This is a genomic window from Geodermatophilus sp. URMC 61, from assembly GCF_052931555.1.
The window spans coordinates 914237-1029579 of sequence record NZ_JBRFHZ010000002.1 but is presented as its reverse complement, the minus strand read 5'-3'; the positions used below and the strand labels follow the sequence as shown (position 1 = coordinate 1029579).

At 74.5% G+C, this 115343-nt stretch carries 109 protein-coding genes, 5 tRNA genes and 1 pseudogene (2 of these 115 running past the window's edge); 30 read left to right on the top strand and 85 right to left on the bottom strand.

All coding sequences use genetic code 11. The features are described from left to right. The 5 genes from carB to pyrR all read right to left on the bottom strand — a co-directional run. Positions 1-1382 carry the 5' end (the start) of a carbamoyl-phosphate synthase large subunit gene (carB, locus tag ACU610_RS04845; RefSeq protein WP_446766584.1) on the bottom strand. It extends 1945 nt beyond the left edge of the window, so 1382 of the gene's 3327 nt are visible here — the first part of the coding sequence; the start codon lies at positions 1380-1382; its stop codon lies beyond the left edge, outside the window. Position 1383: 1 nt separating this feature from the next. After that, positions 1384-2553, bottom strand: coding sequence for a glutamine-hydrolyzing carbamoyl-phosphate synthase small subunit (carA, locus tag ACU610_RS04840; protein WP_446766583.1), 1170 nt, complete (start codon positions 2551-2553; stop codon positions 1384-1386). A 97-nt stretch (positions 2554-2650) separates the two neighbouring features. Beyond that, positions 2651-3937, bottom strand: a complete 1287-nt coding sequence (locus tag ACU610_RS04835; RefSeq protein WP_446766582.1) for a dihydroorotase — start codon at positions 3935-3937, stop codon at positions 2651-2653. After that, positions 3934-4854 (bottom strand): aspartate carbamoyltransferase catalytic subunit, encoded by a 921-nt coding sequence (locus tag ACU610_RS04830; RefSeq protein ID WP_446766581.1) that lies wholly within the window; start codon positions 4852-4854, stop codon positions 3934-3936. Before ACU610_RS04830 ends, ACU610_RS04835 begins: the two co-directional genes overlap by 4 nt. A 79-nt stretch (positions 4855-4933) precedes the next feature. Beyond that, positions 4934-5518, bottom strand: coding sequence for a bifunctional pyr operon transcriptional regulator/uracil phosphoribosyltransferase PyrR (pyrR, locus tag ACU610_RS04825; protein ID WP_446766580.1), 585 nt, complete (start codon positions 5516-5518; stop codon positions 4934-4936). A gap of 218 nt (positions 5519-5736) precedes the next feature. Here pyrR and bldD point away from each other — a divergent pair, with 218 nt between their 5' ends. From bldD to ACU610_RS04810, 3 genes are all read left to right on the top strand, one after another. Further along, positions 5737-6288, top strand: a complete 552-nt coding sequence (bldD, locus tag ACU610_RS04820; RefSeq protein WP_091217936.1) for a transcriptional regulator BldD — start codon at positions 5737-5739, stop codon at positions 6286-6288. 308 nt (positions 6289-6596) lie between these two features. Further along, entirely contained in the window at positions 6597-7526 is a 930-nt protein-coding gene (locus ACU610_RS04815) for an ATP-binding cassette domain-containing protein (RefSeq protein WP_446766579.1), read from the top strand. Next, entirely contained in the window at positions 7523-8422 is a 900-nt protein-coding gene (locus ACU610_RS04810; protein ID WP_446766578.1) for a hypothetical protein, read from the top strand. Before ACU610_RS04815 ends, ACU610_RS04810 begins: the two co-directional genes overlap by 4 nt. Positions 8423-8528: 106 nt before the next feature. Here ACU610_RS04810 and nusB read toward each other — a convergent pair whose 3' ends face one another. From nusB to ACU610_RS04735, 15 genes are all read right to left on the bottom strand, one after another. Next, a complete protein-coding gene (gene nusB / locus ACU610_RS04805; protein ID WP_446766577.1) occupies positions 8529-8936 on the bottom strand; it encodes a transcription antitermination factor NusB in 408 nt (135 codons plus the stop codon). 25 nt (positions 8937-8961) lie between these two features. Continuing rightward, positions 8962-9522 carry an elongation factor P gene (gene efp / locus ACU610_RS04800; RefSeq protein WP_446766576.1) on the bottom strand — a complete coding sequence of 187 codons (561 nt, stop codon included), beginning with the start codon at positions 9520-9522 and terminating at the stop codon, positions 8962-8964. After that, positions 9523-10662: a M24 family metallopeptidase gene (locus tag ACU610_RS04795; protein WP_446766575.1), complete on the bottom strand. Its 1140-nt coding sequence runs from the start codon at positions 10660-10662 to the stop codon at positions 9523-9525. 76 nt (positions 10663-10738) lie between these two features. After that, positions 10739-11173: a type II 3-dehydroquinate dehydratase gene (gene aroQ / locus ACU610_RS04790; protein WP_446766574.1), complete on the bottom strand. Its 435-nt coding sequence runs from the start codon at positions 11171-11173 to the stop codon at positions 10739-10741. A gap of 81 nt (positions 11174-11254) precedes the next feature. After that, the gene (gene aroB, locus ACU610_RS04785) at positions 11255-12322 is read right to left on the bottom strand and encodes a 3-dehydroquinate synthase (RefSeq protein ID WP_446766573.1); all 1068 of its coding nucleotides are present in this window, start codon (positions 12320-12322) and stop codon (positions 11255-11257) included. Positions 12323-12366: 44 nt separating this feature from the next. After that, complete coding sequence (locus ACU610_RS04780) at positions 12367-12945, bottom strand: shikimate kinase (RefSeq protein WP_446766572.1); 579 nt, start codon at positions 12943-12945, stop codon at positions 12367-12369. Continuing rightward, on the bottom strand, positions 12942-14135 hold the full coding sequence (aroC, locus tag ACU610_RS04775) for a chorismate synthase (protein ID WP_446766571.1): 1194 nt from the start codon (positions 14133-14135) through the stop codon (positions 12942-12944). Before aroC ends, ACU610_RS04780 begins: the two co-directional genes overlap by 4 nt. An 84-nt stretch (positions 14136-14219) precedes the next feature. Further along, positions 14220-14894, bottom strand: coding sequence for a prepilin peptidase (locus ACU610_RS04770; protein WP_446766570.1), 675 nt, complete (start codon positions 14892-14894; stop codon positions 14220-14222). A 5-nt stretch (positions 14895-14899) separates the two neighbouring features. Next, on the bottom strand, positions 14900-15730 hold the full coding sequence (locus ACU610_RS04765) for a shikimate dehydrogenase (protein WP_446766569.1): 831 nt from the start codon (positions 15728-15730) through the stop codon (positions 14900-14902). Continuing rightward, positions 15723-17342: an endolytic transglycosylase MltG gene (gene mltG, locus ACU610_RS04760; protein ID WP_446766568.1), complete on the bottom strand. Its 1620-nt coding sequence runs from the start codon at positions 17340-17342 to the stop codon at positions 15723-15725. The genes ACU610_RS04765 and mltG overlap by 8 nt, the downstream gene beginning before the upstream one ends. Before the next feature lie 73 nt (positions 17343-17415). Beyond that, positions 17416-18084, bottom strand: a complete 669-nt coding sequence (ruvX, locus tag ACU610_RS04755) for a Holliday junction resolvase RuvX (RefSeq protein ID WP_446766567.1) — start codon at positions 18082-18084, stop codon at positions 17416-17418. A gap of 4 nt (positions 18085-18088) precedes the next feature. Next, entirely contained in the window at positions 18089-20776 is a 2688-nt protein-coding gene (alaS, locus tag ACU610_RS04750) for an alanine--tRNA ligase (RefSeq protein WP_446766566.1), read from the bottom strand. A gap of 60 nt (positions 20777-20836) precedes the next feature. Then, positions 20837-21115: a hypothetical protein gene (locus tag ACU610_RS04745; RefSeq protein WP_446766565.1), complete on the bottom strand. Its 279-nt coding sequence runs from the start codon at positions 21113-21115 to the stop codon at positions 20837-20839. Next, positions 21115-21540, bottom strand: coding sequence for a DUF948 domain-containing protein (locus tag ACU610_RS04740; protein WP_446766564.1), 426 nt, complete (start codon positions 21538-21540; stop codon positions 21115-21117). The genes ACU610_RS04745 and ACU610_RS04740 overlap by 1 nt, the downstream gene beginning before the upstream one ends. A 156-nt stretch (positions 21541-21696) precedes the next feature. Then, entirely contained in the window at positions 21697-23034 is a 1338-nt protein-coding gene (locus tag ACU610_RS04735) for a replication-associated recombination protein A (RefSeq protein ID WP_446766563.1), read from the bottom strand. Between the two features lie 196 nt (positions 23035-23230). Between ACU610_RS04735 and ACU610_RS04730 the strand changes: the two genes are divergently transcribed. Both ACU610_RS04730 and ACU610_RS04725 read left to right on the top strand, forming a co-directional pair. Beyond that, positions 23231-24091 carry an aldo/keto reductase gene (locus ACU610_RS04730; RefSeq protein WP_446766562.1) on the top strand — a complete coding sequence of 287 codons (861 nt, stop codon included), beginning with the start codon at positions 23231-23233 and terminating at the stop codon, positions 24089-24091. Between the two features lie 50 nt (positions 24092-24141). Beyond that, positions 24142-24645, top strand: a complete 504-nt coding sequence (locus ACU610_RS04725; RefSeq protein WP_446766561.1) for an ASCH domain-containing protein — start codon at positions 24142-24144, stop codon at positions 24643-24645. Between the two features lie 25 nt (positions 24646-24670). On the opposite strand, the gene aspS is transcribed toward ACU610_RS04725, so the two are convergent. The 4 genes from aspS to ACU610_RS04705 all read right to left on the bottom strand — a co-directional run bounded on the left by aspS (position 24671) and on the right by ACU610_RS04705 (position 29597). Beyond that, entirely contained in the window at positions 24671-26446 is a 1776-nt protein-coding gene (gene aspS, locus ACU610_RS04720; RefSeq protein WP_446766560.1) for an aspartate--tRNA ligase, read from the bottom strand. Positions 26447-26499: 53 nt separating this feature from the next. Further along, the gene (locus ACU610_RS04715) at positions 26500-27486 is read right to left on the bottom strand and encodes an aldo/keto reductase (RefSeq protein WP_446766559.1); all 987 of its coding nucleotides are present in this window, start codon (positions 27484-27486) and stop codon (positions 26500-26502) included. Between the two features lie 79 nt (positions 27487-27565). Beyond that, positions 27566-28828 (bottom strand): histidine--tRNA ligase, encoded by a 1263-nt coding sequence (gene hisS / locus ACU610_RS04710; RefSeq protein WP_446766558.1) that lies wholly within the window; start codon positions 28826-28828, stop codon positions 27566-27568. A gap of 73 nt (positions 28829-28901) precedes the next feature. Next, positions 28902-29597 carry an MBL fold metallo-hydrolase gene (locus ACU610_RS04705; protein WP_446766557.1) on the bottom strand — a complete coding sequence of 232 codons (696 nt, stop codon included), beginning with the start codon at positions 29595-29597 and terminating at the stop codon, positions 28902-28904. Positions 29598-29749: 152 nt separating this feature from the next. Here ACU610_RS04705 and ACU610_RS04700 point away from each other — a divergent pair, with 152 nt between their 5' ends. Together ACU610_RS04700 and ACU610_RS04695 are read left to right on the top strand one after the other, a co-directional pair. Beyond that, complete coding sequence (locus ACU610_RS04700) at positions 29750-30577, top strand: peptidylprolyl isomerase (RefSeq protein ID WP_446766556.1); 828 nt, start codon at positions 29750-29752, stop codon at positions 30575-30577. Continuing rightward, positions 30574-31287 carry a peptidylprolyl isomerase gene (locus tag ACU610_RS04695; protein WP_446766555.1) on the top strand — a complete coding sequence of 238 codons (714 nt, stop codon included), beginning with the start codon at positions 30574-30576 and terminating at the stop codon, positions 31285-31287. Before ACU610_RS04700 ends, ACU610_RS04695 begins: the two co-directional genes overlap by 4 nt. A 108-nt stretch (positions 31288-31395) precedes the next feature. On the opposite strand, the gene ACU610_RS04690 is transcribed toward ACU610_RS04695, so the two are convergent. The 21 genes from ACU610_RS04690 to ACU610_RS04590 form a co-directional block, all read right to left on the bottom strand. After that, the gene (locus ACU610_RS04690) at positions 31396-32415 is read right to left on the bottom strand and encodes an acyl-CoA dehydrogenase family protein (RefSeq protein ID WP_446766554.1); all 1020 of its coding nucleotides are present in this window, start codon (positions 32413-32415) and stop codon (positions 31396-31398) included. A 202-nt stretch (positions 32416-32617) separates the two neighbouring features. Continuing rightward, positions 32618-35149 (bottom strand): RelA/SpoT family protein, encoded by a 2532-nt coding sequence (locus ACU610_RS04685; protein WP_446766553.1) that lies wholly within the window; start codon positions 35147-35149, stop codon positions 32618-32620. Positions 35150-35234: 85 nt separating this feature from the next. After that, on the bottom strand, positions 35235-35828 hold the full coding sequence (locus ACU610_RS04680; protein ID WP_446766552.1) for an adenine phosphoribosyltransferase: 594 nt from the start codon (positions 35826-35828) through the stop codon (positions 35235-35237). After that, the gene (gene secF / locus ACU610_RS04675; RefSeq protein WP_446766551.1) at positions 35825-37240 is read right to left on the bottom strand and encodes a protein translocase subunit SecF; all 1416 of its coding nucleotides are present in this window, start codon (positions 37238-37240) and stop codon (positions 35825-35827) included. The genes ACU610_RS04680 and secF overlap by 4 nt, the downstream gene beginning before the upstream one ends. Next, the gene (gene secD, locus ACU610_RS04670; protein ID WP_446766550.1) at positions 37237-38946 is read right to left on the bottom strand and encodes a protein translocase subunit SecD; all 1710 of its coding nucleotides are present in this window, start codon (positions 38944-38946) and stop codon (positions 37237-37239) included. Before secD ends, secF begins: the two co-directional genes overlap by 4 nt. 14 nt (positions 38947-38960) lie before the next feature. After that, positions 38961-39296, bottom strand: coding sequence for a preprotein translocase subunit YajC (gene yajC / locus ACU610_RS04665; protein WP_446766549.1), 336 nt, complete (start codon positions 39294-39296; stop codon positions 38961-38963). A 155-nt stretch (positions 39297-39451) separates the two neighbouring features. After that, positions 39452-40576, bottom strand: a complete 1125-nt coding sequence (gene ruvB / locus ACU610_RS04660) for a Holliday junction branch migration DNA helicase RuvB (RefSeq protein ID WP_446766548.1) — start codon at positions 40574-40576, stop codon at positions 39452-39454. Beyond that, the gene (gene ruvA, locus ACU610_RS04655) at positions 40573-41211 is read right to left on the bottom strand and encodes a Holliday junction branch migration protein RuvA (protein ID WP_446766547.1); all 639 of its coding nucleotides are present in this window, start codon (positions 41209-41211) and stop codon (positions 40573-40575) included. Before ruvA ends, ruvB begins: the two co-directional genes overlap by 4 nt. A 61-nt stretch (positions 41212-41272) precedes the next feature. Further along, complete coding sequence (gene ruvC, locus ACU610_RS04650; RefSeq protein ID WP_446766546.1) at positions 41273-41839, bottom strand: crossover junction endodeoxyribonuclease RuvC; 567 nt, start codon at positions 41837-41839, stop codon at positions 41273-41275. A gap of 179 nt (positions 41840-42018) precedes the next feature. Next, positions 42019-42771: a YebC/PmpR family DNA-binding transcriptional regulator gene (locus tag ACU610_RS04645; protein ID WP_446766545.1), complete on the bottom strand. Its 753-nt coding sequence runs from the start codon at positions 42769-42771 to the stop codon at positions 42019-42021. Between the two features lie 100 nt (positions 42772-42871). Further along, the gene (pdxT, locus tag ACU610_RS04640; RefSeq protein ID WP_446766544.1) at positions 42872-43525 is read right to left on the bottom strand and encodes a pyridoxal 5'-phosphate synthase glutaminase subunit PdxT; all 654 of its coding nucleotides are present in this window, start codon (positions 43523-43525) and stop codon (positions 42872-42874) included. An 11-nt stretch (positions 43526-43536) separates the two neighbouring features. After that, positions 43537-44577, bottom strand: coding sequence for a heparan-alpha-glucosaminide N-acetyltransferase domain-containing protein (locus tag ACU610_RS04635; RefSeq protein WP_446766543.1), 1041 nt, complete (start codon positions 44575-44577; stop codon positions 43537-43539). Between the two features lie 109 nt (positions 44578-44686). After that, positions 44687-45604 (bottom strand): pyridoxal 5'-phosphate synthase lyase subunit PdxS, encoded by a 918-nt coding sequence (pdxS, locus tag ACU610_RS04630; RefSeq protein WP_446766542.1) that lies wholly within the window; start codon positions 45602-45604, stop codon positions 44687-44689. A gap of 41 nt (positions 45605-45645) precedes the next feature. Next, the gene (locus tag ACU610_RS04625) at positions 45646-46194 is read right to left on the bottom strand and encodes a hypothetical protein (RefSeq protein WP_446766541.1); all 549 of its coding nucleotides are present in this window, start codon (positions 46192-46194) and stop codon (positions 45646-45648) included. Positions 46195-46205: 11 nt separating this feature from the next. Then, positions 46206-47426, bottom strand: a complete 1221-nt coding sequence (locus ACU610_RS04620; protein ID WP_446766540.1) for a glycosyltransferase family 4 protein — start codon at positions 47424-47426, stop codon at positions 46206-46208. Next, positions 47426-48490 carry a phosphatidylinositol mannoside acyltransferase gene (locus ACU610_RS04615; RefSeq protein WP_446766539.1) on the bottom strand — a complete coding sequence of 355 codons (1065 nt, stop codon included), beginning with the start codon at positions 48488-48490 and terminating at the stop codon, positions 47426-47428. Before ACU610_RS04615 ends, ACU610_RS04620 begins: the two co-directional genes overlap by 1 nt. Further along, on the bottom strand, positions 48487-49149 hold the full coding sequence (gene pgsA, locus ACU610_RS04610) for a phosphatidylinositol phosphate synthase (protein ID WP_446766538.1): 663 nt from the start codon (positions 49147-49149) through the stop codon (positions 48487-48489). Before pgsA ends, ACU610_RS04615 begins: the two co-directional genes overlap by 4 nt. A gap of 1 nt (position 49150) precedes the next feature. Continuing rightward, a complete protein-coding gene (locus ACU610_RS04605) occupies positions 49151-49729 on the bottom strand; it encodes an HIT family protein (protein WP_446766537.1) in 579 nt (192 codons plus the stop codon). Continuing rightward, entirely contained in the window at positions 49726-51753 is a 2028-nt protein-coding gene (thrS, locus tag ACU610_RS04600; protein ID WP_446766536.1) for a threonine--tRNA ligase, read from the bottom strand. Before thrS ends, ACU610_RS04605 begins: the two co-directional genes overlap by 4 nt. A gap of 78 nt (positions 51754-51831) precedes the next feature. Continuing rightward, positions 51832-52386, bottom strand: coding sequence for an MOSC N-terminal beta barrel domain-containing protein (locus ACU610_RS04595; RefSeq protein WP_446766535.1), 555 nt, complete (start codon positions 52384-52386; stop codon positions 51832-51834). Beyond that, positions 52383-52829 carry an HNH endonuclease gene (locus ACU610_RS04590; RefSeq protein ID WP_446766534.1) on the bottom strand — a complete coding sequence of 149 codons (447 nt, stop codon included), beginning with the start codon at positions 52827-52829 and terminating at the stop codon, positions 52383-52385. The genes ACU610_RS04595 and ACU610_RS04590 overlap by 4 nt, the downstream gene beginning before the upstream one ends. Before the next feature lie 167 nt (positions 52830-52996). On the opposite strand from ACU610_RS04590, the gene ACU610_RS04585 reads away from it, so the two are divergent. Beyond that, a complete protein-coding gene (locus ACU610_RS04585) occupies positions 52997-53542 on the top strand; it encodes a dihydrofolate reductase family protein (RefSeq protein WP_446766533.1) in 546 nt (181 codons plus the stop codon). Positions 53543-53594: 52 nt separating this feature from the next. On the opposite strand, the gene ACU610_RS04580 is transcribed toward ACU610_RS04585, so the two are convergent. The 4 genes from ACU610_RS04580 to ACU610_RS04565 all read right to left on the bottom strand — a co-directional run bounded on the left by ACU610_RS04580 (position 53595) and on the right by ACU610_RS04565 (position 55708). Then, a tRNA-Val gene (locus ACU610_RS04580) sits at positions 53595-53666 on the bottom strand. Positions 53667-53691: 25 nt separating this feature from the next. After that, the gene (locus ACU610_RS04575) at positions 53692-54168 is read right to left on the bottom strand and encodes a PGPGW domain-containing protein (protein WP_446766532.1); all 477 of its coding nucleotides are present in this window, start codon (positions 54166-54168) and stop codon (positions 53692-53694) included. A 14-nt stretch (positions 54169-54182) separates the two neighbouring features. After that, complete coding sequence (locus tag ACU610_RS04570; protein ID WP_446766531.1) at positions 54183-55067, bottom strand: anti-sigma factor domain-containing protein; 885 nt, start codon at positions 55065-55067, stop codon at positions 54183-54185. After that, positions 55064-55708, bottom strand: coding sequence for a sigma-70 family RNA polymerase sigma factor (locus tag ACU610_RS04565; protein WP_446766530.1), 645 nt, complete (start codon positions 55706-55708; stop codon positions 55064-55066). The genes ACU610_RS04570 and ACU610_RS04565 overlap by 4 nt, the downstream gene beginning before the upstream one ends. A gap of 180 nt (positions 55709-55888) precedes the next feature. Between ACU610_RS04565 and ACU610_RS04560 the strand changes: the two genes are divergently transcribed. The 4 genes from ACU610_RS04560 to ACU610_RS04545 all read left to right on the top strand — a co-directional run bounded on the left by ACU610_RS04560 (position 55889) and on the right by ACU610_RS04545 (position 56658). Continuing rightward, positions 55889-56281 carry an SsgA family sporulation/cell division regulator gene (locus tag ACU610_RS04560; RefSeq protein ID WP_446766529.1) on the top strand — a complete coding sequence of 131 codons (393 nt, stop codon included), beginning with the start codon at positions 55889-55891 and terminating at the stop codon, positions 56279-56281. Between the two features lie 75 nt (positions 56282-56356). Further along, positions 56357-56429: transfer RNA gene (locus ACU610_RS04555), tRNA-Gly, on the top strand. 41 nt (positions 56430-56470) lie between these two features. Continuing rightward, a tRNA-Cys gene (locus tag ACU610_RS04550) sits at positions 56471-56541 on the top strand. Positions 56542-56586: 45 nt separating this feature from the next. Continuing rightward, positions 56587-56658 (top strand) — tRNA-Val (locus ACU610_RS04545). A gap of 203 nt (positions 56659-56861) precedes the next feature. Here ACU610_RS04545 and coaE read toward each other — a convergent pair. Further along, positions 56862-57458, bottom strand: coding sequence for a dephospho-CoA kinase (gene coaE / locus ACU610_RS04540; RefSeq protein WP_446766528.1), 597 nt, complete (start codon positions 57456-57458; stop codon positions 56862-56864). A 256-nt stretch (positions 57459-57714) separates the two neighbouring features. Here coaE and ACU610_RS04535 point away from each other — a divergent pair, with 256 nt between their 5' ends. Continuing rightward, a complete protein-coding gene (locus ACU610_RS04535) occupies positions 57715-57876 on the top strand; it encodes a hypothetical protein (protein WP_446766527.1) in 162 nt (53 codons plus the stop codon). A gap of 203 nt (positions 57877-58079) precedes the next feature. Here ACU610_RS04535 and rpsA read toward each other — a convergent pair whose 3' ends face one another. Further along, a complete protein-coding gene (gene rpsA / locus ACU610_RS04530; protein ID WP_446766526.1) occupies positions 58080-59540 on the bottom strand; it encodes a 30S ribosomal protein S1 in 1461 nt (486 codons plus the stop codon). Between the two features lie 215 nt (positions 59541-59755). Between rpsA and ACU610_RS04525 the strand changes: the two genes are divergently transcribed. Further along, positions 59756-60610: a class I SAM-dependent methyltransferase gene (locus ACU610_RS04525; RefSeq protein ID WP_446766525.1), complete on the top strand. Its 855-nt coding sequence runs from the start codon at positions 59756-59758 to the stop codon at positions 60608-60610. 194 nt (positions 60611-60804) lie between these two features. Here ACU610_RS04525 and polA read toward each other — a convergent pair whose 3' ends face one another. Beyond that, entirely contained in the window at positions 60805-63549 is a 2745-nt protein-coding gene (gene polA, locus ACU610_RS04520) for a DNA polymerase I (RefSeq protein WP_446766524.1), read from the bottom strand. A gap of 88 nt (positions 63550-63637) precedes the next feature. Here polA and ACU610_RS04515 point away from each other — a divergent pair, with 88 nt between their 5' ends. Next, on the top strand, positions 63638-64042 hold the full coding sequence (locus ACU610_RS04515; protein WP_446766523.1) for a PaaI family thioesterase: 405 nt from the start codon (positions 63638-63640) through the stop codon (positions 64040-64042). A 62-nt stretch (positions 64043-64104) separates the two neighbouring features. Here the strand turns inward: ACU610_RS04515 and ACU610_RS04510 are convergent, their stop codons facing one another. Next, positions 64105-64749 carry a GNAT family N-acetyltransferase gene (locus ACU610_RS04510; protein WP_446766522.1) on the bottom strand — a complete coding sequence of 215 codons (645 nt, stop codon included), beginning with the start codon at positions 64747-64749 and terminating at the stop codon, positions 64105-64107. A gap of 291 nt (positions 64750-65040) precedes the next feature. Between ACU610_RS04510 and ACU610_RS04505 the strand changes: the two genes are divergently transcribed. The 5 genes from ACU610_RS04505 to ACU610_RS04485 all read left to right on the top strand — a co-directional run bounded on the left by ACU610_RS04505 (position 65041) and on the right by ACU610_RS04485 (position 69775). After that, complete coding sequence (locus tag ACU610_RS04505) at positions 65041-66312, top strand: ABC transporter permease subunit (RefSeq protein WP_446766521.1); 1272 nt, start codon at positions 65041-65043, stop codon at positions 66310-66312. A 3-nt stretch (positions 66313-66315) separates the two neighbouring features. Further along, complete coding sequence (locus ACU610_RS04500; RefSeq protein WP_446766520.1) at positions 66316-67314, top strand: branched-chain amino acid ABC transporter permease; 999 nt, start codon at positions 66316-66318, stop codon at positions 67312-67314. After that, positions 67304-68332, top strand: coding sequence for an ABC transporter ATP-binding protein (locus tag ACU610_RS04495; RefSeq protein ID WP_446766519.1), 1029 nt, complete (start codon positions 67304-67306; stop codon positions 68330-68332). The genes ACU610_RS04500 and ACU610_RS04495 overlap by 11 nt, the downstream gene beginning before the upstream one ends. After that, positions 68329-69201: an ABC transporter ATP-binding protein gene (locus ACU610_RS04490; protein WP_446766518.1), complete on the top strand. Its 873-nt coding sequence runs from the start codon at positions 68329-68331 to the stop codon at positions 69199-69201. The genes ACU610_RS04495 and ACU610_RS04490 overlap by 4 nt, the downstream gene beginning before the upstream one ends. A 154-nt stretch (positions 69202-69355) precedes the next feature. After that, the gene (locus ACU610_RS04485) at positions 69356-69775 is read left to right on the top strand and encodes a DUF7712 family protein (RefSeq protein WP_446766517.1); all 420 of its coding nucleotides are present in this window, start codon (positions 69356-69358) and stop codon (positions 69773-69775) included. A gap of 89 nt (positions 69776-69864) precedes the next feature. Here ACU610_RS04485 and ACU610_RS04480 read toward each other — a convergent pair whose 3' ends face one another. Both ACU610_RS04480 and ACU610_RS04475 read right to left on the bottom strand, forming a co-directional pair. Continuing rightward, entirely contained in the window at positions 69865-71208 is a 1344-nt protein-coding gene (locus ACU610_RS04480) for an ABC transporter substrate-binding protein (RefSeq protein WP_446766516.1), read from the bottom strand. Between the two features lie 191 nt (positions 71209-71399). Then, complete coding sequence (locus tag ACU610_RS04475; protein ID WP_446766515.1) at positions 71400-72002, bottom strand: ANTAR domain-containing response regulator; 603 nt, start codon at positions 72000-72002, stop codon at positions 71400-71402. Between the two features lie 71 nt (positions 72003-72073). On the opposite strand from ACU610_RS04475, the gene ACU610_RS04470 reads away from it, so the two are divergent. Both ACU610_RS04470 and ACU610_RS04465 read left to right on the top strand, forming a co-directional pair. Continuing rightward, positions 72074-72147: transfer RNA gene (locus ACU610_RS04470), tRNA-Leu, on the top strand. A gap of 40 nt (positions 72148-72187) precedes the next feature. Beyond that, complete coding sequence (locus ACU610_RS04465; protein WP_446766514.1) at positions 72188-73885, top strand: pyridoxal-dependent decarboxylase; 1698 nt, start codon at positions 72188-72190, stop codon at positions 73883-73885. A gap of 69 nt (positions 73886-73954) precedes the next feature. Here ACU610_RS04465 and ACU610_RS04460 read toward each other — a convergent pair whose 3' ends face one another. From ACU610_RS04460 to ACU610_RS04380, 17 genes are all read right to left on the bottom strand, one after another. Continuing rightward, positions 73955-74836, bottom strand: a complete 882-nt coding sequence (locus ACU610_RS04460) for an acyl-CoA thioesterase (RefSeq protein WP_446766513.1) — start codon at positions 74834-74836, stop codon at positions 73955-73957. Next, positions 74833-76248: a pyruvate kinase gene (gene pyk, locus ACU610_RS04455; protein ID WP_446766512.1), complete on the bottom strand. Its 1416-nt coding sequence runs from the start codon at positions 76246-76248 to the stop codon at positions 74833-74835. The genes ACU610_RS04460 and pyk overlap by 4 nt, the downstream gene beginning before the upstream one ends. Positions 76249-76417: 169 nt before the next feature. Further along, positions 76418-77905 carry a glutamate synthase subunit beta gene (locus tag ACU610_RS04450; protein ID WP_446766511.1) on the bottom strand — a complete coding sequence of 496 codons (1488 nt, stop codon included), beginning with the start codon at positions 77903-77905 and terminating at the stop codon, positions 76418-76420. Beyond that, complete coding sequence (gene gltB, locus ACU610_RS04445; protein ID WP_446766510.1) at positions 77898-82589, bottom strand: glutamate synthase large subunit; 4692 nt, start codon at positions 82587-82589, stop codon at positions 77898-77900. Before gltB ends, ACU610_RS04450 begins: the two co-directional genes overlap by 8 nt. 322 nt (positions 82590-82911) lie before the next feature. After that, entirely contained in the window at positions 82912-83883 is a 972-nt protein-coding gene (gene lgt / locus ACU610_RS04440; protein ID WP_446766509.1) for a prolipoprotein diacylglyceryl transferase, read from the bottom strand. A 73-nt stretch (positions 83884-83956) separates the two neighbouring features. Beyond that, positions 83957-84754, bottom strand: a complete 798-nt coding sequence (trpA, locus tag ACU610_RS04435; protein WP_446766508.1) for a tryptophan synthase subunit alpha — start codon at positions 84752-84754, stop codon at positions 83957-83959. Further along, positions 84751-86127 (bottom strand): tryptophan synthase subunit beta, encoded by a 1377-nt coding sequence (gene trpB, locus ACU610_RS04430; protein WP_446766507.1) that lies wholly within the window; start codon positions 86125-86127, stop codon positions 84751-84753. The genes trpA and trpB overlap by 4 nt, the downstream gene beginning before the upstream one ends. Before the next feature lie 226 nt (positions 86128-86353). Further along, positions 86354-87163 (bottom strand): indole-3-glycerol phosphate synthase TrpC, encoded by an 810-nt coding sequence (gene trpC / locus ACU610_RS04425; RefSeq protein ID WP_446766506.1) that lies wholly within the window; start codon positions 87161-87163, stop codon positions 86354-86356. 179 nt (positions 87164-87342) lie between these two features. Continuing rightward, entirely contained in the window at positions 87343-87945 is a 603-nt protein-coding gene (locus ACU610_RS04420) for a TIGR02234 family membrane protein (protein WP_446766505.1), read from the bottom strand. Positions 87946-87988: 43 nt separating this feature from the next. Further along, positions 87989-89485, bottom strand: a complete 1497-nt coding sequence (locus tag ACU610_RS04415; RefSeq protein WP_446766504.1) for an anthranilate synthase component I — start codon at positions 89483-89485, stop codon at positions 87989-87991. After that, positions 89472-89846, bottom strand: a complete 375-nt coding sequence (hisI, locus tag ACU610_RS04410) for a phosphoribosyl-AMP cyclohydrolase (RefSeq protein WP_446766503.1) — start codon at positions 89844-89846, stop codon at positions 89472-89474. Before hisI ends, ACU610_RS04415 begins: the two co-directional genes overlap by 14 nt. Before the next feature lie 36 nt (positions 89847-89882). Beyond that, positions 89883-90545, bottom strand: a complete 663-nt coding sequence (locus ACU610_RS04405; RefSeq protein WP_446766502.1) for a hypothetical protein — start codon at positions 90543-90545, stop codon at positions 89883-89885. Positions 90546-90561: 16 nt separating this feature from the next. Continuing rightward, positions 90562-92214, bottom strand: a complete 1653-nt coding sequence (locus ACU610_RS04400) for an FAD-binding dehydrogenase (protein WP_446766501.1) — start codon at positions 92212-92214, stop codon at positions 90562-90564. A 10-nt stretch (positions 92215-92224) separates the two neighbouring features. After that, positions 92225-92728, bottom strand: coding sequence for a hypothetical protein (locus tag ACU610_RS04395; protein ID WP_446766500.1), 504 nt, complete (start codon positions 92726-92728; stop codon positions 92225-92227). A gap of 45 nt (positions 92729-92773) precedes the next feature. Next, positions 92774-93223, bottom strand: coding sequence for a hypothetical protein (locus ACU610_RS04390; RefSeq protein WP_446766499.1), 450 nt, complete (start codon positions 93221-93223; stop codon positions 92774-92776). Between the two features lie 183 nt (positions 93224-93406). After that, positions 93407-95236 carry an ABC transporter ATP-binding protein gene (locus ACU610_RS04385; protein WP_446766498.1) on the bottom strand — a complete coding sequence of 610 codons (1830 nt, stop codon included), beginning with the start codon at positions 95234-95236 and terminating at the stop codon, positions 93407-93409. Then, positions 95233-97008, bottom strand: a complete 1776-nt coding sequence (locus ACU610_RS04380) for an ABC transporter ATP-binding protein (protein WP_446766497.1) — start codon at positions 97006-97008, stop codon at positions 95233-95235. The genes ACU610_RS04385 and ACU610_RS04380 overlap by 4 nt, the downstream gene beginning before the upstream one ends. Positions 97009-97112: 104 nt before the next feature. Here ACU610_RS04380 and ACU610_RS04375 point away from each other — a divergent pair, with 104 nt between their 5' ends. Beyond that, the gene (locus ACU610_RS04375) at positions 97113-97730 is read left to right on the top strand and encodes a TIGR03085 family metal-binding protein (protein WP_446766496.1); all 618 of its coding nucleotides are present in this window, start codon (positions 97113-97115) and stop codon (positions 97728-97730) included. A gap of 52 nt (positions 97731-97782) precedes the next feature. Here the strand turns inward: ACU610_RS04375 and ACU610_RS04370 are convergent, their stop codons facing one another. The 7 genes from ACU610_RS04370 to ACU610_RS04340 all read right to left on the bottom strand — a co-directional run bounded on the left by ACU610_RS04370 (position 97783) and on the right by ACU610_RS04340 (position 104940). After that, positions 97783-98637 (bottom strand): class II glutamine amidotransferase, encoded by an 855-nt coding sequence (locus ACU610_RS04370; RefSeq protein ID WP_446766495.1) that lies wholly within the window; start codon positions 98635-98637, stop codon positions 97783-97785. A 69-nt stretch (positions 98638-98706) separates the two neighbouring features. After that, the gene (hisF, locus tag ACU610_RS04365) at positions 98707-99501 is read right to left on the bottom strand and encodes an imidazole glycerol phosphate synthase subunit HisF (RefSeq protein WP_446766494.1); all 795 of its coding nucleotides are present in this window, start codon (positions 99499-99501) and stop codon (positions 98707-98709) included. Beyond that, entirely contained in the window at positions 99498-99890 is a 393-nt protein-coding gene (locus tag ACU610_RS04360; RefSeq protein ID WP_446766493.1) for a RidA family protein, read from the bottom strand. Before ACU610_RS04360 ends, hisF begins: the two co-directional genes overlap by 4 nt. A gap of 73 nt (positions 99891-99963) precedes the next feature. Beyond that, positions 99964-100698: a bifunctional 1-(5-phosphoribosyl)-5-((5-phosphoribosylamino)methylideneamino)imidazole-4-carboxamide isomerase/phosphoribosylanthranilate isomerase PriA gene (priA, locus tag ACU610_RS04355; protein ID WP_446766492.1), complete on the bottom strand. Its 735-nt coding sequence runs from the start codon at positions 100696-100698 to the stop codon at positions 99964-99966. A 200-nt stretch (positions 100699-100898) separates the two neighbouring features. Continuing rightward, the gene (locus ACU610_RS04350; protein WP_446766491.1) at positions 100899-101978 is read right to left on the bottom strand and encodes a right-handed parallel beta-helix repeat-containing protein; all 1080 of its coding nucleotides are present in this window, start codon (positions 101976-101978) and stop codon (positions 100899-100901) included. After that, entirely contained in the window at positions 101975-103681 is a 1707-nt protein-coding gene (locus ACU610_RS04345; protein WP_446766490.1) for a right-handed parallel beta-helix repeat-containing protein, read from the bottom strand. Before ACU610_RS04345 ends, ACU610_RS04350 begins: the two co-directional genes overlap by 4 nt. After that, positions 103678-104940, bottom strand: a complete 1263-nt coding sequence (locus ACU610_RS04340) for a glycosyltransferase (RefSeq protein ID WP_446766489.1) — start codon at positions 104938-104940, stop codon at positions 103678-103680. Before ACU610_RS04340 ends, ACU610_RS04345 begins: the two co-directional genes overlap by 4 nt. Before the next feature lie 456 nt (positions 104941-105396). Here ACU610_RS04340 and ACU610_RS04335 point away from each other — a divergent pair, with 456 nt between their 5' ends. From ACU610_RS04335 to ACU610_RS04325, 3 genes are read left to right on the top strand one after another with little or no spacing between them, the layout of a single operon-like run. Next, on the top strand, positions 105397-105996 hold the full coding sequence (locus ACU610_RS04335; protein WP_446766488.1) for a nitroreductase family protein: 600 nt from the start codon (positions 105397-105399) through the stop codon (positions 105994-105996). Between the two features lie 22 nt (positions 105997-106018). Beyond that, positions 106019-106774 (top strand): SDR family NAD(P)-dependent oxidoreductase, encoded by a 756-nt coding sequence (locus ACU610_RS04330; RefSeq protein ID WP_446766487.1) that lies wholly within the window; start codon positions 106019-106021, stop codon positions 106772-106774. Positions 106775-106788: 14 nt separating this feature from the next. Then, positions 106789-107838: a molybdopterin-dependent oxidoreductase gene (locus ACU610_RS04325; RefSeq protein WP_446766486.1), complete on the top strand. Its 1050-nt coding sequence runs from the start codon at positions 106789-106791 to the stop codon at positions 107836-107838. 4 nt (positions 107839-107842) lie between these two features. Here the strand turns inward: ACU610_RS04325 and hisH are convergent, their stop codons facing one another. Then, positions 107843-108481, bottom strand: a complete 639-nt coding sequence (hisH, locus tag ACU610_RS04320; protein ID WP_446766485.1) for an imidazole glycerol phosphate synthase subunit HisH — start codon at positions 108479-108481, stop codon at positions 107843-107845. Between the two features lie 240 nt (positions 108482-108721). Between hisH and ACU610_RS04315 the strand changes: the two are divergent. Together ACU610_RS04315 and ACU610_RS04310 are read left to right on the top strand one after the other, a co-directional pair. After that, positions 108722-109429 (top strand): annotated as a pseudogene (locus ACU610_RS04315) (DUF222 domain-containing protein); the annotation flags it as partial. 115 nt (positions 109430-109544) lie between these two features. Beyond that, a complete protein-coding gene (locus ACU610_RS04310) occupies positions 109545-109955 on the top strand; it encodes an HNH endonuclease signature motif containing protein (protein WP_446766484.1) in 411 nt (136 codons plus the stop codon). Between the two features lie 259 nt (positions 109956-110214). On the opposite strand, the gene ACU610_RS04305 is transcribed toward ACU610_RS04310, so the two are convergent. The 4 genes from ACU610_RS04305 to hisD form a co-directional block, all read right to left on the bottom strand. Further along, complete coding sequence (locus ACU610_RS04305; RefSeq protein ID WP_446766483.1) at positions 110215-110391, bottom strand: hypothetical protein; 177 nt, start codon at positions 110389-110391, stop codon at positions 110215-110217. A 28-nt stretch (positions 110392-110419) separates the two neighbouring features. After that, on the bottom strand, positions 110420-111016 hold the full coding sequence (gene hisB / locus ACU610_RS04300) for an imidazoleglycerol-phosphate dehydratase HisB (RefSeq protein WP_446766482.1): 597 nt from the start codon (positions 111014-111016) through the stop codon (positions 110420-110422). 76 nt (positions 111017-111092) lie between these two features. Beyond that, a complete protein-coding gene (locus tag ACU610_RS04295) occupies positions 111093-112214 on the bottom strand; it encodes a histidinol-phosphate transaminase (protein WP_446766481.1) in 1122 nt (373 codons plus the stop codon). Beyond that, positions 112211-113515, bottom strand: a complete 1305-nt coding sequence (hisD, locus tag ACU610_RS04290) for a histidinol dehydrogenase (RefSeq protein WP_446766480.1) — start codon at positions 113513-113515, stop codon at positions 112211-112213. Before hisD ends, ACU610_RS04295 begins: the two co-directional genes overlap by 4 nt. 109 nt (positions 113516-113624) lie before the next feature. Here hisD and ACU610_RS04285 point away from each other — a divergent pair, with 109 nt between their 5' ends. After that, the gene (locus ACU610_RS04285; RefSeq protein WP_446766479.1) at positions 113625-114422 is read left to right on the top strand and encodes an LON peptidase substrate-binding domain-containing protein; all 798 of its coding nucleotides are present in this window, start codon (positions 113625-113627) and stop codon (positions 114420-114422) included. Between the two features lie 73 nt (positions 114423-114495). On the opposite strand, the gene ACU610_RS04280 is transcribed toward ACU610_RS04285, so the two are convergent. After that, positions 114496-115149 (bottom strand): hypothetical protein, encoded by a 654-nt coding sequence (locus tag ACU610_RS04280; RefSeq protein ID WP_446766478.1) that lies wholly within the window; start codon positions 115147-115149, stop codon positions 114496-114498. 130 nt (positions 115150-115279) lie between these two features. Between ACU610_RS04280 and ACU610_RS04275 the strand changes: the two genes are divergently transcribed. Then, positions 115280-115343, top strand: partial view of a tellurite resistance/C4-dicarboxylate transporter family protein gene (locus ACU610_RS04275; RefSeq protein WP_446766477.1) — the start only. Its footprint extends 923 nt past the window's final position; 64 of the gene's 987 nt are visible here — the first part of the coding sequence; its start codon is at positions 115280-115282; its stop codon lies beyond the right edge, outside the window.

Genomic DNA, 115343 nt, shown 5'->3' with positions numbered 1-115343 from the left:
TCGACGAACCACGGGTCGAAGCCGCTGGCCTCGGCGACCTGCTCGACGGTGGCACCGGCGCGCAGCGCGGCCTCGGCGACGTAGAGCCGCCCGTCCACCGGCGTGCGCAGCGCCTCGAGCAGCTCGGCGGCCGACCGGGTGTCCTCCGGCCCGGTCCAGAACCCCGCGGTCTTCGTCTCCGTGGACCGCATCGCCTTGCCCAGCGCCTCGGGGAAGTTGCGGCCCAGCGCCATGACCTCGCCGACGCTCTTCATCGTCGTGGTCAGCCGCGGATCGGCGCCGGGGAACTTCTCGAAGGCGAACCGCGGGATCTTCACGACGACGTAGTCCAGCGTCGGCTCGAAGGCGGCCGGGGTGACGCCGGTGATGTCGTTGGTGATCTCGTCGAGGGTGTAGCCGATGGCCAGCTTCGCGGCGATCTTGGCGATCGGGAAGCCGGTGGCCTTGGACGCCAGCGCGCTGGACCGGGACACCCGCGGGTTCATCTCGATGACGACCAGCCGGCCGTCGGCCGGGTTCACGGCGAACTGGATGTTGCAGCCGCCGGTGTCGACGCCGACCTCGCGCAGCACCGCGATGCCGACGTCGCGCATCCGCTGGTACTCGCGGTCGGTGAGGGTCATCGCCGGGGCGACGGTCACCGAGTCGCCGGTGTGGACGCCCATCGCGTCGACGTTCTCGATCGAGCAGATGACGACCACGTTGTCGCTGCGGTCGCGCATCAGCTCCAGCTCGTACTCCTTCCAGCCCAGCACCGACTCCTCGATGAGGACGGTGTGCACCGGGGAGTCGGCCAGCCCGTGGGAGGCCATGCGGCGCAGGCTCGCCTCGTCGGTGGCGAAGCCCGAACCCAGGCCGCCCATGGTGAAGCTCGGCCGGATGACGACCGGGTAGCCGACCTCGGCGGCGGTCGCCAGCGCCTCCTCGACGCTGCCGCAGACCCGCGAGCGCGGGGCGTCGGCACCGATGGACCGCACGATGTCCTTGAACTGCTGCCGGTCCTCGCCGCGGTTGATGGCGTCGACGTCGGCGCCGATCAGCCGCACGCCGTACTCCTCGAGCACGCCGTTCTCGTACAGGCCGATGGCGATGTTGAGCGCGGTCTGCCCGCCGAGGGTGGCCAGCAGCGCGTCGGGACGCTCCTTGGCGATCACCTTCTCGACGAACTCCAGGGTCAGCGGCTCGACGTAGGTGGCGTCCGCGATCTCCGGGTCGGTCATGATCGTCGCCGGGTTGCTGTTGACCAGGCTGACCCGCAGCCCCTCCGCCTTGAGCACCCGGCAGGCCTGGGTGCCGGAGTAGTCGAACTCGGCGGCCTGGCCGATGAGGATCGGCCCGGAGCCGATCACCATCACGTGGTGGATGTCCGTCCGTCTGGGCATGTCAGGCCTTCTCCCCCGTCGTCTGCTGGACCTCCGGCGGTGGCCCACCGGCCTGCGCGTCCCCGGTGCGGGCGGACTCCATGAGGTCGACGAACCGCTGGAACAGCGGCGCGGCGTCGTGCGGGCCGGCGGCGGACTCGGGGTGGAACTGCACGCTGAACGCCGGGGCCTCCAGCAGGCGCAGCCCCTCGACCACGTCGTCGTTCAGGCCGACGTGGCTGACCTCGACCCGCCCGTAGGGGGTGTCGGTCGGCCGGTCCAGCGGGGCGTCCACGGCGAAGCCGTGGTTGTGGCTGGTCACCCGCACCGTGCCGCTGACCCGGTCGAGCACCGGCTGGTTGAGGCCGCGGTGGCCGAAGCGCAGCTTGTAGGTGCCCAGGCCCAGCGCCCGGCCGAGGATCTGGTTGCCGAAGCAGATGCCGAACAGCGGCCGGCGGGCGTCCAGCACGCCGCGCACCGCCTCGACCGCGTAGTCGGCGGCCGCGGGGTCGCCCGGGCCGTTGGAGAGGAAGACGCCGTCGGGGCCGTGCTCGAGCAGGTCCTCCGCGGTGGCGGTCGCGGGCAGCACGTGGGTCTCCACGCCCAGCGCGGCCAGGTGCCGCGGGGTGGCGGTCTTGATGCCGAGGTCGAGCGCGGCGATGGTGAACCGCTTGTCCCCCACCGCCGGGACGACGTAGGGGTCGTTCGCGGTGACCGACGGCGCGAGGTCCGCGCCGCTCATGCTCTCCGAGCCGCGCACCCGGGTCAGCAGCTCCTCGGCCGAGAGGCCCTCGCTGCTGATGCCGGCGCGCATCGCGCCGCGCTCGCGCAGGTGGCGGGTGAGCGCGCGGGTGTCGATGCCGCTGATACCGACGACGCCCTGCGCGGCCAGCTCGTCGTCCAGGCTGCCGGTGGCCCGCCAGTTGGCCGGGCGGCGGGCGGGGTCGCGGACGACGAAGCCGGCCACCCACATGCGGCGGCTCTCGTCGTCCTCCTCGTTGACCCCGGTGTTGCCGATGTGCGGGGCCGTCATGACGACGATCTGGCGGGCGTAGCTGGGGTCGGTCAGCGTCTCCTGGTAGCCGGTCATCCCGGTGGCGAACACCGCCTCGCCCAGCGTCGTCCCGACCGCGCCGTAGGCCTCGCCCCGGAACGTGCGCCCGTCCTCCAGGACGAGGATCGCGTCGGTCACTGGACCGCTCCCCTCGGGTGCGAGATCTGCACACTCGTCGCCTTCGGGGTCCTGGAGGCGACGAGTGTGCAGATCTCGCCGCCGAAACGCTGCCGCGTCAACGCTGTGCCTTTCCGTCGAGCACGGTCGCCGTCCCCCGCAGGAACGTGGCGACCACCCGGCCGGGGAGCTCCCGGCCGGCATAGGGGCTGTTGCGGCTGCGGCTGGCCAGCGCGGCGGGGTCGACGACCGCGCGCGTGCCGGGGTCCAGCAGCAGCAGGTTGGCCGGCTCGCCCGGGGCCAGCGGGCGGCCGTGACCGTCGAGCCGGCCGATGGCCGCCGGCCGGGCCGACATCCGGTCGGCGACGCCGCGCCAGTCGAGCAGGCCGGTCTCCACCATCGTCGCGACGACGACCGAGAGCGCCTGCTCCAGGCCGAGCATCCCGGGCCGGGCGCTGGCCCACTCCGTCTCCTTGTCCTCGACGGCGTGCGGCGCGTGGTCGGTGGCCACCGCGTCGATGACGCCCTCGGCCAGGCCCGCGCGCAGCGCCTCGACGTCGGCGTCGGTGCGCAGCGGCGGGTTGACCTTGAAGACCGGGTCGTAGCCCTCGGCGCACTCGTCGGTGAGCAGCAGGTGGTGCGGGGTGACCTCGGCGGTGACCTGCACCCCACGGGACTTCGCCCAGCGGAGGATCTCCACCGAGCCCGCGGTCGAGACGTGACAGACGTGCAGCCGGGCGCCGACGTGGTCGGCGAGCAGCACGTCGCGGGCGATGATCGCCTCCTCGGCGGCGGCCGGCCAGCCGGTCAGCCCGAGGCGGGCCGAGCGGTCGCCCTCGTGCATCTGCGCGCCGACGGTCAGCCGCGGCTCCTCGGCGTGCTGGGCGACCACGCCGTCCAGCGCCTTGACGTACTCCAGCGCCCGGCGCATCAGGGCGGGGTCGGCGACGCAGTGCCCGTCGTCGGAGAACACGCGCACCCGGGCGGCGGAGTCGGCCATCGCACCGAGCTCGGCCAGCCGCTCGCCCCGCAGCCCCACGGTCACCGCGCCGACCGGGACGACGTCCACCAGGCCGGCCTCCTGGCCCAGGCGCCACACCTGCTCGACGACGCCGGCGGTGTCGGCGACCGGGTCGGTGTTGGCCATGGCGTGCACCGCGGTGTAGCCGCCGAGCGCGGCGGCGCGGCTGCCGGTCTCGACGGTCTCGGCGTCCTCCCGGCCGGGCTCGCGCAGGTGGGTGTGCAGGTCGACCAGGCCGGGCAGCGCGACCAGCCCGGCGGCGTCGACGACGTCGGCGCCGGGGGCCGACAGAGACTCGCCGACCGCGGCGATCCGGCCGTCCTCGACCAGGATGTCGGTGGCGTCCTCGCCGTAGGGGCGGGCGCCCGTGATGAGGTACGTCATGAGGGGGCGCCTCCCAGCAGCAGGTAGAGCACGGCCATGCGCACGGAGACCCCGTTGCCGACCTGCTCGACGATCGTGGAGCGGACCGAGTCGGCCACCTCGGCGGCGATCTCCATCCCGCGGTTCATCGGGCCCGGGTGCATTACGATCGCGTCGTCGCCCAGGGCGCCCATCCGGTGCGCGTCCAGGCCGTAGCGGCGGCTGTACTCGCGGGCGCTGGGGAAGTACGAGGCGTTCATCCGCTCGGCCTGGACCCGCAGCATCATCACCACGTCGGCCTTGGGCAGGACGGCGTCCAGGTCGTAGGAGACCTCCGCCGGCCAGCTGCCCACCCCGACCGGGAGCAGCGTCGGCGGCGCGACCAGGGTGACCTCGGCGCCGAGGGTGTGCAGCAGCCACACGTTGGAGCGGGCCACCCGGCTGTGCAGCACGTCGCCGACCACCGCCACGCGCACGCCCTCGAGCCGGCCCAGCCGGTGGCGGATCGTGTAGGCGTCCAGCAGCGCCTGGGTGGGGTGCTCGTGGGTGCCGTCGCCGGCGTTGACCACGCTGCCGCGCACCCAGTTCGCCAGCCGGTGCGGCGCGCCCGACGCCGAGTGCCGGACGACGATGGCGTCCGAGCCCATCGCCTCCAGGGTCAGGGCGGTGTCCTTGAGGCTCTCGCCCTTGGAGACGCTGCTGCCCTTGGCCGAGAAGTTGATGACGTCGGCCGACAGGCGCTTGGCGGCCAGCTCGAAGGAGATCCGGGTGCGGGTGGAGTCCTCGTAGAAGAGGTTGACCACCGTCCGCCCGCGCAGCGTGGGCAGCTTCTTGACCTCGCGGCCCGCCAGCGCGGCGTCGATCTGCGCGGCGGTGTCGAGCACCAGTGTCGCGTCGGCGCGGTCGAGGTCTGCGGCCTCCAGCAGGTGCCGCTTCACGCTGTGCTCCCCTGTTCGGCTCCGCGGTCGCTCCGCTCCCCGCTCGCAGAGCTCGCTGCGATGCCCACTCCCCGTCGCTTCACGCCGGCCCCTCCGTGACCAGGACGGCGTCCTCGCCGTCGACCTCGGCCAGCCGGACCTTCACCGACTGGTCGCGAGAGGTGGGCAGGTTCTTGCCCACGTAGTCGGCGCGGATGGGCAGCTCGCGGTGGCCGCGGTCGACCAGCACCGCGAGCTGCACGGCGCGCGGGCGGCCGAGGTCGCGCAGCGCGTCCAGCGCCGCGCGCACGGACCGGCCGGAGTACAGGACGTCGTCCACCAGGACGACGAGCCGGCCGTCGATGCCGCTCTCGGGCAGCACGGTCTCCTCCAGCGCGCGGACGCCACGCATGCGCAGGTCGTCGCGGTAGAGCGTGATGTCGACGGTGCCGACGTCGACCGGGGACCCGGAGAAGGCGTGCACGCGGGCGGCCAGCCGGCGGGCGAGCGGGGCGCCGCGGGTGGGGATGCCGACGAGGACGACGCCGGCGAGGCCGTCGCCCCCCGAACACTTCTCGATGAGCTGGTGGGCCATCCGGTCGACCACGCGGGTCACGTCGGCGGCGGAGAGGACCGGGGACGGCGACGGTGCGTCGCCGTGGGCACGCTCGGTCGTGCTGGCCATCAGGCCTCCTTCCCCGCCTCACGGGACGGGTCGTTAAAGGAGTGGTCGGACCGGCATCGACCGTACTGCACGCTGCGGTGTGACCCGCGACGCGCCCGGGACGGGCCCGATCGCGGCCCTTGTGACCCGGAGGAGTGCCCCGGTGTCATCGGACCCGCTCGACCAGTACGCTCCGTGACGACAACCCGCCCCCGACGACGGACAGTGAGCAGGAAGCGATGAGCACCGACTACTCACGGGCCCTCGGTGCCCGGCTCCGCGCCATCCGCAACCAGCAAGGCCTCTCGCTCCAGGGAGTCGAGGACAAGTCACACGGCCGCTGGAAGGCCGTGGTCGTCGGCTCGTACGAGCGCGGCGACCGTGCGGTGACCGTGCAGCGGCTCTCCGAGCTCGCGGTCTTCTACGGGGTCCCGGTCTCCGAGCTGTTGCCCGACCCGCGGCCCAGCTCGGCGGTCACCTCGACGACGAAGATCGTGCTGAACCTCGAGTCGCTCGGCTCGCTGCCCGCGGACGAGGCCGGCCCGCTGGCCCGGTACGCCTCGACCATCCAGGCCCAGCGCCACGACTACAACGGCAAGGTCCTCTCCATCCGCGCCGAGGACCTCAAGTCGCTGGCGATCATCTACGACATGAGCCCCGACGAGCTGACCAGCCGGCTCATCGAGTGGGGTGTCCTCTCCCCCGGCATGGAGAGCGTCGTCGGCTTCGGTGGCGACGAGGACGAGGACGAGGTCAACCCGAACTGGGAGCGCCGCCGCACCCCGCGCTGAGCGAGAGGACCCCGTCCTCCGCACGGTCGGAGGACCCCGTCCTCCCCACCCTCCGCGGGCTCGGGGCAGTGCCCTGGACGGGCCGCCGTGGGCCTCGGACGGGGCCGGGACGCCGAGGGCCCACTCCGACGATCGGAGTGGGCCCTCGGCGTATCAGCACGGCCGGTGGCGCCGTCGTATGGCAGTCGACGCCGCCGGGCACCGGTCGCTGACCGCCCGGCGATCGACACGCACGGGAGTACGTGAGGCGTGGGGACGCCGGTGTGCCGCCGTGCGGCCCTCGTTCCACCGTCCACGGAAGAGGTGCCATGCCTGCAGTGGTCATGGAGGCGGTGACCAAGACGTACCGCGGTCGTCGTGGGCGCCCGCCGCAGAAGGCGCTCGACGACCTCGACCTGGTGGTCGAGTCCGGCGGTGTCCACGGGTTCCTCGGCCCCAACGGCTCGGGCAAGACGACCTCGATCCGCGTGCTGCTCGGCCTGGTCTCCCCCGACTCCGGGACGGTGCGACTCCTCGACCGCCCGGTGCCCCAGGCCCTGGCGGAGGTGGTCGGCCACGTCGGCGCCCTGGTCGAGACCCCGCTGTTCTTCCCCGCCTTCTCCGGTCGCCGCAACCTGCACCTGCTGGCCGAGGTCGCCGGCGTCCCGCGGACCCGGGTCGAGGAGTGCCTGGAGACCGTCGGTCTGCGCGAGCGGGCCGACGACCGGTTCAGGGGCTACTCGCTCGGCATGAAGCAGCGGCTGGGCATCGCCGCGGCCCTCCTCAAGCGCCCTCGGCTGCTCATCCTGGACGAGCCGAGCAACGGGCTGGACCCGGCCGGCATCCGCGACGTCCGCGAGCTGATCCGCCGCCTCGGGCGGGACGGGCGCACCACCGTGCTGCTCTCCTCCCACCTGCTCGCCGAGATCCAGCAGGTGGCCGACTCGGTGACCATCCTGACCCGTGGCCGCCGCGTGGCCTCCGGGCCGGTCGCCGAGGTGCTGGCCGGCCGCGCCACGCGCGACGTCGTCGTCCGCGTGCCCGACCGGGGAGCGGCCGCCGCGGTGCTCCAGTCGGCCGGCGTGGCCGTGTCCCCCTTCGACGACGCCCGCGGGCCGGCCCTGGCCCTGCACGAGGTCGACTCCCCCGGTGAGATCACCCGCCTGCTCGCCTGCCACGGGCACTACCTGGAGGAGCTCACCCCGGTGCACGCCGACCTCGAGACGGCCTTCCTCGCCATCACCGGGGAGCCGGCATGAGCGCCGTCGTCGGGCGGCCGCCCGCACCGGCCGAGGGGCCGCCGGTCCCGCAGGGCCCGGGTGGCCTCCTGCGCGCGGAGCTGCACCGGTTCCGCGCCCGCCGGTTCGTGCAGGTCCTCTTCGGGCTGGCGGTGCTGGGCTGGCTGGCCACGACCGTCATCAGTCTCACCCAGGTCGGTCCCCCGACCGCGCCAGGGCAGGCCGCGGACCCGCCGTTCTCCTTCGCGCAGAGCACCGTCCCCGGGGCCATCGGGTTCGCCGTGGCCGGGAGTGCGCTGGCGCTCGTGCTGGGGGCGACCTGGATCGGCGCCGAGTGGTCGACCCGCTCGGTGGTGTCGCTGCTGGTCTGGGAGCCCCGACGGGTCCGCGTGATGGCGGTCAAGCTGGCGGCGCTCACGCTCGGCGCGGCCCTGCTCGGGATCACGTTGCAGGCGGCCTGGCTCGCGACGGCGGGCATCCTCGACGCGACGGCCGGCGACGGCCGCGCTCTGCCCGACGGCTTCTGGGGCGACCTGCTCGGCACCCAGGCGCGGGGTGTGCTGCTCACCGTCCTGGCCGCGGTCGGCGGCTTCGGCCTGGCCTCCCTGGTGCGCAACACCGGGGCGGCGCTGGGCATCGGGTTCGTCTACCTCGCCGTCGTGGAGACCGCCGTCGCCGTCCTGCGCCCGGCCTGGCAGCCGTGGCTGCTGACCAGCAGCGTCGCGGGCCTGGTGCTGCCCGGCGGGCACACCGTGGTGCTCGGCGGGGAGGCGGTGGATCCGGCGACCGGCAGCCTCGTCGGGGAGACCCGGGAGATCCTGGTCGGCAACCTGCAGGGCGGGCTGGTGCTGGGCCTGGTCGCCGGAGCCGCCGTCGCCCTCGGCGTCGTCCTCTTCGTCCGCCGCGACGTCCAGTGAACGCCGGGGCCCGGCCGTGGCGTCCCGGCCCCGTCCCGAGGGTCCCGGGGGCCCTGTCCTGGGCACCGCCCTGAGCTCGTGGGAGGAGGTGGGAGTACGGGGGTCTTCAGCTGGTGGGGACCTCGGCGTCGAGGATCGCGCCGAGGACGCCGTTGACGTAGGGCGGCGAGTCGTCGGTCGACAGCGACCGGGCCAGCTCGACGGCCTCGTCGATGACGACCGGGTCGGGCACGTCGTCGACCCACAGCAGCTCGAAGACCGCCATGCGCAGGATCGCGCGGTCGACGTCGGGCAACCGGTCGATCGACCAGCCGCGGGCGTGCCGGTCGATCAGCTCGTCGATGCGGGCGGCGTGCTCGGCCACCCCCTCGACCAGCCGGACGGCGTGGTCGGGGACGGGCGGCGAGGCCAGCGCCACCCGCTCACGCAGCAGCTCCAGCGGGTCGCTGCCTCGGACGTCGGCCTCGTAGAGGACGTCGACGGCGCGCTTGCGCGCCTTGCTGCGGGCAGCCATGCCAGCCCTACCCGGCCGCCCGCGATCAGTTGGCGCGGCCGAGGTACCGGCCGTCGCGGGTGTCGACCTTGAGCTTGTCGCCGGTGTTGACGAACAGCGGGACCTGGATCTGCGCGCCGGTCTCCAGGGTGGCCGGCTTCGTGCCGCCGGTGGACCGGTCGCCCTGCAGGCCCGGGTCGGTGTGCTGGACGACCAGCTCCATGGTCACCGGGAGCTCCACGTACAGCGGCGTCCCCTCGTGCACGGCGACGACGACCTCGGTGTTCTCCAGCATGTAGTCCGCGCCGCCGCCGACGGTCTCGGCCGGGACGTGGATCTGGTCGTAGGTCTCGCCGTCCATGAAGACGAAGTCGGTGCCGTCCTTGTACAGGTACGTCATGTTCCGCTTGTCGACGGTGGCCGTGTCGACCTTGGTGCCGGCGTTGAAGGTCCTGTCGACGACCTTGCCCGAGAGCACGTTCTTCAGCGTGGTGCGGACGAACGCGCCGCCCTTGCCCGGCTTGACGTGCTGGAACTCGGTGACGGTCCAGAGCTGGCCGTCGAGGTTGAGGACCATGCCGTTCTTGAGGTCGTTGGTGGTAGCCATCTAGAGGACCAGCAGTTCCTTGCTCGTGAGGGTCAACAACTCGGGCTCGTCGTCCGTGACGATCAACGTGTCCTCGATCCGGACACCGCCGTGGCCGGGCAGGTAGACCCCCGGCTCCACGGTGACGGCCATGCCGGCGGCCAGCCTACCCGCGCCCAGCTGCCCGATGCCCGGCGCCTCGTGGATCTGCAGCCCGACCCCGTGGCCGAGGCCGTGGGTGAAGTGCTCGGCGTGGCCGGCGGCGGCGATGACGTCCCTGGCCGCGGAGTCGACGGCGACCACGTCGGCGCCGACGGCCAGCGCGGCCCGCCCGGCGGCCTGCGCGGCGGCGACCAGCTCGTAGACCTCGCGCTGCCAGTCGGCGACCTCCCCGCCCACCCCGCCCAGGACGACGGTGCGGGTCATGTCGGAGTGGTAGCCGTCGACCGTCGCGCCGAAGTCGAGCTTGAGGAAGTCGCCCGGCCGCAGCTCGGTGGCGTCCGGCCGGTGGTGCGGGATGGCCGAGTTCGCGCCGGTCGCGACGATCGTCTCGAAGGACGGCGCCTCGGCACCGATCGACAGCATGCGGGCGTCGAGCTCGCGGCCGACCTGCAGCTCGGTACGCCCGGGCCGCAGCGCTCCCTCGGCGGCCAGCTCGGCGAGCGCCGCGTCGGCGACCGCGCAGGCCCGGCGCAGGGCGTCGACCTCGTCGTCGTCCTTGACCGCGCGCAACGCCTCCACGGCGCGCCGCACGCTGGTCAGCTCCGGCACCGTGCCGCCTGCGGCGGCGTCGGTGAGCACCGACTCCAGCGCGCGCAGCCCGTCGACGGTGACGTGGTGGCTCTCGTACCCGATCCGCCCGGCACCCTGCCCCCCTGACCGAGGGCGCACCGCCTCCCGGGCCAGGGCCGCGACGGTGGCCCGGTCGACGAGCAGCTCGACGTCGGGCACCTGGGTGCCGGCCTGGGTCGTGTAACGGCCGTCGGTGCCGAAGACGTCCGGGTGGGCGGGGGACGGATCCGTGCGCAGCAGCAGCGCGCCGTTCGAGCCGGTGAAACCGGTCAGGTACCGCACGTTGAGCAGCTCGGTCACCAGGACGGCGTCCAGCCCGCGCTCGGCCGCCGTCGCCCGCAGCCGCTCCCGACGCTCCGCGTACCTCACCACGTCCTCCGTTCCGCTCCGCGGTCGCTCCGCTCCTCGCTCGCAGACCTCGCTGCGATGCTCACTCCCCGTCGCCTCACGCCACCTCCTGTGCCGCGAGCCACCGGAGCGCCAGCACGTACCCCTGTACCCCGAGCCCGGCGATCACCCCGTCGGCGACCGCGGAGACGTAGGAGTGGTGCCGGAACCCCTCCCGCTTGTGGATGTTGCTGATGTGCACCTCGACCAGCGGGGCGGTCAGCATCGCCAGCGCGTCGCGCAGCACCACCGAGGTGTGCGACCAGCCGGCGGGGTTGAGCACCACCGGGTCGCCGGCGTCCGCCGCGGCGTGCACCCAGCGCAGCAGCTCACCCTCGTCGTCGGTCTGCCGGACCCGCACCTCCAGGCCCAGCTCGACGGCCGCGGCGGCGACCAGCTCGACCAGCTCGGTGTACGTCGTCGTCCCGTACTTCTCCGGCTCGCGGGTGCCGAGCCGGCCGAGGTTGGCGCCGTTGAGCACCTGGATGGTCACGCGAGGGGCTCCCGTCGGGGTGGTGGGGCGGGTGGTCGGTACGGGGTGGTGGGGCGGGTGGTCGGTACGGGGTGGTGGGGGTCATGCGGCGACGGCCGACCACGCGGCGTCGAGCCAGGCCTGGTCGGGGTCGGCGAGGATGCGCGGGTTGCCGATGCCGTCCAGGACGACGAACCGCAGCGAGCCGCCGCGGGCCTTCTTGTCCACCCGCATGACCGACTGGATGCGCTGCCAGTCCCCGCGGTAGCGGGTCGGCAGGCCCATCGCGGTGACCAGCCGGTGGTGACGGTCGACCTCCTCGCGGGTCAGCAGGCCGGCCTGGCCGCCGAGCTCGGCGGCGAAGAGCAGTCCGACGGCGACCGCCTCGCCGTGCCGCCAGCCGAAGTCCTCCACCCGCTCGATGGCGTGGCCCAGGGTGTGCCCGTAGTTGAGGAACTCCCGGACCCCCGTGTCGTAGAGGTCCGCCCCGACCGCGTCGGCCTTGACCCGCACCGCGCGCTCGATGAGCTCCTCGGTGTCGCGGCGGCCGGTCGGGTCGGCCTCGAGCAGGTCGAGGACGACGGGGTCGGCGATGAAGCCGCACTTGACGACCTCGGCCATCCCGGCGCGGAACTCGGCCTCGGGCAGCCCGGCGAGGACGTCGGTGTCGGCGAGCACGGCCACCGGCGGGTGGAAGGCGCCGACGAGGTTCTTGCCCGCGCCGGTGTTGATGCCGGTCTTGCCGCCGAGCGCGGCGTCCACCATGCCGAGCACGCTGGTGGGCACCTGGACGACACGCACGCCGCGGGTCCAGGTCGCGGCCACGAACCCGGCGAGGTCGGTGACCGCTCCCCCGCCCACGCCGACGACGGCGTCGGACCGGGTCAGCCCCAGCCGGCCCAGCTCCTCCCACACGCTCGCGGCGACCGCGGCGGTCTTGGCCGCCTCCCCGTCGGGCACGACGACGGCCTCCGCGGCCACCCCGGCGGTCTGCAGCGTCTCGACCAGCCCGCCGGCCAGCCCGGCCAGCGGTGGCGCGTGGACGACGGCGGCGCGGGCGGCGCCGTCGAGCACGTCGGTGGTCAGGCTGCCCAGCTCGTGCTGCGCGCCGGACCCGATGACCACGTCGTAGGGCCGCTCGCCCGGCACCGTCACCCGCCTCGGCGTCATCGGTCCGCTCCCGCCCGGCGGAGCCGGCTCGATCGCGGGGCCGCTCACGGTGTGGCCCGCAGGGGGACCGCCGCCGCGACCTCGTCGACGACCTCGTCGGGCGCGCGTCCGCCGGTGGCCACAGTGACGGTGGCGACCTCGGCGTACAGCGGCGCCCGCGCGGCGAGCAGGGTGCGCAGCGTGGCCCGCGGGTTGAGGCCGAGCACCGGACGGCTGCGGCCCAGCCCCACCCGCTCGGCGGCCGAGGCCAGGTCGACGTCGAGCCAGACGACGGTGCCGCCGGCGCGGGCGTAGCCGGTCAGCCGCTCGCGGGTGACCGCGCTGAGCACCGCGCCGCCGCCGAGGGCCAGGACCCCGTCGTGCTCCTCGAGCGCGACCGCGACGGCCTGCTCCTCCAGCGCGCGGAAGTGCGGCTCGCCGAGGTCGACGAACAGGTCGGCGACCCGCTGGCCGGTGCCGGTCTCGACGTCGGCGTCGGTGTCGCGGAAGGCGACCCCGAGCCGGTCGGCGAGGGCGGTGCCGACGGTCGTCTTCCCCGACGACGGCGCCCCGACCAGGACCAGCAGCGGGCGGCGTGCCGCGGAGCTCGTCGGGTGGGCGGGGGCCCCGGGTCCGGAGGTCATCGAATCGCCAGCGCGTCGAGGTAGGCGCGCGCGTTCCGGCGGGTCTCGGTCACCGAGTCGCCGCCGAACTTCTCCAGCGCGGCGTCGGCCAGCACCAGCGCCACCATGGCCTCCATCACGACAGAGCCGCGGGGCACCGCGCAGGCGTCGCTGCGCTGGTTGATCGCGACGGCGGGCTCCCCGGTGGCGACGTCGACGGTGGCCAGCGCCCGCGGCACCGTCGAGATCGGCTTCATCGCGGCGCGGACCCGCAGCACCTCGCCGTTGGTCATCCCGCCCTCGATGCCGCCGGCGCGGTCCGACAGCCGCTGGACGCGGGCCTCGCCGTCCTCACCGGGCGCAAGCACGATCTCGTCGTGGGCCACCGAGCCGCGTCGGCGGGCGGTCTCGAGCCCGTCGCCGACCTCGACGGCCTTCACCGACTGCACGCCCATGAGCGCGGCGGCCAGCCGGGAGTCCAGCCGGCGGTCCCAGTGCACGTGGCTGCCCAGGCCCGGCGGCAGGCCGTGGACGACGACCTCGACGACCCCGCCGAGGGTGTCGCCGTTCTTCCGGGCGTCGTCGACCTCGGCGACCATCAGCGCGCTGGTCTCCGGGTCGGCGCAGCGCACCGGGTCCTCGTCGATGCGCGGGTTGTCCTGGGGACCGGGCACCACGCCGTCGGGGACGACGACCGGGCCGATGCCGACCACGTGGCTGACCACCTCGACGTCGAGGGCCTGGCGTAGGAACGCCCGCGCGATCGCACCCAGCGCGACCCGGGCCGCGGTCTCCCGCGCGCTGGCCCGCTCCAGCACCGGCCGGGCGTCGTCGAAGCCGTACTTCTGCATGCCGGCGAGGTCGGCGTGACCCGGCCGCGGGCGGGTGAGCGGCGCGTTCCGGGCCTGGCCGGCGAGCACCTCGGGGTCGACCGGGTCGGCGGACATGACCGTCTGCCACTTCGGCCACTCGGTGTTGCCCACCTGGACGGCGATCGGCCCGCCGAGGGTCAGCCCGTGCCGGATCCCGCCGGTCAGCGAGACGACGTCCTGCTCGAAGGACATCCGGGCGCCGCGGCCGTGGCCGAGGCGACGGCGGGCGAGGTCGAGGTCCAGGTCCGGCGTCGTGACCTGGACGCCGGCGGGCAGGCCCTCGAGGATGGCGGTGAGCTGCTGGCCGTGCGACTCACCGGCGGTCAGCCAGCGCAACATGACCGCGATTGTGCCAGTCGAGGGACCCCCTCCCTCCCCACCCCCGACGAGCCCGGGGCGGGCCCAGGGAGCGGGCCGCCCTGCTCACGTGGGCAGCGCCTGACCCTGCAGAGCCAGGGCGAGCACCGCGCCCGCCAGCAGCGGCGGGCCGAACGGGAGCGCGGTGCGCCACCCGGCCCGCCCGGCGGCGACCAGGGTGACCGACGCCGCGGCCCCGGTCGCCAGGCCGAGGAACACCCCGGCCAGCAGCGCACCCCAGCCCACCCAGCCGAGCACCAGGCCGAGCAGGCCCAGCAGCTTCACGTCGCCGAACCCGAGCCCCTTCGGGGAGAGGACGGCGACACCGGCGGCCAGCCCGAACGCGGCCACGCCGGCCAGTGCGGCGCGCAGCAGCGCGGTCCAGGTGCCGAGCGCGAGGGCGTCGACCAGCAGCGCCGTGGCCACCGCCGCGTACGCCGGGACGGTCACCCGGTCGGGCAGCCGGTGGACGGCGAGGTCGACCTGCGCGAGCACCACCCCGGCGACCCCGGCCCAGGCCAGCGCGACCGTCCCCGGCCGCATCCCGCCGGTCAGCAGCGCACCGGCCAGCGCCGGCACCACCAGCACGACGGTCAGCGCCGTGCGCAGCGAGCCGGCCGGCGCCGCGTCGTCCCGCCGGGCGAGCCGGACCGACACGCGGGCCAGCCACGGTCCCAGGGACAGCCCGCCGGCGAGGGCCACGGCGGCGATCGCGCCGAGCGGGAGGTCCGCGACGGGCACGCCGGTCAGCGGAGGCCGACGGCGGCGTCGAGCGCGCCGCGCATCGCCACCAGCGGCGCCGGCTGCCCGGTCATCAGCTCGACCTGGGCGGTGGCCTGCCAGAACAGCACCTCGAGGCCGCCGACGACGGTGCCGCCGGCCTCGGTGACCGCGGTGGCCAGCGGGGTCGGCCAGGGGTCGTAGAGGACGTCGAGGACGGTCTGCCCCGCCGTCCAGGGCAGCCGCGCGACCGCCTCCTGGCCGCCGACCGGCACGGTGCTGACCACGACCTCGGCGTCGACGACGGCCGAGGCCAGCGAGAGGACCGTGGTCGGGACGCCGAGGGTGTCGAGCACCCGCAGCAGGTCCCCGGCGCGGCCCGGCTCGCGGACGACGACGTCGACGTGCGCGGCGCCCAGCGAGGCCAGCGCCACCGCCGCGGCCGCCGCCGTCCCCCCGGCGCCGACGATCGCGGCGCGGTCGACCGAGGCGACCCCGGCCTGCTGCAGGGTGGTGCCGACGCCGAGGACGTCGGTGTTCTCCGCCCGCCAGCCCGCCTCGGTCCGCACCAGCGTGTTGGCTGCGTGCAGCAGGCGCGGCAGCGGCTCCACCACGTCGGCGACGTCGGCTGCGGCCTGCTTGCACGGCATCGTCACCGAGAAGCCACGCCACTCCTCGCCGAGCCCGGCCAGCAGCACCGGCAGGTCCTCCGCACCGACGTCCAGGGCGTCGTAGGTCCAGTCGTCGAGGCCGAGCGCCGCGTAGGCGGCCCGGTGCAGCAGCGGGGACAGCGAGTGCCCCACCGGGCGGCCGAGGACCGCCGCCCTCCTGGACCCCGCAGCTGCCGCGTCAGCCACCGCAGCCGAGGCCCGCGGCGGCGCACCGTGCCCGCGCCGCCTGGAACTCCGCGTAGTCGGCGGTGAAGAAGTGGCCGCCGTCGGCGTTCTCCAGCACGTAGTACAGGAGGTCCCCGGCACTCGGCGCGAGCGCCGCCTCGAGGCTGGCCTCACCAGGGGAGCTGATCGGCGTCGGCGGCAGCCCGGCCCGGGTGCGGGTGTTGTACGGGCTGTCGGTCTGCAGGTCCGTGATGGTCAGGTCGTTGCCGTTCTTGCCCAGCCCGTAGGCCAGGGCGGCGTCGATGCCGAGCGGGATGCCCTGCCCGAGCCGGTTGTAGACGACCTGGGCGACGTCGGCCCGCTCCTCGTCCAGCCGGGTCTCGGACTGCACCATCGAGGCCACGGTGACGATCTCGGCGGGCGTCCGCCCGACCGCGGCGGCGCGCTGCTCGAGCTGCAGCCGCTCGGCGGTGGCGGTGAACTGGCCGACCATCTGGCGCAGCATGTCGACCGGGGTGTCGTCGGGCTCGAACTCGTAGGTGGCCGGGAAGAGGTAGCCCTCCAGCTGACCGCCGGCGTACGCCGGGAGGCCCAGCGCGGCCGGGTCGACGACCGCGGCCTCGAACTCGGCGACCGGCCTCCCGGTCGTCTCGGCCAGACGGTCGAGGACCGCCCGCATGGTGAAGCCCTCGGGGATCGTCACCCGCGAGATCATCCGGGAGGCCGGGTCCAGGAGCAGGTCCAGTGCGGCCGCGCCGCTCATCTGCGAGCGCAGCGCGTAGACACCCGGCTGGATGCCCGTGGCGGCCGGCTCGGTCTCGGCGGCGTCGACGAACGGGCCCGGCGAGGCGATGACGCCCTCGGCCTCCAGCGTGCGGGCGATGTCGCTGAGGGTGTCGCCGGAGGAGACGCGCACCTCGACGCTGCCGGTGCCCTCCCCGGGGAAGTCCTCACTGGCCGGGTTGACCAGGCCGATCAGCGCCCTGCCGCCGTAGAAGATGCCGGCCACGAGGCCGGCCAGGACCAGGAGCGAGAGGACGACCCCCAGCGGGCTGCGCCGGCGACGCGGGCGGCTGGAGCCCCGCCCGCCGCCGAGCGGCTCGTCGCCGTACTCGTCGGCGTGGTACTCGGGCTCGGCGCGCCGGCCGCGGCGCCGGCGGCGGACGTCGTGGGAGCCGGAGGCACCGAGCACGTCGAGGCCCCCGAGCGAGTCGGCGTCGTCCCACTGGTGCGGGTCGGCGGAGTGCCCGGCGGTCTCGTCGGGGTCCGCGCCGGGGACGGCGGGGACGGCCCCCACCCCCACCGTGGCGTCGTCGGCGGCATCGTCGGGACGGCGGGAGAGCCGGGACCAGGCGCCCGCGGGCATCGGCGGCAGGTCGGGCAGGGGCTCGGAGGGGTGCCGGGGCCGCGGGGACCGCTGGTCCCCGGCGTGGGCGACCGGGCCGGGCATCGGCCCGGTGCGCTGGTCGTCGACGGCCCGGCGGCGGCGCGGGGCGGGCCCGGGGTGGATGCCCTTGTCCCCGACCGGGGGCCGGCTGGGCATCGACGTCAGCCACGCGGACGCGGGCACGCCGCTGGAGGAGTCGGGAGAGGCGTGCCGACCCCGCCGGCCCGGCGGGGTCGGGTCGGTCACGCTTCCTCCTCGCTGGCGCTCGTCGGTCGCGTGACCGGCGGTGCTGTGCCCCTGCGTGGACTCGCGAGCTCGTTCACGAGCGTTCCCGCTGGGCGTCCAGATAGGCCTGGAGGATGACCACGGCCGCGGCCTGGTCGATCACCGAGCGCTGGCGGCGGCTGTCGAGACCGTTCGCCCGGAGGGAACTGGCTGCGGTCACGGTGGAGAGCCTTTCGTCGACGAGGTGCACGGGCACCGAGCCGATGCGCCCGGCGAGTGCCCGAGAGTAGGCACGCGCCTCCTTCGCCGAGGCGCCCGACGCACCCGAGAGGTGTCTCGGCTCCCCCACGATCACCTCTGTCACCTCGTGTTCCGCGACGAGCGCGGCGATGCGGTCGAGGTCGGACTCGTCCCGGGCCCGCTGCACTGTCTCCAGCGGGCTGGCCAGCGTGCCGGTGGGGTCGGAGATCGCCACGCCGACGCGCACGCTGCCGACGTCGATGCCCAGCCGGCGGCCCTGCCGCCGCTGCCGCGGCGGGATGGGCAGGCCGCCGGGCAGCCCGCCGGAGAGGTCGATCTGCGCGGTCTCGTGCCGCACCGGGGGGAAGCCGGCGCGCAGGTCGATCTGCTCGGTCGCGTGGTGGACCGGCTGCTGCGGCCGAGCGGCCGGGGTGGCGCGCGGCCGTGACGGGGGGACGGCGGGCCGCCCCTGCATCGGGCGCTCGCCCGCCGGACCGGTCTGGTCGGGGTGCTGACTGGACACTCCGCTACCTCCCTGCGGCGGTCGCGACCGCCTGTTCTCCGGCCTGCAGGGCCGCTGGGATGCCCGCGGGGTCGGTACCGCCCCCCTGGGCCACGTCTGGCTTGCCCCCGCCACGTCCGCCGACCGGGGCCGCTGCTGCCCGCAGCACGTCGCTGGCGCTGAGTCCGCGTTCCTGGGCGGCCGGGTTGAGGGCCGCCACGAGAGCCACCTTGCCTCCCGACTCGGACGCGAGCAAGACCACCCCCGGACGGTCGGCGGGCAGCCGACCCCGGACGTCGAGGGCCAGTGTGCGCAGGTCGCCGCCGCCCAGTCCGCCCGGCGCGCCGGTGACCACCGACACGCCGCCGACGTCGCGGGCGCCGGCCGCCAGCTCCCCGGCCGCGGCCAGGGTCTGCTGGGCACGCAGCTCGGCGAGCTCCTTGTCCACGTCGCGCAGCCGGGCCAGCATGCCGCTGACCCGCTCGAGGACGGTGTCGGTCGGCGTCTTGAGCAGCTCGCCGAGCTGACGCACCAGGTCGCGCTCGCGGGCCAGGTAGCGGAAGCCCTCGAGGCCGACGACGGCCTCGACGCGGCGGGAGCCGGAGCCGACCGACGACTCGCCGGTCAGCGCCAGCGTGCCGATCTGGGCGCTGCCCTGCACGTGGGTGCCACCGCACAGCTCCCGCGACCACGGGCCGCCGATCTCCACGACGCGGACCTGCTCGCCGTAGGTCTCCCCGAACAGCGCCAGGGCGCCGATGGCCTGGGCCTCGGGCAGCGACATGTAGGTCGCCGAGACGCGGTGGTCGGCGCGGACGGCGGCGTTGGCGACGTCCTCGATGTCGTGCCGCTGCTGCTGCGTCAGCGCGCCCTGCCAGGCGAAGTCCAGCCGCAGGTAGCCCGGGCGGTTGTAGGAGCCCGACTGCAGCGCCTGCGGGCCGAGCACCTGGCGCAGCGCGGCGTGCACCACGTGGGTGCCCGAGTGCGCCTGGCAGGCCGACAGCCGCCACTCGCGGTCGACCTCGGCGGTCAGCTCGGCGCCCTCGTGGAGCGCGCCCTCGAGCACCCGCACCTGGTGGGCGACCAGGCCCTTGACCGGGCGCTGCACGTCGAGCACCTCGGCGCGGCCGCCGTCCCAGGTCAGGACACCGGCGTCGGCGACCTGGCCACCGGACTCGGCGTAGAACGGCGTGCGGTCGAGCACCACGCGGGTGATCTCGCCCGGCCCCGCCGGCCGACCGGGCGCGTCCTCCTCGGCGGCGAGTTCGGAGACCAGGCCCAGCACGCGGGAGTCGGTGCGCAGCGTCTGGTAGGCCCGCCAGTCCGTGGGACCGTGCTCGGCCAGCAGCCGGCGGTAGGCCAGGACGTCGACCGAGCCGGTCTTCTTGGCACGGGCGTCGGCGCGGGCCCGGTCGCGCTGCTGCTGCATCAGCGCGCGGAACCCGGCCTCGTCGACGGTCACGCCCTGCTCGGCGGCCATCTCGAGGGTGACGTCGATCGGGAACCCGTAGGTGTCGTGCAGGGAGAAGGCCTGCTCACCGGAGAGGGCCGGGGTCCCCGCGGCCTTGGCCTCGCGGACGGCGGTGTCGAACAGCGCCGTCCCGGACGCCAGGGTGCGGCGGAACGCCTCCTCCTCGGCGTAGGCGACGCTGGAGATGCGGGCGAAGTCGGCCTCGAGCTCGGGGTAGCTGGCCTTCATCGCGTCCTTCGACACCGGCAGCAGCGCCGGCAGGGTCGCCTCGTCGACGCCGAGCAGCCTCATCGAGCGGACGGCGCGGCGCAGCAGCCGGCGCAGGATGTACCCGCGCCCCTCGTTGCCGGGGGTGACGCCGTCGCCGATCAGCATCAGACCGCTGCGCACGTGGTCGGCCACGACCCGCAGCCGGACGTCGTCGTCGTGATCGCGGCCGTAGTCGACCCCGGCCAGCTCGGCGGCGCGGCGCAGCACCGGCGCCACCTCGTCGATCTCGTAGAGGTTGTCGACGCCCTGCAGCAGGTAGGCCACCCGCTCCAGGCCCATGCCGGTGTCGATGTTCTTCTTCGGCAGGTCGCCGACGATGCGGAACTCCTCCTTGCTCCGCACGTCGTCGATCTGGTGCTGCATGAAGACCAGGTTCCAGATCTCGAGGAACCGGTCCTCGTCGACGACCGGGCCGCCGTCGGGACCGTGCTCCGGACCCCGGTCGTAGTAGATCTCGCTGCACGGGCCGCCCGGGCCGGGCTGGCCGGTGTGCCAGTAGTTGTCCTTCAGGCCGCGGCGCTGGATCCGCTCGTCGGGCAGGCCCGCGATCCGCTGCCACGCCTCGGCGGCCTCGTCGTCGTCCAGGTAGACGGTGACCCAGATCTGCTCGGGGTCGAAGCCGAGGCCGCCGTCCTCCACCGATCCGGTGATCAGGTCCCAGGCGTGCTGGATCGCCCCCTCCTTGAAGTAGTCCCCGAAGGAGAAGTTGCCGTTCATCTGGAAGAACGTGCCGTGGCGGGTGGTCTTGCCCACCTCCTCGATGTCGAGGGTGCGCACGCACTTCTGCACGCTGGTCGCCCGCGGGTAGGGCGCGGGCTCCCGGCCGGTCAGGTACGGGATGAACGGCACCATGCCGGCCACGGTGAACAGCAGGGACGGGTCCGGGGAGACCAGCGAGGCGCTGGGGACCACGGTGTGCCCGCGCTGGGCGAAGTGCTCCAGGAAACGGCGGCGGATCTCGGCGGTCTGCATGTCCTACTCGGTCTGGGAGGCGGTCGGCCGGGGTGCGGCGTCCCGCGGGGAGGAGGGGGCTCAGCGGTCGGTGGCGTGCCGGCCGGGCAGCTGGGCCGGGCCGGCCTCGGGCAGCGGCGCGTCCAGGCCGGTGCCGGCCCGCAGCTCCAGCTCCCGCTCGGCCATCGCCGCGCGCACGTCGGCACCGAAGTCGCCGATGGCGTCGGCCAGGTCGCGCAGGCCCTCGGCCACCGAGGCGCCGATACCGGCCGGGGTCATCCGCTCCGCGGCGCGGGAGAGCTTGCGGACGACGAGGGCGCCGATGGTGATCCCCATGGCGAGCCAGAACAGCCGGCGCATCAGGCGGCCCGCCGGGCGGCGCGGCGCGTGCGGCGCTCGGCCTTGTCACGGGCGGCGGCCTCGGCGATGGCCTGGCCCTCGCGCTTCTTGCGCGCGGCGCTGCGGACGCCGTAGCTGAACGCGGCCACCTTGATCAGCGGGCTGCCGACGGTGGCGGCGACGACGCTGGTCAGCGCGGCCACGTTGCTGGAGACGTTGGCGGCGTTGCCGGTGATGTCGTCGACCCGCTCGAGGTTGCTGTTGACGTGGGCGACCGTCGTCGACGCCTGGCTCAGGATCGGGCCGCTCTGCTCCCGGGCCTGGCGGATGGTCAGCGTCGCCTCGTCCAGCGTGCGCCCCAGCTTGAGGATCGGGACGGCGAGCAGCACCACCAGCAGCACCAGCGCCAGCGCTGCGATCAGTCCGGCCCACTCTCCTGCGGACACCCGGTCCTCCTGGTTCGTCGACGTCGATCTCGGCGTCCGGGCCCCGCCGGTCGCCGCCGGCGGGCGTCGGCCCGGCGTGGTCACAGTAGTCGGGGGCCCGGATGCCCGTCCGTGCCCCGCCGGTGGCTCAGCGGCCGCGCCGGACGAGGGCGCGGGTCAGGCTCCGCGGCCGCGCCGGACGATCGCGCGCAGCTTCGCCAGCCGCGCCCCGATCGTCGCCTCGGCACCGCGGTTCGTGGGCCGGTAGTAGTCCTTGCCCACCAGGGCGTCCGGTGGGTACTGCTGCGGCACCACGCCGTCGGGGTGGGCGTGCGGGTAGACGTAGGTCCCGCCGTGGCCGAGCTTCTTCGCGCCCGCGTAGTGGGCGTCGCGCAGCCCCGGCGGCACCGGCCCGGCCAGCCCGGCACGCACGTCGGCGACGGACTCGCTCATCGCCACGGTGACCGCGTTGGACTTGGGCGCCGTGGCCAGGTGGACGACGGCCTGCGCCAGCGCGAAGTGGCCCTCCGGCATCCCGATGAAGGCCACGGCGTCGGCGGCGGCGACGGCGGTCTGCAGCGCCGTCGGATCGGCCATGCCGATGTCCTCGCTGGCGGAGATGACCAGCCGGCGGGCGATGAAGCGCGGGTCCTCCCCCGCCTCGACCATGCGCGCCAGGTAGTGCAGCGCGGCGTCGACGTCGCTGCCGCGGATGGACTTGATCAGGGCGCTGGCGACGTCGTAGTGCTGGTCGCCCTGCCGGTCGTAGCGCACCGCGGCCTGGGCCACCGCCGTCTCCAGGGTGGCGAGGTCGATCTCGGCGAGCCCGGCCGCCTGGGCGGCGCCGGCGCCGGACTCCAGCGCGGTGAGCGCCTTGCGCCCGTCCCCGCCGGCGATGCGGACCAGGTGCTCCTCGGCCGCAGCAGCCAGCGTCACCGCGCCGTCCAGCCCGCGGTCGCTGGTGAGCGCGCGGTGCAGCAACCTGCGGACGTCGTCGTCCGACAGCGGCTGCAGGGCCAGCACCAGGCTGCGCGACAGCAGCGGGCTGACCACGGAGAAGAACGGGTTCTCGGTGGTGGCGGCGATGAGGCTGACGATCCGGTCCTCGACCGCCGACAGCAGGCTGTCCTGCTGGGTCTTGGAGAACCGGTGCACCTCGTCGATGAACAGCACGGTGCGCCGGCCGGCGTAGGTCAGCTCGCGCTTGGCCCCCGCGATGACCGCGCGGACCTCCTTGACCCCGGCGTCGAGGGCCGACAACTGCACGAACTGCCGCTTGGTGGCGAGCGAGATGACGTGCGCGAGCGTCGTCTTGCCGGTGCCCGGCGGGCCGTAGAGGACCAGCGACATCGGCTCGTCGGCCTCGACCAGCCGGCGCAGCGGCGCACGCGGGCCGAGCAGGTGGGACTGGCCGACGACCTCGTCCAGCGACCGCGGCCGCATGCGGACGGCGAGCGGTGCGCCCGGGTCGACGCCGGAGACCTCCGGCGCCGGCTCGTCGAACAGCGAGCTCACGATCCCCCCGGTTCGCTCCCGCGGCGCGCTGCGCTCCTCGGTCGCCGTGTCATGACTCGCCTCCGCGGTCGCTCCGCTCCTCGCTCGCAGGGTTCGCCGCGGTGCTCGCTCCCTGCCGGCTCGGGCGCTCCCTGCGAGGCTTCCGCGCCTGTCCGCTCACGCTTGCGAACGCTACCCGCGGGGCACGACAGCCCCCGTGAGGCAGCGACGCATCGGAGACCAGACCGTCAGCGCCATCGGGCTCGGGGCGATGCCCCTGTCCACCAGGACCGACCGGCCCTCCCGCGAGGACGCCGTCGCCACCGTGCACGCCGCGCTCGACGCCGGCGTGACCCTGATCGACACCGCCGACGCCTACGCCGCCGACGAGTCGGAGTTCGGCCACAACGAGTCGCTCGTGGCCGAGGCGCTGGCCTCCTACGGTGGTGACACCTCGTCGGTGCTCGTCGCCACCAAGGGTGGGCACACCCGCCGGGGCACCGACTGGGAGCTCGACGGGTCGCCGGCGTACCTGCGCCGCGCCTGCGAGGACTCGCTGCGCCGGCTGGGCGTCGACGCCGTCGGCCTCTACCAGTTCCACCGGCCCGACCCGGACACGCCGTGGGAGGAGTCGATGGCCGGGCTGCGACAGCTGGTCGACGACGGGCTGGTGCGCATGGTCGGCATCTCCAACGCCGACATCGCGCAGATCGACGTCGCCCGCTCGATCGTGGGTCCTGCGCTGGCCAGCGTGCAGAACCAGTTCTCCCCCGGCTGGCGGTTCTCCGCCGACGAGCTGGCCCACTGCGAGGCCCACGGGCTGGCCTTCATCCCGTGGAGCCCCTTCGGCGGCGTGTCGGCGGCCGGCGCGCTGCAGTCCTCCGCGCCGGCGTTCGCGGAGCTCGCCGAGGAGCTGGGCGTGTCGGTGTACCGCGTGGCCCTGGCCTGGCACCTCGCCCAGTCCGAGGTCGTCGTCCCCATCCCGGGGGCCTCACGACCGGCGTCCATCCAGGACTCCGCGGCCGCCGCGGACCTGCAGCTCACCGCCGAGCAGCTCGCCCGCCTCGACGAGTCCTGAGCCGTCCCGCGACCGGCTGCCGCGAGACGCCTGCCGGGGAGGATGGCCGCATGACCACGCCGGACCTGCCACCGGTCCACCGGGACGAGGCCCTGGCGCTGTGGTCGGCCTACGCGAGCGCCCGCCCGCAGCCGGCCCCACCCGAGGAGGAGCCCTGGGTCGGCCGGTTCGGCGACTCCGTGGACCTGGCCGACGAGCTGCTCGGCCTGGTGCTCGCCGGCACCAAGCGGGCCACGGCCGGACTGGTCCTCGACCACGCCCACGACGCCGAGCCGCTCCCCCGGGTCGGCGGTCACTGGGTGGTCTGCGACGGCGCCGGCCGGCCCCGCTGCGTGCTCCGCACCGTCGAGCTGCGCCTCGGCCGGCTGGACAGCGTCGACGCCGCCTTCGCCTGGGACGAGGGCGAGGGCGACCGCACCCGGGCGAGCTGGCTGCGGGCACACGAGCGCTACTTCCGCCGCACGCTGGCCGCCCGCGGTCAGACGTGGGACGACGACCTCGAGGTGGTCTTCGAACGCTTCCGCGTCGTCTGGCCGCCCGACGTCGCGGACTGAGCAGCCGTGGGAACGGCCGGAGACCTCAGCGGGTCGGGTCGGTGGGACCGGGCGCGCCCGGCTCGCCGGGCAGGGCGGGCTCGTCGGGCTGGGCGTCGATGCCGGCCTCCTTGCGCTGGGCCTCGGTGATCGGCGTCGGCGCACCGGTCAGCGGGTCGTACCCGGCGCCGGTCTTCGGGAAGGCGATGACCTCGCGGATGGAGTCCACCCCGGACAGCAGCGCGCAGGTGCGGTCCCAGCCGATGGCGGCACCGGCGTGCGGTGGCGGGCCGTAGGAGAAGGCCTCCAGGAAGAACCCGAACCGCTCGCGCGCCTCCTCCTGCGACATCCCGAGGGTCTCGAACACCCGCTCCTGCAGCTCGGCGTCGTGGATGCGGACCGAGCCGCTGGCCAGCTCGTTCCCGTTGCACACCAGGTCGTAGGCGTCCGACAGGGCAGCGCCCTTGTCCTGCTCGAAGCGGTCCCGCCAGTCGGGTGTCGGCGAGGTGAAGGGGTGGTGCGTGAACGTCCAGGAGCCGTCCTCGGTCTCCTCGAACATCGGGAAGTCGACTACGAACAGGAACGACCACGAGCCCGGCTCGACCAGCTCCAGCCGGCGGGCGGTCTCGTTGCGCGCCGCGCCGAGCAGCTCCTGCGCCGGCCGGCGGGCCCCCGCGGCGAAGAAGACGCAGTCCCCGGGCTGCGCACCCACGGCGGCGACGAGGCCCTCGCGCTCGGCGTCGGAGATGTTCTTCGCCACCGGCCCGCCGAGCGTGCCGTCCTCCCCGACCGTCACGTACGCCAGCCCGCGGTGCCCGCGCGACTTCGCCCAGTCCTGCCACGCGTCGAAGGCCCGGCGCGGCTGCGAGCCACCGCCGGGCATCACGATCGCGCCGACGTACGGCGCCTGGAACACCCGGAACGGCGTCTGCGCGAAGTACTCCGTGAGCTCGGTGAGCTCGATGCCGAACCGCAGGTCGGGCTTGTCCGAGCCGAAGCGGTCCATCGCCTCGCGGTAGGTCATCCGCGGGATTTCCGGCACGTCGTAGGAGGCCAGCTCCTGCCACAGCGCCCGGACGACGTCCTCGACGACGGCGAGCACGTCGTCGCGCTCGACGAAGCTCATCTCGAAGTCCAGCTGGGTGAACTCCGGCTGCCGGTCGGCGCGGAAGTCCTCGTCCCGGAAGCAGCGGGCGATCTGGTAGTAGCGCTCCAGCCCGCCGATCATCAGCAGCTGCTTGAACAGCTGCGGCGACTGCGGCAGCGCGTACCACTTGCCCGGCTGCAGCCGCACCGGCACGAGGAAGTCGCGGGCGCCCTCGGGCGTGGAGCGGGTGAGGGTCGGCGTCTCCACCTCGGTGAACCCGTGCCGGGCCATCACCTCGCGGGCGATCCGGCTGACCTCCGACCGCAGCCGGAGGGCCTTCGCCGGACCCTGCCGCCGCAGGTCCAGGTAGCGGTACCGGTAGCGGACGTCGTCCGACGCGGCCTGGTCGGTCTCGATCGGGAACGGCAACGGGGCGGACGGCGACAGGACGCGCAGCTCGGCGGCGGCCACCTCGATCTCCCCGGTCGGCAGCTCCGGGTTCTCGTTGCCCTCGGGACGCCGGCGGACCTCGCCGGTGACCAGCACGCAGAACTCGTTGCGGAGGGCGTGCGCCTCCTCCTCGCGGACGACGACCTGGATGTAGCCCGAGGCGTCGCGCAGGTCGACGAAGACGACCCCGCCGTGGTCGCGGCGGCGGGCGACCCAGCCGGCGAGGGTGACGGTGGAACCGGCGTCGGACGCGCGCAGCGTTCCGGCGTCGTGGGTGCGGAGCACGGGGGTTGCCTCTCGGGGTGGTGGGCGGGAGATGACGCAGCAGGGAGGACTGGTCACCAGCGGTCGTGGACGTGCGCGCGGATCCGCTCGTCGTAGACGCGCTCGAGGTCGGCGAGCTGGGCGCCGGTCAGCGGCGGCAGCGCGGCCGCCGCGACGTTGCCGCGGACCTGCTCGACGGTCCGCGCGCCGGGGATCACCGTGGTGACGCCGGGCTGGTCGATCACCCAGCGCAGCGCGAACGCCGCCGTCGGGGCGTCGCCGGCGATCTCGGCCACCTCGCGGGCGGCCGCGACGCCCACCTCGAACGGCACGCCGGAGAAGGTCTCGCCGACGTCGAAGGCCTCGCCGTGGCGGTTGAAGCTGCGGTGGTCGTCGGGCGCGAACGTCGTCGACTCGTCGTACTTGCCGGTCAGCAGCCCGCTGGCCAGCGGCACCCGGGCCAGGATCCCGACACCGGCCCTCCGCGCGGCGGGCAGCAGCTCCTCGAGCGGCTTGCGCCGGAAGATGTTCAGGATGACCTGCACCGTCTGCACGTTCGGGCGCTGGATGGCCCGCAGCCCCTCGGCCACCGTCTCCACCGAGACGCCGTAGGCGGCGACGGCGCCCTCCTCGAGCAGGGTATCGAGGGTGTCGTAGACGCGGTCGTCCTCGTAGGTGGCCGGCGGCGGGCAGTGCAGCTGCACCAGGTCGAGGGTCTCCACGCCGAGGTTGCGGCGGGACCGGTCGACCCAGGCCCGCAGGTTCTCCGGCGTGTACTGCGCGGCCTCGAACGGGTCGGCGCGGCGGCCGGCCTTGGTCGCCACGAACGGCCGGTCGGACCGGGCCACCAGCGCACGGCGGATGCGCTCCTCGGAGCGGCCGTCGCCGTAGACGTCGGCGGTGTCGAGCAGGGTGACGCCGGCGTCGAGCGCGGCGTCGAGGACGTCGGCGGCGGTGTCGTCGTCGACGTCCCCCCAGTCACCGCCGAGCTGCCAGGTGCCCAGGCCGACGACGCTGACGTCGGCTCCCGTCCGGCCCAGCGGCCGCTGCTCCATGCTCATCGGTCGACCCCACCCTCGTTCCGCTCCTCGGCCGTCGGCGCTCCCTGCGATGCTCGCTCGGGCGTCGTCTCCGGCACGCTCATCCCTCCACGCTCGCACGCACCCGCTCGAACAGCTCCCCGACCGGGACGGCCGTCTGCTCGCCGGTGCGCATGTCCTTCAGCTGGCCGACGCCCTCGGCCAGGTCGCGCTCGCCGATGACGACGACGTGCGAGGCCCCCGACCGGTCGGCCGCCTTCATCGCGCCCTTGAGCCCGCGCCCGCCGTAGACGGTGTCGGCCGAGACGCCGGCCTGGCGCAGCCGGCCGACCAGGCGCACGGCCAGCCGCTTGGCCTCCGCGCCCAGCGGGACGACGAAGGCCTGGACGCCGGACGCCGTCCCGACGTCGAGACCCTCGGCCTGCACCGCCAGCAGCGTCCGGTCGACGCCGACGGCGTAGCCGATGCCGGAGACGTCGGGGCCGCCGAGAGCGGCGGAGAGCCCGTCGTAGCGCCCGCCCCCGCCGATGGCCGACTGCGCGCCCAGGCCGTTGTGCACGAACTCGAACGTCGTCTTCGTGTAGTAGTCCAGCCCGCGCACCAGCCGGGGCGCCTCGGTCCAGGTCACGCCGAGGTCGGTGAGGTGCTGGCGGACGGCGTCGTAGTGCGCCCTGGTCGAGTCCGAGAGGTGGTCGACCATCAGCGGCGCCTCGTCCAGCTGCGCCTGCACCTCGGGCCGCTTGTCGTCGAGCACCCGCAGGGGGTTGATGGCCGCGCGCCGCCGGGTCTCCTCGTCCAGGTCGAGCTTGTCCAGGTAGGCGACGAGCTGCTCCCGGTACTGCGGCCGGCACGTCGAGTCGCCCAGCGAGGTCAGCAGCAGCTCGAAGTCGGTGAGCCCGAGGCCGCGGAAGCCCTGCACACCCAGCGCCACCACCTCGGCGTCCAGCGCCGGGTCGTCGACGCCGAGCGCCTCCATGTCGACCTGGGTGAAGTGCCGGTAGCGACCGGCCTGCGGGCGCTCGTAGCGGAACGCCGAACCGACCGTCCACAGCTTCACCGGCAGCGCGCCGGTGTGCAGCCGGTGCTCGATGAAGGCCCGCATCAGCCCGGCGGTGAGCTCCGGGCGCAGGGTCAGCGAGCGGCCGCCGCGGTCGTCGAAGGTGTACATCTCCTTCGTCACGACGTCGGTGGACTCCCCCACCCCGCGGGAGAACACCTCGGTGTGCTCGAACACCGGCGTCTCGACGTAGCCGTAGCCGGCCCGGCGCAGCGGCGCGGTGAGCGTCTCCCGGACGGCGAGGAACCGCTCGGACTCCGGCGGCAGGACGTCGAAGGTGCCCTTCGGGGCGGTCAGGCCGCTCACGAGCCCTCCTCGCTGGCGCCCGTCGGCCGCGTTCGCGGCGCTGCTGTGCTCCCCGGTGAGCTCGCGAGCCCGCTCACAACCCGCGGCCCTTCGGAGCGCTCGCCGCCTCGGCCAGGTAGGGGTTGGTCGCCCGCTCCCGGCCGATCGTGGTCGCCGGCCCGTGCCCGGGCAGCACCACCGTCTCGTCGTCCAGCGGCAGGACGACGTCCTGCAGCGAGCGCAGCATGTCCTCCCACGACCCGCCGGGCAGGTCGACCCGGCCCACCGAACCGGCGAAGAGCACGTCGCCGGCCAGCAGCCCCGGGGCGCCGTCGAACTCGCTGCCCAGGTCCAGGGAGAAGACGACCGAGCCCCGGGTGTGCCCGGGCGCGTGCCGCACCGTCAGCTCGACGCCGGCCAGCGACAGCACCGCGCCGTCGTCGAGCGGCTTCACGTCGGTGGGGTCGGGCAGCCGGACGCCGGTGATCAGCGGAGCCAGCTGCGGACCGTGCCAACGGGCGGGGTCGGAGAGCATGCCGCTGTCGGCGGGGTGTAGATAGGCGGGGATGTCGTAGCCGTCGCAGACCGGGAGCACCGAGAAGGTGTGGTCGAGGTGGCCGTGGGTCAGCACGACGGCGACCGGCCTGAGGCCGTCGTCGGCGAGCATGCGGGCCAGTGGCTCGACGGCGTCCATGCCCGGGTCGACCACCACGCACTCCTGCCGGGGACCGGAGGCGACGGCGTAGCAGTTGGTGCCGAACGCGCCGGCCGGGAACGAGCGGATGAGCACCCGTGCAGGTTACGCGGGGCCCGCGCGCCGCCCCCGAGCCCGCACGGTGTCAGGGAACGGTCAGGCTCGGCGCCTAGACTTGCCCAACGACCAGCGGGGTGCGGGCGCCCTGGACGTCCCCCCGCAGCCGTGCGTCTCGAGGAGTACCACCCGTGCCGAGCAACAAGCAGCGACGCCAGGCCGCCCAGCGGCGGCTGCAGCGCCAACTCGAGCGCCGCGCCGAGCTGGCCAGGAAGCGTCGCCGCAACGTGCTGATCGGGGTCACCACCGCGGCGGTGGTGCTCGTCGTCGGCGTCGTCCTGCTGCTCACCGGGATCGGCGGCGACGACACCGACACGGCGGCCGCGGAGCCCACCCCCACGAGCCCGGCCGCCCCGACCCCCGGCGTGGTCGACGGCAGCGACGGCACCTGCGACTGGACGCCGGCCGACACCACGGCCAACCCGAACCTGCAGGCCGACACCGGCACCCCGCCGGTCGAGGTCACGGCGACCGGCACCACCGAGGTCGACGTCACCACGAACTTCGGCCCGATCGGCCTGACGCTGGACAACGCCAACGCCCCCTGCGCGGTGGCGAGCATGGTGTACCTGGCCGGGCAGGGTTACTTCGACGACACGATCTGCCACCGCGAGACCGACTCCGAGGGCCTGAAGGTGCTGCAGTGCGGCGATCCCAGCGGCAGCGGCGCCGGCGGCCCGGCCTACGAGTTCCCGACCCAGGTCACCGGCGCGGAGACCTACCCCCGCGGCACGGTCGCGATGGCCAACAGCGGCCAGGGCTTCGACGGCAGCCAGTTTTTCCTCGTGTGGGGCGACAGCCAGCTGCCGCCGAACTACACGGTGCTCGGCACCATCGACGAGCCCGGGCTGGCCACCCTCGACACCATCGCCGCCAACGGCAACGACGGCAGCAACGGGCCCGGCGACGGTGCGCCCACCCAGGAGGTCCGGATCCAGACGCTGACGGTGGCCGCGTGAGCCGGCGGCTGCGCGCGGCGGCCGGCCTCGCCGGCGCGCTGCTCACCCTGTCCGCCTGCGGCGGCTCCAGCGGCGAGGGCGGCCGGGCCGACAGCCCCGCCGGCGCGGGCGACGGCGACACGGCGGGATCGGGCACGGTGACCTGCGAGTGGGGCGAGGGCTCCTCGGCCAACCCCTACCTGACCGAGGTGGCCCCGCCCGACGACGTCGCCCCCGCGTCCGGCACGACCGCGCTGCGGGTGACGACGAACCTGGGCGAGCTGACCCTCATCCTCGACCGCGCCGCGACCCCGTGCGCGGCCGCCAGCCTGGTGCACCTGACCGAGCAGGGCTTCTTCGACGACACCCCCTGCCACCGCGAGGTCGACAGCGAGGGGCTCCAGGTGCTGCAGTGCGGCGACCCCACCGGCACCGGCGCCGGCGGGCCGACCTACACCTCGCCGACCGAGGTCACCGGCGCGGAGACCTACCCCCGCGGCACGGTCGCGATGGCCAACAGCGGCCAGGGCTTCGACGGCAGCCAGTTCTTCCTGGTGTGGGGCGACAGCCAGCTGCCGCCGGACTACACCGTCGTGGGCACCGTCGACGAGGCCGGCCTGGCCGTGCTCGACGAGGTGGCGGCCAACGGCAACGACGGCTCGCTGGACCCCAGCCCCGGTGGCGGCGCCCCGAACGTGCCGGTGACGATCGAGTCGGTCACCGTCGCCTGACGGGCCCGGCCGCGCCCGACCCTACGCAGGCTCCCCGCCGGGGTTCCTAGAGCGCGCCGGCCACCGGGACGGCGCCCTGTTCCCCGCACCGCCGTCCGCTGTCCGCGGTCACCGCGACCCGGCTGCCCGACGGCCGGGGGCCCCGGCACCCAGCCGCTCCAGCAGCGCGGTCCTGATCGCCGGGCGCGAGCCGAACACCAGCAGGAACGCCGCCTCCCGCGCCGTCCGCTCGGCGACCGATCCGGTGCGGACGGCGGAGCTGCCGGTGGCGGCCACCAGCGCCCCGGCCGCACGGTGCGCGAACGCCGCCGCAGCGGCCCGCGCGCCCGGCAGCCCGGCCGGTCCGGCGGTGTCCAGCCCGCTGCGGATCGCGGCCAGCTCGGCGTCCAGCGGTGACGGGCCCACCAGCCGGATGCAGCGCAGCGCCAGGCCGAGCGCCAGCGAGCCGTTGAGCCGCAGCCCCGCCGCGTCCCCGGCGAGCAGGTCGGCCAGCGGCGCGGTGTGCACCAGCCGGCCGGCGGGAGCGCGGTGGCCGGTGAGCCGCAGCTCGACGGTGCGGCTGGCGGCCACGGCCACCATCGGCTGCGGCGTGGCGGTCAGGGTCGGGCCGTCCTGCGCGTCGGCCAGCACGAACAGGACGTCCTCGCCGATCCGCGCGGCCACGAGCACCAGGTCCACCAGCCCCCAGCCGGTCACCCACGGCACGGCGCCGTCCAGCACGAGCTCCGCGCCGTCCCAGCGGGCGCGGATCGCCGGCGGCCCCGGTCGCAGCGCCGCCTGCAGCGCGATGCCGGCTCGCCTCCGGCCGGCGCAGAGGTCGGCGAGGAGAGCGGCACGCAGCTCCGGCGGCCCGGCGGCCGCCAGCCGGCCGACCACGCCCAGGTGCTGCAGCCAGACGAACGTCGTCGCCAGGTCGCCGGCGGCCAGCTCCTCGACGACCGCCGCCACCGTGGCCGGGTCGGCGTCCGCTCCCCCGGCGTCGGCCGGTCCCGTCAGTCCGTGGAGCCCGGCGTCGGCGAGCCGGTCGAGGTGGCTGGTGGGGACGGACCCGGCGGCCTCGACCGCGGCGGCCTCCGGCGCGAGCAGGTCGGCGGCGAGGCCGCGGGCCGCGGCCACGAGGTCGGTCACCCCGACATCCTCGCCCGGCCGCCTGCAGGCTCAGGTCCGGCCCCGTCCCGGGTCCCCGGCCCGTCCGGAGGCTCACCCCGAGCCTGCCAGGGGTGAGGGGGACGGGGTCCTCTGACGAGGGGTGGACGGGACGGCGGCCCCTGCAGGGTCCCGCCGCGACCCGGGACGGGGTCCTTCCACGGTGAGGGCAGGGAGTCCTCTCTCAGGCCGTGACACGCTCCACGTCGAAGACGCCCTCCACGTTGCGCACCGTCTGCAGCACCGCGCCCAGGTGCGCCGGGTCGGCCAGCTCGAAGGTGAACCGGCTGACCGCGACGCGGTCGCGGCTGGTCTGCACCGACGCCGACAGGATGTTGACCCGCTCGTCGGCCAGTGCCTTGGTGACGTCGGAGAGCAGCCGGTGCCGGTCGAGCGCCTCGACCTGGATGGCCACCAGGAACACCGAGCCGGGCTGCGAGGCCCACTCGACCTCGACCAGACGTTCAGGCTTGCGCTGGAGGTCGGCGGCGTTCGTGCAGTCGGTGCGGTGCACGCTCACGCCACCGCCCCGGGTCACGAACCCGAGGATCCCGTCACCGGGCACGGGTGTGCAGCACTTGGCGAGCTTGGCCCACACGTCGGACATGCCGTGGACGACGATGCCGGGGTCGCCGCCGGAGGGGCGCCGGTGCACCGGACGGCGCATCGGGATGGTGGTCTCGGCGATGTCCTCGACCGCGCCCTCGGTCCCACCCAGGGCGGCGATGAGCTTCTCGACGATCGACGACGCGGAGATCTGGTTCTCCCCCACCGCGGCGTACAGCGCGGTCACGTCGGCGTAGCGGAGGTCCTTGGCCAGGGTGCCGAGTGCGTCGCCGCCGAGCAGCCGCTGCAGCGGCAGGCCCGCCTTGCGCATCGCCCGGGTCAGCGCCTCCTTGCCCGCCTCGACGGCGTCCTCGCGGCGCTCCTTGGTGAACCACTGGCGGATCTTGGTGCGCGCGCGGGAGGAGCCGACGAAGGCCAGCCAGTCCTGCGAGGGCCCGGCCGTGGGCGACTTGGAGGTGAAGATCTCGACGACGTCGCCGTTGTTGAGCTTGCTGTCGAGGGAGACCAGCGTGCCGTTGACCCGGGCGCCGATGCAGCGGTGGCCGACCTCGGTGTGCACCGCGTAGGCGAAGTCCACCGGGGTGGCGTTGCCCGGCAGGCTGACCACGTCGCCCTTGGGCGTGAAGACGAAGACCTCCTGCGGGCCGAGGTCGTAGCGCAGCGTCTCCAGGAACTCGCCGGGCTCCTGCGCCTCCCGCTGCCAGTCCAGCAGCTGGCGCAGCCACAGCATGTCGTCGGGCGACCCGGTCTTGCCGCCACGGCCCTCGCCCGGCCCGGGGCGGCCGCCGGACCTGGCCTTCTCCTTGTACTTCCAGTGCGCGGCGATGCCGTACTCGGCGGTGCGGTGCATGTCGTGCGTGCGGATCTGCAGCTCGACCGGCTTGCCCTGCGGCCCGATCACCGTCGTGTGCAGCGACTGGTACATGTTGAACTTCGGCATCGCGACGAAGTCCTTGAACCGGCCGGGCACCGGCTGCCAGTGGGCGTGCATGATGCCCAGCGCCGCGTAGCAGTCGCGCACCGAGTCGACCAGGATCCGGATGCCCACCAGGTCCCAGATGTCGGTGAAGTCGCGGCCGCGGACGATCATCTTCTGGTAGATCGAGTAGTAGTGCTTGGGCCGGCCGGTGACGACGGCCGGGATGCCCGCGGCCTTGAGCTGGTCGGTGACGGCGGCGGTGACCTCGGCCAGGTAGGTGTCCCGGGACGGCGCCCGCTCGGCGACCAGCCGCACGATCTCGTCGTAGCGCTTGGGGTAGAGGGTCGCGAAGGCGAGGTCCTCGAGTTCCCACTTGATGGTGTTCATGCCCAGCCGGTGGGCCAGCGGGGCGAGGATCTCCAGCGTCTCGCGTGCCTTCTTCTCCTGCTTCTCCGGCGGGAGGAAGCGCAGCGTGCGCATGTTGTGCAGCCGGTCGGCGAGCTTGATGACCAGCACCCGGGGGTCGCGGGCCATCGCCACGATCATCTTGCGGATCGTCTCGGCCTGGGCGGCGTCGCCGAGCTTGACCCGGTCGATCTTGGTGACGCCGTCGACGAGGTGGGCCACCTCGGGACCGAACGCCTCGGTGATCGACTCCAGCGTCTGCCCGGTGTCCTCGACGGTGTCGTGCAGCAGCGCGGCGACCAGCGCCGTGGTGTCCATGCCGAGCCCGGCGAGGATCGTCGCCACGGCCAGCGGGTGGGTGATGTAGGGGTCGCCGCTCTTGCGCTTCTGCGTCGCGTGCGCCGCCTCGGCGACGTCGTAGGCCCGCTGGAGCAGCGCCAGGTCGGCCTTGGGGTGGCTCTGCCGGTGCAGCGCGGCCAGGGGCTCCAGCACCGGGCGGACGAGCCCGCTGCGCTGGCCGGCGACGATGCGGCGAGCCAGCCGGTCGCGGACCCGGCGCCGCGGCGCGCCGCCGTGGGCGTCGTGCTCGCCGGGGGGCTCGGCGCCCACGTCGTCCGGACGACGAACCACCGGGCGGCTCGGCAGGGGCTGCCGCTCGCCGCCGTCGGTCGTGCCGCTCCCGGCCGGGAGCGCCAGGGCCCCCTCACCGGCCGGCAGGGCCGGCGCTGCGTCCCCGGCCGGCAGGGCCGGCGCTGCGTCCCCGGCCGGCAGGGCCGGCGCGTCGGGCCGCGCGGCAGCCACGTTGGTGGCGGCGTCGGGGCCCATGGCGACTCCTGCTCAGAGGTCGGTCGCTCCCCATGCTAGACGGGGAGGGCCTGCTCGCGACCCCACCTGGGGAGTCGTCTGCCTCTCAGGTCGTCCAGAGGGCGTGCACGGCGTGCGGCGCGAGCCGCTGCCGGCCGCCGAGGTCCGCCAGCTCGATGACCACCGAGACCGACACGACCACCCCGCCGAGGGCCTCGACGAGCTGGACGCTGGCGGCCAGGGTGCCGCCGGTGGCCAGGACGTCGTCGACCAGGAGCACTCGCTGACCCGGTCTGATCGAGTCCGTGTGCACCTCGAGGGTCGCGGTGCCGTACTCGAGGGTGTAGTCGGCCGAGAGCCGCTCGCGCGGCAGCTTGCCGGCCTTGCGGACCGGCACGACGCCGACGCCGGCCTCCAGCGCCACCGCGGCGGCGAGCAGGAAGCCGCGGGCCTCGACGCCGACGACGACGTCGTAACCGCGGTCGCCGGTGCCCGGCGTGGCCAGGGCGGCGGCCCGTGGGTCCCCGAGGGACGGCGCGGCCAGCCCCTCGACCATCCGGCGGAAGGCCGGCCCGTCGGCGAAGACCGGCGTCAGGTCGCGGAACACGACCCCCGGCTGGGGGAAGTCCGGGATCTCGACGGCGTGCGAGGCGATCAGCTCGTCCAGCGGGGTGCTGTCCGCCGGCGCGCCGGGGCTCACCGGCGCTTCCGCCCGCCGGAGCGGCGGTTGCCGGGCTGCTGGGGACGGGCACCGGGTCGGGGCGCGGCGGTCGCCCCGCTGCGGGAGGGCTGCGCCGTCCGCCCGGTGTCGGGGCGCACCGACTCCGGCGACTCGACCACCACGTCGGCCTGGACCGGACCCAGGTCCTCCTCGCGCTCGGCGAGGGCGACCCCGGTGGCGCGCCGGGCGGTGCCGTCCGCGCGCCGGGCGCTGGCCACCGGGCCGGCCGCGGTCGTGCGGCCACCGCCCTGGCGGGCCTGGGCGGCGCGACGGGCCAGCACCCGGCGGCGCAGCGCCTGCACCTCCGGCTCGCGCTCCTTGAGGTCGGCGACGATCGGCGTGGCCAGGAAGATCGACGAGTAGGCGCCCGCGGCCAGGCCGACGAAGAGCACCAGCGCGAGGTCCTTGAGCGTTCCGACGCCGAGCAGCCCGGCGCCCACGAACAGCAGGCCGGCCACCGGGAGCAGCGCGATCACCGAGGTGTTGATCGAGCGCATCAGCGTCTGGTTGACCGCCAGGTTGGCCGCCTCGCCCCAGGTCATCCGCGCCGACCTGTCCAGGTCCTTGGTGTTCTCGTCGACCTTGTCGAAGACCACGACGGTGTCGTAGAGCGAGAACCCCAGGATGGTGAGGAAGCCGATCACCGTCGAGGGGGTGACCTCGAAGCCGATCAGCGCGTAGACGCCGGCGGTGACGACGATGTCGTGCAGCAGGGCCGCGATGGCGCCGACCGCCATCTTCGGCTGGAACCGCAGCGCCAGGAAGGCGATGACCGCGATCAGGAACACGGCCAGCGCGACGAGCGCCTGGTCGGTGATGTCCTGGCCCCACTCGGCGCTCACCGCCTCGGGACTGACCTGCTCGGGCTGCACGCCGGCCGCCCCGGCGACGGCGTCCACGACCGCGCGCTCGGTGTCGTTGTCGAGCGCGCCGGTGCGCAGCAGCAGCGTGTTGCCGCCGACCACCTGCGCGGAGGCCACCTCGGCACCGGCGTCCTCGGCGGCCTGCTGCACCTCGGCGAGCTGCTCGGTGGAGCCCGGCAGCCGGAAGCTGTTGCCGCCGGCGAAGTCGATGCCGAAGTTGAAGCCCCGGAACACGACCGCGGCGATGCACAGCAGCACCACGACGGCGGTGACGCGGTAGATCAGCCGGCTGCGGCCGACGACGTCCAGCCCGGCCTCGCCGTTGTAGAGCCGGTGTGCCAGCGAGGCGCGGCGCCGCGGACGCCGGGGGCCGCTCTCGCCCTCGCGGGGCAGGCCGGCCTCCGCGAGCGCGGTGTCGTCGGCGGCCGCGGCGGCGTCGGCCGTCGCGGTGCCGGAGGCCGACGCCTCGTCGGCGTCGGTGCCCACCGGCAGCTCGTCGGCGCCCGGTCGGGGATCGCGGCCGGTCATGCGTCGCTCCTGTCCTGCGCGATGCGGCCGGTGCCGGCGGCGACGAGCTCGCGCTCGGGGGCGGGACGACGTCCCGTGGCCGCGCGCGGGCGGTCGAGGCTCCGGCCCAGGCCGGAGAACCGGCTGCTGCCGAAGGCGCGGTAGCGGGCCAGCACCGCCATCAGCGGGTGGGTGAAGAGGAAGACGACGACCAGGTCGAGCACCGTCGACATGCCGAGGGTGAACGCGAAGCCCTTCACGTCGCCGATCGCCAGCACGTAGAGGATCGCCGCGGCGAGGAAGCTGACCGCGTCGGCCGAGAGGATGGTGCGCCGGGCCCGGACCCAGGCCCGCGGGACCGCCGAGCGCAGCGTGCGGCCCTCACGGATCTCGTCCTTGAGGCGTTCGAAGTACACGACGAACGAGTCCGCGGTGATGCCCAGCGACACGATGAACCCGGCGATGCCGGCGAGGCTGAGCGTGAAGCCGATCTGCCGGCCGAGCACCACCAGGACGGCGTAGACGACCACCGCCGACAACACGAGGCTGGCGATCATCACCAGGCCGAGCAGCCGGTAGTAGAGCAGCGCGTACACGAACACCAGCGCGATGCCGATGGCGCCGGCGATCAGGCCGGCCTGCAGCTGCTCGGCGCCCAGCTCGGTGGAGATCGACTGGGCGGTCGCCTGGGTGAAGGTCAGCGGCAGGGCGCCGTAGCGCAGCTGGTTGGCCAGCTCCTCGGCGCTCTCCTGGTCGAAGGAGCCGGTGATCGTCGTCGGGTTGCTGGTGATCGCGCCCTGGATGGTCGGTGCGGAGATGACCCGCCCGTCGAGGGTGAACGCGACGTTGGAGCCGACGTTGGCCGCGGTGTACTCGGCCCAGGTCTGCTCGGCGTCGCTCTGGAAGTCCAGCAGCACGACCCACTCGCCGGTGCCCTGCTGGGTGCCGGCACTGGCGTCGGAGATCTGCGTGCCCTCGATGATCGACGGGCCGAGCAGGTACTTGGCCGACCCGTCCTCGGTGCACGCGGCGACGTAGCTCTCCGGCAGCTCGACCTCGGGGGTGGTGTCCTGGGGGTCGCAGGTCAGCGTGGCGTACTCGGCCGCGGCCTGCTCCTGCGTGACCGGCGGCGCGCCGGGCTCGGGCAGCGAGGGGTCGGCGACGGCGCCGTCCGAGGGCGCGGCAGGATCGGCCGGGGTGGTCGGCGCGCTCGGTGCGGCGGAGTCGGTGGGCGCGGCCGGGTCGGTCGGGGCGGCGGAGTCGGTGGGCGCGGCCGCGTCGGTCGGCGCAGCGGCGTCGCTGGGTGCGGCGGACTCCCCGGCGGCGGGGGTTTCCTCCGCGGCCGGGGCGGCCGGCTCCGGGCCCTGGACGACCGGGCGGAAGCGCAGCTGCGCGGTCTGACCCAGCTCGCGCGCCTGGTCGCCGTCGTCCCCCGGGACGGAGATGACGATGTTCGCGTCGCCCTCCGTCACCACCTCGGCCTCCGCGACGCCGAGGCCGTTCACCCGCTGCTCGATGATCTGGCGGGCCAGTTCGAGCTCGGTCGGGTCGGGGGCCTGGCCGTCGGGGGTGGCCGCGGTGAGGGTCACCGTCGTCCCGCCGCGCAGGTCGAGGCCGAGCTGCGGGGTGCGGCTGTCGCCGGTGAGGAAGACGAGGCCGTACAGGACGGCGACGACGAGCAGGAAGGCGCCGAAGTACCGGCGCGCGGGCAGCGTGCGTTGGGCCACGAGGCGGCTCCGCGTCAGCGGGTGCGGTCGGCCGGGCCGCCGTCGGCGTCGTCGCCGGGCAGGGCCGTGCCGTCAGCAGCCGGGCCGGCCACCGCGGGCTTGCGGACCTCGAGGACCGCCTGCCGGGCGAAGGTCACGACCACGCCCGGGGCGATCTCCAGGTCGACGGTGCCCTCACCGAGGGCGACGACTGTGCCGTGCAGACCGGCCGTCGTCATGACCGGCGTGCCCGGGGTCAGCGACTCCTGCAGCACCCGCTGCTGCTCCTGGATCTTCTTGCGCTGCCGCGCCGGCACCACGATGAGCAGCACGAAGGCCAGCACGAGGATGACGAGCGGGAACAACTCCACGACAGATGTGCCTCTCTACCGCGGCGTACCGCCCGCGGTGGGTGCGGCCCGGGACGGGACCGCTCGGGTGCGTCGGCTGCGGCGCGGCGCATCCGGGCGACCGTGCGGGACTCGCGCGGCGACGCCGGACGAGTTGCGCGCCAGCGCTCCGCAGTCTAGGCGTCGAACAGGGTGTCTGACGACGAACCCGGTGCCTGTGGGTCGGCTGTGACCCGACCGAGGGGGACGCCGCCGCGCGGCAGCGGCTGGCCGAGGTGCTGCCAGGCCGCCTCGGTGGCCACCCGGCCGCGGGGCGTACGGGCCAGCAGGCCGGCGCGGACGAGGAACGGCTCACACACCTCCTCCACGGTGTGCGGTTCCTCCCCCACGGCCACCGCGAGCGTGGCGACGCCCACCGGGCCGCCGCCGAAGCGCATGACCAGCGCCTCCAGGACGGCGCGGTCGAGCCGGTCGAGGCCCAGGTGGTCGACGTCGTAGAGGGCCAGCGCCGCCTGGGCGACCGCGCGGGTGACCCGGCCGTCGGCGCGCACCTCGGCGTAGTCGCGGACCCGGCGCAGCAGCCGGTTGGCGATGCGGGGAGTGCCCCGGGAGCGGCCGGCGATCTCGGCCGAGCCGTCCGCGGTGAGCTCGACACCCAGCAGCTCGGCGCTGCGGGCCAGCACCCGCTCGAGCTCGGCCGGCTCGTAGAACTCCATCTGGCCGACGAAGCCGAAGCGGTCACGCAGCGGCCCGGTGAGCAGGCCGGCGCGGGTGGTCGCGCCGACCAGCGTGAACGGGTTGATCTCCAGCGGGATGGCGGTCGCCCCCGGCCCCTTGCCGACGACGACGTCGACCCGGAAGTCCTCCATCGCCATGTAGAGCAGCTCCTCGGCCGGACGGGCGATCCGGTGGATCTCGTCGATGAAGAGCACGTCGCCCGGCGCCAGGTTGGACAGCATCGCGGCCAGGTCGCCGGAGCGCTCGATCGCCGGGCCGCTGGTGATCTTCACCGACGTCCCCAGCTCGGAGCCGATGATCAGCGCGAGGCTGGTCTTGCCCAGCCCGGGCGGGCCGGACAGCAGCACGTGGTCCGGCGGGCGGCCGCGTCGCTTGGCACCCTCGAGGACCAGCTCCAGCTGGCGGGCCACCTTGGGCTGACCGATGAAGTCGGCCAGCGAGTGCGGGCGCAGCGCGGACTCGACGACCCGCTCCTCGTCGCCGGCCCCCGCCGCCACCGAGAAGTCGCGGGACAGGCCCTCCGCCGGCTCCGCGGACAGCCCGCGGTCGAAGGGGCTGCTCATGCCCGGCCCAGCAGCCGCAGCGCCTGGCGCAGGAGGACGGCGACCTCCACCGAGCCGGTCGCGGTGACCTGCTCGTCGGCCAACGGGGCGAGCTGGACGATCGCCGCGTCGGCCTCCTTGCCGGTCCAGCCCAGCCCGATCAGGGCCGAGGCCAGCTGGTCCCGCCACGGGGCGACCGCGGTGACGGCGGGCAGGCCCGTGGGCGCGGCGCCGTCCAGCGGGGTGTCGACCGAGGTCGTCCCCAGCCGGTCGCGCAGCTCGAGGATGAGCCGCTCGGCGCCCTTCTTGCCGATGCCCGGCACCTGGGTGAGCGCCTTGACGTCGGCCATCGACACCGCGCGGCGCACCTCGCGCGGCGGGTGGATGGCCAGGACGGCCTGGGCCAGCCGCGGGCCCACGCCGTTGGCCGTCTGCAGCAGCTCGAACAGCTGGCGCTCGTCGTCGTCGGCGAAGCCGTAGAGGGTGAGCGAGTCCTCCCGGACCACCAGGCTGGTCGCCAGCCGGGCGCTCTCCCCCACCTGCAGTCGCGCGATGGTGCCCGGCGTGCACTGCACGGCCAGGCCGATGCCGCCCACCTCGACGACCGCGCCGTCCGGCGAGACCGCGGCGACCCGGCCGCTCACACTCGCGATCACCGTCGCACTCCCGTCGGGACGGACACGCAGCCACGGAGGGGCACGCCGGTCAGCTGTGCGCTCACCTCGACACCCCCTGCCAGCGCGGCAGCGTCCGCTGCACGACCGGCGCGCCGATGCCGCCGGCCAGCGCGGCCACCTCCAGCCGCTGCTGCGCCGGGCCGCGCCAGGCGTGGCAGACGGCCAGCGCCAGCGCGTCGGCGGCGTCGGCCGGCTTGGGCGGGGACGCCAGCCCCAGCACCCGGGTGACCATCAGGGTGACCTGCTCCTTGTCCGCGCGGCCGCTGCCGGAGATGGCGGCCTTGACCTCGCTGGGCGTGTGCCAGGCGACCCGCCGGTCGGCCTGCGCCGCCGCCAGCGCGGCCACGCCCGCGGCCTGCGCCGTCCCCGTGGCGGTGCCCTTGTTGTTCTGGGTGAAGACCCGCTCGATCGCCACGACGTCCGGCCGGTGCTCCCGCAGCAGCGCGGTGACGGCGGTGTGCAGCTCCAGCAGCCGCAGCTCCAGGTCGAGCTCCGCGGCGGTGCGCACGACCCCCACGCCGACGGCGGTCGGCCGCGCGCCGGGACGCCCGTCGACCACCCCCCACCCGCACCGGGTGAGGCCCGGGTCGATGCCGAGCACCCGCATGGAGGCGCCTCCTGACGTCAGCCGAACTGGTGTTCGACCCACGGTAGCCGCCCGGGACGACGGAACGGCACGACACGCCCACGTGAGGTGCTGGAACGGCCACCCTTCAGGCACCCGTCGGCCCGTCCCGGGTCCCGCTCCGAGCTCGCGAGGAGTGGGGAGGACGGGGTCCTTCGACTTCACCCGACCTTCTCGAGCACCTCGTCGGAGACGTCGTAGTTGGCGTAGACGTTCTGCACGTCGTCGCAGTCCTCGAGGGCGTCGATGAGCCGGAAGACCTTGCCCGCGGCCTCCTCGTCCAGCTCGACGGTGACGCTGGGGACGAACCCGGCCTCGGCCGAGTCGTAGTCCAGGCCGGCGTCCTGCAGCGCGGTGCGGACGGCGACCAGGTCGGTCGGCTCGCTGATGACCTCGAACGAGTCGCCCTGGTCGCGCACCTCCTCGGCGCCGGCCTCGAGCACGGCCATGAGCACCGTGTCCTCGTCGACCCCGCCGGCCTTGGGGACGACGACGACGCCCTTGCGGGAGAACAGGTAGGACACCGAACCCGGGTCGGCCATGGAGCCGCCGTTGCGGGTCATCGCGGTGCGGACCTCGGAGGCGGCCCGGTTGCGGTTGTCGGTGAGGCACTCGACGAGCACGGCCACCCCGCCCGCGGCGTAGCCCTCGTACATGATGGTCTGGTAGTCGGCGGCGCCGGCCTCGAGGCCCGCGCCGCGCTTGACCGCCCGGTCGATGTTGTCGTTGGGGACCGAGGACTTCTTGGCCTTCTGGATGGCGTCGTAGAGCGTCGGGTTGCCCGCCGGGTCCCCGCCGCCGACGCGTGCGGCCACCTCGACGTTCTTGATCAGCTTGGCGAACAGCTTGCCGCGCTTAGCGTCGATCGCGGCCTTCTTGTGCTTCGTCGTCGCCCACTTGGAGTGGCCGCTCACGAGTCCTCCCCGCTGTCCCCCGCGAGCGGGAGGTGCAGCCGGCTCGTCGGCCGCGTCCGCGGCCGGCCGACCGTGCCCATTGGTGGACTCACGAGCTCGTTCACGACGGCTGTCCCTTCTCCTCGCCGGCAACGCCGGCCCTCTCGGCCAGGTGGCGTCGGACGATGTCGACGAACAGCGCGTGCACCCGGCGGTCCCCGGTCAGTTCGGGGTGGAAGCTGGTGGCCACCAGGTTCTCCTGGCGGACCGCGACGATCCTACCGTCGGCCGGCCCTCCGACGACCCGGCCCAGGACCTGCACGCCCTCCCCGGCCTGCTCGACCCACGGCGCCCGGATGAAGACCGCGTGCACCGGTCCACCGGGCAGGCCCTCCAGCGCCACCTCCGACTCGAAGGAGTCCACCTGCCGGCCGAAGGCGTTGCGCCGCACCGTCACGTCGAGGCCCCCGACGGTGACCTGGTCGGGCGGGGCGTCGAGCAGCCGGTCGGCGAGCATGATCATCCCGGCGCAGGAGCCGTAGACCGGCAGCCCGCCGGCCACCGCCGCGCGCAGCGGCTCGAGCAGCCCGAACCGCGCGGCCAGCCTGGCCATCGTCGTCGACTCCCCGCCCGGGATGACCAGCCCGTCGACCGCGGCCAGCTCCTCGGGACGGCGGACGGTCACCGCCTCGGCACCCAGCTCCGGGAGGATCGCGAGGTGCTCGCGGACGTCGCCCTGCAAGGCCAGCACACCGACGACGGGCTCCCTGGACACGAGGGTCCAGGTTACGTCCCGGCCGCCCGCCGCGAGCTCCAGGTCAGCAGCCGCTCCAGTGGGCCGCGGCCCAGCCGCCACCGCCACACCGACGCGAGCAGCAGTGCGGTGAGGGTGAAGGCGGCCCACAGGCCCCAGCTGTCGTCACCGGCGTCCAGCGCCCGGATCGCGACGATCTGCGCGGAGTACACGGTCAGCGCCAGCGCGCCCACGGAGGCCAGCGGGTAGACCACCCGCGGCAGCAGGTCGGCCACCACCAGGCAGACGCCGATGACCGCGAGGGCCACGCCGGTGGAGCCGACCACCTCGAACGTCGTCCCGCTGTGCGGTTCGGCGCCGGCGAACCAGGCCGCGTCCCAGGTGCCGGGGTTGCTGCCGAAGCCGGACTCGATGCCCTCGTACGGGCCGGCACCGAGCATCCGGGCGCTGAGCCAGCCGCCGCCGTAACCGACGACCGCGGCCGCCGCGCCGGCCGCGACGAGCGCCGTCCGCACCCGCACCGCCTGCAGGTCCAGGCGCCCCACCGCCAGGCCGACCAGCACGAAGGCCAGCCACACCGCCGCGGGGTAGCTGCCGGTGACCAGCAGCGAGGCGAGGGCGACGTCCTCGTCGCCGTGGGCGCTGATCAGCTGGGCGGCCGCGACCACCAGTGGTGGCGCGGCCACGGCGACCACACCCGCGGCCAGCAGCAGCCGCGGGGGCGGCCAGCGCAGGAACGGCAGCGCGAGGACGAACAGCGCCGCGTAGACGCCGAGGATGACCGCGATGTCGGTGTCGAGCAGCTCGAGCAGGCCGCCGATGGCGAACACCCACGCGGCCCGCACGAGGATGCGGGTGCGGGCCGCGGCCAGCTCCCGGCCCGCGGCCGGGGCGCTGCCCCCGGAGAGCAGCGCGATGGAGACGCCGGCGAGCGTGGCGAAGAGGGTCGACGACCGGCCGTCCACCAGCGCGGACCAGGTGTCCGGGTCCCAGCCGAGCTCGCCGGTGTCGCCCAGGTGCGCGCCGAACATGCCCAGGACGGCGAGCCCGCGGGCGACGTCGAGGCCGCCCACCCGCCCTCCCGCAGCGATCCCCGGCCGGGGGCCGGCGGCGACGGGTCTGCCTGCGAGGTGAGCGGTCACGTACCGAGCGTAGGGTCCCGGGCCGGACCGGTCGACAAGATCACCACCCTCGGGTGGCGTACCGCTCACTCTCCGGCAGCGTGGCGACGTTGATGCCCACCATCGGCTCACCGAGCCCGCGCGACACCTTGGCGATCACGTCGGGGTCGTCGTGGAAGGTGGTGGCCTGCACGATGGCCGCGGCCCGCCGCGCCGGGTCGCCGGACTTGAAGATGCCCGAGCCGACGAAGACGCCCTCGGCACCCAGCTGCATCATCATCGCCGCGTCGGCCGGGGTGGCGATCCCACCGGCGGTGAAGAGCACGACCGGCAGCTTGCCCTCACGAGCGACCAGGGCCACGAGGTCGGCCGGGGCGCGCAGCTCCTTGGCGGCGACGAACAGCTCGGTCGCGTCGAGGGTGCCCAGCCGCCGGATGCCGGCGCGGATGGCCCGCATGTGCCGCACGGCCTCGACCACGTTGCCGGTGCCGGCCTCACCCTTGGAGCGGATCATCGCCGCGCCCTCGGCGATCCGCCGCAACGCCTCGCCCAGGTCGGTGGCGCCGCAGACGAACGGCACGGTGAACGCGCTCTTGGCGATGTGGTGCGCCTCGTCGGCCGGGGTGAGCACCTCGGACTCGTCGATGTAGTCGACCCCGAGGCTCTGCAGCACCTGCGCCTCGACGAAGTGCCCGATGCGGGCCTTGGCCATGACCGGGATGGTGACCGCGTCGATGATCCCCTCGATCATGTCGGGGTCGCTCATCCGCGCGATGCCGCCCTGGGCACGGATGTCGGCGGGCACCCGCTCGAGGGCCATGACGGCGACCGCACCGGCGTCCTCGGCGATCGTCGCCTGCTCGGGGGTGACGACGTCCATGATGACGCCGCCCTTCAGCTGCTCGGCCATGCCACGCTTGACGGCCTCGGTGCCGGTGGTGCCGGTGGTGCCGGTTGTGGTCGCGCTCTGCTCTGCCACGGGACTGCCTCGGTCTCGCACGTCGGGGAGAGACCCCGATGCTACGGGCGCGCGCGGCCGCCGGCGGCGCTGCCCGTGACCTCGCGGAGGTCGTCCTCGATGTCGAAGAACCGCGGCAGCGGCCGGGAGGCGTGCAGCCGCAGCAGGCTGGGCAGCCGGCGGGTGCGCAGCGCGGCGGTGTCGCGGACGGCGTCGTTGTAGAAGCGCCGGGCCAGCCCGATCCGGGTCGCCGTCCCGTCGAGGTCGGCCCGCAACGCGGTCGGCACGCCGGGCAGGTCGGCGGGCAGCTCGCGCAGCTCGCGGCCCAGGGCGTTCTCCGCGAGCTCGCGGTCGCCGGTCCGGGGGGCGCGGACCTCGCGGACGCACGCCGCGAGCCGGGCGGCCCGCTCCTCCCCCACCGCGCCCACGTGGTCGCGGGCGAGCTCGGCGGCCAGCGCGGCGCGCCGCGTGAGCTGGGTGTCCAGGGCCGTCCAGGCCCGATCGACCCGGGCCTCCAGGCGGCGCAGCCGGGTGAGGGTCCACGTCACCCAGGCGGCCAGCAGCAGGACGACGACGGCGGCGGTGAGCGGCAGCCAGACGTCGGGGGTCACGACGGGTCAGGCTAGCGCTGCACCCACCGACGCGGGGCCGATCGAGTCGGTGCGTTCCCCGGGAGGGAGGCGAGGTCGGCCAGCCGGTCGTCGTCGTCCGACGCGGTGACCTCGCCGCTGCCGGGCAGCACGACGGTCTCGTAGACGGCGAGCACCCGGCGGGCCACCGCCGACCAGTCGTACTCCGCGGCCACCCGGCGGCCGGTCTCGGACAGCCGCGCGCGGCGCCCGGGGTCGGCCAGCAGGTCGGAGAGGGCGCGGGCGAGGTCCCGGGCGTCCCCGCGGCGCACCAGGACACCGGCGGCGCCGTCCTCGAGCACCGCGGCGAAGGCGTCGAGGTCGCTGGCCACGACCGGCGCTCCGGCCGCCAGCGCCTCGATCAGCACGATGCCGAAGGACTCCCCCAGCAGGTTGGGCGCGCAGTAGACGTCGACCGACCGCAGGAACGCCGCCTTCTCGGCCTCGGTGAGCTCGCCGAGCAGCGAGACGTGCGGGGCGAGGTCCTCGCCGAGCAGCTCCCGGACGGCGGCGGGGTCGCCGCGGCCGGCGATGAGCAGCTGGGCGCCGGGGTGCCGGCGGACGACGCTGCGCAAGGCCTCGAGCAGCACCGGCAGGCCCTTGCGCGGCTCGTCGTAGCGGCCGAGGAAACCGATGGTCGGCCCGTCGACGCCGCGGGTGCGGCCCGGCAGCGACGGCCCCTCGGCGAACGCGCGGACGTGCACGCCGTTGGGGATGATCACCGCGTCGCCGCCGAGGTGCTCGACCTGCACCCGGCGGGCGAAGTCCGACACCGCGATCCGCCCGGAGATCTTCTCCAGCCACGGCCGGATGACCGGCCCCCAGGCGGCGAGGAACTTCGACCGGACGGTGGCGGCGTGGAAGGTGGCCACGATCGGGCCCTCGGCCATCATGCACACCAGCAGGCCCACCGACGGCGGCGCCGGGTCGTGCACGTGCACGACGTCGAAGTGCCCCTCGCGCAGCCAGCGGCGCACCCGGGCGGCGCTGACCGGCCCGAACTGCACGCTGGCCATCGAGCCGTTGTACGGGACCGGCACGGTGCGGCCGGCCCAGGTCGTGTACTCGTCGGGCAGCGACTCCTCGCGCTCGGCGGGGGTGAGCACCTCGACGTGGTGGCCCAGCCCGCGGAGGGTCTCGGCCAGGTCGCGCACGTGGTACTGCACCCCGCCGGGGACGTCCCACTGGTAGGGGCAGACCAGTCCGATGCGCATCAGGGGCTCTCCGCCCTGGTCCGGCTCGTCGACCTCGCCGCAGCGCCGTCCCCTGGCGGGTCGGGCGGGACGTCGTCCCAGATCCGGCCCAGCACGTGCCAGTCCTCGGGGCGCTCGGCGATGCCGGCGGTGAACGCGTCGGCCACTCCCTGCATCGCGGTGGCGACCCGGTCGCGGAGCCGGCCGGGTCCGTCGACCGGCACCTCGGGCCGGACGTCGAAGGCCCAGCCTCGCTCGGTGAACCGGCAGATCGCGGGGTGCAGCACGGCACCGGTCTGGGCCGCCAGCAGCGCGGGCCCACCGGGCATGGTCGCCGAGCGGCCGAACAGCTCCACCGGCACCCCGCCGGCACCCAGGTCGCGGTCGACCAGCAGGCAGACCCAGCCGCCGGCCTCCAGCCACTCGCGGAGCACCGCCGAGCTCGGCCGCGGACCTCCGGTGAGCGGGACGACCCGCATGCCCAACGTCTCGCGGAACTCGAGGAACCGCCGGTAGAGCGACTCCGGCCGCAGCCGCTCGGCCACCGTCATGAAGGGTCCGCCCAGGAAGTCGACCAGCCACACGCCAGCGGCGTCCCAGTTGCCGCTGTGCGGCAGGGCGAAGACGAGGCCGCGGCCGTCCGTCCGGGCCCGCTCCATGTGCTCGACCCCGGAACTCACGGTCTCGGCCACGATCCGCTCCCGGGACAGCCGCGGCAGCCGGAAGGCCTCCTGCCAGTAGCGGGCGTAGGAGCGCATCCCCCGCATGGTGAGCTCGTCGAGCGCGGCCTCGTCGAGCCGGCCACCGGTCGCGACGCGGAGGTTGGCGCGCAGCTGCCGCACCCCGCGGCCCTCCCGCACGGCGGCCCAGCGGCCGGCGGCGTCGAAGGCGCCACGGGCCAGCGGTTCGGGCAACGCCTTGACCGCGCTCCAGCCGGCGGCGTAGCCGAGGTCGGTCAGCTGCGCCGTGGCGCGGGCCCGCAGCCCCGGCCGTCGCGGGACCAGCCGCAGCCGGGCCGCCGTCTCCCTCGAGCCCGTCCCCGTCGATCCCGCCGTCGCAGCGTCCGCACCGGGCACGTCGGTCACGGCACCAGGCCCGAGGACGGCGGGGGCGAGGGGGACGGCGGCGGGGTCGGCAACGCGCGGCCGCGGGCCTGCCGGTGGACCTCGACGAACCGCTGCCCCACGGTGACCGCGCTGCCGACGGTGAGCACCCACAGCGCGACGTGCAGGGCGTACGGGATGCCCAGGCCGAGGAAGCCGGTGCCGACCAGCACGAGGATCAGTCGCTCGGTGCGCTCCACGACGCCGACGTCGCAGCTCAGCCCCATGCCCTCGGCGCGGGCCTTGACGTAGGAGGTGAGGACGCCGAGCACCAGGCACAGCAGCGCCAGCAGCACGATGAGCCGGTCGTCGCCGGCCCCGGAGAACCACCACACCAGCGCGCCGAAGATCGCGGCGTCGGCCGCGCGGTCGCCGGTGGAGTCCAGCACCGCGCCGAACACCGAGCCGCCGCCACGGGCTCGCGCGAGGGCGCCGTCGAGCATGTCGAGCAGCACGAAGACGGTGACGGTGAACGCGCCCCAGAACAGGTGTCCGGTCGCGATCAGCCCGACCGCGCCCGCGATCGCCCCCAGGGTGCCGACCAGCGTGACCGCGTCCGGGGTGACCCCGGCCCGGGCCAGCCGGGCCACGACCGGTGCCCAGAATCGGCCCACCGCCGCGCGGGCGTTGATGCCGAGCACCTCAGGCCCCCGGCGTGGGTCGGCCGTCCGGCCAGTGCTGCGCGAGCAGCGCCCGGGTCTCGCGCAGCACCTGCGGCAGCACGCGGGTCAGCCCGATGACCGGCATGAAGTTGGTGTCGCCGCCCCAGCGCGGCACGGCGTGCTGGTGCAGGTGGTCGGCGATCCCGGCGCCGGCGACCGAGCCCTGGTTCATCCCGATGTTGAACCCGTGCGCCCCGGACACCGCGCGCACCACCCGCATGGCCGTCTGGGTGAACGCGCCCAGCTCGGCGACCTCGGCGGACGTGAGGTCGGTGTAGTCGGGCACGTGCCGGTACGGCACGAGCATCAGGTGGCCGGCGTTGTACGGGTACAGGTTGAGGACGGCGTAGACGGTCTCGCCGCGCGCGACGACCAGCCCCTCCTCGTCGTCCATCTGCGGGATGAGGCAGAACGGGCAGTCGTGGGCACCCGTGGGCTTGCCCTCCCCGCGGATGTAGGCCATCCGGTACGGGGTCCACAGGTGTTCGAAGACCGTGGCCGGACCGCCGTCGTCGCTGGAGACGGCGACCCGGAAGGCCTCCTCCGACTCGGTGCTCATCCGGCCACCACGGACTCGGCAGTGGGATCGGTGTTGGCCCGGCCGGCGACCCACTCGGCGATCGCGGTGACCGCCTTCTCGACGGGGACGCCGTTGTGCTGGCTGCCGTCGCGGAAGCGGAAGGAGACCGCGCCGGACTCGGCGTCGGTGGCCCCGGCGATGAGCACGAAGGGCACCTTCTGCTTGCTGGCCGTGCGGATCTTCTTCTGCATCCGGTCGTCGGAGTCGTCGATCTCCACGCGGATGCCGCGGGCCCGCAGCTTCAGCGCGACGTCGCGCAGGTAGGACACCTGCTCGTCGGTGACCGGGACACCGGTCACCTGCACCGGCGCGAGCCACGCAGGGAAGGCACCGGCGTAGTGCTCGGTGAGGACACCGAAGAACCGCTCGATCGAGCCGAACTTCGCCGAGTGGATCATCACCGGCTGCTGCCGGGAGCCGTCGGCGGTCGTGTACTCCAGGCCGAAGCGGGCCGGCTGGTTGAAGTCGTACTGGATGGTCGACATCTGCCAGGTCCGGCCGATGGCGTCCCGCGCCTGCACGGAGATCTTCGGGCCGTAGAACGCCGCGCCGCCCGGGTCGGGCACCAGCTCCAGGCCGGTCTCCCGCGCTGCCTCCTCGAGCACCGCGGTGGCCACCGCCCACTCCTCGTCCGAGCCGATGAACTTCTCGGAGTCCCCGCGGGTGGACAGCTCCAGGTAGTAGTCGGTCAGCCCGAAGTCGTCCAGCAGGCCCAGCACGAAGGCCAGCAGGTGCCGGATCTCGCCGGGCGCCTGCTCCGGGGTCACGTAGCTGTGCGAGTCGTCCTGGGTCAGGCCGCGCACCCGGGTCAGGCCGTGCACGACGCCGGACTTCTCGTAGCGGTAGACCGAGCCGAACTCGAAGAGGCGCAGCGGCAGCTCGCGGTAGGAACGCCCGCGCGACCTGAAGACCAGGTTGTGCATGGGGCAGTTCATGGCCTTGAGGTAGTACTCGCTGTTCTCCAGTTCCATCGGCGGGAACATGGTGTCGGCGTAGTACGGCAGGTGCCCGGAGGTCTCGAACAGCCCGCGCTTGCTGATGTGCGGCGTCCCGACGTAGTCGAAGCCCTCCTCGATGTGCCGCCGGCGGACGTAGTCCTCCATCTCCCGCTTGACCACGCCGCCCTTGGGGTGGAAGACGGCCAGGCCGGAGCCGATCTCGTCGGGGAAGCTGAACAGGTCCAGCTCCGCGCCCAGGCGCCGGTGGTCGCGGCGTTCGGCCTCGGCCAGCTGCTCCAGGTAGGCCTTGTGCGCCTCCTTGCTCTCCCAGGCGGTGCCGTAGATCCGCTGCAGCTGCGGGTTCTTCTCGCTGCCCCGCCAGTAGGCGGCCGCCGACCGGGTGAGGGAGAAGGCCGGGATGTTCGAGGTGCGCGGCAGGTGCGGACCGCGGCACAGGTCGGTCCACACCAGGTCGCCGGTGCGGGCGTCCCGGTTGTCGTACATGGTCAGCTGCGCGCCGCCGACCTCGACGGAGGCGCCATCATCCGAGGACGCAGCCTCGCCGCCCTTCAGGCCGATCAGCTCGAGCTTGAAGGGCTCGGAGGCGAGCTCGGCCTGCGCGTCGGCGTCGCTGATCTCGCGGCGGGAGAAGTACTGGCCGGCCTTGACGATCTCCTGCATCCGCTTCTCGAGGGCCTTGAGGTCCTCGGGCGTGAAGGGCCGCTCGGGGGCGAAGTCGTAGTAGAAGCCGTTCTCCACCGGAGGGCCGATGCCCAGCCGGGTGCCCGGGAAGAGGTCCTGCACGGCCTGGGCCAGCACGTGCGCGGTCGAGTGGCGGATCACCGCCCGACCCTCGGGGCTGGCCGCGGGCACCGGCTCGACCTCGGCGTCGGCCTCGGGGGCCCACGCGAGGTCCTTGAGGTCACCGGTGGCCAGGTCCCGGACGACGACCGCGCCGTCGGGGCCCTTGAGCGGGATCCCGGCCGCCTTGAGCGCGTCCTGGGCCGTCGTCCCGGCCGACACCCGGATCGGGGCGGTGGCGGCGAGGGTGGGCGCGGCTGACACGGGAGCTCCTGCGGGTCGACGAACGGGCACTCCCGAGCCTAGTGCGCGGCGCACGTCACCCCCGGAGGCCCGGCCGGGTCAGCCGGGCAGCACCTCGACGCGGTCGCCGACGCGCACCGTCCCCGGCCGCCGGACCTCGGCGTACACGCCCAGGCAGTGCTTGGGGGTGCGGGTGACGGCGACCTCCACCTCGCCGATGCGCACGGCGCGCCCGACCCACGACCGCTCGTCCTCGCCCTCGGGCAGGTCGAGCAGCAGGTTGGCGCGGGGGTCGTCGGCCGAGCACCCCTCGGGGACGTCGCCGGCGTCGGCGCGCGCGATCGCCCCGCGGCTGACCAGGTGCACCGCGGCGGCGTCCACCTGCGGCTGCCGGGACCGCTGCAGGCGCACCGGCCGCCCCAGCACCTCGGTCAGCGTGATCGTGTCGGCCTCGTCGTCCCCGGTGGCGACGACCTGGGCCATCGCCGGGGTGCTCCTGACCGTGACCCGCTCCCCGGTCATGGCGTCCACGACGCTCCACGCGCGGTCGCCGACCAGGCCCGCCGGCCCCAGCTCGGCCTCCCGGACGGTCCGCCCGCCAAGGCTCTTCACCGGGTAGACGCTCACCTGCACGACGCTGCCGGCACCGGTCACGAGGCGACCGTACGTCCCTCGCCCGACGACGGCAGCCGTCGGCGCAGCCGGCGGCGCTGCGCGTCGAGGTAGGGCCGTGCCCGGCGCTGGCCGCCCTCGCGGTCGATGGCCGCCTGCAGCGCGTCCAGCGCCCGGGCCAGCCGGTCGGCGTCGGTCCGCCAGCCGCGCCGCTCGCACTCCTCCAGCCAGTCCACCGGCGCCCGGTGGCCGCGCTCGGCGTTGCAGCGGCGGCACGCGGCGACCTCGTTGGCCAGCCACGACGGGCCGCCCTTGAGCCGGGGGACGACGTGCTCGGTGGTCGGCGGGACCAGACCGCCGAGGACCCGGCCGCACCAGATGCAGGTGTCGCCGTCCCGCTCGAGGACCTCGGTCAGCCGTTCGGCGCGCCCCGGCTGGCGCGGCCGGGCCGGCACGGGCGGGGCGGGCGGCCGTCGGCGGGACACCACACCGATGGTCCTCCTCCGTGCGCCCGCCCGCCGGATCGTGCCGGGACGGCGCGCTGCACACCGATGAGAACGCGGATCGGCCAGGGTCTCCCTCGACGACACCGACCACCGGCCCCCGCGGCGACCGTCGCAGCCGGGCCGCAGCACACACGGAGGATGCAGACATGGGCGTGATCAGGGTGCACGAGTTCACCACCGTCGACGGGGTCGTCGACGCACCGATGTGGACGATGGACTACGGGTTCCCCGACGACCTGGCTGACTCGATCGGGTCGCTCACCGCCCCGGCGAAGGGCATCCTGCTGGGCCGCACCACCTTCGAGATGTTCGCGCCGGCGTGGTCGACCCGCACCGTCGAGGACGACCCCGGCGCGCCGTTCTTCAACGACACCCCCAAGTACGTCGTCTCCTCGACCCTCACCGACGCCGAGTCGGTGTGGCGCAACTCCACCGCGATCGGCGGCTACGACGCCGGCCGGATCCGCGAGCTCAAGGACCAGGGCGACCTCTACGCCAGCGGCAGCGCCACGCTCGTGCGGGCCCTGCTGGCCGACGGCCTCGTCGACGAGCTGCACCTGTACGTCTACCCGCTCGCCGTCGGCACCGGCACCCGGCTGTTCCCCGAGGGCAGCCCGCAGAAGCTGTCGCTGCTCGACGTGGAGCGCCTCAGCAACGGGGTGGCCCACCTGACCTACGGCCCGGCCGCCTGACGCCAGGACGACGAGAGGCCCGGGTCCGACGGACCCGGGCCTCTCGTGCCGGTGGGCGATACTGGGTTCGAACCAGTGACCTCTTCGGTGTGAACGAAGCGCTCTACCACTGAGCCAATCGCCCCTGCGACGGTCATTGTGCCAGACCCTCAGCGCCAGAGTGGCACCCACCCCGGCACCCAGTCCGGAACGCCCATGACGTGCAGCACGACGACCAGGACGCCGTAGACGAAGGCCGCGGTCGCCAGCGCGACGGCGACCCGCACCCACACCCGCTGCCGCCCCAGCCACTCGGTCCACGCCCGGACGTGCCGGCGGGTGAAGTCCAGCAGCCGCTCGGCCCAGGTGAACTCGGTGGCGAGCAGGAACAGCCCGGCGATGACGGTGAGCCAGCCCGGCCCGGGCAGCGGGATGGTGACCAGCCCGAAGGCCACGACGAGGCCGCCGCACGCGCCCACGACCAGGCGGTAGCCGTGGTCGACGGGGCGGCGGGCGGCCAGTCGCCGCCGCCAGTGCGTGGCCGCGACGCGCTCCCGCAGGCTGCGGTGGTGGCCGTCCTCGGCCGCGTGGGCACGCCGCGCACCGGACGCCGGGGCCACCGGCTGCCCAGCGCCGGAGGGGGTCACCGTCTCCGGACCGCTCAGCTCGACACCTCCCCTGACGCCACGATGTCGCCGGGCTCCGGCGGAGCCGAGCGGCCGGGCTCGAGGGTCACCGCGTAGCCGGTGTACGCGTCCAGCCCGGACGTCCCTGAGCCTAGGGTCCGGAGAGCCGGGTGCGGGGACGTGACGTCGAAGGTACCCAGTGGTGCCGGCGCGCCGGCACCGGTCCCCCACACCACGTAGGTCTGGTCCTGGACGTCGTTGGGCGCCGGTCCCTGGGCGACCACCTGCACCTCTCCCTCGCGGGCGACGACGGTGGCGACGGTCGCGCCGTCGGCCATCAGCGGCGCCACCGTGGCCCGGCCGGGGGTCAGCAGCGCGTCGACCACCTCGGCCTGCTCGGCGGCGGTCGCCTGGGCCTGCTCGTGGGCCGAGCTGAGCACCAGGTTCCAGGTCGCCAGCGCGAGGATCGCCGCGACCGCGGCCGCCGCGAGGGCGTTCGACGGCACCCGGCGCCGGCTGGACCGCGGGTCCACCGCGTCGACCGGGATCGGCGGTCGGGTCGCGGCCGCCGCCGGCGGCTCGAGCCGGTGCACGGGGGCCGGACGCTCGGGTGGCGCGGGCGGGACCAGCGGCGTCCGCTCGCCCTCCCGCGCCGGACGCGGCACCTGCTCGGTCTCCTCCACCGCGGCGCGCAGCCGCTGGCGCAGCCGTTCCGGCGGGTCGACCGGGGGCAGGTCACCGGCCAGTGCGCCCATGACGTCGGTGGTCTCGCGCACCGTCTGCCGGCAGCGCGGGCAGGTCGGCAGGTGGGCGGCGAGGAGCTGCTCGTCATCCGGTTCGAGGGCGTTCAGCGCCCAGCCGACGGCGAGCTCGTCGAGGGTCTCGTGCTCCCCGCGGCCGGGGTCCCGGGGGACGGTCACCGGCTCGTCCCGTCGGCCGGCGCGGACCGGCTGAGGGCGCCGCCCGGGACGGCGCCTCCGCCGCCGATCTCCTCGCGGAGCCGGCGCACCCCCGCCAGCATGCGGGTCCTGACCGTGCCCAGCGGCGTGCCGGTCAACGCCGCGACCTCCCGCTGCGTGTAGCCGCCGTGGTAGGCCAGGGTGAGCGCCTCCTGCTGCGGAGGGGGCAGGGCGCTCAGCGCGCCGCGCACCTGCTCGGACACCACCGGACTCCACGCCTCCCCGACGTCGCGCGACGACGTGGGGGGCCACGGCGCCCGGTCGTCCTCGGCCCGGCGCCGCCGGCGGCGGGGCGACTCCCCGCGGCGGACGGCGTCGACGGCCCTGTGGTGCACCAGCGCGAGCAGCCAGGAGGTGAAGGAGCCCCGCACGGCGTCGAAGGCCCCGGGGTCGCGCCAGACGCCGAGGAACACGTCCTGCACCACGTCCTCGGCGAGGACGTCGTCGGCGAGGACGCGCCGCGCGAGCGCGAAGGCCGAGCGGCTGTACCGGTCGTAGAGCTCGTCCACGGCGCTCCGGTCACCCGCGCGCAGGCGCAGGAGCAGGTCGGCGCCCGCGGGGCCGTCCCCGACACGCCGTCCTGAACTGCTCACGAGCCCCATCGTCACACGCGGCCTGTGCAACAGGCGCGCGACGAGGTTCAGCCAGGCCCGGAACGGGCACTCAGAGGAACGACACGCGCGGTGATCATCCGCGCTTCCGCTCGGTCAGGGAAGGTCGTTGTTCGAGACATGATCAACCGCGCCACGCCTGGGTATACGTGCCCGACGACGCTGCACCTTGTGGGTCCGCAGTCCTGGACCGAGGTCCCCGCGCTGTTCAGCTACCAGGTGAGCGACCCGTTCGCCGTCCGGATCACCTTCGGTGACGGCGCCGAGGAGGACGGCATCTCCTGGCTCGTGGGCCGCGACCTGCTGCAGGCCGGCCTCGACGTGCCGGCGGGCGAGGGCGACGTGCGGCTGTGGCCGTCCCGGACGTCGGGCGACGTCCTCTTCCTCCACCTGCGCGCCCCCTCGGGCGAGGCGCTGTTCGAGGTGTCCCGCGGCACGGTCGCCGGCTTCCTCCAGCTGACCGCGAGCGTCGTCCCGTTCGGCGAGGAGTCCTCGGTGCTCGAGGTGGACGGCGAGCTGGCCGCGCTGCTGTCCAACGGCGGAGCCGACCCGACGGGTCGGTGACCCGAGGGGGACCCCCCGTGAACCCCCGTCCGCGGGTCGGGTATGGTTCTCCCTGCAAGACAGCAACACAGCAACGCGGACGTGGCTCAGTTGGTAGAGCATCACCTTGCCAAGGTGAGGGTCGCGGGTTCGAATCCCGTCGTCCGCTCGGAACCTCGGGCGCTGGTCGTCAGATCGGCGCCCGCGTGCGGTGGAGTGGCCGAGAGGCGAGGCAACGGCCTGCAAAGCCGTCTACACGGGTTCAAATCCCGTCTCCACCTCGGCCCCGCCGAGACCGGTGGAGCGGACCGGCCGCAGGCCGGATCGGGCGATTGGCTCAGTGGTAGAGCGCTACCTTGACACGGTAGAGGTCACTGGTTCGAACCCAGTATCGCCCACAGCACGAGAGGCCCGGGTCCGTCGGACCCGGGCCTCTCGCCGTTCCCGGAGGGCGGCGCCCGGCCGGGACCTCCACCGCGGTCCCCCGCCCACGGCGGCGCGGACCTCACGCCGGCTCTCGGCACGAAGCGCCTGCAGCCGCACGGATGCCTGCCGCACCCTGCGTCGGTCCTCGACCGCTCCCACGAGGCCCAGCGCGACCTCAGCCGAGGGCGGGCGTCACCCGCTCGGTCCAGAAGCGCTCGACCTGCGCCTCCAGCTCCTCGACGGTGCCGCTGTTGTCCAGCACGACGTCGGCCACCGCGCGCCGCTGCTTGTCGGTGGCCTGGGCCGCGATCCGGGCGCGGGCGTCCTCCTCGGACACCCCCCGGCCGACGAGCCGCCGCACCCGGGTGTCCAGGTCGGCCTCAACGACGAGCACCAGGTCGTACGAGCCGGCCTGGCCGGTCTCCACGAGCAGCGGCACGTCCTGCACCACCACGGAGTCCGGGGGCGCCCCGGCGACCAGCTCGGCGGCGCGAGCCCGCACCAGCGGGTGCACGATGCCGTCGAGCCGGCGGCGGGCGTCGGGGTCGGCGAACACGACGGCGGCGAGGGCCGGGCGGTCCAGGGCACCTTCGGCGGTCAGCACGCCGCGCCCGAACGCCGCGGCGACGGCCTCCAGCCCCGGCGTCCCCGGCTCGACGACCTCGCGGGCGATGCGGTCGGCGTCGATGATGTGCGCGCCCCGCACGGCGAGCAGGCCCGCCACCGTGCTCTTGCCCGATCCGATCCCGCCGGTCAGCCCGATCCGCAGCACGCACGGACAGTAGCCAGCTGCCGGGAGACGGTCACGGACGGGTAACACCCGTCCGTCCTGCCCGGCGCGTCGCTCCAGTCACACACGTCCCATCGGCAACTCTCTCCTCGGCGATCTCCCCACGCCCAGAGAGGCAGAACCGACCATGTCCCGTTCCGCGCACGCCGCCCCCCCGTCGACCCCCGCCGCCGTCCGGCGCGGCCCCGGTCGGCACCGGCTCGACCGCCCCACGGGCGTGCGGTGCACGGACCTGCCGATGGTCCGCGAGCAGCTCGAGCGCAACGGCGGCGTCCGCCCGCGCAACGCCTTCCTGCGCTGGCTGTCGGCGACCGCACCGGCGGGCCGGCACACGTGGCAGTTCCTCGCGAACTCCGGCGGCCGCCCGCGCACCGCATTCGCGATCATCCTCAGCCTCTGAAGGAGAACCCCGTCCTCCCCACCCTTCGCAAGCCCAGGGTGGGACTCGGGACGGGGCCGTGCAAGGCCGGGGGCTCCGCGGACGCGTCCACGGGGCCTCCCGTCGTCCCTCCACGGGGATGGGAGGGACGACCGAGGCCCGGGACCCCGCGGGGTCCCGGGCCTCGGCCTCAGGTGCTGTCGCTCAGCCTCGCTGAGCGGGGATCACTCGCCGCCGGCGAGCTTGGCCCGCAGCGCCGCGAGCGCCTCGTCGCTGGCGAGGGTCCCGCCGGAGGTGTCGCCACCCTCGGCCTCGCCGCTCGAGTAGTTGCCACCGGCCGCAGCCTCGGCGTCGGCCTCGCGGGCCGCGGCGATCTGCTTGCGGTGCGCCTCGTAGCGGGCCTGGGCCTCGGCGTACTGCCGCTCCCACTCCTCGCGCTGCGCCTCGTACCCCTCGCGCCACTCGCCGCTCTCCGGGTCGAAGCCCTCGGGGTAGATGTAGTTGCCCTGCTCGTCGTAGGACGCGGCCATGCCGTAGGCGGCCGGGTCGAACACGTCCTCGTCGCCGATGACGCCCTCGTTGGCCTGCTTCAGCGACAGCGAGATTCGGCGCCGGTCGAGGTCGATGTCGATGACCTTGACCAGGATCTCGTCGCCGACCTGCACGACCTGCTCCGGGATCTCCACGTGGCGCTCGGCCAGCTCGGAGATGTGCACCAGACCCTCGATGCCCTCGTCGACGCGGACGAACGCACCGAACGGCACCAGCTTGGTGACCTTGCCGGGCACGACCTGCCCGATCTGGTGGGTCCGGGCGAACTGACGCCACGGGTCCTCCTGCGTCGCCTTCAGCGACAGCGAGACCCGCTCACGGTCCAGGTCGACGTCGAGGACCTCGACGGTGACCTCCTGGCCGACCTCGACGACCTCGGACGGGTGGTCGATGTGCTTCCAGGACAGCTCGGAGACGTGCACCAGACCGTCGACGCCACCCAGGTCCACGAACGCACCGAAGTTGACGATCGAGGACACGACGCCGGTGCGGACCTGGCCCTTGGCGAGCTTGTTGAGGAACTCGCTGCGGACCTCGGACTGGGTCTGCTCCAGCCACTGCCGGCGGGAGAGGACGACGTTGTTGCGGTTCTTGTCGAGCTCGATGATCTTGGCCTCGAGCTCGCGGCCCACGTAGGGCTGCAGGTCGCGGACGCGGCGCATCTCGACCAGCGAGGCGGGGAGGAACCCACGCAGGCCGATGTCGAGGATGAGGCCACCCTTGACGACCTCGATGACGGTGCCGGTGACGACCTCGTCGGCTTCCTTCTTCGCCTCGATCGTGCCCCAGGCGCGCTCGTACTGGGCGCGCTTCTTGGACAGGATCAGGCGGCCTTCCTTGTCCTCCTTCTGGAGGACGAGGGCTTCCACCTGGTCGCCGACGCTGACGACCTCGTTGGGGTCGACGTCGTGCTTGATGGACAGCTCGCGCGAGGGGATGACGCCCTCGGTCTTGTAGCCGATGTCCAGCAGCACCTCGTCCCGGTCGACCTTGACGATGACGCCTTCGACGATGTCGCCGTCGTTGAAGTACTTGATCGTCTGGTCGATCGCTGCGAGGAAGTCCTCGGCGGTGCCGATGTCGTTGACGGCGACCTGGGGGGTGCTGTTAGGACGGACCTGGGTGGAGGTCATGTGGTCGAGTGCTCCGGACGGGGGATGCGTGGGGACAGGACGACCCGCGGCCGGGTGACCGCGGGGAGCGGGGAGAGCCGGCGCGCGCCGATCCCCTGGTGGGTTCAGCACTGACAGACCTCTGGCGCATTCCCATGGTACGGAGCCGGGGAGCACCCGGTCCACCTGGGTACGACGCCTCCCCGGGGCCTCCGGCGTGTCACGATCGGCGTGTCATGGACAGCCAGGCCGCTCCCCCGCCCGACCTGCCCCTCGCCGACGACGGCTACCCCGCACCGAGCGGCGTCGCCCGGCGCCCGGCGGGGACGGCGGAGTCGGTCCGGGCCAACCGGCGCTGGTGGGACGCCGCGGCGCCGGCCTACCTCGCCGAGCACGGTGGCGACCTCGGCGACGTCGACTTCCTCTGGTGCCCCGAGGGGCTGCGCGAGTCCGACGTGCACCTGCTGGGGGACGTCGCCGGCCGCCGTGTGGTCGAGGTGGGCTGCGGGTCCGCGCCGTGCGCTCGCTGGCTGCGCCGCGAGGGGGCCGACGTCGTCGCGCTCGACCTCTCCGGCGGGATGCTGGCCCGGGCCGCCGAGCTGAACCGGGCCACCGGCATCGCCGTCCCGTTGCTCCAGGCCGACGTCGGGGCGCTGCCGCTGGGGACGGGGAGCGTGGACCTGGCCTGCTCGGCGTTCGGCGGACTGCCGTTCGTCGCCGACGTCGAGGGTGCGCTGGCCGAGGTGGCCCGGGTGCTGCGTCCCGGCGGGCGGTTCGTCGCGTCGGTGAACCACCCGTTCCGCTGGCCGCTGCCGGACTCCCCCGACCCCGACGACCTGCGGGTCGTCTCCTCCTACTTCGACCGGACGCCGTACGTGGAGACCGACGAGGACGGCCGCGCCGTGTACGTGGAGCACCACCGCACGGTCGGCGACTGGGTGCGCGCCATCGTGGGCGCGGGACTCGTCCTCGAGGACCTGGTCGAGCCCGAGTGGACGCCGGGCCGCACGCAGGAGTGGGGCCAGTGGTCCCCGGCCCGCGGTGCGCTGGTCCCCGGCACCCTCGTGCTGGTCTGCACGAAGCCCACCTGAGGCCCAACCCTGGACCTCGACCTGAGGGTCAGGTGCCGCCGGAACGCGGTCCGTCACCGGCCCGACCGAGCGGCGCGCCCTCCGCCGCGGCGCTCTACCCAGACAGCCCGGAACGAGCCCGGTCCCGGACCGCTCTGGTAAGACGCCCACACCGACCGGCCGGTCCGACGGTGTGGCCGCCGTGAGGGCCCTCGTCAGTGGGCAGCCTCGTCCCAGGTCCGGCCGAACCCGACGGAGACCTCCAGCGGGACCGAGAGCTGCGCAGCGCCCGCCATCTCGCGGCGCACCAGGGTCTCCAGCGCCTCCCGCTCCCCCGGCGCGACCTCGAGCACGAGCTCGTCGTGCACCTGCAGCAGCATCCGCGAACGCAGCCCCTCGTCGGCGATCGCCTCCTCCACGCGCAGCATGGCCACCTTGATCACGTCGGCCGCCGAGCCCTGGATGGGGGCGTTGAGCGCCATCCGCTCGGCCATCTGCCGGCGCTGCCCGTTGTCGCTGGTCAGGTCGGGCAGGTAGCGCCGGCGACCCAGCGTCGTCTCGGTGTAACCGGTCTGGCGGGCGTCCTCCACGACGCCGTCCAGGTACTCGCGGATGCCGCCGAAGCGCTCGAAGTAGGCGTGCATCTGCTCGCGCGCCTCCTCGGTGGAGATGCGCAGCTGGGAGGCCAGCCCGTACGCCGACAGCCCGTAGGCCAGGCCGTAGCTCATGGCCTTGATCCGGCGGCGCATCTCCGGGTCGACGTCCTCGATCGGGATGTTGAAGGCCCGCGAGGCGACGAAGGAGTGCAGGTCCTCGCCCGACGTGAAGGCCTCGATGAGCCCCTCGTCGCCGGACAGGTGCGCCATGATGCGCATCTCGATCTGGCTGTAGTCCGCCGTCATCAGCGACTCGTAGCCGGACCCGACGATGAACGCCTGCCGGATCCGGCGGCCCTCCGCCGTCCGGATCGGGATGTTCTGCAGGTTGGGGTCGGTCGAGGACAGCCGCCCGGTGGCGGCGATCGTCTGCTGGAAGGTCGTGTGGATGCGCCCGACCTCGTCGACCATCGGGATGAGGCCGTCGATGACGGTGCGCAGGCGGGTGACGTCGCGGTGCCGCAGCAGGTGCTCGAGGAACGGGTGACCGGTCTGCGCCAGCAGGGTGGTCAGCGCCTCGGCGTCGGTCGTGTAGCCCGACTTGATCTTCTTGGTCTTGGGCAGGCCCAGCTCGTCGAAGAGCACCGCCTGCAGCTGCTTGGGCGAGCCGAGGTTCACCTCGCGGCCGATCACCGCGTAGGCCTCGGCGGCCGCGGCGCCCACGCCGTCGGCGAACTCCCGCTGCAGCTCGTGGAGGAAGTCGAGGTCGGCGGCGATGCCGCGCTGCTCCATGCGGCCCAGCACGAAGGTGAGCGGGAGCTCGAGCTCGCCGAGCAGGGAGTCGCCGCCGCGCTGGCCGAGCAGGGACTCGAAGGCGTCTGAGAGGTCGTTGACCGCGACGGCCTTGAGGACGTCGGCGTGCGCGGCCTCGCGGGCGAGGTCCTCCTCCGACGGCCCCATCCCGTCGAGGGTCAGCTGGGCCTCCTCGTCGGCGGAGTCCTTCAGCTCGCGGCGCAGGTACCGGACGGCGAGGTCGCTCAGGTCGAACGAGCGCTGCCCGGGCAGCGCCAGGTAGGCGGCCAGCGCGGTGTCACTGACCACGCCGGCGAGGTCCCAGCCGCGGGCCCAGATCGCCAGCAGCGGGCCCTTGACCTCGTGCACGACCTTCTGCGCGTCGGGGTCGGCCAGCCAGTCGGCCAGCGCCTGCTCGTCGGCGGCGTCGAGGCGGGGGCCCAGGTCGACGAAGGTGGCGTGGTCGTCGCCGCCGGCGAGCGCGATGCCGGTCAGCTCACCGGTGCCCCTGGCCCAGGTACCCCGGAAGACGATGCCGGTGCGGCTCGTGCGCGCGTGCTGGTCCAGCCAGGCGCCCAGCCCGCCGGCGGGCACCTCGTCCTCGGTGACGTCGAAGCCGCCCTCGGCCTCCGGCTCGGCACTGGTGAGCGTGGCGAACAGCCGGTCGCGCAGCACCCGGAACTGCAGGTTGTCGAAGAGGGTGTGCACCTCGTTGCGGTCCCACGGGCGGACGGCGAGGTCCACCGGGCCCACCTCCAGCGGGACGCCGCGGTCGAGCTCGGTCAGCCGCCGGTTCTGCAGCACCGAGGACAGGTGCTCGCGCAGCTTGTCGCCGACCTTGCCCTTCACCGTGTCGACCTGGTCGACCAGCGCGTCGAGCGAGCCGTACTCGCGGACCCACTTGGCCGCGGTCTTCTCCCCCACGCTCGGGATGCTCGGCAGGTTGTCGCTGGGGTCGCCCCGCAGCGCCGCGAAGTCGGGATACTGCGTGGGCGACAGGCCGTACCTGGCCTCGACCTCCTCGGGGGTGAACCGGGTGAGGTCGGAGACGCCCTTGCGCGGGTAGAGCACCGTGACGTGCTCGTTGACCAGCTGCAGGGCGTCGCGGTCGCCGGTGCAGATGAGCACGTCCATGCCCTGCTCGACGGCCTGCACGGTGAGGGTGGCGATGACGTCGTCGGCCTCGTAGCCCTCGGCGGTGATGACCGGGATGTGCAGGGCGGCCAGTACCTCCTGGATCAGGCTGACCTGGCCGCGGAAGTCGGTGGGGCTCTCGCTGCGGTTGGCCTTGTACTCCGCGTAGATCTCGCTGCGGAACGTCTTGCGGCCCACGTCGAAGGCGACCGCCACGTGCGTCGGCTGCTCGTCGCGCAGCACGTTGATCAGCATCGAGGTGAAGCCGTACACCGCGTTGGTCGGCTGCCCGGTCGTCGTCGAGAAGTTCTCGACCGGCAGGGCGAAGAAGGCGCGGTAGGCCAGCGAGTGCCCGTCCAGCAGCAGCAGCCGCGGGCGTGTCCCGTCGGCAGCGGGGACGGCGGGGCTGGACGCGGGGGCGGAGACCGGAGCGGACATCGCCGCAGATCTTAGGTGCGTCCGCCGACACCGCCCGGGCAGCCGAGCCCCCGCCGCCCGGCCGCGCGGCGCTGGCTACGGTGCCGGGGTGACCGTGGACCGCCCCGCCTGGCTCGACGCCGGCCAGATGAGCCCGCTGGACGACAAGCTCGGCATCCGGATCACCGACTTCGACCCCGACCACGTGGTCGCGGCCATGCCGGTCGAGGGCAACCAGCAGCCGTTCGGTCTGCTGCACGGCGGTGCCACCTGCTCGCTGGTCGAGACGGTCGGCTCCTGGGCCGCGGCGCTGGGCGCGGGCCCGGGCCGTCAGGCGGTCGGGGTGGAGCTCAACGTGAGCTACCTGCGGGCGGCCACCGCGGGGGTGGTCACCGCCGTCGCCACGCCGGTCCGCCGCGGCCGGACGCTGGCCACCTTCACCATCGAGGTCACCGACGAGCAGGACCGCGTGACCGCCACCGCCCGGCTCACCTGCATGTTGCTGGCCGCCTGAAGCGGGCCTCCTGCAGGGTCCCGCCGCGAGCCTGCGAGTGGCGGGGGGCAGGGGGTCCTTCGTCAGCCGTCCGCGGTGTCGTGCAGCGGCACCAGCCGGGCCGGCGGACGACGGCGCACCGGGGGACGGCGCGGGACCGCGACGGTGCCCCCGCCGCGCTGCCAGGCCGCCAGCGTCCGCGCGAGGGTCTCCCTCGGCACGATCCGCCGGGTGGTCAGCGGCGCGAACCCCATCCGCGCGAAGAAGCGCTGCCGCTCGGCCTCGTGCCCACCGACCGCACCGACGACGTGCGCGGCCCCGACCTCCGAGGCGTACGCCACGGCGGCCCCGAGCAGCGCGGCGCCGGCGCCGCAGCGGCGGCGGTCGCGGTGGACGACGAGGTTGTCGACGGTGACCTGCGGGACGCCGAGCACCACCGACAGCGGGTCGACGCCGAGGACGGCCAGGCCGACGACGAGCTCGCCGCCGTCCCCGCCGCCGTCGGGCGCGTTCGGACCGGGCAGCACGGCCAGCACGACCCGGTGCGCCGGGTCGGCGAGCAGCCGGCGGAACCCGGCGGCGGCCGCGGCCCCGGGGGTCTGACCGGTCAGCACCCCCTCGGCGTGGGCCTCGGCGCGGTGCTGGCGCACCAGGGTGAGGACGGCGGGCAGGTCGGCGGGACGCGCGGCGCGCGTCGTGACGCGGGACCGGGAACCGGGAACTGACACGGGGGCCTCCCTGGACGGTGGCCAGAGCCTGCACCCGGCGACCGGTGTGATCACGACGGCGCGCCGTCCGTGGGACGGGCGTGACGGGTGCGGCGTGTCGCGGAGAGGTAACAGGTGGGTCGCGAGGATCACGAACCGAAACAGTGCTGGGTTACCGTCGCCCGTCATGCACACAGCCAGGGAGGTCGAGTGACGCACGCACCAGGCCGTGTACCGGGACGCGGCGCCCCCAGGGGACCCGCTCCCGGCCGGCGCCGGTCCGCACGGGGATCCCGCGCTCGCGGCGGCCGGATGCTGCTCCGCTTGCTCCTGCTGGCCCTCCTCGGCGGCCTCGCCCTGACGCTGGCCCCCGGCACCGCCTCCGCGCAGACCGAGGAGCCCGCGGCCGCCGAGCAGGTGTCGGGCACCCTGCGGACCAACGTCCTCGGGCCGGTCGAGGGCGTCGAGGTGGTCGTCACGGCCGCCGACGGCACCGAGGTCGACACCGTCGAGACCGACGAGGACGGCCGGTGGGCGGTGCCGGTGCCCGGTCCGGGTCAGTACACCGTCACGATCAACGCCGACGACCTGCCCGAGGGCGTGGTGCTCACCGGCGAGAACAGCCGCACGGTCACCGTCGACGCCGGCCGCAACCAGGGCGTGATCATCGCGCTCAGCGACGGCAGCCGGGAGTCCGGTGGCGGCACGGTCCGCTGGGTCCAGTTGCTCGTGGAGGGCCTGCGCTTCGGCCTGCTCATCGCCATGGCGGCGGTCGGCCTCTCGCTGATCTTCGGCACCACCGGGCTGACCAACTTCGCCCACGGCGAGCTGGTGACCATCGGCGCGATCGCCGCGTGGTTCATCAACGTGCGGGGCGGCGTGCCGCTGATCCCGGCCGCGCTGATCGCCATGGTGATCGGTGCGGGCATCGGCGCGCTCAACGAGCTGGCGATCTGGCGGCCGCTGCGCCGGCGCGGGACCGGCCTGGTCGCCGCGCTGGTCATCTCGATCGGCCTGTCGCTGCTGCTGCGCTACCTGTACCAGATCATCTTCGGCGGGGGCTCGGAGGCCTACGCCGACTACCGCGGCCAGCGGGCGGTCGACTACGGCGCGTTCACCATGACCAACGCCGACCTCGCGTCGATCGTCATCGCGCTGGTCACGCTGCTCCTGGTGGCGGTCATGCTCCAGCGCACCAAGATCGGCAAGGCGATGCGGGCGGTCGCCGACAACCGAGACCTCGCGGCGTCCTCGGGCATCAACGTCAACCGGGTGATCCTGGTCGTGTGGATGATGGGCGGCGCGCTCGCGGCCCTCGGCGGCGTCCTGCTCGGCCTCTCCGACGAGGTGCAGTGGGACATGGGCTTCCGGCTGCTGCTGCTCATGTTCGCCGGGGTCACCCTCGGCGGTCTCGGCACCGCCTACGGCGCCCTCGTGGGCAGCATCGTGGTGGGTGTCTTCGTGCAGATGTCGACGCTGGTCATCCCGAACGACGTCAAGTACGTCGGCGGGCTGCTCCTGCTGATCGTCATCCTGATCGTGCGGCCGCAGGGCATCCTCGGCAGCCGGGTGAGGGTGGGCTGAGCGATGGGTGAACTGATCGACGCCCTGGCCGTCGCGCTCAAGGCCGGCCTGGGCTTCCAGGCCGTCTTCCTCGCGCTGCTCGCCATCGGCATCAACGTGCAGTTCGGGTACACCGGCCTGCTCAATTTCGGGCAGATCGCCTTCGCCATGCTCGGCGGCTACGGCATCGCCATCTCGGTGAGCCAGTGGGGCCTGCCGTTCTGGGTGGGTGTCGTCATCGGCCTGCTCGCCGCGGTCGTCCTGGCCCTGCTGCTGGGTCTGCCGACCCTGCGGCTGCGGGCGGACTACCTCGCCATCGCGACCATCGCGGCGGCCGAGGGGCTGCGGCTGCTGTTCCGCTCGGTGTCTGCCACCCCGGTCACCAACGGCACCCGCGGGCTGGCCGGCTTCAACGCCGACTTCGTGGCCCTGGCACCGTGGGACACCTCCCGCCGCTACCCGATCCTCGGCACCCAGTGGAGCGGCGCCGAGCTGTGGGTCACCGCGGTCGGGTGGGTCCTCGTCGCGCTGTCCTGCCTGCTCGTCTGGCTCCTGGTCCGCAGCCCCTGGGGCCGGGTGGTCAAGTCCATCCGCGAGGACGAGGACGCCGTGCGCGCCCTCGGCAAGAACGTCTACGTCTACAAGATGCAGGCGCTGGTCCTCGGCGGTGTGCTCGGCGCCCTGGGCGGGATGATTTACGCCCTCGGCACCGCGTCGGCCAACCCCGACCAGTACCAGAACGCGAACACCTTCCTCGCCTACGCCGCCCTGATCCTCGGCGGCGCGGCCCGCGTCCTCGGTCCGGTCGTCGGCTCGATGCTGATGTTCTTCATCATCCAGTTCGCCGACACCGGCCTGCGTACGCTGATCGGCAACGGCGTGATCCCGGAGGACCTGCTCTCGGCGACCGACGTGGCTCAGATCCGGTTCGTGCTGATCGGGCTCGGACTCATGCTGCTGCTGGTCTTCCGACCACAGGGCATCTTCGGCGACCGACGAGAGGTGATGCTCGATGCCCGCTGACCCCACCCCCGGCCAGCCGGCCTCGAACGGGGCGCACGCGGCGGCCATGGAGCCGGCGGGGACCGGCCGAGCGCCCCGCCTGCTCGCCCGGGCCGCGCTGCGCGACCTCCCCTGGGAGGTCGGGGTCGCCAAGCCCGACCCGGCCATCGTCGTCGACGGCGTGACGCGCACGTTCGGCGGCCTCACCGCGGTGTCGGTGGACCACCTGGAGGTGCAGCGCGGCGGCATCACCGGCCTGATCGGGCCCAACGGCGCCGGCAAGACCACGCTGTTCAACCTGCTCACGGGCTTCGACCAGCCCAACACCGGCACGTGGTCCTTCGACGGCCGCCCGTTGGGCAAGCTGGCGCCGCACCAGGTGGCCCGGCTGGGCGTCGTCCGCACCTTCCAGCTGACCAAGGCGCTGTCCCGGCTCACCGTGCTGCAGAACATGCTGCTCGGCGCGCAGGGGCAGAAGGGCGAGAGCTTCCTGCGTGCCCTGGTGCCCGGCACCTGGCGAGGACAGGAGCGCGCCAACACCGAGAAAGCGATGGAGCTGCTCACCCGGTTCAAGCTCGACCGCAAGAAGGACGACTTCGCCGGCACGCTCTCCGGTGGTCAGCGCAAGCTGCTGGAGATGGCCCGCGCGCTCATGAGCGACCCGAAGGTCGTCATGCTCGACGAGCCGATGGCCGGGGTGAACCCGGCGCTGACGCAGAGCCTGCTCGGCCACGTCAAGGACCTCCGCGAGGAGGGCATGACGGTGATCTTCGTCGAGCACGACATGGACGTCGTCCGGGACATCAGCGACTGGGTCGTGGTCATGGCCGCCGGCAAGGTCATCGCGGAGGGCCCGCCGGAGTCGATCAGCCAGAACCAGGCGGTGGTCGACGCCTACCTCGGCGCGCACCACGACGCCCCGCTCACGGTCGAGGAGGAGGACCGCGTCCTCGCCGAGGCCCAGGCGGAGATCGCCCGCGAGGAGAACGCCGAGGGCGACGTCATCGGCTCCGACACCCGACGCGAGGAGGACCGATGAGCACCATGGACGACCCGGCGATGCAGGACCCGATGTTCCAGGTCGGGCACGCGGACGGCGGCACCCCCGACCAGCGGGCGATCGCCGGGGAGATGTCCCGGGCGGAGCTGGCCGCCACCCGCGAGGAGCACGTGCGGCTCGCCGAGGGCGCGCTGGTGCGGGCCGACGAGCTGGTCGCCGGGTACGTGCCCGGCGTCAACATCCTCAACGGCTGCGACTTCTACCTGCAGGACGGCGAGCTGGTCGGCATCATCGGCCCGAACGGCGCCGGGAAGTCCACGCTGCTCAAGACGCTGTTCGGGCTCATCCCGGTGCGCTCGGGCACGGTCAGCCTCCGCGGCGAGGACATCACGTCCGCGCCGGCCCACCGGCTGGTCTCCCTCGGTGTCGGCTACGTGCCGCAGAACAACAACGTGTTCCCCTCGCTGACCATCGAGGAGAACATGCAGATGGGCGCCTACCTGCGACCGAAGGTCTTCCGCGAGCGCTTCGACTACGTGGCCGACCTGTTCCCGCTGCTCGGGGAACGCCGCAGGATCAAGGCCGGGTCGCTGTCGGGTGGTGAGCGGCAGATGGTGGCCATGGGACGGGCGCTGATGATGGAGCCGTCCGTCCTGCTGCTCGACGAGCCGTCGGCCGGCCTCTCCCCCGCCTACCAGGACGAGGTGTTCATCCGCTGCCGGCGGATCAACGCGACCGGTGTCTCGATCATCATGGTCGAGCAGAACGCCCGCCGGTGCCTGCAGATCTGCGACCGCGGCTACGTCCTCGACCAGGGCCGCAACGCCTACACCGACACCGGTGAGTCGCTGATGCACGACCCCAAGGTCATCGAGCTCTACCTGGGGACGCTGGCCAAGGCGCACTGAAACAGGACCCGTCCTCCCCACCCTCCGCAAGCTCAGGGCGCGACCCGGGACGGGGCCACGGCGGGGCCCCGCAGCGGGGCCGTTCCAGTACCTCACCACAGCGGCGCCGGTCCCCTACGGGGGCCGGCGCCGTCGTGCTGGGTAGACCACGGACATGAACTGGACCTGGGAGCTGCGGTCCCGCGACGGCGGGATGAACGGCCTGGAGTTCGCCCGCTGCACGACGGCGAGCGGCTTCTCCCGCGTGCTGGTGCACGCCGCGCCCGCCCGGCTGCAGCTGGAGGTGCGGGCGGACGACGGCTCGCTGGTGCTGGGCGCCGACGCCGACCGGGACGGCGACTACTCCCCCATCACGCTGCTCGAGCTCGACGGCGGGCAGGTCCGCCGCCGCGAGGTCTGGCCCGATCCGGAGCTGTACGGCTTGCCGGTCCTGCTGCCCGGCGGCGAGGTCGGCGTCCTGACCGCGTGGCAGCACGCGTCCGACCGCAGCTGGTGGCGCTGGTCGGTGGAGTTCTCCAACCACACCGGCCGCCCGGCCGACTGGGCGCCGGAGGGGCAGCACCTGCGGCGCTGACCCCGGGGACGACAGCGGCCCGGCACCCCGGAAAGGGGTACCGGGCCGCCGGCCGGTCGGTCAGGCGCCGCGGTCGACGCCTGCGGGGATCAACGCGACGGGCCGATGCCCTGCGAGTTGAGACCCTCGATGATGCGCGCGGACTCCTCGAAGCCGATCACCACGACGGCGTCGGGGGCGAAGTCCACCATCTGCTGGATCTCGGCGTCGTAGTTCGCCGCCTGCGGGTCGTAGGTCAGCGTCTGGATGCTGTCCTCGGCCAGGCCCGCGGCGATCAGGTTCTGCCGGGTGTTCTCCATCAGACCGGTGCCGTACGGGTCGTTGAGCGCCATGATCCCGACGGTGTTGTTGCCGTCGTTGATGATCAGGTCCGACAGCGCCCGGGCCTGCAGCGTGTCCGGGGGCGCGGTGCGGAAGTACAGCCCGTTGTCGTTGTAGTCGGTGAACTGGTCGGAGGTGTTCGCCGGCGAGAACTGGACGACGCCGGAACCGGTGATCCGGTCGATGACGGTCAGGCTGACGCCCGAGGACGCCGCGCCGATGATGGCGTTGACGCCGCCCTGCAGCAGGCGGTCCACCGTCTGGGTGGCGGTGTCGGTCGAGGCGTCACCGGAGTCACCCTCGATGAGCTGGACCGGCTGGCCCAGCACACCGCCGGCGGCGTTGATGTCGTTGACCGCCAGGCGGGCGCCGGCGACCTCGGGCGGGCCGAGGAAGGCGAGGTTGCCGGTCAGCGGCAGCAGGGTCCCGATCACCAGCGGCTCACCGGTGGCGCCGGGCGCGGCGTAGGCCGGGCCCTCGTCGGTGGTGGCGTTGGCCTCGTCACCGGCGAGGACGTACTCGGTGGCGTCCTGGTCGAGCTGGTTGTCCTCGCCGAACTGCAGGATGCCGAAGCTCGCCTCCGCCGGCTCGCCGGCGTCGGTGAAGCTCAGCGGGCCGGAGATCCCGTCGTAGTCGACGTTCCCGCCGTTGTTGATGATCTCCAGGCAGGCCGCGAAGTCGGTGCAGGCCTCGCCGCCCACGGTGATCCCGTTGATGAACTCCTTGAAGACGTTCGCGTCGTTGGTACCGGCCGCCTGCGCGGCGAGCGCCGTGACGACGACCGCGTCGTAGGTCTCGCCGGCGTAGTTGTAGTCCTGCAGGTTCGGGTCGATCTCGCGGAGCCGGTCGGTGAACTCCGCGCCCAGCTCGGTGAGCGGCGTCGTGCCCTTCATGCCGGCCAGGGAGCCCTGCTGGGAGAAGGACTCACCCAGGGCGTTGCCCATGTTGCCGTCGGTGCCGTAGACGTTGACCTGTCGCTCGCCGCCGCCTTCGCCGGCCGCGTCGCCACCACCACCGCCGCCGCTGTCGTCGCCACCGCCGCCACAGGCGGTCAGGACGAGGAGGGCAGCGGCCGCGACGGCGGCGTTGCGCGCGAGGATGCCTGTGCGCATCAAACAACTCCCACTGTGGTGTCGGTCGTACACCCGTCCGCCCAGGCGGGCGACCGGTCAGTGGGGGGAAGGTAACTGCCGGATCCGGGGGTGGAGCGGGGGTCGCCCGGACCGTGATCAGGTCGTGACCTGCCGGATCCCGGCCCGTCACACGGCGTGTCGGACGCGCGACCGGGGTCACACCGCAGGTCTCAGCCGCCCGTCGTCGGGTCCGCGGCGGCCTGCGGCTGCAGGATGCGCTGGGCGAGCGCCTTCATCGACGTCCGCTCGTTCATCGCCGTCCGCTGGATCCACCGGAAGGCCTCGGCCTCGGTCATCCCCTGGTCGGCCATCAGCTTGCCCTTGGCCTGTTCGACCACCTTGCGGGTCTCCAGGCGCTCCTCGAGCGTGCGGACCTCCCCGTCGAGGGCGGTCATCTCCGCGAAGCGGCCACGGGCCACCTCGATGGCCGGTACCAGGTCGTTCTTGGAGAACGGCTTGACCAGGTAGGCCATCGCGCCGGCGTCGCGCGCCCGCTCGACCAGCTCCCGCTGGCTGAAGGCCGTCAGCACGATGACCGGGGCGATGCGCGCCGAGGCGATCTGCTCGGCCGCCGAGAGCCCGTCGAGCACCGGCATCTGGATGTCGAGGATGACGAGGTCCGGCCGCAGCTCCGTGGCCTGGTCGACGGCCTGCTGGCCGTCACCGACCTCGGCGACGACGGTGTACCCCTCCTCCTCGAGCATCTCCTTGAGGTCGAGGCGGATGAGCGCCTCGTCTTCGGCGATGAGGACCCGGATCGGCTCGCTGCTCACGCGCCGGAGCCTAGCGATGCGGGACGGAACACGACGGGCCGTTAGGCTGCTCCTCGGCCGCCGGCCGCTACGCCCCCGTACCCCAATCGGCAGAGGGAGCGGATTCAAAACCCGCGCAGTGTGCGTTCGAGTCGCACCGGGGGCACCTCAGGACCACGACGGCACCGGGCCATACGGTGGGTGCCGTGAGCGAGCCCGAGCCGACGCCGTCCGCCCCGCACATGACCCCGGAGCAGTTCCGGCGGCACGGCCACGAGGTCGTCGACTGGATCGCCGACTACTGGACGCGGGTCGGCTCGCTGCCCGTCCGCTCCCCCGCCATCCCCGGCGACGTGCGCGCCGCGCTGCCGGACGCCCCACCCGAGCAGGGTGAGTCGTTCGACGCCGTCCTGGCCGACCTCGACCGCGTCGTCGTCCCCGGGCTCACCCACTGGCAGCACCCCGGCTTCTTCGGCTACTTCCCGGCCAACACGTCCGGGCCCTCGGTGCTCGGCGACCTGGTGTCGGCGGGCCTGGGGGTGCAGGGCATGTCGTGGGTGACCAGCCCCGCGGCCACCGAGCTCGAGCAGCACGTGCTCGACTGGTTCGCCGGCCTGCTCGGCCTGCCGGAGACCTTCCTGTCGACCGGTCCGGGGGGTGGGGTCGTCCAGGACTCCAGCTCCGGCGCCAACCTCGTCGCGCTGCTGGCGGCCCTGCACCGGGCCAGCGGCGGCGGGACGGTCCGCTCGGGCGTCCGGCCCGACGAGTACACCGTCTACGTCTCGGCGGAGACGCACTCCTCGATGGAGAAGGCCGTGCGGATCGCCGGCCTCGGCAGCGACGCGGTCCGCATCGTCGAGGTCGACGGTGACCTGGCCATGCGCCCGCAGTCGCTCAGGGCGCGCCTGGAGCGGGACGTCGCCCGCGGCTACCGGCCGGTGCTGCTCTGCGCCACCGTGGGGACGACGTCGACGACGGCGCTCGACCCCCTCGCCGAGCTGGGCCCGATCTGTCGCGACGCCGGCGTCTGGCTGCACGTGGACGCCGCCTACGCGGGCGTGAGCGCCGTCGTCCCCGAGCTGCGGGCGCTGCAGGCCGGCGTCGAGTGGGCCGACAGCTACACCACCGACGCGCACAAGTGGCTGCTCACCGGCTTCGACGCGACGCTGTTCTGGGTGGCCGACCGGGCCGCGCTCACCGGGGCGCTGGCGATCCTGCCGGAGTACCTGCGCAACGCCGCCACCGACGCCGGCGCGGTCGTCGACTACCGCGACTGGCAGATCGAGCTCGGCCGCCGCTTCCGCGCGCTCAAGCTGTGGTTCGTGCTGCGCTGGTACGGCGCCGAGGGGCTGCGGGCGCACATCCGGTCCGGGGTCGCGCTGGCGCAGGAGCTGGCCGGCTGGGCGGAGGCCGACGACCGGTTCGACGTCGTCGTCCCCCATCCGCTGTCGCTGGTGTGCCTGCGCCCGCGCTGGGCCGAGGGGGTGGACGCCGACGTCGCCACCATGACCCTGCTGGAGCGGCTCAACGACGGCGGCGAGGTCTTCCTGACCCACACCACCGTCGGCGGCCAGGCGGTGCTGCGGGTGGCGATCGGCGCGCCGGCGACGACGCGGGCACACGTCGAGCGGGCCTGGACGCTGCTGTGCGAGGGGTACGACTGGCTGGCCGCCGACTTCGCCGAGTCCGCGGCGGAGCGGGCCCGCGAGGAGGCCGAGCGCCGCGCCGCCGAGCAGCGGGCCCGTGAGGAGGCCGCCAGCGCGACGGCCCTCCGGCCGGTCGAGACCCCGGCCGCCCAGGACGAGACGGCGGCCCAGGCGCACGCGCAGCAGGACCTGACGCCGCCGGAGACCGCCCCGCAGGCCGAGGCCGACCACGCCGAGGCCGGCGGGGCCCCTCTGTAGCGCCCCGCCGCCGGCCCCGTCCCGGGTCCCGCCCCGAGCCTGCGAGGGGTGGGGGGACGGGGTCCTTCTTCAGCCGCGCAGCGACCGGATGAGGCCCTGCTGCGCGACCGTGGCGACGTGGGTGCCGTCGGCGGCCCACACCTGGCCGAAGCACAGCGCCCGGCCGCCGGAGGCCGCGGGGCTGTCGGTCTCGTAGAGGAACCACTCGTCGGCGCGCACCGGCGCGTGGAACCACACCGCGTGGTCGAGGCTGGCGCCGACGTACTCCCCGCCCCAGCCGCCGCCGGTGCGGGCCAGCCCGGCCGAGAGCAGGGTCAGGTCGCTGACGAAGGTCAGCGCGGAGCGGTGCACCCTGCCGTCCTCGGGCAGCCGGCCGGCGACCCGCATCCACACGCACGTGCGGGTGTCCGGCGGCGACTTCGGCGTCCGGTCGAAGGGGTCCTCGAGCAGCCGCTGCTCCACCGCCTGGCTGATGGCGAGCGCGGCCGCGGCGCGCTCCCCGTAGGGCGCGACCACCTCGGGCAGGCTGGGCAGGGTCTCCGGGGCCGGCACCGCGGGCATCGGCAGCGCGTGCTCGACGACCGGGACCTCCGGCACCGAGGCATCGGCGGTCAGGGCGAAGATCGCGACGTCCTCACCCCGACGCCGCTGCCAGGCGATCACCCGCCGGGTGCTGAAGGTGCGCCCGTCCCGGATCCGCTCGACGGCGTAGCGGATCTCCTCGTGGGGGTCACCGGGCCGCAGGAAGTACGAGTGCAGCGAGTGCACCGCGCGCTCCCCCGGCAGCGTCCGTGAGGCCGCCATGAGGGCCTGCCCGGCCACCTGCCCACCGAAGATGCGCTGCAGCGGCGTCCGCGGCGTCTGGCCGACGTAGAGGTCGGTGTCGCGCTCCTCGAGGTCGAGGACGGCCATCAGCGAGGCGGCCTGGCTGCCGCCCTCCACCCGGGTCACGAGTCGGTACCCACCTCGTGGACCCGGATGAGGTTGGTCGACCCCGGGGTGTTCGGCGGGCTGCCGGCCACGACGACGACCCGGTCGCCCTCCTTGAGCCGGCCGATGGACAGCAGCGAGAAGTCCACCTGCCGCACCATGTCGTCGGTGTGCTGCACCTCCGGGACCAGGAAGGTCTCCACGCCCCAGGACAGCGCCAGCTGGCTGCGCACCCGCCCGTCGACGGTGAAGGCCAGCAGCGGCATCCGGGGGTGCAGGGCGGCCAGCCGCCGGGCGCTGTCGCCGGTCTGGGTGAAGGTGGCCAGGGCCTCGACGTCGAGGGACTCGGCGATGTCCCGGGCGGCCCGGACGATGGCGCCGGACCGGGACCGCGACCGCCGGACCAGCTCGGGGGCCCACGCGGTGTCGCTCTCGACCGCGTCGATGATCCGCTCCATGGTGCGCACCGCGGCGATCGGGTAGCGGCCCACCGAGGTCTCCCCCGACAGCATCACCGCGTCCGCGCCGTCCAGGACGGCGTTGGCGACATCGGAGGCCTCGGCACGGGTGGGCCGCGAGGAGCTGATCATCGACTCGAGCATCTGGGTGGCCACGATGACCGGCTTGTTCCGCTCCCGGGCGGCCTGCACGGCGCGCTTCTGCACCAGCGGCACCTGCTCGAGCGCGAGCTCCACACCCAGGTCACCGCGGGCGACCATGATCCCGTCGAAGGCCTCGACGATGGCCTCCAGGTTCTCCACCGCCTCGGGCTTCTCCAGCTTGGCGATCACCGGGACGTAGACGTCCTCCTGGCGCATGACGTCGCGCACCAGGTCCACGTCGCGCGGCGAGCGCACGAAGGACAGCGCGACGAAGTCGACGCCCATGTGCAGGGCGAAGCGGAGGTCCTCCTCGTCCTTCTCCGACATCGCCGGCACGCTCACCGCGACGCCCGGCAGCGACAGGCCCTTGTTGTTGGACACCTCGCCGCCCTCGACGACCAGGCACCACACGTCCGGGCCCTCGATCCCCACGACCGACAGCGCCAGCTTGCCGTCGTCGACCAGCAGCCGGTCGCCGACCTTGGCGTCGGCCGCCAGGCCCTTGTAGGTGGTGGAGACGCGCTCGGCGGTGCCCTCGACGTCCTCGACGGTGATGCAGACCCGGCTGCCGGTCGCCCAGTGGACCGGGCCGTCCCTGAACGTACCGAGGCGGATCTTGGGCCCCTGCAGGTCGGCGAGGACGGCGACGGCGTGACCGGTGCGGTCGGAGGCCTCGCGGACCATGTGGTAGGCGCGCTCGTGGTCGGCGTGCGCGCCGTGGCTGAAGTTCAGCCGGGCGACGTCCATCCCGGACTCGACGAGGGCGGTGACCTGCTCCAGGGAACCGGTTGCCGGCCCGAGCGTGCAGACGATCTTGGCGCGACGCGACATGGGGGAAACGCTAGTAGGGCCGTCCGCCGCGCGTGGGGAGGGCTCCCTGTGAGGCTCGTCCATGCGGCCGGGGCCGGGTCCCGCGCACGCGGGACCCGGCCCCAACCGGTCATCGGCCCCCTGCAGGGCCCCGCCGCGAGCTTGCGACTGGCGGGGAGCAGGGGGTCCTTCAGCGGAGCGCGACCGCGGTGGGCGTGATCGGCCGCGGCAGCATCGACGCGCCGGTCAGCCAGGCGTCGGCCGCGCCCGCCGCGGCGCGACCCTCGGCGATGGCCCACACGATCAGCGACTGGCCGCGGCCCATGTCACCGGCGACGAAGACGCCCGGGACGGTGGACATGAACTCGCCGTCGCGGGCGACGTTGCCGCGCTGGTCGAACTCGACGCCCAGCCCGTCGAGCAGACCCTCGCGCTGGGCGCCCGTGAACCCCATGGCGAGGAACACCAGGTCGGCGGGCAGCTCCCGCGCGGTGCCCTCGACCTTCTGGAACCGGCCGTCGACCCGCTGCACGTCGTGGATGAGCAGCGCGCGCACGTTGCCGTCGTCGTCGCCGACGAAGCGCTCGGTGTTGACGCTGTAGAGCCGCTCCCCGCCCTCCTCGTGGGCGCTGGAGACCCGCATGACCATCGGGTAGGTCGGCCACGGGTTGGTCTCGGCCCGGCGGTCCGGCGGCGCCGGCATGATCTCCAGCTGGGTCACCGAGAGCGCCCCCTGCCGGTGCGCGGTGCCCAGGCAGTCGGCGCCGGTGTCACCGCCGCCGATGATCACGACGTGCTTGCCGTGGGCGTTGATCGGCGGTTCGTCGAGCTCGCCGAGGGCCTGCCGGTTGCCGAAGGGCAGGTACTCCATCGCCAGGTGGATGCCACGCAGCTCCCGGCCCGGCGCGGGCAGGTCGCGGCCCACCGTGGCGCCACCGGCGAGGACGACGGCGTCGAAGTCCGCGCGCAGCTGCTCGACGGTCGGGGCGCCGTCCCGGCCGCTGCCCACCTCGACGCCGGTGACGAACCGGGTGCCCTCGGCCCGCATCTGGTCCAGCCGCCGGTCGAGCACGGCCTTCTCCATCTTGAACTCGGGGATGCCGTAGCGCAGCAGTCCGCCGACGCGGTCGGCCCGCTCGAAGACGGTGACGTCGTGCCCGGCGCGGGTGAGCTGCTGGGCGGCGGCCAGTCCGGCGGGTCCGGAGCCGATGACGGCGACCTTCTTGCCGGTGTGCTCCTGCGGGGGAACCGGCTTGACCAGGTCGCGCTGGAACGCCTGGTCGATGATCTCCCACTCGATCTGCTTGATCGTGACGGGCGACTCCTGCAGGTTGAGCACGCAGGAGCCCTCGCACGGCGCCGGGCACAGCTTCCCGGTGAACTCCGGGAAGTTGTTGGTCGCGTGCAGCCGCTCGATCGCCTCGGTCCAGTCGTCGCGCCGGGCGAGGTCGTTCCACTCCGGGATCAGGTTGCCCAGCGGGCAGCCGTGGTGGCAGAACGGGATGCCGCAGTCCATGCACCGGGCGGCCTGCTGGCGCACCGCGGAGACCGGGAAGACGGCGTCCTCACCGTTCTGCCGGGAGAGGTAGACGTCCTTCCAGTCCAGGATCCGCACGTCGACGGGACGCCGCGGCGGCAGCGCCCGCTCGTGCTTGAGGAATCCGGTCGAGTCAGCCACGTGCGGCCTCCATCAGTGCCCTGTCCACATCCGTTCCGGCGGCCTCGGCGGCACGCCGGGCCTCGAGCGCGCGCCGGTAGTCGCGCGGCATGATGACGCTGAACCGCTCGGACCAGCGCCCCCAGTCGGCCAGCAGCGCCGCGGCCACCGGCGACGCGGTGTCGGCGGCGTAGCGCACCAGCACGTCGCGCAGCCACTGCGCGGACTCCCCGTCCAGCGGCTCGACGTCCACCATCTCGGTGTTGACCCGGTGCCGGGCCAGATCCAGGACGTAGCCGATGCCGCCGGACATCCCGGCCGCGATGTTGCGGCCGGCGGGGCCGAGGATCACCGCGCGCCCCCCGGTCATGTACTCCAGCGCGTGGTCGCCCACGCCCTCGACGACGGCCAGCGCCCCGGAGTTGCGCACGCAGAACCGCTCGCCGACCCGGCCGCGCAGGAAGATCTCGCCCGCGGTCGCGCCGTAGGCGATGACGTTGCCGGCGATGACGTTGTCCTCGGCGGCGAAGCCGGCCTCGCGCGCCGGGCGGACGACGATCCGCCCGCCGGACAGGCCCTTGCCGACGTAGTCGTTGGCGTCGCCGAACAGCCGCATCGTGATGCCCCGCGGCAGGAAGGCGCCGAAGGACTGGCCGGCCGACCCGGTGAAGGTCAGGTCGATGGTGCCGTCCGGCAGCCCCTCGCCGCCGAAGCGCCGGGTGACCATCGAGCCCAGCATCGTGCCGATGGTGCGGTTGACGTTGCGCACCGGCAGCTCGAGCGTGACCGGCCGCGCGTCGAGCAGCGCCCCCTCGCACAGCTGGATGAGGGTCTGGTCCAGGGCGACGTCCAGGCCGTGGTCCTGCTCGCGCACCTTGTGCCGCGGCCCGCCGTTCGCCCGCTCGGGCACCGCCAGGATCGGGCTGAGGTCGAGCCCCTCGGCCTTCCAGTGGTCGACCGCCCTGCGGGTGTCGAGCAGTTCGGCGTGGCCGATCGCCTCGTCGAGCGAGCGGAAGCCCAGCTCGGCGAGGTACTGGCGCACCTGCTCGGCGAGGAACTCGAAGAACGTCACGACGAACTCCGGGCGCCCGGTGAACCGCTTGCGCAGCTCGGGGTTCTGCGTCGCGACGCCGACCGGGCAGGTGTCGAGGTGGCAGACGCGCATCATCACGCAGCCGGAGACGACCAGCGGAGCGGTGGCGAAGCCGTACTCCTCGGCGCCCAGCAGGGCGGCGATGAGCACGTCGCGGCCGGTCTTCATCTGCCCGTCGGCCTGGACGACGATGCGGTCGCGCAGGCCGTTGGCCAACAGCGTCTGCTGCGTCTCGGCCAGGCCCAGCTCCCACGGCGAGCCGGCGTGCTTGAGCGAGGTCAGCGGCGCCGCACCCGTCCCGCCGTCGTGCCCGGAGATCAGGACGACGTCGGCGTGCGCCTTGCTCACGCCGGCCGCGACCGTCCCGACCCCGACCTCGCTGACCAGCTTGACGTGGACCCGCGCCTCGTTGTTGGCGTTCTTCAGGTCGTGGATCAGCTGCTTGAGGTCCTCGATCGAGTAGATGTCGTGGTGCGGCGGCGGGCTGATCAGGCCGACGCCCGGCGTGGAGTGCCGGGTGCGGGCCACCCACGGGTACACCTTGGCGCCGGGCAGCTGGCCGCCCTCGCCGGGCTTGGCGCCCTGCGCCATCTTGATCTGGATGTCGTCGGCGTTGACCAGGTACTCGCTGGTGACGCCGAACCGGCCGCTGGCCACCTGCTTGATCGCCGAACGGCGCAGGTCGCCGTTCGGGTCGGGCTGGAAGCGGTCGGGGTCCTCGCCGCCCTCACCGGTGTTCGACTTGCCCCCGAGCCGGTTCATGGCGATCGCCAGGGTCTCGTGCGCCTCCTGCGAGATGGAGCCGTAGCTCATCGCGCCGGTCTGGAAGCGCTTGACGATCTCGCTGACCGGCTCCACCTCCTCCAGCGGCACGGGCGGGCGCACGCCGGTCCTGATCGTGAACAGGCCGCGCAGCGTGGCGGCCTCCTCCGACAGCTTGTCGACGGTGTCGGTGTAGCGCTGGAACACCTCGAACTGCCGCGAGCGGGTGGCGTGCTGCAGCAGGAACACCGTCTCGGGGTTGAACAGGTGCACCTCGCCCTCGCGGCGCCACTGGTACTCCCCGCCGGTCTCCAGCCGCCGGTGCGCGCGCTCGGTCGGGTTCTCCGGGTAGGCGCGGCGGTGGCGCATGGCCACCTCCTCGGCGAGGACGTCGATGCCGACGCCGCCGAGGGGACAGGAGGTGCCGGTGAAGTACTCGTCGACGACCTCCTCCGAGAGCCCGACCGCCTCGAAGATCTGCGCCATCGTGTACGAGCCGACGGTGCTGATGCCCATCTTGCTCATGACCTTCAGGACGCCCTTGCCGAGCGCCTTGACCATGTTGCGGTTGGCCTGGGCCGGCTGGACGCCGGTCAGGACGCCGTCGCGGATGAGGTCCTCGATGGACTCGAAGGCCAGGTACGGGTTGACCGCGGCGGCGCCGTAGCCGAGCAGCAGCGCGACGTGGTGCACCTCGCGGCAGTCCCCGGACTCGACGACCAGGCCGACCTCCATGCGGGTCTTCTGCCGCACGAGGTGGTGGTGCACCGCGGCCGTCATCAGCAGCGACGGGATGGGGGCGCGCTTCTCGTCGCAGTCCCGGTCGGAGAGCACGATGATCCGGGCGCCCGCCGCGATCGCCTTGCTGACCTTGGTGCGCAGCTGCTCGACCGCTTCGGCGAGGGCCTTGCCGCCGCCGTTGACGTCGAAGTGGCCGGTGATCCGGACGGCGGCGTAACCGGGCAGGTCGCCGTCGTCGTCGATGTGCAGGATCTTGGCCAGCTCGTCGTTGTCGATGACCGGGTAGGGCAGGAAGAGCTGCCGGCAGGACGCCGGGGTGGCGTGCAGCAGGTTCTGCTCCGGGCCGAAGGTGCGGCCCAGGCTGGTCACCAGCTCCTCGCGGATGGCGTCCAGCGGCGGGTTGGTCACCTGGGCGAACAGCTGGCCGAAGTAGTCGTAGAGCAGCCGCGAGCGGTCCGACAGCGCGGCGACCGGGGTGTCGGTGCCCATGGAGCCGATCGGCTCGGCGCCGGAGGACGCCATCGGGGTGAGCAGGACGCGCAGGTCCTCCTCGGTGTAGCCGAACAGCTGCTGCCGGCGGACGACGGACTCGTGGCTGGGCCGCGCCCGCCGGCGCTCGGGCAGCTGCGGCAGGTGCACCAGGCCGGCGTGCAGCCAGTCCTCGTAGGGGTGCTCGGCCGCGAGCGCGCCCTTGACCTCCTCGTCGGAGACGATCTTCCCCGCCGCGGTGTCGACCAGGAACATCCGCCCCGGCTGCAGCCGGCCCTTGGCGACCACCTCGGAGTCGGGGATGTCCAGGACGCCGACCTCGCTGGCCAGCACGACCAGGTCGTCCTTGGTGTGCCACCAGCGGCCCGGGCGCAACCCGTTGCGGTCGAGGACGGCGCCGATGAGCGTGCCGTCGGTGAACGCCACCGCGGCCGGCCCGTCCCACGGCTCCATGATCGAGGAGTGGAACCGGTAGAAGGCCCGGCGGGCCGGGTCCATCTCGTCGTGGTTCTCCCACGCCTCCGGGATCATCATGAGCACCGCGTGCGGCAGTGAACGGCCGGACAGGTGCAGCAGCTCGAGCACCTCGTCGAAGGTCGCCGAGTCGCTGAAGTCGCTGGCGGTGACCGGGAAGATCCGGTCCAGGCCGAGCTCGGCGGCGGGGCCGGCCGGGCCGTCGAACAGCGACGTCTCCAGCTTGGCCTCGCGGGCGCGCATCCGGTTCCGGTTGCCCTTGATCGTGTTGATCTCGCCGTTGTGCGCGATCACCCGGAACGGATGGGCCAGTGGCCAGCTCGGGAAGGTGTTGGTGGAGAACCGGCTGTGGACCAGCGCGATCGCCGACGCGTAGCGCTCGTCGCGCACGTCGGGGAAGAACGCGGGCAGCTGGTCGGTGGTCAGCATGCCCTTGTAGGTGATCGTGCGCGAGGAGAGCGAGGCGAAGTACAGGGAGCTCCCGGCCTCGGTGGCGGCCCGCTCGGCCCGCTTGCGCAGCACGAAGGCGCGCCGCTCCAGCCGGGTCACGCCGTTGACGACCGCGCCGCCGCCGAAGGCCCTCCCGTCGGCCCGGGCACCGATGGTCTCGGCGACGAACACCTGGGCGAAGTGCGGCATGACCTCGCGCGCGGTGGGGCCGACGTCGGCGCCGTCCGGGTCGACCGGCAGCTCGCGCCAGCCGAGGACGGTCAGGCCCTCCTCGGCGGCCAGACGGTCGAGGTCCTCGACCCGCGCGGCGCGCTCGGCCTCGTCGACCGGCAGGAAGGCGATGCCCACGGCGTACTCGCCCACCGGCGGCAGGTCGAAGTCCACCTCGGCGCGCAGCAGCGCGTCGGGGACCTGCGTGAGGATGCCCGCGCCGTCGCCGGAGTTCGGCTCCGAGCCGGCCGCACCGCGGTGGTCGAGGTTGTGCAGGGCGGTGAGCCCGGCGGCCACGATGTCCCGGGAGGCGCGCCCCTGCACGTCGGCGACGAACGCGACGCCACAGGCGTCCTTGTCGTTGGCCGGGTCGTAGAGGCCGGACGCGGCCGGAACGGCCGAGAACGGCACAGCGGTGGCCCGCGAGGGCGGCACGGAGCCGCCGCCTGAGGTGGAGGGCGCGGCGGGGGCGGTGGACTCGAACATGTCACTCCCGTCGTCGGCACGACGCCCGGTCGCCGTCGGCGGTGACGGGAGCGGGCGGGGGGCGGGGGCCCGGCCGGTGGTCAGTGGTAAGAGGAGCGGGGCACTGCGGCTGATACCGGTGGGCGGACGGTCCGTGGACCCCCCGGGCCGACCCGGCTGGCGAGCTCCGGGGATGGTGCCTCGGAGCGGTCGTCCGCGGGGCGGCGCTGGCCCGGTTCCGACTCGTGCGACCCCGCCAGGATCACTGGGGGGCCTTGGCAGAAGGGTACACAGCCGTAACCCGGATCTCGTACGCCCGAACCCCGGGAACGGCGCGTCGTCCTCAGGCGCCGGGATGTCGCGGGTCGCCGTCCCCACCTGGGTCTTCGCCGTCGCGGGACTCCGCGGCGGTCGCGGCGGCCGCGGAGGCGGGTCCCGCCCGGTGGCCGCCGGCCGGCGTGGTGTCACCGGCGTCACGTCCCCGGGTGATCACCTCGCGGGGTCGGCCCCGCTGCCAGACCAGGTAGGCGACCGCGAGCAGACCCACGAAGACGGCGGTGAAGACGTTGAGCCGGACGCCGAAGAAGGTCTCCGCGGGGTCGGTGCGCAGCAGCTCGATCCAGAGCCGGCCGGCGCAGTAGAGGGCCACGTAGAGCGCGAACGCGCGCCCGTGGCTGAGCCGGAAGCGCCGGTCGGCCCAGACCACGACCGCCGCCGCGGCCAGGTTCCACAGCAGCTCGTAGAGGAAGGTCGGGTGGAAGGTGCCGAGCACCAGGGGCTGGCCGTCGGGGCCGACGACGGCCTGGGTGCCGGTCCAGTCGTAGACCGTCAGCGCCCAGGGCAGGTCGGTGGCGCGGCCGTAGAGCTCGTTGTTGAACCAGTTGCCCAGCCGGCCGATGGCCTGGGCGACGAGCAGCCCGGGAGCCAGGGCGTCGGCGAAGGCCGGCAGCGGGATGCCACGGCGGCGGCAGGCGATCCAGGCGCCGACGCCGCCCAGGGCGATCGCCCCCCAGATGCCGAGGCCGCCCTCCCAGATGGCGAGGGCCCGCAGCGGGTCGCCGCCCTCGCCGAAGTAGGGCCGGGGGCTGCTGATGACGTGGTACAGCCGGCCGCCGACGATGCCGAACGGCACCGCCCAGACGGCGATGTCCAGGACCTCGCCCTTCGCCCCGCCCCGGGCGACCCAGCGGCGCTCGGTGATCACGACCGCCGCGACGATGCCGGCGATGATGCACAGCGCGTAGGCCCGGAGGGGCAGTGGTCCCAGCTCCCAGACGCCCTGCGTGGGGCTGGGGATCGCGGCGAGGGCGGTCACGCCTCCTCCTCGCTGGCGCTCGTCGGACGCGTGGCCGTCGGTGCTGTGCCCATGCGTGACCTCGCGAGCTCGGTCACGGGGCGGACACCGGACGGCGCACGCCCGCGGCGAGGTCCTCCGAGAGCCGGCGCACGCCCTCGGCGCCCCGGCCCTCGAGCAGCTCGCGCACGTAGGCCGACCCGACGATGACGCCGTCGGCGAAGCCGGCGACCTCGGCGGCCTGGTCACCGTTGGAGACGCCCAGGCCCACGCACACCGGCAGCTCGGTGACCTCGCGGGTGCGGGCGACCAGGCGCTCCGCGGCGTCGCCGACGGTGGCCCGGGTGCCGGTGACGCCCATGGTGGAGGCGGCGTAGACGAACCCGCGGCAGGCCGCGGTGGTCGTGGCCAGGCGTGCGTCGGTGGACGACGGCGCGACCAGGAACACCCGGTCGAGGTCGTGCGCCTCCGACGCGGCCAGCCACGCCCCGGCCTCGTCGGGGATGAGGTCCGGCGTGATGGCCCCCGCTCCCCCGGCTGCGGCCAGGTCGGCGGCGAACCGCTCGACGCCGTAGCGCTCGATCGGGTTCCAGTAGCTCATGACGACCGGCACCGCACCGGTCGCGGCGACCGCCTCGACGGCGCGCAGCACGTCGCGCATGCCGACGCCCGCGCGCACCGCCGGGTCGACGGCCTGCTGGATGACCGGGCCGTCCATGCCGGGGTCGCTGTAGGGGACGCCGACCTCGACGACGTCGGCCCCGCCGCCGACCGCCGCGACCATGGCCGCGATGGAGGCGTCGACGTCCGGGTACCCCACCGGGAGGTAGGCGACCAGCGCCGAGCGCCCCTCCGCCCTGGCCTTGGCGATGGTGTCCTGCAGGTGGCTCACGCCGACTCCCCCGCGTCCTGCCCGGCGACCGCGTCGCCGGAGGTGACCGCGCCCTCGGTGGGCTGCTGGTCGGTGTCCATGCCGGCGCCGGGCTCGACGTGCTCGCGGTCGCCGAGGCCGAACCAGCGCGACGCCGTCTCGACGTCCTTGTCGCCGCGGCCGGAGAGGTTGACCAGCAGCAGTGGAGGCTCGTCCCCGCGCCTCCCGGCCCCGCGCGACCCCAGCTCCCTGCCCAGGGTGATCGCCCCGGCCAGGGCGTGCGCCGACTCGATCGCCGGGATGATGCCCTCGGTGCGACAGAGCAGCGCGAAGGCCTCCATGGCCTCGGCGTCGGTGACCGCCCGGTACTCGGCCCGGCCGATGTCGTGCAGGTGGGAGTGCTCCGGGCCGACGCCCGGGTAGTCCAGGCCAGCGCTGATCGAGTGCGACTCGATGGTCTGGCCGTTCTCGTCCTGCAGCAGGTAGGAGCGGGCGCCGTGCAGCACCCCCGGCGTCCCGCCGGTGATGGTGGCCGCGTGCCGCCCGGTCTCCACCCCGTCCCCGCCGGCCTCCAGCCCCACCAGGCGGACGCCGTCGTCCGGGACGAAGGCGGTGAAGATGCCGATGGCGTTGGAGCCGCCGCCCACGCAGGCCAGGACGGCGTCGGGCAGCCGGCCGACCCGCTCGAGCAGCTGGGCGCGCGCCTCGTCACCGATGACCCGCTGGAAGTCGCGGACCATCTCCGGGAACGGGTGCGGGCCGGCGACGGTGCCGAACACGTAGTTCGTCGTCTCGACGTTGGTGACCCAGTCGCGGAACGCCTCGTTGATCGCGTCCTTGAGGGTGCGCGAGCCGGTGGTGACCGGGACGACCTCGGCGCCGAGCAGCCGCATGCGGGCGACGTTGAGCGCCTGGCGGCGGGTGTCCTCCTCGCCCATGTAGATCGTGCAGGACAGCCCCATGAGCGCCGCCGCCGTGGCGGTCGCGACGCCGTGCTGCCCGGCCCCCGTCTCGGCGATGACCCGCTGCTTGCCGATCCGCCTGGTCAGCAGCGCCTGGCCCAGCACGTTGTTGATCTTGTGGGAGCCGGTGTGGTTGAGGTCCTCGCGCTTGAGCCAGATGCGCGCTCCGCCGGCGTGCTCGGCGAACCTCGGCACCTCGGTGATCGGGCTCGGCCGGCCGGTGTAGTCGCGCTGCAGCGCGGCGAACTCCTCGAGGAAGGCCGGGTCGACGCGCATCGCGCGGTAGGCCTCGGTCAGCTCGTCGAGCGCGGCGATCAACGCCTCGGGCACGAACCGGCCACCGAAGACCCCGAAGTGGCCCGTGGCGTCGGGCCAGCTCGGGCGCGCCGGCTCGAGTCGCGTTTCCGGCGGGGAGACGGCGCTCGTGGTCATGCCCCCAGTGTCCCGCGTGTCAGCCCCGTACCGGTGCAGGGGGTTGCCGAACCGGCGGTTCGGCCCTCCTGCAGAGGCCACCGCGAGCCCCGGTCGGCCTTCCTGCAGGGCCCGCCGCGAGCCTGCGAGCGGTGGGGGGCAGGGAGGTCCTTCCCGGGGGGCAGAAGAAGGACCCCGTCCTCCTCACCCCTCGCAAGCTCGGGGCGAGCCTCGGGACGGGGCCTGGTCAGCGGGGGGTGCGCGGGGTGGCCGGGTGCGCCCCGGCCGTGACCAGGTCGGCGACCGCCTGGCGGGCGTCGCCGGCGGTCACCAGGCCCTCGCCCACGAGGACGGCGTCGGCGCCGGCCGCGGCGTAGGAGATCAGGTCGTGCGGCCCGCGGACGCCGGACTCGGCGACCTTCACGACCTCCGACGGCAGCCCCGGCGCGATCCGCTCGAACGTGGAGCGGTCGACCTGCAGCGTGGTCAGGTCGCGGGCGTTGACGCCGATGACCGCGGCGCCGGCGGCGAGGGCGCGGTCGGCCTCGGCCTCGGTGTGCACCTCGACCAGCGCGGTCATGCCGAGCGACTCGACCCGCTCCAGCAGGCCGACGAGCGCGTTCTGCTCCAGCGCGGCGACGATCAGCAGGACGACGTCGGCCCCGTGGGCGCGCGCCTCGTGCACCTGGTAGCTGGTGACGACGAAGTCCTTGCACAGCACCGGGACGTCGACGGCCGCCCGAACGGCGGCGAGGTCGGCCTGGCCGCCCCCGAAGCGGCGCCGCTCGGTGAGCACGCTGATCACCCGGGCGCCGCCGTCGGCGTACTGCCGGGCCAGCACCGCGGGGTCGGGGATGTCGGCGAGCGCACCCTTGGAGGGGCTCTGCCGCTTCACCTCGGCGATGACGCCGACACCCGGTGCGCGCAGGGCCGTCAGGGCGTCGAGGGGCGGGCGGGCGTCCCGAGCGGCGGCCTTGACCTCCGCCAGCGGGGTGGTCGCCTCGCGTGCCGCCAGGTCCTCACGGACGCCGGCGACGATCTCGTCGAGTACGGACACGAGTCCCTCCCCGCTGCTGCTCGTCAACCGCCCACCGGGTTCCGGAGACCACCCACCGGGCGTGGCCCCGGCCGGGCCCCGATCCGTGGACCAACTCTAGAGGCGGCCGACCGCCCGGCTGCCCGCGGGGGCGGGTGGACACCCCGGACGGGGGTGTGGATCGGGCGGTCCCCGGGTAATCAGCGTCGTTCCGCTGGCCCCTCGGTGGGGTCCTCGCCGCGGTCGAGCGCGCGCCAGGCGTCGAGCGCGCGGTCCTCGTCGGTCTGCCGGCGGGCGGGGGCCGCGGCCGCCGCCCGCTCGTACCGGCGCCCCATGTCCGGCCAGGTGTGGCCGCGGAGCACGGTGAGCAGGCCCGCGGCCACGGCGAGCAGCCCCGCGACGAGGGCGAGCACCGGCCAGGCGGCCGACAGCACGGTGGTTCCCGTGCTGCCCGGCGTCCCACTGCCGAGCACGCTCGCGGCCGCGGCGTCCCCTCCGGCGACCAGGGTCCGCAGGCCCGACCAGCCGAGCACTCCCCCGGCGACGGCGGCCAGCAGCCCGACCAGCACCCGCCCGGCGCCCCGGACGGCGACCAGCGCCACCGCGGCCGCCAGCAGCACCAGCCCGCCGGCCGGTACCAGCGGCGCGAGCTCCGAGCCGGTCAGCTGCTCGGTGACCGGCGGCAGGGGCTCGGGGCGTGCCACGGTCGCGGTGAGCCACGTCTGGCCGCCGGTGGACAGCGCCAGACCCCCGCCCACGGCGAGGCCGACGACGGCAGCGGCCATCTCGCGGCGGTCGCTCACGGTCCGTCTCCGCCCCGCGGAGCCGGCCGGACGACAGGGCGGCTCACGGGAGCTCCCGCATCCCCTCTGCCGTCGCGATCGCCGAGAGCACCGCGCGCGCCTTGTGCCGGGTCTCGGCCTCCTCGGTGGCCGGGTCGCTGTCGGCGACGACGCCCGCGCCGGCCTGCACGTAGGCGCGGCCCTGGTGCAGCACCGCCGTCCGGATGGCGATGGCCATGTCGAGGTCGCCGCTGGCGTCGACGTAGCCGACGGTGCCGGCGTAGAGCGCGCGCCGGGTGGGCTCCAGCGACTCGATGATCGCCATCGCGCTCGGCTTGGGCGCCCCGGAGACGGTGCCGGCCGGGAAGGTCGCGTCGAAGACGTCGAGGGCGTCCCACTGCGGGGCGACCTCGCCGGCCACGGTCGACACCAGGTGCATGACGTGGCTGTAGTGCTCGACCCGCATGAAGTCGGGCACCTCGACCGTGCCGGGGACGCAGACCCGTCCGAGGTCGTTGCGGGCCAGGTCGACCAGCATCACGTGCTCGGCGCGTTCCTTGGGGTCGGCGAGCAGGCCCTCGGCCAGCCGCACGTCCTCCTCGGGGGTCGCGCCCCGCGGGCGGGTGCCGGCCGGCGGGTGGACGACGGCCGAGCTGCTGGTCACGGTGACCAGCGCCTCCGGCGAGGAGCCGACGACGTCGAACGGCGACTCCCGCCCGGCGAAGCGCAGCAGGTACATGTACGGCGAGGGGTTGGTCGCCCGCAGCACCCGGTAGAGGTCCAGGGCCTCGACCTCGGTCGGCATCTCGAAACGCTGCGAGAGCACCACCTGGAAGGCGTCGCCGGCCCGGATGTGCTCGCGCACGCGCTCCACGCCGTCCTCGAAGACCCCGGGCGCCATGTTGCTCTGCACCATCGGCGGCGCGGCCGTGGCGAAGGTGGCCACCCCGGGCGGCGCGGCCTTGGCCAGGTCGGCGGCCATCGCGTCCAGCCGGGTCACCGCGTCGTCGTAGCCCTCCGCCCCGCGCACCGCGTTCGCGATCAGCAGCACGGTGCCGTCGTGGTGGTCCAGCACCGCCAGGTCGGTGACCAGCATGAGCGCGAGCTCGGGCATGCCGAGGTCGTCGACGCTGGTGACCGGCAGCCGCTCCAGCCGCCGGACCACGTCGTAGCCGAGGTAGCCGACCAGGCCGCCGGTCAGCCGGGGCAGGTCCGGACGGCGCGGCGAGCGCAGCCGGCGGGCCAGCGTGCGGACGGCGGCCAGCGGGTCCGCGGGCAGGTCGTCGGTGAGGCCGGCGAGCGGCTCCCCCAGCCACAGCGCGACGCCGTCCCGCTCGGTGAGCACCCCGGCGCTGCGGACGCCCACGAAGCTGTACCGGCTCCACTGCTTGCCCTGCTCGGCGGACTCCAGCAGCACCGTGCCCGGACGGTTGCCGGCGAGCTTGCGGTAGATGCCGACCGCCGTCTCGCCGTCGGCCAGCAGCCGCCGGGTGACCGGGACCATCGGCTGATCGAGCGCCGCGAACTCCTCCCGCGACGGGCTGGTCTCACCGAGCCGCACGGGTGACCTCCAGCGGGCGGTGGAAGCAGGAGCGCTCGCCGGTGTGGCAGGCCGGCCCCTCCTGGTCGACGAGGACCAGCAGGGCGTCGCCGTCGCAGTCCAGTCGGACGTCGCGGACCCACTGGCGGTGCCCGGAGGTCTCCCCCTTCACCCAGTACTCGCGCCGGCTGCGCGACCAGTAGGTGGCCCGGCCGGTGGTCAGGGTGCGGCGCAGCGCCTCGTCGTCCATCCAGGCGACCATGAGCACCTCGCCGGTGTCGTGCTGCTGGACGACGGCGGCGACCAGCCCGGCGGGGTCGCGGCGCAGTAGTGCGGCGACCGCGGGGTCCAGGGCGGACTCGGCGGCGGGGACGGCGGACATGCGCCCGATCGTCCCACCCGCCGCCGACCGGCCGGATCACCGGTGCGGCGTCGTCCCCCCGTCGGGAGGGGCGAACCAGGCCTGCGCGGGCCGGCCCACCGACAACCCCAGGGCGACGGCCGGCGCGGCGGCGAAGCCGAGCACGAGGACGGCCAGCACACCGGCCCCCTGGTCGAGCACGGGGAGCAGCCGCACCGCCCAGTAGGCGGCCAGCGCCAGCTGCAGGGCGCCCGCGGCCACCAGGGTCCAGCGGGCGAGGGGGCGGCGGCTGGTCAACGCCAGGATCCCCGCGGTGCCCAGCAGGACCACCGAGGCCAGCTGGACGAGGGAGAGCACCCTCGCCTCGGCGGCCAGCGCCGCGCCGTCGGCCGGGAACCCGGGCTCGCCCGCGGCCATCGAGAACACCGTGCCCAGCAGCTGCAGGTAGGCGGTCGCGAGGGCCACGCCGGCGGCCTGGGCGAAGGCGAGCACCGCGGCCGCGACCACCTGTCCGGGCCGCTGCGGCCGGGCGGGGGCCGGTGGCCAGGGCGGTGGCCAGGACAGCGGCCAGGGCGGTGGCCACGCCGTCCCCCCGTACGGGGCCGCGGGGGGCCAGCCGGTGGCGGGCCGGTACGGCACCGTCGGCGGCGGCCCGGCGTAGGGGGCGCCGGGCTCGGTCTCCGTCGTCGGGTCCGACCAGGGGCTGGGCTGCGTGCTCACCGGGTCATCCGTCCGCTCACAGCGCGGCCGCGAGCGCGCGGCCGGTCACCCGGCCGCTGAACAGGCAGCCGCCGAGGAAGGTGCCCTCCAGCGAGCGGTAGCCGTGCATGCCGCCCCCGCCGAAGCCCGCCACCTCGCCCGCGGCGTAGAGGCCGGGGAAGACCGCGCCGCCGGGCTGCAGCACGCGCCCGGAGAGGTCGGTCTCCAGCCCGCCGAGGGTCTTGCGGGTGATCAGGTTGAGCCGGACGGCGATCAGCGGGCCGGCCTCGGGGTCGAGCAGCCGGTGCGGCGGGGCCACGCGGATGAGCTTGTCGCCGAGGTAGCTGCGGGCGCCGCGGATCGCGGTGATCTGCAGGTCCTTGGTGAAGGGGTGGGCGACCTCGCGGTCGCGGGCGACGACCTCGCGCTCGACGTCGGCCAGCCGCAGCTCCGGAGTGCCGCCGGTGACCCGGTTCATCCCGGCGACCAGCTGGGGCAGGGTGCGGGCGACGACGAAGTCCTCCCCCTTGTCGAGGAAGGCCTGGACCGGGGCGGCGACGCCGGCGCGGGCCCGGTTGAGCAGCAGCTTGACGTCCTTGCCCGTGAGGTCGGGGTTTTGCTCGGAGCCCGACAGCGCGAACTCCTTCTCCACGATCTTGTGCGTGGCGACGAACCAGGTGTGCTCGTAGCCGGTCTGTCCGATGTGGGCCAGCGTGCCGAGGGTGTCGAAGCCGGGGAACAGCGGCACCGGCAGCCGCCTGCCGGTCGCGTCGAGCCACAGCGAGGAGGGCCCGGGCAGGATCCGGATGCCGTGCCGCTGCCAGACCGGCGAGTGGTTGGCGATGCCCTCGGTGTAGTGCCACATGCGGTCGCGGTTGATCAGGTTCGCGCCGGCGGCCTCGGTGACCTGGAGCATCCGGCCGTCGACGTGCGCCGGGACGCCGGAGAGGAGTCGCTGCGGCGCGGGGCCGAGGCGGGCGGGCCAGTTCTGCCGCACCAGGTCGTGGTTGCCGCCGATCCCGCCGGAGGTGACGACGACGGCCTGCGCGGACACCTCGAACTCCCCGGCCGGCGTGCGGGAGCTGGCCTCGCCGCGGGGCACGTCGCTGGGCTCCAGGACCGTGCCGCGGACGCCGGTGACCGCGCCACCGCTGACGACGAGCTCGTCGACGCGGTGCCGGAACAGCAGCCGCAGCGCCCCGCGGTCGGCGGCGGCCCGGACCCGGCGGGCGAAGGGCTCGACGATGCCCGGGCCGGTGCCCCAGACGATGTGGAAGCGCGGCACGGAGTTGCCGTGACCGGTGGCGGTGTACCCACCGCGCTCGGCCCAGCCGACCACCGGGAAGAACCGGATGCCCTGCTCGCGCAGCCACGCCCGCTTCTCCCCCGCGGCGAACTGCAGGTAGGCCTCCGCCCACCGGCGCGGCCAGTGGTCCTCCTCGCGGTCGAAGGAGGCGGTGCCGAACCAGTCCTGCCGGGCCAGCTCGAGCGAGTCGTGCACCCGCAGCCGCCGCTGCTCGGGCGAGTCGACGAGGAACAGCCCGCCGAAGGACCACCAGGCCTGCCCACCCAGGGACTGCTCGGGCTCCTGGTCGAGCAGCACCACGCGCTTGCCCGCATCGACCAGTTCCGCGGCGGCGACCAGCCCGGCCAGCCCCGCCCCCACCACAACGACGTCGGTGTCGGTCACGGAACGAACGCTAGCGGGTGCGCTGTGTCCGGCGGCCCTGGTCAGGCGGTCGCGTCACCCGTGCGCGGCGCGTCCACTCCCGGACCGGGCGGCGCACGGCGAGCACCAGGCAGCCGAGCGGCCCGACGAGCAGCAGCAGCGTCTGACCGACCACCGCACCCAGGCCCAGGGCGCCGAACAGGACGGCGGTGCCCAGCAGGCCGAGCAGCAGGACGACGCTGACGGCGGCCAGCAGCAGCAACGCCCGCGCCCGCCCGAGGATGACGAGCACCGCGCCGGCCAGGGCCAGCACGGCCAGCACCACGGGGGCGACGACGAACCAGGGCGTCGCCACCTCCGGGGCGCGGAGCAGCCAGGCCAGCCACAGGTACTCGGCGGCGACCAGGAGGCCGAAGACGGCGGCGAACGGGGCGAGGACCGGCCGTCCGGCCGGCCTCGGCGGGGGCGGCTGCTGGCGGGGCGCCGCCCGCGGCGAGCGACGCGTCGCCACCCGGCTGCGGGAGGAGGACGCCATGGCCGGCAGCGTAGGTCGGCCACCTGTGCGCCGGCGGGACGGGAGTCAGCGGGTGCGGCGCGGCCGTGCGGCCACCCAGCGGCGCACCCGCGTGGTGGCCGCCAGGACCGCGGCGAGCACCGGGGCGACCAGCAGCAGCAGCGGCAGGCTCGGGTTGCCGGCGTCCGCGGTGCCGGTGGCCGCCCAGACGACCGCACCGGCCAGCAGCGCGACCGGGACGACAGCCAGGACCAGCAGCAGCCAGCTGCGGCGCGTCAGCAGCCCTGTCGCGCCGAGGACCTGCACCACCGGCGCGGCGAGCAGCAGATAGGTCCACGGGTCGGGTCCGGCGTCGGCGGCGAGCCCGCCGAGCGCCACGGCGACGACGGCGAGGAAGAGCGTGGGCAGCGCCCCGACGAGACCGAGGACGCCGGCGGTGAGCGCGAGCGGTGGCATGCGCGCGTCCGGCGGCGGGAGGTCGGCTGCCGGACGGCCTCGGTCGCGGGGTGTGGCCACGTCCGCAGGCTAGGCCCCACGGGGGCCGCTCAGCGGCTCCGGCCGTCCTCCCCGCGGTCGGCGTCCCCGTGCTGCAGCACGAGGACGGCGACCGCAGCGCCGGGACGGCGGTCGCAGCCGGCCCGCGGGACGTCGGTCGCCCGTGACGCCGTGTCAGGCGTTCCCGGCGATGACGACGGCGCGTCAGGCCGTCGGCTGGGGCTCCGCCGCCGAGGACCGGCGCCAGGAGGCGTGCAGCCGCGCGTAGGGACCCTCGGCGTCCACCAGCTCGGCGTGCGAGCCGCGCTGGACCACCCGGCCGGCGTCGACGACGAGGACCTCGTCGGCCCGCTCGGCGGTGGAGAGCCGGTGGGCGATGGTGAGCGTCGTCCGCCCGTTGGTCAGCCGGTCGAGCGCGTGCGTGAGGCGGCGCTCGGTGGCCGGGTCGACGGCGCTGGTGGCCTCGTCGAGCACCAGCAGGTCGGGGTCGGCGACGTAGGCGCGGGCGACGGCGACCAGCTGCCGCTCCCCCGCCGACAGCGACTCGCCGCGCTGGCCGACCCGCGTGGCCACGCCGTCGGCCAGCCCGGCCACCCAGTCGCCCAGCCCCAGCTCCTCGAAGGCGGCGCGCACGTCGGCGTCGGAGAGCCCCGGCCGGCCGTAGCGCACGTTGTCGGCGACGGTCGCGTCGAACAGGTAGCCGTCCTGCGGCACCATCACCACCCGCTGGCGCAGCGAGGCGAACGCGACCCGGTCCAGGGGCACCCAGCCGGCGCCGTCGTCGCCGAGCAGCACGCGGCCCCCGGTGGGGTCCATCAGGCGGGTGACGAGCTTGGCGAACGTCGTCTTGCCCGAGCCGGTCTCGCCCACGATGGCGACGCGGCGGCGCGGCGCGATCTCCAGGTCGACGTCCTCCAGCGCCGCCCGCGCCCCGGGCGCGTAGCGGAAGGTCACGTGCTCGAACCACACGCCCAGCGGCGTGTGCGGCAGCTCCCGCGCCGTCGTAGGGTCGGCGACGGCCGGGTCGCGGACGTCGGGCTCGGTCTCCAGGACGTCGAGCACCCGGCGGAACCCGGCGACGGCGTTCTGGGCCTCGTTGAGCACCTCGCTGGCCGTCTGCACCGGCGCGACGAAGAGCGTGACCAGGAACAGGAACGCGACCAGGGTGCCGGGGGTGAGGTCGCCGTCCAGGCCGAGCAGGACGCCGCCCACGACCACCGCGACGTTGGCGACGGCGGCCACGAACTCGCCGCTGACGAAGACCGACGCGGTGACCTGCTGGGCCTTCACCTGCGCCCGGTAGTGCCGGTGGATGGCGCGGTCGAGGCGGGCGGCGGTGCGCTCGCGGATGCCGTAGGCCCGCACCGTCGAGGCGCCGACGACGGACTCCGACACCGCGGCCAGGACGTCGCCGACCCGCTCGCGCACGACGCCGTAGACGACGGCCAGCCGGGCGGCGAAGAAGCGCACGGCGATCGCCAGCGGCACGAAGCACAGCAGCACGACGAGCGTCAGCTGCCAGGAGTAGACCGCCATGACGACGGTGGCCACCAGCAGCTGGCCGAGGCTGACCACGCCCAGCACGCCGCCCCACTGCATGAAGGTGGACAGCTGGTCGACGTCACTGGTGACCCGGGAGACCAGCGAGCCGCGGCGCTGCCCCTGCTGGTGCAGCACCGAGAGGTCGTGCACGTGCCGGAACGCCTGCGCGCGCAGCCCGGCCAGCGCGGTCTCCGTCGTCCGGAACAGCCGGACGTTCATCCGGTAGACCGCCACGACGGTCAGCAGAACGACGACGGCGCAGAGCAGCACGACGGTGCGGACGAGGTCGAGGTCCGGGCCGCCGGGGCCGGTCAGGCCGCGGTCGATGACCTGCTGGACGGCGATCGGCACGACCACCCGCCCCGCGGTGGCGACCAGGGCGAGGGCGAAGGTGGCCGGCAGGCCGCGGCGGAACTCCGGCATCATCCGCAGGCCGCGGCGCAGGGTGGCGAAGGCCCCCTCCTCGCGGTGCTCGGCGATCGCGGTGCTCACGCCGCCACCTCCGTCTGCGCGTAGGCCCGCACCAGCGCGGCGTACCCGGGCACCTCGGCCAGCAGCCGCTCGTGGCTGCCGCGGGCGAGCACCCGGCCGCCCTCGAGCCAGACGACCTCGTCGGCCAGCGCGATGGTGGCCTGCCGGTAGGCGACCACGACCACGGTCGAGGGCCGGTCGGCCGAGCGCAGCGCGTCGAGGATGCGGGCCTCGACGGCGGGGTCGACGGCGCTGGTCGCGTCGTCGAGCACCAGCAGCCGCGGACGGCGCACCACCGCGCGGGCCAGCGCGATCCGCTGCCGCTGACCGCCGGACAGGGTCGCGCCGCGCTCGCCGACGCGGGTGTCGAGGCCCTCGGGCAGCCGGCGCACGACGTCGTCGACGGCGGCGACCCGCAGCGCCGCCCACACCTCGTCGTCGGGGACGTCGGCGCCGAGGGTGACGTTGCCACGCACCGTGTCGTCGAAGAGGAAGGTGCCCTGCGGCACGAAGGCCGCCTGGGTGCTGACCTCCCCCTCGCGCAGCGCGCGCAGGTCGACCCCGTCGAGCAGCACCTCGCCGGTGCCGGGGTCGACCAGCCGGACGAGCAGCCCGGCCAGCGTCGACTTGCCCGAGCCGGTCGGCCCGACGACGGCGACCGTGCTGCCCGGCGCGACGTCGAAGGTGACGCCCGACAGCGTGGGGCGGGCCGCGCCGTCGAAGCCGTAGTCGACCCCGCGCACGCCCAGCCCCGCACCGCCGGTGCCGGCGACGGCGACCTCGGTGCCGTGCGGCGTCTCGCCGGTCGCGTCGAGCACCGGCGTCACCCGGTCGAAGCCGGCCAGGGCGCGCGGCAGGTCGGCCAGCACCCAGCCGATGGCGCGGATCGGCAGCGCCAGCAGCGTGAACAGGTAGGCGATGGAGACCAGGTCGCCGGCGTCGGTGGCACCGTCGGCGACGCGGCCGGCGCCGATGAGCAGCACGGCCAGGGTGCCGAGGTTGGGCAGCGCCTCCATCAGCGGGTCGAACAGCCCGCGCACCCGGCCGACGGCGACCAGCCCGTCGCGCAGCTCCTCGGCGCGCTCGGTGAACCGGCGGGTCTCGACGTCCTCCCGACCGAGGGTCTTCACGACCAGGGCGGCGTCGAAGCTCTCGTGCGCGATCTCGCTGACCTCGGCGCGCAGCTGCTGGGCCCGGCGCATCCGCGGGCTCATCGCCTGCGAGTAGACGGCGTTGAGCACGAAGACCAGCGGGAAGACCACCAGGCCGACCAGCGCCAGCCACGGGTCGGTGACGACCAGGGCGACCACGGTGATGCCGATCATCACGACCGCGCCGCAGGCGAAGGGCAGCGGCGCCACGAAGAACCAGGCCGCCTCGACGTCGGAGTTGGCGTTGGACAGCAGCTGCCCCGTCGGGTGCCGCTGGTGCCACGACAGCGGCAGCCGCAGGTACTGGCCGGTCACCCGGCGGCGGTACTCGGCCTGCAGCCGGTAGCCCATGACGCCGGCGAACAGCCGCCGGCCGAGGATGCCGAGGATCTTCAGGAAGGCGACGCCGAGGATGGCGGCCGCGGCGAGGGTCAGGGCGCCGGCCGAGGTGACGCCGTGGTCCAGGGCCGGGAGGACGACGCGGTCGGTGACCTCGCCGAGCACGTAGGCGCTGGCCACGGTCATCCCGCCGTAGAGGGTGCTGGCGAGGAAGGCCAGCGTGAACATGCCGGGCTGCTCGGCGATCGCGCGCCCGATGTGGCGCATCCCTCGCCGCACGACGGCGTCTCGGCGGCGGGGCACAGGTCTCCTCGGTGGTCGTGCGGGGCGGCGTCTGCGACTGTACTTAGACGCGCTAAGGGCCCGCGCGCTGTTTCCCGGGCCCGCCCCGTCGGTAACCCCGCCCGGTGACCTCCTCTTCCCGGCCGCTGGCCGCGCGCGAGCGCGCGGCGCTCGCCGACCTCCTCGAGGGGCTGGGACCCTCCGCGCCCACCCGCTGCGAGGGCTGGACGACGGCCCACCTGGCCGCGCACCTGGTCGCCCGGGACCGCCGTCCGGACGCCATGCCCGGCTTCGCCCTGGAGACCACGCCGGTCGGCCGGCCGTTCGCCGCCTGGGCCCACCGCGTGGAGGACCGCCTGCGCGCCGGCACCCCCTACGCCGACCTGGTGGCCCGCGTGCGCTCCGGGCCGCCGCGGTGGCTGCCCACCGCGTGGCCACCGGTGGCCGCGGTGGTCGACACGGCGGAGTACGCCATCCACCACGAGGACGTCCGCCGGGCCCAGCCGGGCTGGGCGCCCCGCGCGCTGCCCCGGGAGGTGCAGGACCAGCTGTGGGGCAACGTCGTGTTCTTCGGCCGGGTCGCCGCCGGCGGGGTGCCGGGGGCGCTGGTGCTGCGCCGCAGCGACGTGCCGGGGGTGGAACGGCACTACGGCAGCGGCACGCCGGAGACGGTGGTGGAGGGCGAGCCGCTGGAGCTGCTGCTGTGGGCCAGCGGGCGCAGGGACGTCGCCCGCGTCGAGTAGAGGCCCCCTGCCACTCCCGGGCTCGCGGCGGGCCCTGCAGGGGCCACCGGGCCTACCCCGTGGCCGAGGGGGCGACGGCCACCGGGCGGCGCGGCTCGAACGGGAGCTCCTGCACCGTCTCGTCCACGACCAGCGCGGTGGCCACGGGCACCTCCCGCCACACCCCGGGCAGGTCCACCAGCGGTTCGGAGACGACGGCCCGGGCGTTGTCCGGGAAGTGGGCGAACCGCTCGCTGGACGGGTACAGCGCGCGCAGCGACTCCACGTCCTCGCTGACGAACAGGGAGTTCACCACCGGGCCGCTGGCGTACCGGGCCGCGTAGAGCCTGCTGCCGTCGGTCAGACCGACCGTCATCTGGACGGGCTCGGGCACACCCGCCGCCTCCGCGACCTCCTCCACGAAGCCCGCCATCGCCTCCAGGCCGGCCACCGGGTCGTCCTGCAACCCGAAGGTCAGGGCCAGGTGGAACATCAGCTCGGAGTCCGTGGTGCCGACGATGTTGCCGAACAGGTCCGGCCGGACGGCCAGCAGCAGCTCCCGCCGCAGCCGGGCGTGCTCGTTGATGTACCCGTTGTGCACGAACAACCAGTTCCGGTACCGGAAGGGGTGGCAGTTGGTCTGCTGCACCGGCGCTCCGGTCCCCGCCCGGACGTGGGCCAGGAAGAGGCGGGACGAGATCTCGCTCGCCAGCTCGAGCAGGTTCTCGTCGCCCCAGGCCGGCGCGGTGGTCCGGAACAGGGCCGGCACCTCCCGGCGTCCGTACCACCCCAGCCCGGACCCGTCGCCGTTGGGCAGCGGCATGTCCGGAGCGTGTCGGCGGCTCTGCTCGATCAGCGACCGCTCCGGGTCGTACAGCAGCTCGCGGGGCGTGATCGGGTCCCCGACGTAACCCAGCCAGCGACACACGGCGCCTCCCCGGGTCGAGGAACTCCGAGGAGGGTCCCACGGCCGCCCGGGGCGGGTCGACCGCCGCGGTCAGGCCATCGGGTGGTCGGTCTCCCGGCGGACCGGGACGCCGGCGTCGCCGAGGGCGGCCTTGACGTCGCCGATCCGCAGCTTGCCGAAGTGGAAGACGGTGGCGGCGAGCACCGCGTCGGCGCCGGCCTCGACCGCGGGCGGGAAGTGCGCGGTCTCCCCCGCGCCGCCGCTGGCGATGACCGGCACGGTGACCTCCCGGCGCACCGCGCGGATCAGCTCGAGGTCGAAGCCGGCCTCGGTGCCGTCGGCGTCCATCGAGTTGAGCAGCACCTCACCCACGCCGAGTTCGGCGGCCTGCACGACCCACTCGACGGCGTCCCGGCCGGTGCCGCGCCGTCCGCCGTGCGTGGTGATCTCGAACCCGGAGTCGGTGACCGCACCGTCACGGGTCCGGCGGGCGTCGAGGGAGAGCACGAGCACCTGGTTGCCGAACCGGTCGCTGATCTCGCTGATCAGCTCCGGGCGGGCGACGGCGGCGGTGTTGACCGCGACCTTGTCCGCGCCGGCCCGCAGCAGCCGGTCGACGTCGGTCACCGAGCGCACCCCGCCGCCGACGGTCAGCGGGATGAACACGCTCTCCGCGGTGCGGCGGACGACGTCGTAGGTGGTCTCGCGGTCGCCGGAGCTGGCGGTGATGTCGAGGAAGGTCAGCTCGTCGGCGCCCTCGGCGTCGTAGACGCGGGCCATCTCCACCGGGTCACCGGCGTCCCGCAGGTCGATGAAGTTCACGCCCTTGACCACCCGGCCGGCGTCGACGTCCAGGCACGGGATCACGCGCACGGCCAGGCTCATGCCGGGGTCCTCCGCACGGCGTCGGCCTCGATCTCGACCAGCATGGCCGGGTCGATCAGCGCGGCGACCTGCACCATCGAGGTGGCCGGCCGGATGTCGCCGAAGACCTCGCCGTGCGCGCGGCCGACCTCCTCCCAGCGGGAGATGTCGGTGACGAACATCCGGGTGCGGACGACGTCGGCGACGGTGAACCCGGCCCGCTCCAGCGCCTCGGAGAGGTTGGCCAGGGCCTGGCGGGTCTGCGCGCCGGCGTCCCCGGGGTGGACGACGGCGCCGTCGACGGTGGCCGTCGTGCCGCTGACCCACGCCATGTCGCCGTGGACGACGACGCGGCTGTAGCCGACGACCGCCTCCCAGGGTGTGTCGGAGCCGAAGCGGACCACGCTCACGCCTCCTCCTCGCCGGCGCTCGTCGGCCGCGTTCGCGGCGCTGCTGTGTCCCTGCGGGAGCCCGCGAGCTCGCTCACGACGCCAGCTCCTCGGTCACCCGCAGCGCCTCGGGCAGCGTGAACGCGCCGGCGTACAGGGCCTTGCCGACGATCGCGCCCTCGACGCCGACGGGGGTCAGGCCGGCCAGCGCGCGGATGTCGTCGAGCGAGCTGACCCCGCCGGAGGCGACCACCGGGCGCGGCGTCGCGGCGCAGACCTCGCGCAGCAGGTCGAGGTTGGGGCCGCGCAGCGTGCCGTCCTTGGTGATGTCGGTGACGACGTAGCGCGCGCAGCCCTCGGCGTCGAGGCGGGCGAGGGTCTCGTAGAGCTCGCCGCCCTCGCGGGTCCAGCCGCGGGCGGCCAGCCGGGTGCCGCGGACGTCGAGGCCCACGGCGATCCGGTCGCCGTGCTCGGCGATGGCGCGGGCGCACCACTCGGGCGACTCCAGCGCGGCGGTGCCGAGGTTGACCCGGCGACAGCCGGTGGCCAGTGCCGCGGCCAGCGACTCGTCGTCCCGGATGCCCCCGGAGAGCTCGACGTCGACGTCCAGCTCGCCGACCACGCGGGCCAGCAGCTCGCGGTTGCCGCCCCGGCCGAAGGCCGCGTCGAGGTCGACCAGGTGCACCCACTCGGCGCCGTCCCGCTGCCACTGCAGCGCGGCCTCCAGCGGGTCGCCGTAGGAGGTCTCGCTGCCGGCCTCCCCCTGCACGAGGCGGACGGCCTGGCCGTCGGCGACGTCGACGGCGGGGAGCAGTTGCAGCTTCGGCACGCTCCACAGCGTAGGGACCCCGTGCCGGTGGCCCGCGTCACCGGCACGGGCGACCCGGTAGCGGCCCTCGGCGCCGTCGAGCAGCTCGCGCGCTGCAGGTCCAGCCACCCGACCAGCCGGGTGCGCTCGTCGCCGTCGCCGGGCGGGCGGGTGCGGCCGGCGTCACCGGGCGGACCCCGGCAGCGCTCGGCCGGCGCGGCTCATCGCCGGGAGCACGCCACGTTGCTCAGCCGCCCGGTGTCCACCGCGTTGTCGCAGGTCACCGTGGTCGCGTCGCGGATCGTCCGTGGCCCGGCGACGTTGATGGCCAGCTCCGGGACCCCGTGCACCACGTTCCCCGTGAACACCGTGCCCCGCCCCCAGCCGTCGACGATCTCGTGCACCTGGAACCCGTCGGCGGGGGTGGAGGTGCCGGTGTTGTCCTCGATCCGCCAGCCGTTGCCCTTCACGTCGACCCACGAGTCGGCCTCGACCATCGCGGCGCCGTCGAAGGTGTTGCCGCGCAACACCCCGTCGCTGGTGCCCTCCTTGACGTCGACGGCCTCGGCGGTGGTGCCGGCGATGTCGTTGCCCTCGATGAGGTTGCGGTCGCTGCGGTCGGGTTGGCAGTCGGTGAGCTGACACCAGTTGCTCTCCGCGCTGCCCACGTAGACCCCCTCGCCGAACTTCGGCTTGCGCAGTCCGGTGTCGCGGATGGTGTTGCCCACCACGGCGTTGTCGCTGCTGTGGGTCCGCAGGTGGATGGCCTCGTCCCCCATCGAGGTCACCAGCAGCCCCTCGATCCGGATGCCGGAGCCGGCGTCGACCATCACGCCCTTCTGCCCGCCGGTGACGGTGAACCCGCTGACCGTCCAGTGCGTGGCCCCCGACAGGTGCAGCGTGTAGCCGCCGTCGACGTCCCCGCCGTCGAGCACCGCACCCCGCCCTCCGCACAGCCGGATCGGCGCCTCCGCGCTGGCCTGCGCCTCGGCCAGGAACTCGCCCTCGTAGCGGCCGTCGGCCAGCCGGATCACCTGGCCCGGCCGGGCCGCCTCCAGCGCCGCCAGCAGTTCCTGCGCGTCGGTGACGTCGACGGCGTCGGGCGCCTCCGCCGGGCAGCCGGCCGGGACCGCCGCGCCGCCGGGGGGCGGGGGCGGCGGTGGTGCCGCGGTCGAGGGAGCGGGCGGCGCCGTCGTGGGCGGGGCGGCGTCGAGGGCGGGGCCGTCCGACGACTGGGTGCAGGCCGCGCAGGCGAGCAGGACCAGGGCCGCTGTCCACCGGAGCGGGCGTCGCGCCCTCACGACGGCGTCCCCTCGGACGTGGGACGGCCGACGTCCACCCGCACGAGACGCGGGGTCCCGCGGCGTGGGACGTCCGGGTAGGGCGCGGCTCCGGGCTCCAGCCGCCGGCGGCGCGCGTGGAGAGCGAGGGTCACCGGGACACCCAGGACGACGACCCAGAGGACGAGCATCGGGTGGTTGGGGATGAACGTCGACCAGTACGTCCAGTTGTCGCGGTCGGTCTCCCAGCCCTCGAGGTCGTTGCCCCTGACGTCCACGGTGTGCAGGGGGTCGACGCGGTAGGTGTCCAGGCCGCTGGGTCCCCGGCCGGCGATCGTGTTGCCCGTGACCGCGCAGCCGCCGGCCGCCCCGACCACCGAGACGCCGTGGTCGGTCGTGCCCGAGACCGAGTTGCCGGTGATGGTGGCGACGGCGTCCTGCGCCCGGATCCCCGTCCGGCCGCCGACGACCTCGTTGCGGAGGACCGTGGCCGTGCCGCCCTGTACCGAGATGCCGAAGCGGTGCGGCCCGGACACGACGGTGTCCTCGACCGTGGTGGGCGCCCCGGTGTCCACGACGACGATGCCGTCGCGGTTGTCGACCACCCGCGTCCCGCGGACGGTCACGGCGGCACCCTCCATCACCCGCAGACCCGCCCGGCCGTTGCCGACCAGCGAGCCGCCGTCGACGGTCACCTGCCCGTAGGCCCGCAGCGGCGCCCCACCGGCGGAGAGCCCCTGCGCCAGCGGCGCGCCGTCGAAGAAGACGCCGTGCGCACCGTTGCGGATGGCCGAGGACCGCGTGAACACCACCGACTCCGAACCCCGGTCGACGGAGTAGCCGTGCCGGCCGTTGTCCCGCGCCAGCGACTCTCGGACGGTCGTCGACTCGGTGCTGCGGTACAGCGCCAGGCCGTCCACCACGTTGTCCGCGAACACCGCGGCGACGACCTCGAGCTGCTCGCCCTGCGAGGCGAAGACGCCGTAGTGGTTGGCCCGGAACGAGGAGTCCGAGATCGCGCCGGTGGCCACCGTCGTCGAGCTGCCGGTCCAGGCCACGCCGCTGGTCCGGCCCGCCCAGAAGCCCAGGTGCGCGGCATCGGTCTGCCGGACGGTCATCCGGCCGCCCACGTCCCGGACGTAGGCCCGGCCGTCCTCCACCTGCTGATCCGGTCCGGCGGCCGCGGGGTCCCAGCTGGTCACCTGGAGACGCCGCCCCGAGGCCCCCGCCAGGAGCAGGTCCGCCTTCCAGGCCACCAGGGAGGCGAAGCCGGAGGACTCGCTGCGCAGCCGCAGCTCGGTGCCGGGCGCCTCGATGGCGAGCCGCGCGCCGGGCGCTACGAACACGTGCCGGGTGAGCAGCACCGCGCCGTCCGGCTCGACCCGCGCGGCGCCCAGCCCGACCAGGTCGCCGAGCCCGTAGGGCAGACCGCGGCTGGTGAGCACCAGCGTGTCGGCGCCCTCGGGCGCCACCGTGTACGGCGCCGACCCCGGGCGGACGGAGGTGACGAGGCCGAGCAGACGCCGGTCCTCGGCGACGACGAGGTCGCTCTGCCGGTCCGCGCCGGCCTGGCTGGGCGCCGCGAGGAGCCCGGCGGAGGGGGTCGAGGCCTCCTCGGGGGCCTCGGCGTGCGGCAGGCGGCCGGCGAGGAGCGGGACGGCGAGCGCGGCCGTGGTCAGCGCGAGCGCGACGAGCACCCGCGAGCCGGTCCCCCGGCGCCTCACCTGGCCACCGCCGCCGGCGCGGTGGCGGGTCGGGTCACCGGGGCGAGGCTCGCCTCGTCCTGACCCTCCCCGCCGGTGAGGTCGGCGCGGCGGGTCAGCCAGCCCTGCTTGTTCATGGTGAAGAGGGCGTAGGTCTTGATCGGCAGTGCCACCAGCGCGATGACGACCGCGACGAGCGGCAGGATCGCGAGGTCCTGCGGACGACGGCGCAGGTGACTGGTGCTGCGGATGGCCCGGCCGATGAGCACCCAGGCCAGGGAGAGCCCCAGCGCCTGCCAGCCGCGGTCGTCGGAGGCCGAGGCGACCACGTAGTACACGGCGGCGAACATCGTGACCGGTGTGGACAGGATCTGCAGCACCGTCACCTGGCTGACCAGCGGGACCCGCCAGAGCCACCCGTTCCAGGCCGCGGTCAGGTAGCAGCGGTAGGAGTTGCGGCTCCAGCGCACCCGCTGCTTGCAGAAGGCGCGGAAGGTGCTGGGGAACATCGACTGGGCGCGCGCGCTGCTCTGGTGGACGGTCTTGTAGCCGCTGGCCAGCATCAGCCAGGTCAGCCGGCCGTCGTCCCCGGCGATGCAGCGCCGGCCCAGGAAGAACTCGTGCTCGAGGTGCTCCAGGACCGGCAGCACGGCGCTGCGCCGGTAGGCCGCCGTCCTCCCGGAGACGCAGACGACCGCGCCGGCCCGCGACGTGGCCGGCACGTAGTCCAGGTAGCGCAGGTCGATGATCCAGTCGGCCACCCGCCGCCAGATGCTGGAGTCCGGCTGGTAGACGTTCTGCCGTGTGCTGACCGCACCGACCGCGGGGTCGACGAAGGGCATCTGCACCGAGCTGAGGACGCCGGGCAGCCAGACGGTGTCCGAGTCGCACAGCACCAGCACCTCACCCCTGGCGGCCCGGATGCCCACCCCGAGCGCCGAGCGCTTGCCCTGGTGGGCGAAGGAGATGACGCTCAGCCGGGCGTCGTCACGGGCGGTCAGCCGGGCGAAGGCCTCGGTGTCCTTCATGTCGAGCACGACGATGACCTCGGTCGGGCCCTGGGCCAGCCAGCTGTCCAGACAGCGGTCCAGGACGTCGGGGTCCTCCCGGAACGAGGGGACGACGACCGAGGTGGTGGTGCGGAAGAGGTTGACCGTGGAGCGGTAGCGCCCGGACAGCACCTTGCGGATCAGCCAGATGGACCAGGACAGGACGCCCACGACACCGATCGGCAGCAGCAGGTGCCAGTCACGGGCGATCACCGAGAAGACCTCGGACACGAACGCGTTTCCCCCTCCGGGACACCGGGAGGAGCGCACGGGCGTCCGGGCTGCGCGTCCCGGGCCCGTCGAGTGGACCGGCAGAGCACCGGTCCACAGGTGCGGTTCCTCGATGGCGCCCGCTGTGGCGACGGGGCCCCGGTGTCGACTCGACCATCCGCATTCCGTTGAGCCCTCGGAGGTCCCTCCGCGGTGGGACGAGGGCGCCCGCACCGGGTGCGGACCCGGGACCGGCCCGTGGCTCGCGCCGATCCCGCAGCTCAGCGATCCGAATCGGGCTCGGATCGCCGGGCAGATACTGGCGGCTGGTCACTCTGAGCCACACCCCCTGTTACGGAAGTGCCACTTCCATCGGCGGCCACGCCGTACGTGTCCTCGCGTTACCGACCGATGCGCTCACGGTCCGTGAGCGGATCCGGAGCACCGGGGCGGTGGGCACGGTGACAGGGTGACGCGGTGGAGTTCGCTGACGTCGTCCGCCGGCGGCGCATGGTGCGCGACTACGACCCCGACCGGCCGGTGCCGCCCCAGGTGCGTGAGCGGCTGCTCGAGCACGCGCTGCGCGCGCCGTCGGCCGGCTTCACCCAGGGCTGGGCGTTCCTGGTGCTGGAGGACGCCGCCGACCGCGAGCTGTTCTGGGCGGTGACCACCTCCGCCGGCGCCCCGGACGGGTGGCTGACCCGGATGCGGCGGGCGCCGCTGCTGGTGGTGCCGCTGTCGTCCAAGGCGGCCTACCTGGAGCGGTACGCCGAGCCGGACAAGGGCTGGACCGACCGGGACGAGGCCCGCTGGCCGGTCCCCTACTGGGACGTCGACGCCGGCATGGCCGCGCTGCTGATGCTGCTCACCGCCGTCGACGAGGGGCTGGGCGCGTGCTTCTTCGGCGTCCCGGCCGAGCGGGTCGACGCGCTGCGGACGGCGTTCGGCGTCCCGGACACCCATCGGCCGGTCGGCGTGGTGTCGGTCGGCTACCCGGGCGCGGAGGACCGCCGGTCGCCGTCCCTGCGGCGCGGCCGGCGCGGCGTCGACGAGGTGGTCCACCGCGGCCGCTGGTGAACGTCCTGGTTGACTGCCCGGTGTGAGCGACTCCCGCGCCGTCCTGGTCACCGGTGGTTCGCGTGGCATCGGCCGCGCCATCGCACGCGCCTTCGCCGCCGCCGGTGACCGCGTCGCGGTGCACTGGGGGGCGTCGCGGGAGCGCGCCGAGGCGGTGCTGGCCGAGTTGCCCGGCGACGGGCACGTGTCGGTGCAGGCCGACCTGGCCGACGCCGAGGCGGTGGGCCGGATGGTCGACGAGGCCGCGGCCGCGCTCGGCGGGCTCGACGTACTGGTCAACAACGCCGGGGTCTTCACCGCCCACCCGCCCCTGACGGTCACCTACGAGGAGTGGCAGGCGGCGTGGTCGCGGACGCTCGCGGTCAACCTGCTCGGCGCCGCCAACGCCACCTTCCGGGCGGTGCCGCACCTGGTCGCCGCCGGTGGGGGTGCGGTCGTGAACGTCTCCAGCCGCGGCGCGTTCCGCGGCGAGCCGAACACACCCGCCTACGGCGCGTCGAAGGCCGGGCTCAACGCCTTCGGCCAGTCCATGGCGATCGCGCTCGCCCCGCACGGCATCTCGGTGGGCACCGTGGCGCCGGGCTTCGTGCAGACCGAGATGGCCCGCGAGGTGCTCGACGGCCCGGGCGGGGACGCCGTCCGCGCGCAGTCGCCCTACGGCCGGGTCGCCCGCCCCGAGGAGGTCGCCGCCGCGGTGCTGTGGCTCGCGTCGCCGGAGGCGCGGTTCAGCACCGGGACGATCATCGACGTCAACGGGGCCTCCTATCTGCGCAGCTGACGCACACTCGGTGCGTGGCCCTGACGTCGCCCCGCCGGGCGGGCCGGCGCACCAACGTGGGCCTGCTCGCGCTGCTCCTGCTGTCCGGCGGTACCGGCGTGCTGGCCTTCGCCGTCGGGTCGCCCGGCCCGGCGCGGCTGGTGGTGGCGGTGCACGGAGCGGCCGGGCTCGGGCTGCTGCTGCTCGTCCCGTGGAAGGCCGTCGTGGTCCGGCGGGCCTGGCGCCGACCCGCCGGGACCCGCGGCGCCGGCGGTGTCTCGCTCGGGGTGGCGACGCTCCTGACGCTGCTCACCGGCGTCCTGCACGCGGCCGGGGTGACCGGACCGTGGTCCTGGTCGGCCGGCGTCCCGGTGCTGCACGTCCACGTGGCCGCGGGCGTGGCCACCGGCGCGCTGGTCGTCGTCCACGCGTGGGGACGTCGGCAGCGCCCGCGCACGACCGACCTCGGCCGGCGCGGGCTGCTGCGGGCCGGTGCGCTGGGCGCCGGCGCGATGGCGCTCTGGGGCTCCGGCGAGGGGCTGCTGCGGCTGACCGGCGCACCGGGCGCCGAACGCCGGGCCACCGGCTCGTTCGAGCGCGGCACCGACGACCCGGTCGCCATGCCGGTCACGCAGTGGATCTCCGACACGGTGCCGGACTCCCCCGCTGCCGTGCTCGTGCTGACCGCTCCCGGCCGGCGGGTGCGGGTGCCGGTCGCCGACCTCGACCGCGGGGACGTCGTCCGCGCCGTCCTCGACTGCACCGGCGGCTGGTACGCCGTCCAGGACTGGCGCGGGGTGCGGCTGGACCGACTGCTCACCGAGCACCTGGGCCGGGAGCTGCCGGTCGACGGCAGCGTGGACGTGGTCTCGGGAACCGGGTTCCGGCGCCGGCTGCCGCTCGTCGAGGCAGGTCGGCTGCTGCTGGCCACGCACGCGGCGGGCCGCCCGCTCACCCCGGGACACGGCGCACCGGTGCGGCTCGTCGCCCCCGGGCGCCGGGGTTTCTGGTGGGTGAAGTGGGTCGCGCGGGTCGAGGTGGTCGACGCGCCGTGGTGGCTGCAGTCGCCGTTCCCGCTGCAGTGAGCGGTCAGCTCAGGGTCTGCAGCCAGTTGCCGAGCAGCTGGGCGCCGGCGTCCCCGGACTTCTCCGGGTGGAACTGGGTGGCCGACAGCGGGCCGTTCTCCACCCCGGCGACGAACCGGTCGCCGTGCTCGGCCCAGGTGACCAGCGGCGCGGCCAGCGGGGACGGCGGCCCCTCGGAGCCCAGCGGGAAGTCGCGTACCCCGTAGGAGTGCACGAAGTAGAAGCGCTGGTCCTCGAGCCCGTCGAACAGCACCGACTCCTCGGGCACCTGCACGGTGTTCCAGCCCATGTGCGGCAGGACCGGCGCCTGCAGCTGCTCCACCACACCGGGCCACTCGCCGCAGCCCTCGGCGTCCTGGCCGTGCTCGACACCGCGCTCGAAGAGCACCTGCATGCCCACGCAGACGCCGAGCACCGGACGGCCACCGGCGAGCCGGCGGCCGATCACGCGCGGCCCGTCGACGGCCTTCAGGCCCCGCATGCACGCCGCGAAGGCGCCGACCCCGGGCACGACGAGACCGTCTGCCTCGAGCGCCGCGTGCGGGTCGCCGGTCACCGTGACGTCGGCACCGACCCGGGTCAGTGCGCGTTCGGCCGAGCGGAGGTTGCCCGAGCCGTAGTCCAGGACGACGACCTTCTTCACGCGTGCCACGGTACGTGGGAGCAGCCGCGCGCCCGACGGGATTCCCGCAGACGGGGTGGTGGACGTCGCACCTACCCAGTGAACGACGGGCTCCACGGTGTCCTCGCTCTCCGGTCGTGACCCATGCCTGTCGAGGCCCGTCGAGATCTGTGGACAGGCGCCTCACTTGAGGATTCTCGGTGATCGAGATCGCCGGGTGAGCTAGACTTCGAACAGCTGATCGAACCGGCGGGGGGTGTCGTGGACGAGCTGATCGCCGCCCTCGACGCGCTCGCCGCCGAGGACCTCGCCCCGTTGTTCGGTCCGGCGCTGCTGGAGCGGCTGCGCCCGCTGCTGGCCGCGCAGAACGGGCTGGCCGCCGAGATCGCCCGCACCGTGCGGGAGGCCGAGGTGTCCGGGGCCGCGGAGGTCGACGGGCTCACGACCATGGCCTCCTGGCTGCGCGGGCACGCCCACCTGTCGGCCGCCGAGGCGGCGCGGGTGGTGCGCGCCGGGCGGGCGCTGGCGCACCTGCCGGCGATGGCGGCGGCGTTCGCCGCGGGTGCGGTGACCGGTGAGCAGGCCGGGCTGATCGCGCGGGTGGCCGAGCCGGGCCCGCTGGCCCTGGCCGCCGAGCAGGGCGTGGACCTGGCCGCGGTGGACACCGTGCTCACTAGCGTGGCCAAGGAGCGGCCGCACGCCGACGTCGCCACGGCGGTGCAGCACTACCTGGACCGGCTCGACGCCGACGGCCCCGAGCCCGATCCCACCGAGGGCCGGCGGCTGGTGCTCACCCGGCGGCCCGACGGCGGGGTCACCGGCCGCTTCGACCTGCATGCGGTGGGCGGGGAGAGGCTGCAGGCGGCGCTGGAGTCCCTGGTGCAGGCCGGCCGGGCCGCCGCCGACGAGCGGACGCGGGGCCAGCATCTGGCCGATGCGCTGGTGCAGCTGTGCGACAACCAGTTGGCCGCCAGCAGCGTGCCCACGCTGCGCGGGCACAAGCCGCAGGTCGTCGTCACCATCGGCCTGGAGCCTGGAGGACCTGGCCGGCCCCGCGGTCGGCCGGGGTGCCGCCGAGCTGGGCTTGGGGGCGACCATCTCCGCGGCCCGGGCCCGCGGGCTGGCCTGCGACGGGAACGTCACCCGCATCGTGATGGGCCCCGACCGGGTGCCGCTGGAGCACGGCCGCACCGTGCGGCTGTTCCCACCCCACGTCCGCCGGGCCGCGGAGGTGCGCGACGGCGGCTGCGTGTTCGCCGGCTGCCCGGCGCCGACGCACTGGTGCGACGTGCACCACCTGCGGGCCTGGATCGACGGCGGAGCCACCGACCTGGACAACGCCGCCCTGCTCTGCGAGCGGCACCACACCAAGGTGCACCACGGCTTCCGCGTCGAGCGCCGACCGGATGGCCGATGGCGCACCTGGCGCCCCGACGGCACCGAGATCCTGATCGGCCCCCAGCGCACCGGACCACCCCTGGCCACCGCCGCCTGACCCGACAGCCACCACCCCGCCGCCTCAGCCGGCAGTCGACCGTCGCCCACCCACGGCTGCTGGTCGGCTGCCGGCTGTACGGGTGTCGGCACCGGCTGCGAGGAGGCAGGGAAGCGGGCGTCAGCGCTCCGTGCCCCGCCCCGCCGGGGCAGCACGGTCAGCTCGAGCCAGACGCCGGCCCCGCGGGCCGCCCCGGTCCCGTACGCCTGCCACGGGGTCGAGTCGGCCAGGACGACGGCCAGGAACCGCCCCTTGGCCCCTACACCAGGCGGAGGACCCCCGACGCCGTGGCGAGGACCGCGGCGATCAACAGCACGGCGGCGACGGCGACCTGCGGGCCGGTGCGCCCCTTGGTGTCGTGGTCGGCCCGCCAGATGCTCCACGCACCGCCGAGCAGGAAGCCGCCGAGGACGAGCAGCAGGACCGCGAAGGTCACGCGAGGCACCGGAGCACGGTCATGGCCGTTACAGAGCGCCCTTTGTGGAGGGGACGTCGGTGACGCGCGGGTCGATGGCGACCGCAGCCCGCAGCGCCCGCGCCAGCGCCTTGAACTGGCCCTCGACGATGTGGTGGGCGTCGCGGCCGGCGTAGAGCACCCGCACGTGCAGGCTGATCCGGGCGTTGAAGGCGAAGGACTCGAGCACGTGCTTGGTCAGCGACGTCGGGTAGTCGGGCCCGATCATCGGCGTCATGTTCTCCGGCTCCGAGTGCACGAAGTACGGCCGGCCGGAGAGGTCGACGGCCGCCTGCGCGAGCACCTCGTCCATCGGGATCGTCGCGTCGCCGTAGCGGGTGATGCCCTTCTTGTCCCCCAGGGCCTGCGCGAACGCCTGACCGAGGGCGATGGCGACGTCCTCGACGGTGTGGTGGGCGTCGATGTGCAGGTCGCCGTCGGCCTGCACGGTGAGGTCGATGCCGCTGTGCTTGGACAGCGAGGTCAGCATGTGGTCGTAGAACCCGACCCCGGTGCTGATCGAGCTCGTGCCGGTGCCGTCGAGGTCCAGTTCGACGACGAGCTTGGTCTCGCTGGTCTCGCGCTCGACGCGTGCGGTGCGGGTCATGACCCCGATCCTCCCAGGTGCAGGTCGGCGACCACCTCACCCAGGGTGGTCCTCGACGCCGGCCCGTCGGCGTCCGTCAAGCGGCACCCCGCTCACGCATGACCTCACCCAGCGCGGTGAGGAAGGCATCGGTCTCCTCCGTGGTGCCGGCGGTCACCCGCAGCCAGCCGGGCAGGCCGACGTCCCGGACGAGGACGTCGTGTTCGAGCAGCGCACGCCACACGGCGGGGGCGTCGGCGAACCGTCCGAAGAGGACGAAGTTGGCGTCGCTCGGGACGCTGGTCAGCCCCAGCCCGGGGAGCGTGGCGACGATCCGGTCCCGCTCGGCCCTGACCGCGTCGACGGTGGCCAGCAGCGCGTCGGTGTGCGCCAGCGCCGTCCGCGCGGCCGCCTGGGTCAGCGATGACAGGTGGTAGGGCAGCCGGACCAGCTGCAGGGCGTCGACGACGGCGGGGTCGGCGGCCAGGTAGCCCAGCCGCAGGCCCGCCATCCCGAACGCCTTGCTCATCGTGCGGCTCACCAGCAGCCGCGGCCGGCCGGGCAACAGGGTGAGCGCCGAACGCGTGCCGGTGCGGGCGAACTCGGTGTAGGCCTCGTCGACCACGACCACGCCGGCCCGCCCGTGGCCGTAGGACGTCGCGTCGTAGACCGTCGCGATCGTCTCGAGCGCGACCGCGGTGCCGGTCGGGTTGTTGGGGCTGGTCACGAAGACGACGTCGGGACGGACCTCGCGCACCTGCGCGGCGGCCTGTGCGGCGTCGATGCTGAAGTCCTCCCGGCGGTGCCCGTCGACCCAGGCCGTACCGGTGCCGGCCGAGATGATCGGGTGCATCGAGTAGGACGGCGTGAAGCCCAGCGCCGTCCGCCCTGACCCACCGAAGGCCTGCAGGACCTGCTGGAGCACCTCGTTGGAGCCGTTGGCCGCCCAGACCTGCGCCGGCTCGACCGTCTCCCCGCTGCTGCGGCTGAGGTAGGCGGCCAGGTCGCGGCGCAGCGCGAGCGCGTCCCGGTCGGGGTACCGGTTGAGCTCCAGCGCCGCGTGCCCCAGCGCCTCGCCCAGGTCGGCGAGCAGCTCCGGCGGCAGCGGGTGCGGGTTCTCGTTGGTGTTGAGCCGGTGCTTCACCTGAAGCTGCGGGGCGCCGTAGGGCGTGCGGCCACGCAGCTCCGGCCGCAGCGGGAGCTCGTCCAGACCCGTCATGCGCGCTGCCGGGCCCGGACGGCGGCGGCGTGCGCGGGCAGGTCCTCGGCACCGGCCAGGGCGTCGATGTGCCCGGCGACGTCGGCGAGTGCCCGCTCGTCGTACTCGACCAGGTGGATGCCGCGCAGGAAGGACTGCACCGACAGGCCGCTGGAGTGCCGCGCGCACCCGCCGGTGGGCAGCACGTGGTTCGAGCCGGCGATGTAGTCGCCCAGCGAGACCGGCGACCAGGCGCCCACGAACACCGCCCCGGCGTTGCGCACCCGCATCGCCACCTCGCGCGCGTCCCGGGTCTGGATCTCCAGGTGCTCGGCGGCGTAGGCGTCGACCACGCGCAGACCGGCGTCGACGTCGTCCACCAGCACGATGCCCGACTGGCTGCCCTCCAGCGCGGCGGAGATCCGGTCGGAGTGCTTGGTCGCAGCGACCTGCCCGGGCACCAGGTCGAGGACGGCGTCGGCCAGCGCCTCGCTGTCGGTGACCAGCACCGCGCCGGCCAGCGGGTCGTGCTCGGCCTGGCTGATCAGGTCGGCCGCGACGTGCACCGGGTCGGCGGTCTCGTCGGCGAGGATCGCCACCTCGGTCGGGCCGGCCTCGGAGTCGATGCCGATGAGCCCGCGCAGCAGCCGCTTGGCCGCCGTCACGTAGACGTTGCCGGGCCCGGTGACCATGTCGACCGGCTCGCAGGAGCCGGCGCCGTAGCCGAACACGGCGATCGCCTGCGCCCCGCCGACGGCGTAGACCTCGGTGACGCCGAGCAGCGCGCAGGCGGCCAGCACGCCGGGGTCGGGCAGGCCGCCGTGGTCGCGCTGCGGCGGGGAGGCGACCGCGATGGACTGCACCCCGGCGATCTGCGCGGGGACGACGTTCATCACGACGCTGGACAGCAGCGGCGCCAGCCCGCCGGGCACGTAGAGGCCGACGCGGCGTACCGGCACCCAGCGCTCGGTGACCGTGCCGCCGGGGACGACGTCGGTGGTGACGTCGGTGCGTCGCTGGTCGGCGTGCACCTTCCGGACGCGGGCGATGGCCTCCTCGAGGGCGGCCCGGACGGCGGGGTCGATGCCGGCGAGCGCAGCGTCGATGGCCTCCTGCGGGACGGTGAAGTCCTCGAGGTCGACACCGTCGAGCCGGGCGGTGATCTCGCGGACGGCCTGGGCGCCGCGCAGCCGCACGTCCTCGCACAGCGGCCGGACCGTGGCCAGCACCGAGTCGATGTCGGTGGCGGCGCGGGGCAGCAGGCCGGAGAGCTCACGCACCCCCGGCAGAGCCGATCCACGCAGGTCGATGCGGGCGAGCACGGGCGGACCTCCTGGGTGGGAACGGAACACCCCAGGGTAGCCGCCGGGGCGGCTCCCCCCGGCGCGCTGTCCCGTTCGGGGACCGGGGCCACCCGTAGGCTCGCCTGCCGTGGACGTCATCCCGCTCTTCCCGCTGGGGACGCCGCTGTTCCCCGGGGTGGTCCTGCCGCTGCAGGTCTTCGAGCCGCGCTACCGCCGGCTGGTGCGCGACCTGCTGGAGCTGCCGGAGGGCGGGGCCCGCTGCTTCGGGGTGGTGGCCATCCGGCAGGGCTGGGAGGTCGAGGACATCGCCCCGGCCGAGGCCCTCTACGACGTCGGCTGCACCGCGCTGCTGCAGACCGTGCGGCCCCAGCCCGACGGCGGGTTCCGCATCGTGACCATCGGCGACGAGCGGTTCCGGCTGCTCGACCTCCTCGTCGGCGAGGACCCGCCCTACCTGCAGGCCGAGGTCGAGTGGCTGGCCGACGAGGAGGCTGCCGAGGAGGCCGCCGGGGACCAGGAGGGCCTGACCGCGCCCGGCGGGTGGCCGGCCGACCCGCCCCACGACGAGCTGGTGTCGGAGGTCGCGCGCGGCTCGATGGAGGTGCTGGTGCGTGGGGTGGGCGACCTGTTCGGCCGCTACGTCACCGCCGTCGCCACCCTGACCGGGGACGTCGACGGCGAGGGAGCCGACACCTCCGAGCTACTCGAGGCCGTCGCCGGGGAACCGCGGGCGCTGTCCTACCTGGTGGCCTCGGCGGCGCTGCTGACCACCGAGGACCGGCAGGGGCTGCTGGCCGAGTCGGCCACCCGCCGGCGGCTGCAGACCGAGTCCCGGCTGCTGCGCCGCGAGCTGACCCTGCTGGAGACGATCGGCGCGGTGCCCGCGCCGCTGCAGCGCTTCGCCGGCCCGCGCAGCGTCAACTGAAAGGACCACCCCTCTCCCCACGCCTCGCATGCTCGGCGTGGGGCCCTGAGGGGTGGCCATCCGCGGGCGGCGGCTAGGGGCGCAGCGCGTCCTCGGCGACGGTGGCCTCCGGCAGGCTGTCGGGGTGCGGGCCGGCCGGCACCGGGTCGGGTCGGTCCAGGTCTTCGGACGCGGTGAGCAGCGTGGCCACCACGTAGCCGAGGACGGCGAGGAAGGGCGCCACCGCGAGCGCTGCGGGCGAGCCGAGCCGCAGCGGCGTGATCACGCGGGTGCCCACGGCGGCGAGCTCGGCCGGCGAGGGACCGGCGCCGAGCAGCTCGCCGAGCCGCCAGGCGGCGAGCGATGCCAGCACCGCGCCGACGGCGAGCGCGAGCACGGTGGCGACCCCGCGACGGCGCCGCAGCCGCCAGGCGACCAGCCCGGCCACCAGCCCGAGTCCGGCCAGCACGAGGGTGAAGACGCCGTCGTCGGCGAAGGGCAGCTCGGCCGACGGGAGCCCGACGGGGACCACGCCGTCCGCGGTGACCTCGAAGGTCGCCCGCGGCGCCAGCGCCCACCACAGCAGCCCGGCGGCCACCCCGGCCAGCAGCAGCACGCCGACGAGCACCAGCGAGCCGCGCAGGTCGGCGCGCAGCTCCGCCCGGCCGGGCCACCGGTCACCGGCCCCCCAGCGTGCAGGGCGGACGGGCGGCGGCCCGGCGGGATCGGCTGCGGAGGTGCTGTCCACGCCCCCAGTGAACCGCGTGCAGCACCCCGGCGGCTGGCGCACGCCTGTCCGGCGTGGTGGCCCTGCGGCTGCGAGCGCGCGTCCGAGCGTGGGCGGGAGTGTCGGGTCGGGGATCAGTAGCCTCTCGGCCGTGAGCAGCGCGGGAGCGGCTCGCCGACTGGACGAGGCCGCGCGCCGGCTGGCACCGGGCTACT

Bases quoted from the DNA above. Each gene is read 5' to 3' on its own strand.
- ACU610_RS04835 (WP_446766582.1), bottom strand. From the start codon at position 3,937: ATGACGTACCTCATCACGGGCGCCCGCCCCTACGGCGAGGACGCCACC.
- pyrR (WP_446766580.1), bottom strand. From the start codon at position 5,518: ATGGCCAGCACGACCGAGCGTGCCCACGGCGACGCACCGTCGCCGTCC.
- bldD (WP_091217936.1), top strand. From the start codon at position 5,737: ATGAGCACCGACTACTCACGGGCCCTCGGTGCCCGGCTCCGCGCCATC.
- ACU610_RS04815 (WP_446766579.1), top strand. From the start codon at position 6,597: ATGCCTGCAGTGGTCATGGAGGCGGTGACCAAGACGTACCGCGGTCGT.
- ACU610_RS04810 (WP_446766578.1), top strand. From the start codon at position 7,523: ATGAGCGCCGTCGTCGGGCGGCCGCCCGCACCGGCCGAGGGGCCGCCG.
- nusB (WP_446766577.1), bottom strand. From the start codon at position 8,936: ATGGCTGCCCGCAGCAAGGCGCGCAAGCGCGCCGTCGACGTCCTCTAC.
- efp (WP_446766576.1), bottom strand. From the start codon at position 9,522: ATGGCTACCACCAACGACCTCAAGAACGGCATGGTCCTCAACCTCGAC.
- aroB (WP_446766573.1), bottom strand. From the start codon at position 12,322: ATGACGCCGAGGCGGGTGACGGTGCCGGGCGAGCGGCCCTACGACGTG.
- ACU610_RS04780 (WP_446766572.1), bottom strand. From the start codon at position 12,945: ATGACCTCCGGACCCGGGGCCCCCGCCCACCCGACGAGCTCCGCGGCA.
- aroC (WP_446766571.1), bottom strand. From the start codon at position 14,135: ATGTTGCGCTGGCTGACCGCCGGTGAGTCGCACGGCCAGCAGCTCACC.
- alaS (WP_446766566.1), bottom strand. From the start codon at position 20,776: ATGCAGACCGCCGAGATCCGCCGCCGTTTCCTGGAGCACTTCGCCCAG.
- ACU610_RS04745 (WP_446766565.1), bottom strand. From the start codon at position 21,115: ATGCGCCGGCTGTTCTGGCTCGCCATGGGGATCACCATCGGCGCCCTC.
- ACU610_RS04725 (WP_446766561.1), top strand. From the start codon at position 24,142: ATGACCACGCCGGACCTGCCACCGGTCCACCGGGACGAGGCCCTGGCG.
- ACU610_RS04715 (WP_446766559.1), bottom strand. From the start codon at position 27,486: ATGAGCATGGAGCAGCGGCCGCTGGGCCGGACGGGAGCCGACGTCAGC.
- ACU610_RS04685 (WP_446766553.1), bottom strand. From the start codon at position 35,149: ATGGGCCCCGACGCCGCCACCAACGTGGCTGCCGCGCGGCCCGACGCG.
- secF (WP_446766551.1), bottom strand. From the start codon at position 37,240: ATGACCGGCCGCGATCCCCGACCGGGCGCCGACGAGCTGCCGGTGGGC.
- ruvB (WP_446766548.1), bottom strand. From the start codon at position 40,576: ATGAGCAGCCCCTTCGACCGCGGGCTGTCCGCGGAGCCGGCGGAGGGC.
- ruvC (WP_446766546.1), bottom strand. From the start codon at position 41,839: ATGCGGGTGCTCGGCATCGACCCGGGCCTCACCCGGTGCGGGTGGGGG.
- ACU610_RS04620 (WP_446766540.1), bottom strand. From the start codon at position 47,426: ATGCGCATCGGACTGGTCTGCCCCTACCAGTGGGACGTCCCCGGCGGG.
- ACU610_RS04605 (WP_446766537.1), bottom strand. From the start codon at position 49,729: ATGAGCACCGAGTCGGAGGAGGCCTTCCGGGTCGCCGTCTCCAGCGAC.
- ACU610_RS04585 (WP_446766533.1), top strand. From the start codon at position 52,997: ATGGGCGTGATCAGGGTGCACGAGTTCACCACCGTCGACGGGGTCGTC.
- ACU610_RS04565 (WP_446766530.1), bottom strand. From the start codon at position 55,708: ATGGGGCTCGTGAGCAGTTCAGGACGGCGTGTCGGGGACGGCCCCGCG.
- ACU610_RS04535 (WP_446766527.1), top strand. From the start codon at position 57,715: ATGGTCCGCGAGCAGCTCGAGCGCAACGGCGGCGTCCGCCCGCGCAAC.
- rpsA (WP_446766526.1), bottom strand. From the start codon at position 59,540: ATGACCTCCACCCAGGTCCGTCCTAACAGCACCCCCCAGGTCGCCGTC.
- ACU610_RS04525 (WP_446766525.1), top strand. From the start codon at position 59,756: ATGGACAGCCAGGCCGCTCCCCCGCCCGACCTGCCCCTCGCCGACGAC.
- polA (WP_446766524.1), bottom strand. From the start codon at position 63,549: ATGTCCGCTCCGGTCTCCGCCCCCGCGTCCAGCCCCGCCGTCCCCGCT.
- ACU610_RS04505 (WP_446766521.1), top strand. From the start codon at position 65,041: ATGCTGCTCCGCTTGCTCCTGCTGGCCCTCCTCGGCGGCCTCGCCCTG.
- ACU610_RS04500 (WP_446766520.1), top strand. From the start codon at position 66,316: ATGGGTGAACTGATCGACGCCCTGGCCGTCGCGCTCAAGGCCGGCCTG.
- ACU610_RS04495 (WP_446766519.1), top strand. From the start codon at position 67,304: ATGCCCGCTGACCCCACCCCCGGCCAGCCGGCCTCGAACGGGGCGCAC.
- ACU610_RS04490 (WP_446766518.1), top strand. From the start codon at position 68,329: ATGAGCACCATGGACGACCCGGCGATGCAGGACCCGATGTTCCAGGTC.
- ACU610_RS04485 (WP_446766517.1), top strand. From the start codon at position 69,356: ATGAACTGGACCTGGGAGCTGCGGTCCCGCGACGGCGGGATGAACGGC.
- ACU610_RS04480 (WP_446766516.1), bottom strand. From the start codon at position 71,208: ATGCGCACAGGCATCCTCGCGCGCAACGCCGCCGTCGCGGCCGCTGCC.
- pyk (WP_446766512.1), bottom strand. From the start codon at position 76,248: ATGTCGCGTCGCGCCAAGATCGTCTGCACGCTCGGGCCGGCAACCGGT.
- gltB (WP_446766510.1), bottom strand. From the start codon at position 82,589: ATGTTCGAGTCCACCGCCCCCGCCGCGCCCTCCACCTCAGGCGGCGGC.
- trpB (WP_446766507.1), bottom strand. From the start codon at position 86,127: ATGACCACGAGCGCCGTCTCCCCGCCGGAAACGCGACTCGAGCCGGCG.
- hisI (WP_446766503.1), bottom strand. From the start codon at position 89,846: ATGTCCGCCGTCCCCGCCGCCGAGTCCGCCCTGGACCCCGCGGTCGCC.
- ACU610_RS04395 (WP_446766500.1), bottom strand. From the start codon at position 92,728: ATGGCGTCCTCCTCCCGCAGCCGGGTGGCGACGCGTCGCTCGCCGCGG.
- hisF (WP_446766494.1), bottom strand. From the start codon at position 99,501: ATGAGCCTGGCCGTGCGCGTGATCCCGTGCCTGGACGTCGACGCCGGC.
- hisB (WP_446766482.1), bottom strand. From the start codon at position 111,016: ATGACCCGCACCGCACGCGTCGAGCGCGAGACCAGCGAGACCAAGCTC.
- ACU610_RS04295 (WP_446766481.1), bottom strand. From the start codon at position 112,214: ATGACGGGTCTGGACGAGCTCCCGCTGCGGCCGGAGCTGCGTGGCCGC.